Annotated in this window: 107 protein-coding genes, 1 tRNA gene and 4 pseudogenes (1 of these 112 running past the window's edge); 70 read left to right on the top strand and 42 right to left on the bottom strand. The window is 62.5% G+C overall.

Going from position 1 to position 112,089, the window contains the following annotated elements; all coding sequences use genetic code 11:
• The 4 genes from C7G61_RS21075 to C7G61_RS21060 form a co-directional block, all read left to right on the top strand.
• Window positions 1-591, top strand: the 3' portion of a protein-coding gene (locus C7G61_RS21075) for a helix-turn-helix transcriptional regulator (protein ID WP_108517894.1). 195 nt of this gene lie to the left of the window's left edge; the window shows 591 of its 786 coding nt (coding positions 196-786); its start codon lies off the left edge, out of view; it ends in the stop codon at window positions 589-591.
• A 317-nt stretch (window positions 592-908) separates the two neighbouring features.
• Window positions 909-1,808: an alpha/beta fold hydrolase gene (locus tag C7G61_RS21070; RefSeq protein WP_108517892.1), complete on the top strand. Its 900-nt coding sequence runs from the start codon at window positions 909-911 to the stop codon at window positions 1,806-1,808.
• 104 nt (window positions 1,809-1,912) lie between these two features.
• Window positions 1,913-2,677 (top strand): vWA domain-containing protein, encoded by a 765-nt coding sequence (locus C7G61_RS21065; protein ID WP_108517890.1) that lies wholly within the window; start codon window positions 1,913-1,915, stop codon window positions 2,675-2,677.
• 67 nt (window positions 2,678-2,744) lie between these two features.
• Entirely contained in the window at window positions 2,745-3,470 is a 726-nt protein-coding gene (locus tag C7G61_RS21060; protein WP_108517888.1) for a DnaJ domain-containing protein, read from the top strand.
• A gap of 253 nt (window positions 3,471-3,723) precedes the next feature.
• On the opposite strand, the gene C7G61_RS21055 is transcribed toward C7G61_RS21060, so the two are convergent.
• Window positions 3,724-5,568 (bottom strand): D-alanyl-D-alanine carboxypeptidase, encoded by a 1,845-nt coding sequence (locus C7G61_RS21055; protein ID WP_108517886.1) that lies wholly within the window; start codon window positions 5,566-5,568, stop codon window positions 3,724-3,726.
• A 400-nt stretch (window positions 5,569-5,968) separates the two neighbouring features.
• On the opposite strand from C7G61_RS21055, the gene C7G61_RS21050 reads away from it, so the two are divergent.
• Complete coding sequence (locus tag C7G61_RS21050) at window positions 5,969-6,307, top strand: phasin family protein (protein ID WP_108517955.1); 339 nt, start codon at window positions 5,969-5,971, stop codon at window positions 6,305-6,307.
• Window positions 6,308-6,936: 629 nt separating this feature from the next.
• Here C7G61_RS21050 and C7G61_RS21045 read toward each other — a convergent pair.
• Window positions 6,937-7,996 (bottom strand): annotated as a pseudogene (locus C7G61_RS21045) (ABC transporter permease subunit); the annotation flags it as partial.
• Between the two features lie 15 nt (window positions 7,997-8,011).
• Window positions 8,012-8,194 (bottom strand): annotated as a pseudogene (locus C7G61_RS21040) (carbohydrate porin); the annotation flags it as partial.
• On the opposite strand from C7G61_RS21040, the pseudogene C7G61_RS21035 reads away from it, so the two are divergent.
• The 4 genes and pseudogenes from C7G61_RS21035 to C7G61_RS21020 all read left to right on the top strand — a co-directional run.
• Window positions 8,190-8,531: pseudogene (locus tag C7G61_RS21035) on the top strand (DUF1194 domain-containing protein); the annotation flags it as partial. The pseudogenes C7G61_RS21040 and C7G61_RS21035 sit on opposite strands and share 5 nt — an antisense overlap.
• Before the next feature lie 607 nt (window positions 8,532-9,138).
• Window positions 9,139-9,471 (top strand): ATP-dependent Clp protease adapter ClpS, encoded by a 333-nt coding sequence (gene clpS, locus C7G61_RS21030; RefSeq protein ID WP_108517882.1) that lies wholly within the window; start codon window positions 9,139-9,141, stop codon window positions 9,469-9,471.
• Window positions 9,472-9,735: 264 nt separating this feature from the next.
• Window positions 9,736-12,147: an ATP-dependent Clp protease ATP-binding subunit ClpA gene (clpA, locus tag C7G61_RS21025; RefSeq protein ID WP_108517880.1), complete on the top strand. Its 2,412-nt coding sequence runs from the start codon at window positions 9,736-9,738 to the stop codon at window positions 12,145-12,147.
• A 222-nt stretch (window positions 12,148-12,369) separates the two neighbouring features.
• A complete protein-coding gene (locus C7G61_RS21020) occupies window positions 12,370-13,977 on the top strand; it encodes a sensor domain-containing diguanylate cyclase (RefSeq protein ID WP_244608391.1) in 1,608 nt (535 codons plus the stop codon).
• Between the two features lie 15 nt (window positions 13,978-13,992).
• Here the strand turns inward: C7G61_RS21020 and C7G61_RS21015 are convergent, their stop codons facing one another.
• Window positions 13,993-14,349 carry a PilZ domain-containing protein gene (locus C7G61_RS21015; RefSeq protein WP_108517878.1) on the bottom strand — a complete coding sequence of 119 codons (357 nt, stop codon included), beginning with the start codon at window positions 14,347-14,349 and terminating at the stop codon, window positions 13,993-13,995.
• Between the two features lie 238 nt (window positions 14,350-14,587).
• Between C7G61_RS21015 and C7G61_RS21010 the strand changes: the two genes are divergently transcribed.
• The 6 genes from C7G61_RS21010 to C7G61_RS20985 all read left to right on the top strand — a co-directional run bounded on the left by C7G61_RS21010 (window position 14,588) and on the right by C7G61_RS20985 (window position 18,772).
• Window positions 14,588-15,553 (top strand): lytic transglycosylase domain-containing protein, encoded by a 966-nt coding sequence (locus C7G61_RS21010; RefSeq protein ID WP_108517951.1) that lies wholly within the window; start codon window positions 14,588-14,590, stop codon window positions 15,551-15,553.
• A gap of 193 nt (window positions 15,554-15,746) precedes the next feature.
• Window positions 15,747-16,490, top strand: coding sequence for an AzlC family ABC transporter permease (locus C7G61_RS21005; protein ID WP_190241908.1), 744 nt, complete (start codon window positions 15,747-15,749; stop codon window positions 16,488-16,490).
• Complete coding sequence (locus C7G61_RS21000; protein WP_108517874.1) at window positions 16,487-16,831, top strand: AzlD domain-containing protein; 345 nt, start codon at window positions 16,487-16,489, stop codon at window positions 16,829-16,831. Before C7G61_RS21005 ends, C7G61_RS21000 begins: the two co-directional genes overlap by 4 nt.
• A 59-nt stretch (window positions 16,832-16,890) precedes the next feature.
• Complete coding sequence (locus tag C7G61_RS20995; RefSeq protein WP_108517872.1) at window positions 16,891-17,862, top strand: Bug family tripartite tricarboxylate transporter substrate binding protein; 972 nt, start codon at window positions 16,891-16,893, stop codon at window positions 17,860-17,862.
• Between the two features lie 17 nt (window positions 17,863-17,879).
• Window positions 17,880-18,371: a tRNA (N6-threonylcarbamoyladenosine(37)-N6)-methyltransferase TrmO gene (gene tsaA / locus C7G61_RS20990; protein ID WP_108517870.1), complete on the top strand. Its 492-nt coding sequence runs from the start codon at window positions 17,880-17,882 to the stop codon at window positions 18,369-18,371.
• Window positions 18,371-18,772 carry a hypothetical protein gene (locus tag C7G61_RS20985; RefSeq protein WP_108517868.1) on the top strand — a complete coding sequence of 134 codons (402 nt, stop codon included), beginning with the start codon at window positions 18,371-18,373 and terminating at the stop codon, window positions 18,770-18,772. The genes tsaA and C7G61_RS20985 overlap by 1 nt, the downstream gene beginning before the upstream one ends.
• 21 nt (window positions 18,773-18,793) lie before the next feature.
• On the opposite strand, the gene C7G61_RS20980 is transcribed toward C7G61_RS20985, so the two are convergent.
• The 4 genes from C7G61_RS20980 to C7G61_RS20965 form a co-directional block, all read right to left on the bottom strand.
• Window positions 18,794-19,222, bottom strand: coding sequence for an HIT family protein (locus C7G61_RS20980; protein WP_108517866.1), 429 nt, complete (start codon window positions 19,220-19,222; stop codon window positions 18,794-18,796).
• Window positions 19,223-19,271: 49 nt separating this feature from the next.
• On the bottom strand, window positions 19,272-20,510 hold the full coding sequence (locus C7G61_RS20975) for a GNAT family N-acetyltransferase (RefSeq protein ID WP_108517864.1): 1,239 nt from the start codon (window positions 20,508-20,510) through the stop codon (window positions 19,272-19,274).
• Window positions 20,511-20,616: 106 nt separating this feature from the next.
• The gene (locus tag C7G61_RS20970; protein ID WP_108517862.1) at window positions 20,617-21,369 is read right to left on the bottom strand and encodes a glycerophosphodiester phosphodiesterase family protein; all 753 of its coding nucleotides are present in this window, start codon (window positions 21,367-21,369) and stop codon (window positions 20,617-20,619) included.
• A gap of 14 nt (window positions 21,370-21,383) precedes the next feature.
• Window positions 21,384-21,851, bottom strand: a complete 468-nt coding sequence (locus tag C7G61_RS20965; RefSeq protein WP_108517860.1) for a RidA family protein — start codon at window positions 21,849-21,851, stop codon at window positions 21,384-21,386.
• 250 nt (window positions 21,852-22,101) lie between these two features.
• Between C7G61_RS20965 and C7G61_RS20960 the strand changes: the two genes are divergently transcribed.
• Entirely contained in the window at window positions 22,102-22,968 is an 867-nt protein-coding gene (locus C7G61_RS20960) for a cell envelope integrity EipB family protein (protein WP_108517857.1), read from the top strand.
• Window positions 22,969-22,998: 30 nt separating this feature from the next.
• On the opposite strand, the gene C7G61_RS20955 is transcribed toward C7G61_RS20960, so the two are convergent.
• The gene (locus tag C7G61_RS20955) at window positions 22,999-23,217 is read right to left on the bottom strand and encodes a hypothetical protein (RefSeq protein ID WP_108517855.1); all 219 of its coding nucleotides are present in this window, start codon (window positions 23,215-23,217) and stop codon (window positions 22,999-23,001) included.
• Between the two features lie 183 nt (window positions 23,218-23,400).
• On the opposite strand from C7G61_RS20955, the gene pdhA reads away from it, so the two are divergent.
• The 8 genes from pdhA (at window position 23,401) to C7G61_RS20915 (ending at window position 31,263) form a co-directional block, all read left to right on the top strand.
• Window positions 23,401-24,486, top strand: coding sequence for a pyruvate dehydrogenase (acetyl-transferring) E1 component subunit alpha (gene pdhA, locus C7G61_RS20950; protein ID WP_108517853.1), 1,086 nt, complete (start codon window positions 23,401-23,403; stop codon window positions 24,484-24,486).
• Window positions 24,479-25,459, top strand: coding sequence for an alpha-ketoacid dehydrogenase subunit beta (locus C7G61_RS20945; RefSeq protein WP_108517851.1), 981 nt, complete (start codon window positions 24,479-24,481; stop codon window positions 25,457-25,459). Before pdhA ends, C7G61_RS20945 begins: the two co-directional genes overlap by 8 nt.
• Window positions 25,460-25,478: 19 nt before the next feature.
• Window positions 25,479-26,579 (top strand): dihydrolipoamide acetyltransferase family protein, encoded by a 1,101-nt coding sequence (locus tag C7G61_RS20940; protein WP_108517849.1) that lies wholly within the window; start codon window positions 25,479-25,481, stop codon window positions 26,577-26,579.
• A 24-nt stretch (window positions 26,580-26,603) separates the two neighbouring features.
• Window positions 26,604-28,121: an L-piperidine-6-carboxylate dehydrogenase gene (amaB, locus tag C7G61_RS20935; RefSeq protein ID WP_108517847.1), complete on the top strand. Its 1,518-nt coding sequence runs from the start codon at window positions 26,604-26,606 to the stop codon at window positions 28,119-28,121.
• 113 nt (window positions 28,122-28,234) lie between these two features.
• Window positions 28,235-29,644 carry an NfeD family protein gene (locus C7G61_RS20930; RefSeq protein ID WP_108517845.1) on the top strand — a complete coding sequence of 470 codons (1,410 nt, stop codon included), beginning with the start codon at window positions 28,235-28,237 and terminating at the stop codon, window positions 29,642-29,644.
• Window positions 29,634-30,398: a slipin family protein gene (locus C7G61_RS20925; RefSeq protein WP_108517842.1), complete on the top strand. Its 765-nt coding sequence runs from the start codon at window positions 29,634-29,636 to the stop codon at window positions 30,396-30,398. The genes C7G61_RS20930 and C7G61_RS20925 overlap by 11 nt, the downstream gene beginning before the upstream one ends.
• Before the next feature lie 25 nt (window positions 30,399-30,423).
• Window positions 30,424-30,717 carry a GYD domain-containing protein gene (locus C7G61_RS20920; RefSeq protein WP_108517840.1) on the top strand — a complete coding sequence of 98 codons (294 nt, stop codon included), beginning with the start codon at window positions 30,424-30,426 and terminating at the stop codon, window positions 30,715-30,717.
• Between the two features lie 144 nt (window positions 30,718-30,861).
• On the top strand, window positions 30,862-31,263 hold the full coding sequence (locus C7G61_RS20915; RefSeq protein WP_108517838.1) for a RidA family protein: 402 nt from the start codon (window positions 30,862-30,864) through the stop codon (window positions 31,261-31,263).
• Between the two features lie 30 nt (window positions 31,264-31,293).
• Here C7G61_RS20915 and C7G61_RS20910 read toward each other — a convergent pair whose 3' ends face one another.
• Window positions 31,294-32,601: a DNA polymerase IV gene (locus tag C7G61_RS20910; RefSeq protein WP_108517836.1), complete on the bottom strand. Its 1,308-nt coding sequence runs from the start codon at window positions 32,599-32,601 to the stop codon at window positions 31,294-31,296.
• The gene (locus tag C7G61_RS20905) at window positions 32,598-32,897 is read right to left on the bottom strand and encodes a DUF3572 domain-containing protein (protein WP_108517834.1); all 300 of its coding nucleotides are present in this window, start codon (window positions 32,895-32,897) and stop codon (window positions 32,598-32,600) included. The genes C7G61_RS20910 and C7G61_RS20905 overlap by 4 nt, the downstream gene beginning before the upstream one ends.
• A gap of 229 nt (window positions 32,898-33,126) precedes the next feature.
• Here C7G61_RS20905 and C7G61_RS20900 point away from each other — a divergent pair, with 229 nt between their 5' ends.
• From C7G61_RS20900 to C7G61_RS20890, 3 genes are read left to right on the top strand one after another with little or no spacing between them, the layout of a single operon-like run.
• On the top strand, window positions 33,127-33,492 hold the full coding sequence (locus C7G61_RS20900; protein ID WP_027538546.1) for a response regulator: 366 nt from the start codon (window positions 33,127-33,129) through the stop codon (window positions 33,490-33,492).
• Between the two features lie 18 nt (window positions 33,493-33,510).
• Entirely contained in the window at window positions 33,511-34,884 is a 1,374-nt protein-coding gene (locus C7G61_RS20895) for a PleD family two-component system response regulator (RefSeq protein WP_108517832.1), read from the top strand.
• Between the two features lie 31 nt (window positions 34,885-34,915).
• Window positions 34,916-35,377 carry a DUF6790 family protein gene (locus tag C7G61_RS20890; RefSeq protein WP_108517830.1) on the top strand — a complete coding sequence of 154 codons (462 nt, stop codon included), beginning with the start codon at window positions 34,916-34,918 and terminating at the stop codon, window positions 35,375-35,377.
• A gap of 21 nt (window positions 35,378-35,398) precedes the next feature.
• Here the strand turns inward: C7G61_RS20890 and C7G61_RS20885 are convergent.
• The 3 genes and pseudogenes from C7G61_RS20885 to C7G61_RS20875 form a co-directional block, all read right to left on the bottom strand.
• A pseudogene (locus tag C7G61_RS20885) lies at window positions 35,399-35,569 on the bottom strand (amidohydrolase); the annotation flags it as partial.
• 253 nt (window positions 35,570-35,822) lie between these two features.
• The gene (locus tag C7G61_RS20880) at window positions 35,823-37,040 is read right to left on the bottom strand and encodes a serine hydrolase domain-containing protein (RefSeq protein WP_108517827.1); all 1,218 of its coding nucleotides are present in this window, start codon (window positions 37,038-37,040) and stop codon (window positions 35,823-35,825) included.
• Between the two features lie 182 nt (window positions 37,041-37,222).
• Window positions 37,223-37,840, bottom strand: a complete 618-nt coding sequence (locus tag C7G61_RS20875; protein ID WP_420836774.1) for a TetR/AcrR family transcriptional regulator — start codon at window positions 37,838-37,840, stop codon at window positions 37,223-37,225.
• A 133-nt stretch (window positions 37,841-37,973) separates the two neighbouring features.
• On the opposite strand from C7G61_RS20875, the gene C7G61_RS20870 reads away from it, so the two are divergent.
• Window positions 37,974-39,206, top strand: coding sequence for an MFS transporter (locus C7G61_RS20870; RefSeq protein ID WP_108517825.1), 1,233 nt, complete (start codon window positions 37,974-37,976; stop codon window positions 39,204-39,206).
• Window positions 39,207-39,264: 58 nt separating this feature from the next.
• Here C7G61_RS20870 and rpmG read toward each other — a convergent pair whose 3' ends face one another.
• From rpmG to topA, 6 genes are all read right to left on the bottom strand, one after another.
• The gene (rpmG, locus tag C7G61_RS20865) at window positions 39,265-39,432 is read right to left on the bottom strand and encodes a 50S ribosomal protein L33 (protein WP_027537094.1); all 168 of its coding nucleotides are present in this window, start codon (window positions 39,430-39,432) and stop codon (window positions 39,265-39,267) included.
• A gap of 123 nt (window positions 39,433-39,555) precedes the next feature.
• Window positions 39,556-40,881: an LLM class flavin-dependent oxidoreductase gene (locus tag C7G61_RS20860; RefSeq protein WP_108517823.1), complete on the bottom strand. Its 1,326-nt coding sequence runs from the start codon at window positions 40,879-40,881 to the stop codon at window positions 39,556-39,558.
• A 224-nt stretch (window positions 40,882-41,105) separates the two neighbouring features.
• A complete protein-coding gene (locus tag C7G61_RS20855; RefSeq protein WP_108517821.1) occupies window positions 41,106-41,843 on the bottom strand; it encodes an NUDIX hydrolase in 738 nt (245 codons plus the stop codon).
• 140 nt (window positions 41,844-41,983) lie between these two features.
• Window positions 41,984-42,424 (bottom strand): DUF983 domain-containing protein, encoded by a 441-nt coding sequence (locus tag C7G61_RS20850; protein WP_108517819.1) that lies wholly within the window; start codon window positions 42,422-42,424, stop codon window positions 41,984-41,986.
• On the bottom strand, window positions 42,412-44,754 hold the full coding sequence (gene rnr / locus C7G61_RS20845) for a ribonuclease R (RefSeq protein ID WP_108517817.1): 2,343 nt from the start codon (window positions 44,752-44,754) through the stop codon (window positions 42,412-42,414). The genes C7G61_RS20850 and rnr overlap by 13 nt, the downstream gene beginning before the upstream one ends.
• On the bottom strand, window positions 44,755-47,508 hold the full coding sequence (gene topA, locus C7G61_RS20840) for a type I DNA topoisomerase (RefSeq protein ID WP_108517815.1): 2,754 nt from the start codon (window positions 47,506-47,508) through the stop codon (window positions 44,755-44,757).
• Window positions 47,509-47,740: 232 nt separating this feature from the next.
• Here topA and C7G61_RS20835 point away from each other — a divergent pair, with 232 nt between their 5' ends.
• Window positions 47,741-47,995, top strand: coding sequence for a hypothetical protein (locus tag C7G61_RS20835; protein ID WP_108517813.1), 255 nt, complete (start codon window positions 47,741-47,743; stop codon window positions 47,993-47,995).
• Window positions 47,996-48,118: 123 nt separating this feature from the next.
• Here C7G61_RS20835 and C7G61_RS20830 read toward each other — a convergent pair whose 3' ends face one another.
• On the bottom strand, window positions 48,119-48,595 hold the full coding sequence (locus C7G61_RS20830) for a winged helix-turn-helix transcriptional regulator (protein ID WP_108517811.1): 477 nt from the start codon (window positions 48,593-48,595) through the stop codon (window positions 48,119-48,121).
• A 116-nt stretch (window positions 48,596-48,711) separates the two neighbouring features.
• On the opposite strand from C7G61_RS20830, the gene C7G61_RS20825 reads away from it, so the two are divergent.
• Entirely contained in the window at window positions 48,712-49,485 is a 774-nt protein-coding gene (locus C7G61_RS20825) for a glucose 1-dehydrogenase (RefSeq protein WP_108517809.1), read from the top strand.
• Window positions 49,486-49,658: 173 nt separating this feature from the next.
• The gene (locus C7G61_RS44755) at window positions 49,659-49,799 is read left to right on the top strand and encodes a hypothetical protein (protein ID WP_190241909.1); all 141 of its coding nucleotides are present in this window, start codon (window positions 49,659-49,661) and stop codon (window positions 49,797-49,799) included.
• Window positions 49,800-49,851: 52 nt separating this feature from the next.
• Here the strand turns inward: C7G61_RS44755 and C7G61_RS20820 are convergent, their stop codons facing one another.
• Window positions 49,852-50,460: an FMN-dependent NADH-azoreductase gene (locus C7G61_RS20820; protein WP_108517807.1), complete on the bottom strand. Its 609-nt coding sequence runs from the start codon at window positions 50,458-50,460 to the stop codon at window positions 49,852-49,854.
• Window positions 50,461-50,560: 100 nt separating this feature from the next.
• Here C7G61_RS20820 and C7G61_RS20815 point away from each other — a divergent pair, with 100 nt between their 5' ends.
• Entirely contained in the window at window positions 50,561-50,962 is a 402-nt protein-coding gene (locus tag C7G61_RS20815; RefSeq protein ID WP_108517804.1) for a winged helix-turn-helix transcriptional regulator, read from the top strand.
• On the opposite strand, the gene dprA is transcribed toward C7G61_RS20815, so the two are convergent.
• Entirely contained in the window at window positions 50,959-52,083 is a 1,125-nt protein-coding gene (gene dprA / locus C7G61_RS20810; RefSeq protein WP_108517802.1) for a DNA-processing protein DprA, read from the bottom strand. The two genes, C7G61_RS20815 and dprA, sit on opposite strands and share 4 nt — an antisense overlap.
• A 119-nt stretch (window positions 52,084-52,202) precedes the next feature.
• On the opposite strand from dprA, the gene C7G61_RS20805 reads away from it, so the two are divergent.
• The 3 genes from C7G61_RS20805 (at window position 52,203) to C7G61_RS20795 (ending at window position 55,072) form a co-directional block, all read left to right on the top strand.
• Complete coding sequence (locus C7G61_RS20805; RefSeq protein WP_108517800.1) at window positions 52,203-53,444, top strand: amidase; 1,242 nt, start codon at window positions 52,203-52,205, stop codon at window positions 53,442-53,444.
• Window positions 53,445-53,578: 134 nt separating this feature from the next.
• Window positions 53,579-54,415, top strand: coding sequence for a helix-turn-helix domain-containing protein (locus C7G61_RS20800; protein ID WP_108517798.1), 837 nt, complete (start codon window positions 53,579-53,581; stop codon window positions 54,413-54,415).
• A 57-nt stretch (window positions 54,416-54,472) separates the two neighbouring features.
• Window positions 54,473-55,072 (top strand): cupin domain-containing protein, encoded by a 600-nt coding sequence (locus C7G61_RS20795; protein ID WP_190241900.1) that lies wholly within the window; start codon window positions 54,473-54,475, stop codon window positions 55,070-55,072.
• A 15-nt stretch (window positions 55,073-55,087) separates the two neighbouring features.
• On the opposite strand, the gene plsY is transcribed toward C7G61_RS20795, so the two are convergent.
• The 3 genes from plsY to C7G61_RS20780 are packed head-to-tail and all read right to left on the bottom strand — an operon-like array spanning window position 55,088 to window position 57,973.
• Window positions 55,088-55,678 (bottom strand): glycerol-3-phosphate 1-O-acyltransferase PlsY, encoded by a 591-nt coding sequence (gene plsY, locus C7G61_RS20790; RefSeq protein WP_108517793.1) that lies wholly within the window; start codon window positions 55,676-55,678, stop codon window positions 55,088-55,090.
• Window positions 55,679-55,713: 35 nt separating this feature from the next.
• The gene (locus tag C7G61_RS20785; RefSeq protein ID WP_108517791.1) at window positions 55,714-57,015 is read right to left on the bottom strand and encodes a dihydroorotase; all 1,302 of its coding nucleotides are present in this window, start codon (window positions 57,013-57,015) and stop codon (window positions 55,714-55,716) included.
• A 4-nt stretch (window positions 57,016-57,019) separates the two neighbouring features.
• Window positions 57,020-57,973 carry an aspartate carbamoyltransferase catalytic subunit gene (locus C7G61_RS20780; RefSeq protein WP_028345624.1) on the bottom strand — a complete coding sequence of 318 codons (954 nt, stop codon included), beginning with the start codon at window positions 57,971-57,973 and terminating at the stop codon, window positions 57,020-57,022.
• Window positions 57,974-58,307: 334 nt separating this feature from the next.
• Between C7G61_RS20780 and C7G61_RS20775 the strand changes: the two genes are divergently transcribed.
• From C7G61_RS20775 to C7G61_RS20760, 4 genes are all read left to right on the top strand, one after another.
• Window positions 58,308-59,084, top strand: a complete 777-nt coding sequence (locus tag C7G61_RS20775) for a M15 family metallopeptidase (protein WP_420836777.1) — start codon at window positions 58,308-58,310, stop codon at window positions 59,082-59,084.
• Window positions 59,085-59,105: 21 nt separating this feature from the next.
• Window positions 59,106-60,749, top strand: a complete 1,644-nt coding sequence (locus tag C7G61_RS20770) for an acyl-CoA dehydrogenase family protein (protein ID WP_108517789.1) — start codon at window positions 59,106-59,108, stop codon at window positions 60,747-60,749.
• A gap of 260 nt (window positions 60,750-61,009) precedes the next feature.
• On the top strand, window positions 61,010-61,792 hold the full coding sequence (locus C7G61_RS20765; protein ID WP_108517787.1) for a CPBP family intramembrane glutamic endopeptidase: 783 nt from the start codon (window positions 61,010-61,012) through the stop codon (window positions 61,790-61,792).
• 279 nt (window positions 61,793-62,071) lie between these two features.
• Window positions 62,072-63,409, top strand: coding sequence for a toll/interleukin-1 receptor domain-containing protein (locus tag C7G61_RS20760; RefSeq protein WP_108517784.1), 1,338 nt, complete (start codon window positions 62,072-62,074; stop codon window positions 63,407-63,409).
• Window positions 63,410-63,442: 33 nt separating this feature from the next.
• On the opposite strand, the gene C7G61_RS20755 is transcribed toward C7G61_RS20760, so the two are convergent.
• The 3 genes from C7G61_RS20755 to C7G61_RS20745 form a co-directional block, all read right to left on the bottom strand.
• Complete coding sequence (locus C7G61_RS20755) at window positions 63,443-64,366, bottom strand: AEC family transporter (RefSeq protein ID WP_108517782.1); 924 nt, start codon at window positions 64,364-64,366, stop codon at window positions 63,443-63,445.
• A 2-nt stretch (window positions 64,367-64,368) separates the two neighbouring features.
• The gene (gene ruvX, locus C7G61_RS20750) at window positions 64,369-64,851 is read right to left on the bottom strand and encodes a Holliday junction resolvase RuvX (protein WP_190241899.1); all 483 of its coding nucleotides are present in this window, start codon (window positions 64,849-64,851) and stop codon (window positions 64,369-64,371) included.
• A 90-nt stretch (window positions 64,852-64,941) separates the two neighbouring features.
• Complete coding sequence (locus C7G61_RS20745; protein WP_108517776.1) at window positions 64,942-65,877, bottom strand: cyclase family protein; 936 nt, start codon at window positions 65,875-65,877, stop codon at window positions 64,942-64,944.
• A 192-nt stretch (window positions 65,878-66,069) separates the two neighbouring features.
• On the opposite strand from C7G61_RS20745, the gene C7G61_RS20740 reads away from it, so the two are divergent.
• A complete protein-coding gene (locus C7G61_RS20740) occupies window positions 66,070-66,285 on the top strand; it encodes a hypothetical protein (RefSeq protein WP_108517773.1) in 216 nt (71 codons plus the stop codon).
• Here the strand turns inward: C7G61_RS20740 and C7G61_RS20735 are convergent.
• Window positions 66,272-67,153 carry a LysR family transcriptional regulator gene (locus tag C7G61_RS20735; protein WP_108517770.1) on the bottom strand — a complete coding sequence of 294 codons (882 nt, stop codon included), beginning with the start codon at window positions 67,151-67,153 and terminating at the stop codon, window positions 66,272-66,274. The two genes, C7G61_RS20740 and C7G61_RS20735, sit on opposite strands and share 14 nt — an antisense overlap.
• A gap of 79 nt (window positions 67,154-67,232) precedes the next feature.
• Here C7G61_RS20735 and C7G61_RS20730 point away from each other — a divergent pair, with 79 nt between their 5' ends.
• Complete coding sequence (locus C7G61_RS20730) at window positions 67,233-68,231, top strand: NAD(P)H-dependent flavin oxidoreductase (protein WP_274542282.1); 999 nt, start codon at window positions 67,233-67,235, stop codon at window positions 68,229-68,231.
• Window positions 68,232-68,269: 38 nt separating this feature from the next.
• The gene (locus C7G61_RS20725) at window positions 68,270-69,346 is read left to right on the top strand and encodes an NAD(P)H-dependent flavin oxidoreductase (protein WP_108517765.1); all 1,077 of its coding nucleotides are present in this window, start codon (window positions 68,270-68,272) and stop codon (window positions 69,344-69,346) included.
• 25 nt (window positions 69,347-69,371) lie between these two features.
• On the opposite strand, the gene C7G61_RS20720 is transcribed toward C7G61_RS20725, so the two are convergent.
• The 3 genes from C7G61_RS20720 to C7G61_RS44750 all read right to left on the bottom strand — a co-directional run bounded on the left by C7G61_RS20720 (window position 69,372) and on the right by C7G61_RS44750 (window position 71,434).
• A complete protein-coding gene (locus C7G61_RS20720) occupies window positions 69,372-70,250 on the bottom strand; it encodes an MBL fold metallo-hydrolase (RefSeq protein WP_108517762.1) in 879 nt (292 codons plus the stop codon).
• A gap of 43 nt (window positions 70,251-70,293) precedes the next feature.
• The gene (locus tag C7G61_RS20715) at window positions 70,294-71,085 is read right to left on the bottom strand and encodes an alpha/beta fold hydrolase (RefSeq protein WP_108517760.1); all 792 of its coding nucleotides are present in this window, start codon (window positions 71,083-71,085) and stop codon (window positions 70,294-70,296) included.
• 184 nt (window positions 71,086-71,269) lie between these two features.
• On the bottom strand, window positions 71,270-71,434 hold the full coding sequence (locus tag C7G61_RS44750; protein WP_190241898.1) for a hypothetical protein: 165 nt from the start codon (window positions 71,432-71,434) through the stop codon (window positions 71,270-71,272).
• 401 nt (window positions 71,435-71,835) lie between these two features.
• Between C7G61_RS44750 and gatC the strand changes: the two genes are divergently transcribed.
• The 6 genes from gatC to C7G61_RS20685 all read left to right on the top strand — a co-directional run bounded on the left by gatC (window position 71,836) and on the right by C7G61_RS20685 (window position 77,401).
• Window positions 71,836-72,123 (top strand): Asp-tRNA(Asn)/Glu-tRNA(Gln) amidotransferase subunit GatC, encoded by a 288-nt coding sequence (gene gatC / locus C7G61_RS20710; protein ID WP_108517757.1) that lies wholly within the window; start codon window positions 71,836-71,838, stop codon window positions 72,121-72,123.
• 23 nt (window positions 72,124-72,146) lie between these two features.
• On the top strand, window positions 72,147-72,359 hold the full coding sequence (locus C7G61_RS20705) for a hypothetical protein (protein ID WP_108517755.1): 213 nt from the start codon (window positions 72,147-72,149) through the stop codon (window positions 72,357-72,359).
• Window positions 72,356-73,831, top strand: coding sequence for an Asp-tRNA(Asn)/Glu-tRNA(Gln) amidotransferase subunit GatA (gene gatA, locus C7G61_RS20700; protein ID WP_108517753.1), 1,476 nt, complete (start codon window positions 72,356-72,358; stop codon window positions 73,829-73,831). Before C7G61_RS20705 ends, gatA begins: the two co-directional genes overlap by 4 nt.
• A gap of 1 nt (window position 73,832) precedes the next feature.
• Window positions 73,833-74,126 (top strand): hypothetical protein, encoded by a 294-nt coding sequence (locus C7G61_RS20695; RefSeq protein WP_108517751.1) that lies wholly within the window; start codon window positions 73,833-73,835, stop codon window positions 74,124-74,126.
• Window positions 74,123-75,607 (top strand): Asp-tRNA(Asn)/Glu-tRNA(Gln) amidotransferase subunit GatB, encoded by a 1,485-nt coding sequence (gene gatB, locus C7G61_RS20690; protein ID WP_108517749.1) that lies wholly within the window; start codon window positions 74,123-74,125, stop codon window positions 75,605-75,607. The genes C7G61_RS20695 and gatB overlap by 4 nt, the downstream gene beginning before the upstream one ends.
• 1,527 nt (window positions 75,608-77,134) lie before the next feature.
• Complete coding sequence (locus tag C7G61_RS20685) at window positions 77,135-77,401, top strand: hypothetical protein (protein ID WP_108517746.1); 267 nt, start codon at window positions 77,135-77,137, stop codon at window positions 77,399-77,401.
• Between the two features lie 18 nt (window positions 77,402-77,419).
• Here C7G61_RS20685 and C7G61_RS20680 read toward each other — a convergent pair whose 3' ends face one another.
• The 3 genes from C7G61_RS20680 to C7G61_RS20670 all read right to left on the bottom strand — a co-directional run bounded on the left by C7G61_RS20680 (window position 77,420) and on the right by C7G61_RS20670 (window position 80,685).
• Window positions 77,420-78,511: a DUF1186 domain-containing protein gene (locus C7G61_RS20680; RefSeq protein WP_145963660.1), complete on the bottom strand. Its 1,092-nt coding sequence runs from the start codon at window positions 78,509-78,511 to the stop codon at window positions 77,420-77,422.
• 73 nt (window positions 78,512-78,584) lie between these two features.
• The gene (locus tag C7G61_RS20675; protein WP_108517742.1) at window positions 78,585-79,520 is read right to left on the bottom strand and encodes a pirin family protein; all 936 of its coding nucleotides are present in this window, start codon (window positions 79,518-79,520) and stop codon (window positions 78,585-78,587) included.
• 271 nt (window positions 79,521-79,791) lie between these two features.
• A complete protein-coding gene (locus C7G61_RS20670; protein ID WP_108517739.1) occupies window positions 79,792-80,685 on the bottom strand; it encodes a LysR family transcriptional regulator in 894 nt (297 codons plus the stop codon).
• A 152-nt stretch (window positions 80,686-80,837) separates the two neighbouring features.
• On the opposite strand from C7G61_RS20670, the gene C7G61_RS20665 reads away from it, so the two are divergent.
• Both C7G61_RS20665 and C7G61_RS47825 read left to right on the top strand, forming a co-directional pair.
• The gene (locus C7G61_RS20665; RefSeq protein ID WP_108517737.1) at window positions 80,838-81,491 is read left to right on the top strand and encodes an isochorismatase family protein; all 654 of its coding nucleotides are present in this window, start codon (window positions 80,838-80,840) and stop codon (window positions 81,489-81,491) included.
• Between the two features lie 179 nt (window positions 81,492-81,670).
• Complete coding sequence (locus tag C7G61_RS47825) at window positions 81,671-81,961, top strand: MoaF-related domain-containing protein (protein WP_108517735.1); 291 nt, start codon at window positions 81,671-81,673, stop codon at window positions 81,959-81,961.
• A gap of 194 nt (window positions 81,962-82,155) precedes the next feature.
• On the opposite strand, the gene C7G61_RS20655 is transcribed toward C7G61_RS47825, so the two are convergent.
• Window positions 82,156-82,249 (bottom strand) — tRNA-Ser (locus tag C7G61_RS20655).
• A gap of 976 nt (window positions 82,250-83,225) precedes the next feature.
• Here C7G61_RS20655 and C7G61_RS20650 point away from each other — a divergent pair.
• The 10 genes from C7G61_RS20650 (at window position 83,226) to C7G61_RS20605 (ending at window position 97,614) form a co-directional block, all read left to right on the top strand.
• Window positions 83,226-84,767 carry a porin gene (locus C7G61_RS20650; protein ID WP_108517733.1) on the top strand — a complete coding sequence of 514 codons (1,542 nt, stop codon included), beginning with the start codon at window positions 83,226-83,228 and terminating at the stop codon, window positions 84,765-84,767.
• A gap of 323 nt (window positions 84,768-85,090) precedes the next feature.
• The gene (locus tag C7G61_RS20645; RefSeq protein WP_338026099.1) at window positions 85,091-86,779 is read left to right on the top strand and encodes a porin; all 1,689 of its coding nucleotides are present in this window, start codon (window positions 85,091-85,093) and stop codon (window positions 86,777-86,779) included.
• A gap of 572 nt (window positions 86,780-87,351) precedes the next feature.
• The gene (locus C7G61_RS20640) at window positions 87,352-88,353 is read left to right on the top strand and encodes a formylglycine-generating enzyme family protein (RefSeq protein ID WP_108517728.1); all 1,002 of its coding nucleotides are present in this window, start codon (window positions 87,352-87,354) and stop codon (window positions 88,351-88,353) included.
• Window positions 88,354-88,481: 128 nt separating this feature from the next.
• Window positions 88,482-90,158 carry an arylsulfatase gene (locus C7G61_RS20635; protein ID WP_108517945.1) on the top strand — a complete coding sequence of 559 codons (1,677 nt, stop codon included), beginning with the start codon at window positions 88,482-88,484 and terminating at the stop codon, window positions 90,156-90,158.
• Between the two features lie 132 nt (window positions 90,159-90,290).
• Window positions 90,291-91,889, top strand: a complete 1,599-nt coding sequence (locus C7G61_RS20630; protein ID WP_108517726.1) for an arylsulfatase — start codon at window positions 90,291-90,293, stop codon at window positions 91,887-91,889.
• A 51-nt stretch (window positions 91,890-91,940) separates the two neighbouring features.
• Window positions 91,941-92,720 (top strand): hypothetical protein, encoded by a 780-nt coding sequence (locus tag C7G61_RS20625; RefSeq protein WP_108517724.1) that lies wholly within the window; start codon window positions 91,941-91,943, stop codon window positions 92,718-92,720.
• Between the two features lie 146 nt (window positions 92,721-92,866).
• Entirely contained in the window at window positions 92,867-93,841 is a 975-nt protein-coding gene (locus tag C7G61_RS20620; RefSeq protein WP_244608395.1) for an HAD family hydrolase, read from the top strand.
• Window positions 93,842-93,892: 51 nt separating this feature from the next.
• Complete coding sequence (locus C7G61_RS20615; RefSeq protein ID WP_108517720.1) at window positions 93,893-95,002, top strand: HlyD family secretion protein; 1,110 nt, start codon at window positions 93,893-93,895, stop codon at window positions 95,000-95,002.
• A gap of 26 nt (window positions 95,003-95,028) precedes the next feature.
• A complete protein-coding gene (locus C7G61_RS20610; RefSeq protein WP_108517717.1) occupies window positions 95,029-96,288 on the top strand; it encodes a cation:proton antiporter in 1,260 nt (419 codons plus the stop codon).
• Window positions 96,289-96,561: 273 nt separating this feature from the next.
• Entirely contained in the window at window positions 96,562-97,614 is a 1,053-nt protein-coding gene (locus tag C7G61_RS20605) for a SphA family protein (RefSeq protein ID WP_108517715.1), read from the top strand.
• A gap of 104 nt (window positions 97,615-97,718) precedes the next feature.
• Here the strand turns inward: C7G61_RS20605 and C7G61_RS20600 are convergent, their stop codons facing one another.
• Window positions 97,719-99,971 (bottom strand): lytic transglycosylase domain-containing protein, encoded by a 2,253-nt coding sequence (locus C7G61_RS20600; protein WP_108517943.1) that lies wholly within the window; start codon window positions 99,969-99,971, stop codon window positions 97,719-97,721.
• A 294-nt stretch (window positions 99,972-100,265) separates the two neighbouring features.
• Here C7G61_RS20600 and dapA point away from each other — a divergent pair, with 294 nt between their 5' ends.
• From dapA to C7G61_RS20580, 4 genes are all read left to right on the top strand, one after another.
• Complete coding sequence (gene dapA, locus C7G61_RS20595) at window positions 100,266-101,156, top strand: 4-hydroxy-tetrahydrodipicolinate synthase (protein WP_108517713.1); 891 nt, start codon at window positions 100,266-100,268, stop codon at window positions 101,154-101,156.
• A 44-nt stretch (window positions 101,157-101,200) separates the two neighbouring features.
• Window positions 101,201-101,611 carry a large conductance mechanosensitive channel protein MscL gene (mscL, locus tag C7G61_RS20590; RefSeq protein WP_108517710.1) on the top strand — a complete coding sequence of 137 codons (411 nt, stop codon included), beginning with the start codon at window positions 101,201-101,203 and terminating at the stop codon, window positions 101,609-101,611.
• 1 nt (window position 101,612) lies between these two features.
• A complete protein-coding gene (gene smpB, locus C7G61_RS20585) occupies window positions 101,613-102,086 on the top strand; it encodes an SsrA-binding protein SmpB (protein WP_108517708.1) in 474 nt (157 codons plus the stop codon).
• Window positions 102,087-102,228: 142 nt separating this feature from the next.
• Complete coding sequence (locus tag C7G61_RS20580; RefSeq protein WP_108517706.1) at window positions 102,229-102,804, top strand: peroxiredoxin; 576 nt, start codon at window positions 102,229-102,231, stop codon at window positions 102,802-102,804.
• 66 nt (window positions 102,805-102,870) lie between these two features.
• Here the strand turns inward: C7G61_RS20580 and C7G61_RS20575 are convergent, their stop codons facing one another.
• Window positions 102,871-103,956, bottom strand: a complete 1,086-nt coding sequence (locus tag C7G61_RS20575) for an ABC transporter substrate-binding protein (protein ID WP_244608394.1) — start codon at window positions 103,954-103,956, stop codon at window positions 102,871-102,873.
• Between C7G61_RS20575 and C7G61_RS46120 the strand changes: the two genes are divergently transcribed.
• Window positions 103,858-104,205 carry a hypothetical protein gene (locus C7G61_RS46120; protein ID WP_244608398.1) on the top strand — a complete coding sequence of 116 codons (348 nt, stop codon included), beginning with the start codon at window positions 103,858-103,860 and terminating at the stop codon, window positions 104,203-104,205. The genes C7G61_RS20575 and C7G61_RS46120 overlap by 99 nt on opposite strands.
• On the opposite strand, the gene C7G61_RS20570 is transcribed toward C7G61_RS46120, so the two are convergent.
• Window positions 104,177-104,884 carry a DJ-1/PfpI family protein gene (locus C7G61_RS20570; protein WP_108517702.1) on the bottom strand — a complete coding sequence of 236 codons (708 nt, stop codon included), beginning with the start codon at window positions 104,882-104,884 and terminating at the stop codon, window positions 104,177-104,179. The genes C7G61_RS46120 and C7G61_RS20570 overlap by 29 nt on opposite strands.
• A 105-nt stretch (window positions 104,885-104,989) precedes the next feature.
• Between C7G61_RS20570 and C7G61_RS20565 the strand changes: the two genes are divergently transcribed.
• Entirely contained in the window at window positions 104,990-105,976 is a 987-nt protein-coding gene (locus C7G61_RS20565; protein WP_108517700.1) for a GlxA family transcriptional regulator, read from the top strand.
• 89 nt (window positions 105,977-106,065) lie between these two features.
• Here C7G61_RS20565 and C7G61_RS20560 read toward each other — a convergent pair whose 3' ends face one another.
• Window positions 106,066-106,719 (bottom strand): uracil-DNA glycosylase, encoded by a 654-nt coding sequence (locus C7G61_RS20560; RefSeq protein ID WP_108517698.1) that lies wholly within the window; start codon window positions 106,717-106,719, stop codon window positions 106,066-106,068.
• 131 nt (window positions 106,720-106,850) lie between these two features.
• Window positions 106,851-107,480 carry a LabA-like NYN domain-containing protein gene (locus C7G61_RS20555; RefSeq protein WP_108517696.1) on the bottom strand — a complete coding sequence of 210 codons (630 nt, stop codon included), beginning with the start codon at window positions 107,478-107,480 and terminating at the stop codon, window positions 106,851-106,853.
• A gap of 354 nt (window positions 107,481-107,834) precedes the next feature.
• Between C7G61_RS20555 and rpoZ the strand changes: the two genes are divergently transcribed.
• The 4 genes from rpoZ to acpS all read left to right on the top strand — a co-directional run bounded on the left by rpoZ (window position 107,835) and on the right by acpS (window position 112,079).
• Complete coding sequence (rpoZ, locus tag C7G61_RS20550) at window positions 107,835-108,227, top strand: DNA-directed RNA polymerase subunit omega (RefSeq protein WP_024512695.1); 393 nt, start codon at window positions 107,835-107,837, stop codon at window positions 108,225-108,227.
• 294 nt (window positions 108,228-108,521) lie between these two features.
• On the top strand, window positions 108,522-110,810 hold the full coding sequence (locus tag C7G61_RS20545) for a RelA/SpoT family protein (RefSeq protein ID WP_108517693.1): 2,289 nt from the start codon (window positions 108,522-108,524) through the stop codon (window positions 110,808-110,810).
• An 88-nt stretch (window positions 110,811-110,898) separates the two neighbouring features.
• Complete coding sequence (locus C7G61_RS20540) at window positions 110,899-111,663, top strand: pyridoxine 5'-phosphate synthase (protein ID WP_108517690.1); 765 nt, start codon at window positions 110,899-110,901, stop codon at window positions 111,661-111,663.
• Window positions 111,660-112,079, top strand: a complete 420-nt coding sequence (acpS, locus tag C7G61_RS20535; RefSeq protein ID WP_108517688.1) for a holo-ACP synthase — start codon at window positions 111,660-111,662, stop codon at window positions 112,077-112,079. The genes C7G61_RS20540 and acpS overlap by 4 nt, the downstream gene beginning before the upstream one ends.
• Window positions 112,080-112,089: the final 10 nt, after the last annotated feature.

Genomic DNA, 112,089 nt, shown 5'->3' with positions numbered 1-112,089 from the left:
TCCGTCAGCCCTTCGTCCGCGACGATCGACGCATTGGCGCGCGCGTTGCGATTGACCAAGGCCGAACACCGGCATCTGACGGAGCTGACGCAAAATGCCGACCGGCGCCCCTTCGTCCGCGAGACTGTTCCGCCGGCGATCCGGCGCACGGTCGAACAGCTCAATTTGCCGGCCTATGTCACCGGACGGCGCTGGGACATTCTCGCCTGGAATGCGGCTGCGGAGGAAATCTTTGCGTTCAGCCGGCTGGCGGAAGCCGATCGCAACAGCCTGCTGTCGGTGCTGACAAACCCCGCGACGCGGCGGTTGTTCGGCGCGTCATGGACGGATGAGGCCCGACGCATCGTCGCCCAGTTTCGCGCGACGCATGACCTGTGGGCCGGCGATCCCGCCTTCCGCGACCTGTTGGCGCGCCTGCGCGAAGGCTGTCCCGAATTCGCAGGCTGGTGGGAGGCCCACGACGTCAGCGGCGTCGCGGCAGGACGGAAATCCTTGACCCATCCCAAGAAGGGCCGGCTCAAACTGGAGTATGCGAGCTTCCAGGCCAATGACGACCCGGCCTTGAAGCTCGTTATCTACACCACGGTCTAAATCTTTGAGACGCTGCCGGTATTGTCGCACCTGCGGGCGATTGTTCCCGGGAACCAGTTCTCCATTAGCTCGTTTTCACTAGACTTTTATCTAGCCCTCGAACCAAAGCTTGATGGGAGACGTCGTAAGGAAGAACGGGTCAAATTTGTCGGGATTGGGCCGCTGCACAATGGATAGGTGCATCGCACAATGATCAGGCGGTCAATACACAACATTTGGCCTTTATGTCACGCCATCGTGACGTATATCATCAACAAGGGACCGAAAGAGTCTCAAACAGGGTTGGCCCTTAGCGGGGCGCGAGGACGAAGACGAATATGAAACGTGGAATTCTCGTTCTGCTTTCACTCTCCGTGCTGGTCGCTGTCGCGTATTTTACCGCGAGCAAGTGGGCGATCCGGCATGAGACCATCGCATTCCACGATCCCGATCGCGACAATCGTCTTGTCGCCGTCAATGTCGCCGTCCGCCGCGACAAGGAAATGCAGGCCAACGCCGGCTTGATCAAGCTGCCGGTTGCGATCCTCAACCACGGCAATACCGTCAAGCACACCGAATATTCGTTCCTTGCAAACGTCTTCGCCTGGCGCGGCTACCTTGCGATCAGCCCGCAGCACGATCTGCCGACCGACCCGCCGATGGTGACCAAGGTCGGCGAGCTCTATGTCGGCCGTCTGCCGCAGATTCAGCGCGGCGTCGCCAACATCCATTTCGCCATCCACGAAATGAAGAAGGCTCAGCCCAACGCCGACTATGAGAAGGTGACGATGGTCGGCCATTCGATGGGCGGCGACATCACGATGTATTTCGCCAAGCAGTATCCCGACGAGATCAAGAAGGTCGTGACGCTGGATAATCTGCGCGTGCCGTTCCTGACCGAAGGCAAGTTCAAGATCCTCTCGTTCCGTTCCCAGGACACGCATTTCAAGCCGGACCCCGGCGTGGTGCCTGGCGACGAGGAATGCGAACAGGCCGGGATCACGGTCGTGAACACCGGCTTCCAGCATAACGACATGCGGGACACCGGACCTGACGCCGCCAAATCCTCGATCGAGTCGATGCTCGACAAGTTCCTCGAAGAGTCTGACAAGAGCGGCGCGTTGAAGCCCGTGCCGACCAAGGTGCCCGACATCCTGACCAGCAGCCCCGGACCGGTGCCGTTGTCCGTCCCGCTGGCCAGCAATCCGGCGCCAAAGAACAAGTCGGTCACGAACTAGGCGGCCTCCGGTAGCCGTGCGTTTGCGGCTGGGTCAGCCCCCGGCGCATTGACCGGGGCGAGGCGCCGTCCCACATAGAGCTTGCTGCTTACAAGCGAGCACTCATGGCCGGCGAACCCATCAAGCCGAAATCGGCAGGCGACGTTGCTTCGGCAAAGGCCGAGGCGCGTAAAGGCGGCCGGTTGCCGGAGGCCAAGCCATCGGCTGCGGAAGACATCGCAGCCTTCGTGGCGAAAGCGCGCGCGATGTCGCCGCACCGGCCGGGCGCCAGGGGCAGGCTGGTGTTCGCGCTCGACGCCACCATGAGCCGCCAGCCGACCTGGGACATGGCCTGCGCGCTGCAGGCCGACATGTTCCGCGAGGCGGCCTCGCTCGGCAGCCTCGATATCAGGCTGGTCTATTACCGCGGCTTCAACGAATGCCGCGCCACCGGCTGGATCTCCGATTCCGCGCAACTGGCAAGGTTGATGGGCAAGATCGATTGCCAGGGCGGCAGCACCCAGATCGGCAAGGTGCTGTCGGAGGCGCGCCGCGAGGCGGTGGCGTCCGGCGTGCGCGCCGTGGTGTTCGTCGGCGACGCCATGGAGGAAGAGGTCGACGATCTCTGTGCCAAGGCCGGCGAGCTCGGCCTGCTCAAGGTCCCCGTTTTCATGTTTCAGGAAGGTCACGACGCCACAGCCGAGCAGGCGTTCCGCGAGATTGCGCGGCTCACCGGCGGCGCATGGTGCAGGTTCGATCCCGGCGCCGCGGCGCAGTTGCGCGAGCTCCTGCGCGCCGCCGCAGCCTATGCCGCCGGCGGGCGCGAAGCGCTGCTGGCGCTGTCGAGAACCGCAAGTGGGGCGGCCGCGCTGATCGGCCAGATCAAGTGATTACGACTTTGGTTGCCGCCGGGCCGAACGCCATGCTTTTCGGCGCCGATGCCGCTATATTAGAGCCATGCCAACCCTGATTGCCGGCGTCGTCGCCGTTGTCCTTCTATACCTGCTGCTGCAGATGTTTCGTGCAGCCAATCCGGTCGTGCTCGCGCGCGGGATCAAGATCGCGGGCGGCGTGGTGGCGCTGGCTGTCGCGGCCTTCACCGGTCTGCGCGGCGAACTCGCGGTTGCCATCCCGCTCGGCATCTTCGGCGCGGGCCTGCTCGGCTGGTCGCCATTCGGGCCGGGCAGTTTCAGCAATATCGGCGGGATCTTCGGCGGCGGCGCGCAACGCTCTTCGGGGCAGGCCTCGCGCGTCCGCTCGCAGTTTCTCGATATGAGCCTCGATCACGACAGCGGCGAATTGTCGGGCCGGATCGTGGACGGACCGAATGCCGGGCGCTCGCTCGGCGAATTCGACTTGCCGCAGTTGATTGCGATGATCCCGGCCTTCGACGCCGAGAGCGTCGCCTTACTTGAAAGCTATCTTGACCGCCGGTTTCCCGCCTGGCGTCAGAACGCGCAAGGCGACACGGCAGGGGGGCAGCGCCGCGCGGCGGCGACTGGAAAAATGACGGAGGAGGAGGCCTATCAAATCCTTGGCCTGCAGCCGGGGGCGGGGCGTGACGACATCAGCCGGGCGCACCGCGCCCTGATGAAGAAACTGCATCCCGACCAGGGGGGCTCGACGTACCTCGCTGCCCGGGTAAACGAAGCCAAGGATATTCTTCTTCGCACGCATCTCTAGCTAACTCCGGCTCACGCCACCGACGCTACAAACCGAGAATTGCTTCCGTGTCTCTGACTGACGCCCCATATCGCCCGCCGTTGTCCGGCGTGGTCGATCGTCCCTTGCAGGGAAACCTAACCGCAAATTCTTGACGAGAAGTTTTCGTCGGCCCGCATCAGGCGTAATCGCGTGAGGGCCGCAGCGATTGTGTTTGGAAAACAACAAAGCCGGCGCTTGCGGCGCCGGCTTTGCTTCAACGGGAAGTTCCGGATCAGTTGCGAACGGTCATGCAGGAAATGTCGGCGCGCTTGAGCGTGCGGCATACCGCTTCGGCAGAATCGCGATCGAGACCGGCGAAGCGGGCGCGGAACAGCGTGCGGTCCTTGGAAACGACCGGCTCGGTGAAGGGATCGGCCTTGCTGAGCAGGGCGCTGGCCTTGGTGCGGGCAAGATCGATCCGCTGCTTGGCTTCGCTTTCGCTTTCGAGTGCGCCGACCTGGACGATCCAGCCGGTGCGAACCACCGCCGGCGCGGCCGGCTTGACGGCGTCGTTCTGTTGCGCGGCCTGCGGCTGGGCGCGGGGCGCCGGATCGGCGTAGGCGAGCGTCTGCGCGTGTGAAGCCTGCGAGGGCGTATGCGCCAAGGCGGAAGCGGGCAGCACTCCGAGCACGCCGTTTCCGGTGCCGTGGTTGGCCGGCTGCGGCGGCATGGCAGCCCTGAGGGCTTCCCTGGCGGCTTCGGCCCTGGCCTCGGCAGCGTTTGCTACGACGGCGCTGGAGGTCTCGGCGACTTCGGGGCGGGCAAGGATAGCGCTGGTGATCGGCGGGGCTGCCGGCTGCGAGGGGCCGGCGGCTGCCAGTTTCATCGGCCCGGCCTTGACCTGAACCGTCTTGACCTTGACCGGCTTCATCGGCTCAGCCGAGCCCGGGATCGCCGATATCGACTGGGACTGAATGACGCCGCTGGTCAATGGTGCGGGTTCGGGCTTGGCTTGCGGCTCGAATTTGTTCTGCTCGACCTTGGCGGGCAGTGCAGCGGCGGCCGCCGCCATCAGCGACGGCTTCGCCGGCGCGATCGAGCGGGTCAGGGGCATGGCGGCGAGCCCCGGTTCGGCGGCGAGGGCACTGCCGGACTGAGCCGTTTCGGCTGGACGCGAAGCAGTCTCGGCTTCAGCCACATCGACGGTGCCGTCGGCGGGATTGCGCTCGGTGATGGCGGCAACAGTACGCTTGGTCGCGCCTTTCTCCAGGTTCTCGGCCAGCAGGTTGCGCATGGTGGCGTCACGCGAACCGCCGCTGCGGCCGCCCAGCACCACGCCGATGAGGTGGCGGTTGCCACGGCGCATCGAGCTGACGAGGTTGAAGCCGGAAGCGCGGGTGTAGCCGGTCTTGATGCCATCGACGCCTTCGACATTGCCGAGCAGGCGATTGTGGTTGCGGATCGACTGGCCGCGATAGGCAAACACGGTGGTCGCGAAATAACGGTAGTAGCGCGGGAAGCGGTCCTGGATCGCGCGGCCGAGCGTGGCCTGATCGCGCGCCGTGGTCAGCTGTTCGTCGTTGGGCAGGCCGGAAGCGTTGCGATAGGTGGTCTTGCTCATGCCGAGCGCCCGCGCCTTGCGCGTCATCAGCCTGGCGAATTCGGCTTCATCGCCGGCAATGGCTTCCGCGATCACGACGGCAGCGTCGTTGGCGGAACGCGTCACCAGGCCCTTGATGGCATCCTCGACCTTGAGTGTCTGGCCGGGCTTTAGACCGAGCTTGGTCGGCGCCTGTTCGGAGGCGTGCTCGGAGACTTCCATCTCGGTGTCCAGCTTCATCTTGCCGGCGTCGAGGCGCTCGAACAGCAGATAAAGCGTCATGATCTTGGTCAGCGACGCCGGGCGCCGGATACCATCGGGATTGTTGGAACTGAGCACCGCGCCGGAATTGCCGTCGACGATGATGGAGGAGAACTGCGGGCTGTAGCTTTCGCGCACGACGTGGTGGTGTCGGCGGTGCTTGTAGCGGCGGGCCTCGGCGCTCTCGCTCGAGATCAGGATCACGGTCGTGAAGGTAATGAGCCCGAGGGCGCACACGCGCAAAGCGCGCGAGGAAGCCAAGGTTGTACGAAGCATTTACTTCCCCGTCCCAATTTCTGTCTTGATCACCGGCGCGTGAGGCAAAATTGTGCCCAACAGCCACTGATATTCCCCCGTTCGAAGTACCGATCCGGCCATCAAGCGCGGTCGGCTTGGCCGATCAGGTCGCTGTTCTAGCTAAGATGCTGTTCACAAACAGCTTTCATGCGGCCTGTCGGAAGACGAACAAGTCCAGGAATCAGGTTAGGCGGAGCGGGTTTCCAAAAGATTAATTAACCGTTGCGTAAGACCCCGGGTTTTTGCGCTAATTCGCCGCAATTGTGCGTCGCACAATATTTCTTGACTTTATTGTGCGGTGCACATACAGGGATGACGTCAGGGGGCCGGGACCTCCCGGCAACCGGTTTACACCTGCAGTCTGGGAAAGGACTCCATGATGGTCAAGGTTGAAGACATTCAGAACTACGGCAAAGAGCATCTTGAATCGGTTGCCGCTTCCGCGAGCAATCTGCAGAGCGGCGTTCAGGCGATCGCGACTGCCTATGGCGACTACGCCAAGAAGTCGTTCGAAGACACCAAGTCGTACGTTGAAAAGCTCTCCGGCGTGAAGTCGCTGGACAAGGCGCTCGAAGCGCAGACCGAATTCGCGCGCTCTTCCTACGAGACCTTCGTTGCGGAGTCGCAGAAGATCGCGGGGCTCTATACCGATCTCGCCAAGCAGACCTTCAAGCCCTACGAAGGCCTGGTCGCGAAGTTCACCCCGGCCGCGCACTAGAGCATTATCGGTTCTGATTGCATCAGAACCGAAGCTCTAGATTCTTGAGTTGACGCGTTTTCTTCACGCGAACCGGCATCCACTTCGCTCGAAAACGCTACAATTCGTTCGCGATCTGATACTTCGACAATGAATGAGCCCGGCCGCGACGGCCGGGTTTTTTCGTGCGGCATTGCATCGCGATCCTTGGAAGAGCAGGGCACATGAATCCTCGATCTCGCGGCGCGAAGCGCCCGAGCTGAGGGTGATTTCTTACCCTCTTCATCGTGAGAGGGCGCAGGGAAGACCGGGTGCGCGCTGCACCCGCGGTCTCGTGTGCACAAAATGCACACGGGTGACTGCAAGGTGCGCCGGAACACCCGGCCTTCCCTGCGCAATGGTTTTACGGCTTATAGCGTACTCTCCCCGGAGACGAATTCCTTTTGCCTCCGTCGCTGCCGGATTGACGACCCAACGAACCCGGTTGGATTCGATCAGCCTCCGCCAGCTTGACACCAGCCACGGGTGCCAGAACCACACGCTTTTGCCGTACGCAACAACGCTGCTCGTCCTGCGCGGATCGATCGCTCACAGCCCCAAAACCAAGCTTGAGGCCGCCCTGCAACGCCTCGCGCGCGCAACGCCATCGCGTAGACCCGCCAGGCGGCGTAACCGGTGCAGGCGATGACCATGGCGAGCCAGACCGCATCGATCAGGCGCGACGGCGGGCCGCTTCTTGTCCGCTCGATCAGTCTGCCCGGCACCGGGATACGTAAATTCGAGAAGACCCTGTTGAGTGCCGCGAACGGATACGTCAGTGCGCGCAACGCACGCGTGCGGCGGAACAGGTCCAGCATCCACGATGTCGGCGCCGTCGCCGAGGCGGTCTGCTCGAAGCGGAACTTTGTCGGCCCAGGCCACCACGGGGCGAAACAGCAACTGGTCGTAGACGATGATCACCAGAAGCATCGTCAGGATGGCGTAACCGATGGCGGATAGATTCTGCTCCTTGATCGCCAGCGCCACATAGGAGCCAACGCCGGGCAGGGTGACCGTGGTATCCCCGACCGTGATCGCCTCCGACGCCACCACGAAGAACCAGCCGCCGGACATCGACATCATCGCATTCCAGATCAGGCCCGGCATCGCGAACGGCACGTCGAGCCGCCAGAAGCGTTGCCAGCCGCTGAGGTGAAAGCTCTGGGAGGCCTCGTCCAGATCCTTCGGGACGTTGCGCATCGACTGGTACATGCTGAACGTCATGTTCCAGGCCTGGCTGGTGAAGATCGCGAATACGCAGGCGAGTTCGGCGCCGAAGACGTTGCCCGGAAACAGGTTCAGAAAGAACACGACGGTGAAAGTGAGAAAGCCGAGGATCGGTACCGACTGCAGGATATCGAGCAGTGGGATCAGCACCATTTCAGCGCGCCGGCTCTTGGCGGCCAGCGCGGCATAGATGAAGGTGAAGATGGTCGAGCAGATGATCGCCAGCAGCATCCGCATCGTGGTGCGCAATGCGTAGAGCGGCAGGTTGGCCGGATCGAGAGATACCGGCGTGGCGTCAAGCGTCGACAAGGGAAGGGTGGTCTGCTCGCCGCCATAGACGATCAGCAGCATGGCGCCGGTCACGAGAACCAGCGCCACCACGTCCCAAACGTTGGGCCGCAGTGTCTGCCCCAGTCTCGGCGACAGCATATCCTGAAGGGTCATGACGGCGGGCCTCGTCTAGAACACGCCTTGCAGGCGGCCTGAGAAGATGCGTACCGGGCCGCGATCAGCGTTATAGGCCGGGTTCGTGATCAACTGATAATCGGCGGTGAGGGTGAAACTCTTATCGATCGCGTAGGCGTAGTAGGTCTCGAAAATCCGTTCGTGGCCGTAGTTGAGGCGGCCATCGCCGATCAACAACAGTGGCGCGCCTGTGACTGGCGCTCGCGGGGAGGCGTTGGCAAAGGGTATAATCATCAACGGTCTGCCGATCATGGCAAAGGAGCAGTCCTATTCGCCGTCGACCGACATCGACAACCTTGACCTCTACTACGAAGATTACGTCATCGGAGGCCCGGGGGCCTTCGTGGTGACGATCAAAGATCGCGAAAAATTCAGGGAGGCGATCCGGACCAAGCTTGTTCTCGAAGTCGCCAACCAGACGCCGGAACGGCCGACTGTCCCGGTAGCCGAGAAAGAACCGCGGGTGAACTGCTTGATCGGCGAAAAAATCTGGCAGGACCGCTGGGGGCGGTGAGCGCGAGAGTCCTCCGCCGGTGCATTGAGCGGCACGGGCGCGGTAAGCGATTGCCATCCCCGGGCGATCCCGATCGACTGGTTGATGCCGCCGTTCGGAACAAGCGAGTCAGTGCCTTGGCCTTCAGAGCGCAAAATCGTAAGTGAGGGGGCATCAGACCGGTTCCGCCAAAGACGGGTCAAAGCCGGTGCATCGCCAAGCCGGCCGCCAAAAGCGCCTTCCATCCATCGTCAACGGCGGCTAAACGGGCCGCCGCCGTCCTTTGTCAAATCCGGCAGAAACGGTTAACCTTGGTCCGGATAGCCGAGCCGGGAATCGGGCCGGTCGCGGGTCGCGTCAGGGCAGCATAAATGCGCTTGCGGCGGTCCGGCGGCAGACCCATATTCTAGGTGCCGATCCGGCCAATGGGTCGGACCGGGAGCGGCGATCTGGAAAAAAATGCATTGCTGGGTGCTTTGCGATGGCTCACGCCGGAGCCGATCGCGGGGCAGGCCAGGATGCGCTCTCCGGTCACCTCTTTTTTATTTCGAACGCCTGGGCCATGTTGCAATCAACCTTCAAAGCTTGTCCGTCCGTGCCGGCAAAGTCAGCTGCTTCTGCTCCCCGAATGAGCAATGACGAGAACCGCAATCCCGGAACCAGTGGGCCGTCGACGTCGGTCATCACCAAGGTCAAGCCGAAGACCAAGCGTCCGAACCTGTATCGCGTCCTGATTCTGAACGACGACTACACGCCGATGGAGTTCGTCGTTCATGTGCTGGAGAAATTCTTCCAGAAGGACGCCGAAGCGGCCACCAAGATCATGCTCCATGTGCATCATCACGGGATCGGCGAGTGCGGCGTGTTCACCTACGAGATTGCCGAGACCAAGGTCACGCAGGTGATGGATTTTGCGCGCAAGCACCAGCATCCCCTGCAATGCGTGATGGAAAAGAAATAACCGCGCACGGCTCTCGATCCGGCCGGAGAGAAGGAACGGGTCTTGCATCATCGGCGTTGACGAATGCCGATCGTATTCCCGGTAGATTTCGGGGGAGGGTTGCTCGCCGTGAGGCGTGGTGCCGCGAATTTAGAGGAAAACCACGTTTGCGGAACCGGTCTTTCGCCACGATCGCAGGTAACTATATGACAGGGGAAGACGAAGGTTGTTGTTGCCTGACCGGGTAATGGCGATCATGATGACCTGGGGCCACAGAGGACGAGAATGCCAACTTTTTCCCAAAGCCTTGAACAATCCCTGCATCGTGCGCTGGCGATTGCAAACGAGCGGCATCATCAATACGCGACGCTCGAACACCTTCTGCTGTCGCTGATCGATGACTCGGATGCGGCGGCGGTGATGCGTGCCTGCAGCGTCGATCTCGACAAGCTGCGCACGAGTCTCGTCAATTATCTCGAGACCGAATTCGAAAATCTGGTGACCGACGGCGCCGACGACGCCAAGCCGACCGCGGGCTTCCAGCGCGTGATCCAGCGCGCGGTGATTCACGTCCAGTCCTCAGGGCGCGAAGAGGTGACAGGCGCCAACGTGCTGATCGCGATTTTCGCGGAGCGCGAAAGTCACGCCGCCTATTTCCTGCAGGAGCAGGACATGACGCGGTACGACGCGGTCAACTATATCAGCCACGGCATCGCCAAGCGGCCGGGCGTCTCCGAAGCGCGCCCCGTGCGCGGCGTCGACGAGGAAACCGAGACCAAGGGCACCGAGGACGCCAAGAAGAAGGGCGAGGCGCTCGAGACCTATTGCGTCAACCTCAACAAGAAGGCGCGTGACGGCAAGATCGATCCGGTGATCGGGCGCAATTCCGAGATCAACCGCGCGATCCAGGTGCTGTGCCGCCGGCAGAAGAACAACCCGCTGTTCGTGGGCGAGGCCGGCGTCGGCAAGACCGCGATCGCGGAAGGGCTCGCCAAGCGCATTGTCGATTCCGAAGTGCCGGAAGTGCTGGCGGCCGCCACCGTGTTCTCGCTCGACATGGGCACGCTGCTCGCCGGTACGCGCTACCGCGGCGATTTCGAGGAGCGGCTGAAGCAGGTCTTGAAGGAATTGGAGGCGCATCCGAACGCCATCCTGTTCATCGATGAAATCCACACGGTGATCGGCGCCGGCGCTACCTCCGGCGGCGCGATGGACGCGTCCAACCTGCTCAAGCCGGCGCTCGCCGCGGGCAACATCCGCTGCATGGGCTCGACCACCTACAAGGAATATCGCCAGCATTTCGAGAAGGACCGCGCATTAGTGCGCCGGTTCCAGAAGATCGACATCAATGAGCCGACGGTCGAGGATGCGATCGCGATCTTGAAGGGCCTGAAGCCCTATTTCGAGGATTACCACCGGCTGAGATACACCAACGAGGCGATCGAGGCGGCGGTGCAATTGTCGTCGCGTTACATCCACGACCGCAAGCTTCCGGACAAGGCGATCGACGTGATCGACGAGTCGGGAGCGGCGCAGATGCTGGTCGCCGAGAACCGGCGCAAGAAGACCATCGGCATCAAGGAGATCGAGACCACGATCGCGACCATGGCGCGGATTCCGCCCAAGAGCGTGTCAAAGAACGATGCCGAAGTGCTGAGGCATCTCGAGCAAACGCTGAAGCGCGTGGTGTTCGGCCAGGACAAGGCGATCGAGTCGCTGTCGGCATCGATCAAGCTGGCGCGCGCCGGCCTGCGCGAGCCGGAGAAGCCGATCGGTTCCTACCTGTTCTCGGGTCCGACCGGCGTCGGCAAGACCGAAGTCGCAAAACAGCTTGCGGCCTCGCTCGGCGTCGAGCTGCTTCGCTTCGACATGTCCGAATACATGGAGCGGCACACGGTGTCGCGCCTGATCGGCGCGCCTCCCGGCTACGTCGGCTTCGACCAGGGCGGCCTGCTGACCGACGGCGTGGACCAGCATCCGCACTGTGTGGTGCTGCTCGACGAAATCGAGAAGGCGCATCCGGATCTCTATAACGTGCTGCTGCAGATCATGGATCATGGCCGGCTGACCGACCACAACGGCAAGCAGATCAATTTCCGCAACGTGATCCTGATCATGACCACGAACGCGGGCGCCGCCGACCTCGCGCGCCAGGCCTTCGGCTTCACGCGCAACAGGCGGGAAGGCGATGACCACGAAGCGATCAACCGCCAGTTCGCACCGGAATTCCGCAACCGGCTGGATGCGATCGTCTCGTTCGCCCATCTCAATGCCGATGTCATCGGCATGGTGGTGGAGAAGTTCGTGCTGCAACTCGAGGCGCAGCTTGCCGACCGCGACGTCACCATCGAGCTGTCGGAGACCGCCAAAGCCTGGCTGATCGAGCACGGTTACGACGAGCAGATGGGCGCGCGTCCGATGGCGCGCGTGATCCAGGAGCACATCAAGAAGCCCTTGGCCGACGAGGTGCTGTTCGGTCACCTCAAGGGCGGCGGCCATGTCCGCGTCGTGCTGGTCAAGGATGAGGCGAGCGCGGAAGCCAAGGACAAGATCGGCTTCGAGTTCGTCGAGGGACCGGTCACGCCGAAGCCGGAAAAATTGCCTGGCGCCCGCAGGCGCAAGCCGAAACCGGGCGGCCCCAACGGCGGCGGCGGGTCCAAGGGACCGGCCTCAAAGGGCCCGCTGGTCAAGGTCTGACCGGCGGATAATGCGAGTTCGACTTACAAAGCCGGCGCGTCGCGAGACCGCCGGCTTTTTGCCGGACGGCGGAAGGCGCGCTGCAACGCGGCGGCGCGTTAACGTGCTGTTAGCAACGTGCACAAAAGCGTGGCCGTAGGAGCCCGGTTGGATCATCCCGGTTAAAACAGTTTAGATCACCCGGTTGGATATTTCGGGCGGAATCCAACTGGAATCGTCGCCATGCGCGAACCAAAATCCATGCCCCGCGGCCGCACGTTCCTGGCCGGCAAGATCATCTCGAATTACGGCCAGTCATCGATCGATTGCATCGTCCGTCAGATATCCGATGTCGGCGCCGTCATCGAAGTCGAAAGCGCGCTCGGTATTCCCGAGCATTTCCATTTGCTGATCCCGGGCGAAGGCTCGCCGCAGCCGTGCAAACGGGCCTGGCAATCCGATAAGCAGGTCGGCCTGGTGCTCGAGGCGGCGGAGGCGGCCAGGGAGGAAGCTGCGGGGAACAGCGCCGGGGAGCCGAAGGGCGGCGAACAGATCGTACGGGGTCAGCTGCTGGCGCTGCGCGCGGCACTCGATGTCGTCGATGTCGGCGTGCTGCTACTCGATGCCGACATGAAATCGCAATTCATCAACCGCGCGTTCCGTCGCATGTGGGCCTTGCCGGACGCTGTCGCCGATCGAAACCCGGCCTTCGTCGCGTTGATGTATCATGGCCGTGACACCAACGCCTACGAGATCGAGGCCAAAAGTATCGACGCCTATGTCGCCGAGCGCGTCCGTCTGGTGAGGGCAGGCGACACTAGGCCGTTCGATCTGCGCCGCACCAATGGCGAGGTGATCCGGATGCAGTGCGTGAACCTGCCCAATGGCGGCAGGATGATCAGCTATACCTACGTGACCGACATCGTCCGCCACGCCGATGAACTGGAGGTGCTGCGCAGTGCGCTCGACAACGTCTCCGAGGGCGTCGTCATGCTGGACGGCAATCTCAACGCCCAGTTCCTGAACAGGAAGATGCGAACCCTCTGGGGCGTTACCGAGGAGCAGGCCGCAAGGCGTCCGCCCTATGAGTCGCTGATCAGGAATTCGCCGCATGCAAACGATCGCGGGATGACTCCGGACCAACTGGACGCGTTCTACGCCAGCCGGGTTGCCGCCGTGCGGGACGGCAGCGAGCCGTTGCGGGACCTGCGAACCACCGACGGCCGCAATATCCGGGCGCATTGTGCGCCGCTCAAGAACGGCGGCCGGATGCTGACCTATTGCGACGTCACCGACCTCGTTCGCAATGCGCAGCAGATGGAAGAACTCGCCACCATCGATTCGATGACGGGTCTGTACAACAGGCGGCATTTCTGGACACTGGCCGCGGCGGAATGGAGCCGGTTTCAGCGCTACTACCGGCCGCTATCGGTGCTGATGATCGACGTCGATCATTTCAAGGCGGTCAACGACCGTTACGGACATGCGGTCGGCGACGAAGCGCTGGTCGCCGTTGCCGATGCCTGCCGGGAAGGCAAGCGCAGTTCCGACATCGTCGGCCGGCTCGGGGGCGAGGAATTCGCGATGCTGCTGCCGGAAACCGATCTCGATCAAGCGAAAATCGTGGCGGAGCGAATTCGCCAGAGGGTTGTCGCCGGCGCGTTGCAGGCGCACGGGGGTCACTTCAAGGTAACGGCCAGTGTCGGTTTTGCGGCCGCGGCCGTGAGCATGCCGGGATTTGAAGCCTTGCTGCATGCCGCCGATCAGGCCTTGCATCAGGCCAAGGCCGAAGGCCGTAATCGCACCGTCGCATGGTCGCCGCCACCGGCGGCGAAGCTCGCGGCGGAGTAGGGCGCCGACGAACCTCTAGCGTTGGTCGAGCAGTTCATTGATGCGGCGCTGCAGCTGCAGCTTCTTGATCTCGCTTCTGCGCAGCCGCTCCCCGAGATCGGAGACCGGCTCGGCCGGACTTTCCGCCCTGAAGGCGACGCCGACGAAATTGTCGCGCCACCAGACCACCTTGGCAAGGAAGGAGCGGCCTTTGCGTGCGATGCGCAGCGAGAGCTGCTCTTTCGGCAATTGGAGGTCATTGCTGAATTCGATGGTCGCGCCGTTGTCGGAGATGTTGCGGACGATGCATTCGCGCGTCGCGCCGTGTTCACCGATCTCGGCGACGCCGCCATACATCACTTTGTCGCGCACGCTCTCGCGCCGGTCCCGCATTGAATGTCTCCCAACAAAGAGGGAGACTTTTACCCGGCTTTGTGCCGCGTAAAAGACCGGCTGACGCAAAATGCGGCATTAACGTAAATTAACGGCGGTTCCGATGGCGCCGATTTCGGGACAATTGCAGCGCAAAAAAAGGCCGCGTGCCGCGCTGGAACCGAGGATCCACCTGCCAGCCGTGATCGTTTTGATTAACGTTTTTCACCGCCCTGCGCGCTCTCGGATTGCAACTGCCATGCAAAGAGCTCGATTTCTTCGCGCCCTGTGCTGCACGGTGTCGCTTTTGTCCTCGGTTGCGCCTGCGTGCGCCGAGGACGCGGATGAAGCTAACCAGTTAAGCGTCGAGCCACGCGCGATACCGGCCCCGAAGCCGGCTGACGGAACGCGGGAGAGCGACACGCGCGAGGCGATGTGCCTGATGATCGAGTCGGCCGCGAAAGCCTCGAACCTGCCGCTGGAGTTTTTCGCCCGCGTGATCTGGCAGGAGAGCCGCTTCCGCTCCGACGCGATCGGGCCGGTGACGCGCAGCGGCCAGCGCGCGCAGGGGATTGCGCAGTTCATGCCCGGCACCGCGAACGAACGCGGCCTGCTCGATCCGTTCAATCCCGTGCAGGCGCTGCCGAAATCGGCGGAGTTCCTGGCCGAGCTGCGCGACCAGTTCGGCAATCTCGGATTGGCGGCCGCGGCCTATAACGCCGGCCCGCGCCGGGTTCAGGAATGGCTCGCCGGTACCGGCGGGATGCCGCAGGAGACGCGCAGCTACGTTATCGCCATCACGGGCTCCACCGTCGAGGATTGGGCAAGTGCGCAGAAGGGCGGCAGGACGCCGGAGCGGATACCGACGTCGAGCTGTCGCGACTTGATGGCGCTGTTGAAGCAGGCGCCCAGTCCCTTCATCACCGAACTCGAGAACCGCATCACGCTCGGTGCCGCCAAAGTGTGGGGCGTGCAGCTAGCCGCCGGCTTCAGCCGCGACAAGGCGCTCGCGATGTACGCCCGCGCCATCAAGCGGCTCAGCGCCGTGATCGGCGACCAGGATCCGAGCCTGCTCTCTTCGGTGATGCGCAGCCGCGGCACGCGTGCCTTCTACCAGGTCCGGATCGGCGCCGACACACGCCCGGCCGCGGATGACCTCTGCAACCGCATCCGCAAGGCGGGCGGGGCATGCTTCGTGTTACGCAACAGGGGCGTGCCGGGTTGAGGAGTTATCGTAGCCCGGATGGAGCGCAGCGCAATCCGGGACCGGCTTGTCCACGTGTGAGATTCCCGGATTACGCTGTGCTCCATCCGGGCTACGGGACTACTGCATGGCCGCTCTGAGCGGCCGCTCGCTTGACGCAGGCAGCTTTGGCCAGCCCTATGCCCGCAGCGATTCAAACCCCCACCGGTCTCAATTGGCGCTACCTCCGCTCTCTTCTCCCCAATGGAAAAGCCCCATGCGCGCGTTCGCATGGGGCATCAGTTCGGTCGCGTCCACGGTGCTCACGCTGGTGCTGTTTGCGACCTATCTCGGCATCGGCGCGCTGGCCCATGACAGCCATTTCAGCCTGGGCTGGGTGCTCGGCAGCACGTTGCTGGTCTGGGCGGGCCCGGCGCAGATCATCCTGATTTCGACGCTCGGCTCCGGCGCGACCGCGATGCAGGCGGCGATTGCGGTGACGGTGAGTGCGATCCGGCTGTTTCCGATGGTGGTGTCGGTGTTGCCGCTGATGAAGACGCCGCAGACAAAACGCCGTCATCTGGTGCTGGCGACGCATTTCATCGCCGTCACCCTGTGGGTCGAATGCTACCGGCTGCTGCCAAAAGTGCCGCGCGAGCGGCGGATTGCGTTTACGCATGGGCTTGGCTGCGGTCTCGTCACGGTCTGCATGGTCGCCACCACGCTCGGCTATGGCCTTGCCGCCAACCTGCCGCCGCTGTTTGCAGCCGCGATCCTGTTGCTGACGCCGCTGGCGTTCCTGCTGTCGACCGCGCGCAACTGCAGGCAGATATCGGACATATTGGCGCTGGTGCTCGGGATCGCGCTGTTTCCGCTGGTGTCGATGCTGCATACCGGCGTCGATATCCTGATCAGCGGCGTCACCGCCGGCACCATCGCCTACGGCGTGCACTGGTGGCGGAAGAGGGTGCGCGCATGAGCGAGTTTTTCGGCAGCCCGCAGGCGCTGTTGGTCCTGGTGCTCGCCGGCTTCCTGCCCAACGAGGTCTGGCGCATGGCCGGGCTGTGGTTCGGCGCCGGCGTCGACGAGGGCTCGGAAGTTCTGGTGTGGGTGAGGGCGGTGGCGACCGCGATCCTCGCCGGCGTCATCGCCCAGATCCTGGTGCAGCCGCCGGGCGCGCTGGCCGGCGTGCCGGACTGGCTGCGCTACGGCGCTGTTGCCGCCGGGTTTGCGGTGTTCATGTTGACGCGACGCTCGATCTTTGCCGGCGTGGTCTGCGGCGAGATCGTGCTGCTGGCCGGCAAATGGTGGCTCGGTTGATTGCAGGCGGCAGATAATCCGCTACTGTCCGGCACATAAGAAACGTCGAGGAAACAAAGATGAACTGGCTGAAATTATCGGCGCTGGTGGGCGCTCTCGTCTGGGCGGCGCCGCTGGCTCATGCGGCGGAATATCCGGTACGTCCGATCAAGCTGATCGTACCCTATGCCGCGGGCGGCCCGACCGACGTGCTCGGCCGCATGGTCGGCGAATATCTGAGCCGCGACCTGAAACAGGCTGTGGTGGTCGAGAACAAGGCCGGTGCGCAGGGCGCGATCGGCGCCGAAGCCGCGGCGCGTTCCGAGCCTGACGGCTACACGCTGTTCTTCACGGCGGCGTCGATCTTCGTGCTCAACCCGCTGCTCTACAAGAAGCTGCCCTACGATCCCACGCGGGATTTTCGCCTGCTGGCGCTGGTCACCGATCTGCCTGTGGTGATGGAGATTCATCCGTCCGTGCCGGCCAAGACGGTCGCGGAGTTCGTGGCCTATGCCAGGCAGAACCCGGGAAAACTCAATTTCGGATCGGCCGGCACCGGCGGCACCATTCATCTCGCCGGCGAGATGTTCAAGCAGATGGCCGGCGTCGACATGGTCCACGTCGCCTACAAGGGCGCGGGACCTGCGCTGACCGATCTGATATCGGGCAATATCCAGTTGATGTTCGATACGCTCGGCACCGCGCTGCCGCCGGTGAAGGGCGGATTGCTGCGGCCGCTGGCGGTCAGCTCAGTGAAACGCATCCCCGATCTGCCTGATGTGCCGACCATGGCCGAGAGCGGCTATCCAGACTACGGCGTCAGCGTCTGGTATGGCGTCTCCGCGCCGGCCAAACTGCCTGACGATATCGCGCAGAAACTTACCGCCAGTCTGAACAAGGCGTTGAGTGATGACACGTTCCGCGCTTCGCTCGACAAGGTCGGCTTCCCGCCGCTGCGGCCGCAGAGCCAGGTCGAGATCGACAAATTCGTCGCGGCCGATCGCGCACGGTGGGCGGGCGTGATAAAGGCTCTCAACATCTCACTGGATTAGAACATCTGGATTAGGAAATGGTTCGAGAAAGCGAAATCCGCGAGGGTGAACTCACTGTCGACATGCCGCCGGCCCGCGACGCCGGGCTGGTGTTCATCGGGCGCATCCGCACGCCCTGGAAATCGCGGCTGGATACGCCGCGGCAGGGCCGACATGACGGCCCGGTCTGCCGTCTCGAAATTTTCGAGCCATGGGTGCCCGCGATCAAGGGCGTCGACTTCTATGAAAATCTCGAAGTGATCTACTGGCTGCACCAGTCGCGCCGCGACCTGGTGCTGCAGAGCCCGAAGAATAACCAGAAAACCCGCGGCACCTTCTCGCTGCGCTCGCCGGTGCGGCCCAATCCGATCGGCACCTCGATCGTGAAGTTCGTCAAGATCGAGGGCAACGTCATTTTGGTACGTGGCCTCGACTGCCTCGATGAAACACCGCTGCTCGACGTCAAGCCCGACCGCTGCGAGTTCACGCCACTGGCGCCGCCACAGCCCGGGGATTTCGAGACGGAGTGATGTCCAGTTTCCGCATCATGTCGACAATGGCTACGGTGATCGCCATCGCGTTTGCCTGTGGAACGTCGGTGTTCAGCTATTTGGCGTGGACCAGCGCAACCCTTCCGGCGTGCGCAGAGCTGAATCCCATCGGGGGTTATCGGAGCGCGGCTTCCGATTTTTGGGCGTTGCCTCTGTTCAGTGCATTGGTGGCTATCGTCGTGGAGAAGTCACGGAAAGACCGAAGAACTTTCCAACAGGTCAAAGACCTTGATGTGACCATCTTCGAGCTTTCAGGCTTTCGTGTCACATTCGGAATGTTTCTCGTTTACTCGGTACTCTTCGGCACAATTGCAATCAGCGCAATCATGACGTCGTATTCTGCAATGCGATATGCCGCGATTTCCACTCAATGCGGCTGAGGCATTGAGCAATCCGACCGCCTAACCTCCCTGCAGCGCAGCCATCAGCTTCGTCGCATTGTCCTCCAGCACTTTCACATCTTCCTTGCGGCTCGCGGGCGGCAATAGCGCTACGCCGTCGTGGCGTGGCATGACGTGCATGTGCAGGTGAAACACGACCTGGCCGCCGGCGGGCTCGTTGAATTGCTGCACGGTGATGCCGTCGGCCTTGAAGGCCTTCATGGCGGCGGCGGCGATCTTGTGGACGGCGCGCGCGACATGAGCGTAATCGTCGGGGTTGATATCGAGGATGTTGCGGGCAGGGGCTTTTGGAATCACCAGCGTATGGCCCGGCGAACGCGGCATGATGTCGAGGAACGCCAGCACGTGGTCGTCCTCATAGACCTTGTGGCAGGGAAACTCGCCGCGCAGGATTTTTGCGAAGGGGTTGTTGGCGTCATAGGCGGGCATGGCTTCTTCCCTCAGGTTTGGTTCAATTTCGTGTCGGTCGCCGAACAGGTCAAGCCTCGTCGGCCGCCTTGCGGAACGGACCGGCCTCGGTCAGTTCGCGTCCGGCCGCCGCCACGTAGGCGCGCTCGCGCTTCAGATAGTCGGCAATCGCCCGGCGCAAATCGGGGTCGGCGATGAAGTGCGCGGAGTAGGTGGTTTGCGGCAGGTAGCCGCGCGCCAGCTTGTGCTCGCCCTGCGCGCCGGCCTCCACGATCCTGAGGCCGCGCTGGATCGCAAAATCGATCGCCTGATAGTAGCAGACCTCGAAATGCAGGAACGGGTGATGCTCGACGGCGCCCCAGTTGCGGCCGAACAGCGTGTCGGAGCCGATGAAGTTGATCGCGCCGGCGATCCAGCGGCCGTTGCGTTTGGCCATCACCAGCAGCACGTCGCGGCTCATGCTCTCGCCGATCAGCGAGAAGAATTTGCGGGTCAGATACGGCCGGCCCCATTTGCGTGAGCCGGTCTCCATGTAGAACGCGAAGAACGCGTCCCAGGCGTCCTCGGTGATGTCGCTGCCGGTCAGATGGTGGATCGTGATCCCGGCGGCGGTGGCCTCGCGCCGTTCGCGCTTGATCGCCTTGCGGTGACGCGAGTTCAGCGAGGTCAGGAAATCTTCGAAAGTCCCGTAGCCCTCATTGTGCCAGTGAAACTGCTGGTCGTTGCGCAGCAGGAAGCCGTGTGTCCCCAAAAACTTTGCTTCCGTCTCCGGGGCGAAGGTTACATGCACGGAGGAAGCGTTGGTCGCGTTGCACAGCGCCATCAGCCCGCTCGCCAGCGCGGTTCCGATCCGCTCGCGATCGACGCCGTCGCGGATCAGCAGCCGCGGGCCGGTCGCGGGGGTAAAGGGCACCGAGGCCTGCAGCTTTGGATAATAGCGTCCGCCGGCACGCTCATAGGCATCCGCCCAGCCGCGATCGAAGACGTATTCGCCTTGCGAATGCGATTTCAGATAGCAGGGCACGATGCCGGCGATTTCGCCGTCGAGCCGTGCCAGAAGATGCCGCGGACCCCAGCCGGTGCGGGCGCAGGCCGAGCCGGAGGCTTCGACGGCTGCAAAAAATGCGTGCGAAACGAAGGGGTTATAGGCGCCCTTGCACAAATCACTTTGAGACCCGCTTGCAGCCAGCGTGTCGAGGTTTTCGAGACTGTCCGGACCCGGCATCGGATTGGCGCATGCGTCCCAATCCGCAGCCTTGATGTCGCTGACGGAGGGAACGGCTTCGAGGGTGATTTCGGATGACGCCATCTAGAAATTCGGACCGGTCCCATCGTGCGATCAGCCATCGCGCATGGTGGCCAACGATGCAAAGATCGTGCATCGGGCGGACGAGTTCAAGGTGGGACGGCGCGCATCAGGTTCCCGGCAGGAACCCCTCGAAGATCATCTGGTCGGCGTTGCGCGCGGCGCGAGCGCGTTGCTCGGGCGTGCGCACGGTCCAGGCAAGCAGCGGCAGCGCAAAAATGTTGCGGGCGATCCAGGGGCCGGCTGCCGGCAGTTCATCCACCCAATAGGCGACGAAATGCGGCCGGCTCCGGAAGGCGTGGCGCAGATGCGTCATGCCGTGGCGCTGTTCGGCTGACGCTTCCGGCCACTCGTCGGCGGTATATTCGCGCTCGGCCACGATGCCGCGCGCGCGGCCGGGGATCAGTTCGCGCAGCGCCACCACCTGGTCCGGATCGAAGGACATGCCGACGGCAGGGCCGTCATACGAGGCGAGCACCTCCGCCATCCGTTTCACCAGCCGGCGGTCGCCATCGAAATGGCTCTTGACCTCGATCACCAGCGGCACGCGGCCGGCGACGAGCGCGCAGAGATCGCCGAGCGTCATCATCCGCTCCGGGGTATTCTTGAACGCAACCGCCTTCAGTTCGGCCGCGGTCTTGCCGAGCAGCGCGCCGGAACCCTCGGTGAGGCGGCCGAGCACGTTGTCATGATGCACCATCGCCTCGCCATCCGACGAAAGCTGGATGTCGCATTCGATGGCGAAGTTGCCATCGACGGCGGCCTGCGCCGCCGCCGGCATGTTCTCGACGATGCCGCGCGCAATATCATGCAGGCCGCGATGGGCGACCGGCCGTGCCGTCAGCCAGTCCGGGGCACGCACGGGCGTTACTCGGCTCAGGAAACCTCGAAGATGGCGTCGACCTCGACGGCGGCATCCGAGGGCAGCGAGGCGACGCCGACGGTGGTGCGGGCATGCCGGCCCTTGTCGCCGAACGCCGTGACCATCAGGTCGGAGGTGCCGTTGAGCACCTTGGGTCCGTCGAGGAAATCAGGCGCGGAATTGATGAAACCGCCGAGCCTGACCACGCGGACCACCTTGTCGAGATCGCCCAGCGCTGCCTTGACCTGGGCCAGCAGGTTGACGCCGCAGCCCTGTGCCGCGGCGTAGCCCTGTTCGATGGTGACGCCGGCGCCCAATTTGCCCTTGGCGATCAGCGTGCCTTCCGCATTGGCGCAGACCTGACCGGAAACGAACAGCAAATTGCCGGTACGCACGAAGCCGACATAGTTCGCCATCGGCGTGCGCGGCTCGTTCAGCACGATGCCTTGCGCCGCCAGCTTCTGTTCGACCGTACCCGCCATGTCTTTTGTCCCCGATTGATGTGACTTTCCTGATCCGGGATCAGGCCGCACTGTTTCGCGCATCGCGCCGCCGGTTGCAAGCGAGGGGCGATTGGTGGCGCATGGCCACGGCTGGCGTAAATCGTCCCGTAAAATGCCGAAAAGCAAGGCTCCCCGGCGTCAAATTCCTGCGTTCAGGGGCACCGCCCTAGTTGCGACGCAATAGGGCCATCACTAATGTAGCGAATCTTCATCGAGGAAAAGGCAAGACATGGCTCGCTCGTTTCCGGTTCCGGTTCGTGCTTTGGCGTTCTCGGCTGTGGCCGCTTTGCTCTTAAGCTTCGCAAACGGACCGGCGCCTGCAGGCGCCGGCGGGCCGTTTCTCGCCCATCAGGCGCTGTATGAATTGAAGCTGGTAAAGTCGCGCGGAACCAATGCGATATCAGGGGCGCGCGGGCGCATCCTCTACAATTTCTCGGGTAGCGCCTGCGAGGGCTACACGTCCGAATTTCGCCAGGTGTCCGAACTCGACAGTGGCGAGGGCAAGCTGACGCTGAGCGATCTGCGCTCGCATTCCTGGGAAGACGCCGCTGGCAAGAGCTACCGTTTCAAGATCGACACGCGGATGAACGATGCCGATTCCGCTCCGATCGACGGCGTGGCGGAGCGGGTCGGTGACCGCATCACGGTGAAGCTGAAGCAGCCGGTTGCGAAGACGTTCGAACTCGACGGCAAGGTCGTGTTCCCGACCGAGCAGATCCAGCACATCATCGCCGCCGCGCGCGAGGGCAAATCGGTGCTGGAACTGATGGTCTATGATGGCTCCGACAATGGCGAGAAGGTCTACAACACGCTGTCGGTGATCGGGCAGCCGATTCCGGGCACCCGCAGCATCGCTTCACCCGATCCCTCGACCGCCAACGACCAGATGAAGACGCTGACCCGTTGGCCCGTCACCGTGAGCTATTACGACCGCGACGCCAAGACCAAGGAAGGCGAGCAGACGCCGGTTTACGCGATGTCGTTCGAACTGTTCGAGAACGGCGTCTCCCGTGCGCTGGTGCTCGATTACAACGACTTCGTGATCGCGGGCGCGATGGGCCGGTTCGACGTCAGGGATTCCAAGCCGTGCAAGTGAAGGTGCAGTCGAGCTGGAGCTTCTCAAACGTCATCCGCGCGTGAAGTCACCGGGCTTCAATCCGAGCGCTTTGACGGCTGGCTCCGGAAGCACCCCAAAGGCCTCGACCCTTTCGTTCGGGGCCATCATTGCGGCGATAATTGCCTCGGCTTTTGCCGGATCCTGTTCAGCCACATAGTAGACCGAGCGAACAGGCAAACCGCCTCCCAACGGTTCAGTTGTGATGAGGACAACCTGACCATTTGCCATGGCTTGATATACCACTGACGCGGCGCCGTTTCCACGATGGCGAAGGCTGATCCCCGCGAGCCCGCGGTGCAGCAAATGGCGATGCGATTGGACGCGCCCATCTTGCATTGTTCCGGCCCAACACCAATTACAAGCTGTGGGACGCACGATCGCTCAGGGAGCGATGACGTGGCCAGTAAGAAAATGGCAGACGGTGGGCTCCCGGTGATCGCGCGCTTTGAGGTGCGCCACCGCAATTACCTCGCGCCAGACGGCTCGATAAACAGGCCGCTCCCCGCGTTTGCCTCCGATGCAAGCCTGCTCGCCTCGCTCTATCGGGCGATGGTGCTGCTGCGCAACTTTGACCGAAAGGCTGTTGCATTGCAGCGCACCGGCCGGCTGGGGACCTATGCCGTTTCGCTCGGCCAGGAAGCGGTGTCCGTCGGCATAGCCAGTGCGATGCGGGAGGAAGACGTCCTGTTGCCCTCCTATCGGGATAATGGCGCGCTGATCTGGCGTGGCGTCAAGCTGGAGGAAATTCTGCTGTTCTGGGGAGGGGACGAGCGGGGCAATCACTTCTCCGGGCCGGTCCAGGATTTCCCGTTCTGCGTACCCGTGGGATCGCAGGCGCCGCATGCCGCCGGCGTTGCCTATGCCTTCAAGCTGCGCAAGCAGCCGCGTGTCGCCGTATGCATGTTCGGCGACGGCGCCACGTCGAAGGGTGACGTCTACGAAGCGATGAATTTCGCCGGTGTACACAAATTGCCGGTCGTGTTCGTCGCCACCAACAATCAATGGGCCATATCCGTACCGTTACGGCTGCAGACCGCCTCCGAAACCCTGGCGCAGAAGGCCATCGCCGCCGGGTTCATCGGCGAGCAGGTGGACGGCAGCGACGTCGTGGCGGTGCGTGCCGCGGCCGAAGACGCCATTGCCGCAGCCCGCGACGGCCAGGGGCCGCGCTTCATCGAGGCGCTCACCTACCGGCTCGGCGATCACACCACCTCTGACGACGCATCACGCTATCGTCCGGAAGAAGAAGTCCAGGCTCGCTGGAAGGAAGAGCCGATCGCGCGTTTGAGAGCCTTTCTTGCCAGCCAGAAGATCTGGAGCAAAGCAGACGAGGAACAGCTCGCTGCGGAGTGCCATGAGCGCGTCGAGGCGGCGGTCGAGCGCTATTTGGCAGCCGAGCCGCGCGAGGCCGAAACCATGTTCGATCATCTCTATGCCGATCTGCCCGACGTTTATGTCGCGCAGCGCCGCCAACTCGCGGGAGAGGGCGATGGCTGAGGTAACGTTGGTCGAAGCCGTCAATCTGGCGCTCGCCCGCGCGATGGTGGATGATCCCGATGTCGTCGTGCTTGGCGAAGATGTCGGCATCAATGGCGGCGTTTTCCGCGCGACCGTCGGGCTGCAAACACGTTTCGGTCCGGAGCGCGTCCTTGATACGCCGCTTGCCGAACTCCTGATCAGCGGGCTCTGCGTCGGGATGGCGGCGCAGGGGCTGAAGCCCGTCGGCGAGATCCAGTTCATGGGATTTCTGTATCCCTGCATCGATCAACTGGTGAACCACGCCTCCCGAATCCGCAACCGCACCCAGGGACGGCTCACCTGTCCAATGGTTCTGCGCACGCCGCATGGCGCCGGCATTCGCGCGCCCGAGCACCATTCCGAAAGCACCGAGGCGATGCTCGCCCACATCCCCGGCTTGCGCGTTGTCATCCCGTCGTCGCCGGAACGCGCCTACGGACTGCTTCTCGCCGCGATCCGCGATCCTGATCCGGTGGTGTTTCTGGAGCCGACACGCATCTACCGCGCGGCGAAAGGCGAGGTGGAAGACAACGGTGAGGCTTTGCCGCTGGATGTCGCGTTTATCCTGCGGGAAGGCCGCGACGTCACCCTGATCAGCTGGGGCGCGATGCTGAAGGAAACCATGGCGGCCGCCGAGGCGCTGGCTGCCGAGGGCATCGCCGCCGAGGTCATCGATCTCGCCACGCTCAAACCCTACGATGAAGTCACGGTGCTCGGTTCGATCGCAAAAACCGGACGTTGCGTTATCGTGCACGAGGCGACACGGACCGGCGGATTCGGAGCCGAGATCGCCGCGCTGATCGCCGAGCGCGGCCTGACCTCTCTGCTTGCACCCGTGGCCCGCGTCACCGGCTACGATACGGTCATTCCGATGGCGCGTCTTGAGCAGAAGTTCATGCCGTCGGTTGACCGCATCGTGGCGGCCGCGCGCAAAGCGTGCCAGTTCAGTTGACTTCCAGCGGACTTGTCTCATGCGCCAGTTCGTATTGCCGGATCTGGGAGAGGGCCTCGAAGAGGCGGAGATCGTGAACTGGCACGTCAATGAAGGCGATCACGTCGTCACCGATCAGCCGCTGGTTTCCGTCGAGACTGACAAGGCCGTCGTCGAGGTGCCGTCACCGTCAAGCGGACGCATCCTGCACCTGTTTGGTGCCAAGGGCGATGTGGTGAAAGTAGGCGTGCCGCTGGTCGAGTTTGCCGAAGGCCCCGAGCAAGACACCGGTACAATTGTCGGCGAACTCGGTACCAGCGAGCAGCCGCCGGTGGCAGCAACACTTCCCGGGCCCGCAGCCGGACAGAAAGCCCAGGTGTTTCCGGCGGTGCGCGCGCTCGCACGCAAGCTCGACGTCGATCTCGAGCTTGTCGAAGCCACGGGACCTGGCGGCTTCATCACGCGTGCGGATGTGGAACGAGCTGCCAAGACCTTGTCGCATACCGGACCCGCCGAGCCGCTGCGCGGTTTGCGGCGCGCGATGGCTCAACGTATGACGGCGTCTCATGCCGAGATCGTCCCCGCCAGCGTCACCGATGACGCCGATATCGACGACTGGCGAAAGGGCGAGGACGCGACCATCCGCCTGGTGCGCGCGATCGCCGCCGCCTGCAAGGCGGAGCCCGCGCTCAATGCCTGGTACAATGCCGGTGCGGGAGAACGGCGTCTGATCGGACGCGTCGACCTCGGCATCGCCGTTGATACCGGGGGCGGCCTGATCGTTCCGGTCTTGCGCAATGTCGCAGAGCGCGACGCATCGGATTTGCGAACCGGGCTCGACCGAATGCGGGCGGACGCGCTCGCGCGCTCGATACCTCCGGGCGAACTGCGCGGCGCAACCATTACGCTGTCGAACTTCGGCATGATCGGAGGCCGGTTCGCCAACCTGATCGTCGTGCCGCCGCAAGTGGCGATCATAGGCGCCGGCCGGATTGCCCAAAGGGTGGTTGCACATTTGGGCCAGCCAGCCGTGAGGCGCGTGCTGCCGTTGTCGCTCACCTTCGACCATCGCGTCGTGACGGGCGGCGAAGCCGCGCGCTTCCTGGTAGCGCTCAAATCGGATCTTGAGCAGGTTTCGTAAGATAGCCGTGCGGAGGGCATCCATATGAAACTCTTGGCCGACGTTGATTCAATTCTCCAGGGCGTCGGCGCTTACCGCGACCGGTATCGGGGCGGTGAACGCCTGGTGCGATCGCCGTTGACCGGCGAGACCATTGCCCAGGTCGAGGACGCGAACCCGGATAGCGTCACCGAAGCAATCGGGCAGTCGGAAAAAGCGTTCCTCGCGTGGCGGTCGCTTCCGGCGCCCCGACGTGGCGAGTTCGTCCGGGTTCTCGGCGAGGAGTTGCGCGCGGCCAAGACCGAGCTCGGCCGCCTCGTCACCATCGAAACCGGGAAAATCCTGTCCGAAGGGCACGGCGAGGTCCAGGAGATGATCGACATCTGCGACTTTGCGGTCGGTCTCTCTCGTCAGCTCTATGGCCTCACCATCGCCAGCGAACGTCCTCACCATCGGATGATGGAGCAATGGCATCCGCTCGGGCCGGTGGGAATCATCACCGCATTCAATTTTCCCGTTGCGGTTTGGTCGTGGAACGCCGCCCTTGCGCTGGTGTGTGGCGACCCGGTGATCTGGAAGCCGTCGGAGAAGACTCCGCTGACGGCACTCGCGGTGGAGGCGCTGGTCCGGCGTGCTGTGGAGAGGTTCGGCGGCGCACCGGCGGGCCTGTCGACGGTGCTGATCGGGGGACGGGAGATCGGAGAGATGCTGGTCGATGATCCGAGAGTGCCGCTGGTCTCGGCGACCGGCTCCACCGCCATGGGCCAGATCGTGGGTCGGCGGCTGGCGCGGCGCTTTGCGCGAGCCATCCTGGAGTTGGGCGGCAACAACGCTTCGATCGTGTGTCCCTCGGCTGATCTAGACCTTGCGCTTCGGGCGATTGCCTTCGCTGCGGTTGGTACGGCAGGCCAGCGCTGCACGTCGTTGCGCCGGCTGTTCGTGCATCGTGATACTTATGATGCTCTCGTCGACAGATTGAAACAGGTCTATGCCACGGTGCAGATCGGAAACCCGCTCACGAGTAGCGCTGTTCTCGTTGGCCCGCTGATCGACGGAGTAGCCTTTCATCGAATGCAGGAAGTCCTGGCGGAGGCTCGAAAGCTTGGCGGACAGGTTGTTGGCGGCGACCGTTTCGAGACGGCGCCATATCCCGCCGCCCATTATGTCAGGCCCGCGCTGGTTGAGATGCCGGGACAGATCGGTCCGGTACTGCAGGAAACCTTCGCGCCGATCCTCTACGTCATGAAGTATTCCGACTTTGACGAAGCCCTGGCGCTGCATAATGCAGTGCGGCAAGGCCTTTCCTCGTCAATTTTTTCGACCGACGTGCATGAGATCGAGAAATTCCTCTCCGTGGCAGGCTCGGATTGCGGCATCGCAAACGTCAATATTGGACCGTCGGGCGCGGAGATAGGGGGCGCATTTGGCGGCGAGAAGGAAACCGGCGGCGGGCGCGAAGCCGGCTCCGACGCGTGGAAGGCGTACATGCGCCGGGTCACCAGCACCATCAATTTCGGCAAAGATCTTCCGCTCGCCCAAGGCGTCAAGTTTGAAGTTGGCTGAGATCCAGCCAGGCATGGTTGCGGGCTTGAGCGGGGATGCTGCGGCCGCCAATCCCGGGCATATTGAGGTTCGATGAGGATACCCCATATCATTTTGATAACGGAGTCCTTGCTGTGCAGACCGTACGGGCGACTCTTGTTGCTGCCGCTGCAGCGGCAGCTCTGGTTATTTCTCCTCTTGCCGCTTCAGCAGAGGAGAACAAGAGCAGGCTTGCGCTGACCATCTCGGTCGACGGAGCGATCGGGCCGGCAACGGCCCGTTATGTGAAGGAGGCCCTGACCAAGGCAAAAGAACGACACGCCGAGGTCGTCGTTCTGCGCATGAATACGCCGGGCGGTCTCGCGACCAGCATGCGCGAGATTATCGCAGACGTGCTGGCGTCGCGCGTTCCCGTCGTCGGTTACGTCGCGCCCTCCGGAGCCCATGCGGCCAGCGCCGGAACCTATATCCTCTACGCCACGCATATCGCGGCAATGGCGCCGGGCACCAATATCGGAGCGGCGACGCCGGTGGAGATTGGCGGCCCGCTGCCGGGTCTGCCGGACGCCACGCCTGACAAGGGCGACAAGGACAAGAAGGACGGCAGCGACCAGCAGCCGAAGACGAAGGGTGCCATGATGGCGAAGGCGACAAACGATGCCGTTGCCTTGATCCGCAGTCTTGCCGAGTTGCGCGGCCGCAATGCCGATTGGGCAGAGAAGGCGGTGCGGGAGGCCGCCAGCCTGTCCACCAATGCCGCATTGCAGGCGAATGTCATCGACCTCATCGCACGCGACCAGGCCGAACTGCTCAGGCAAATCGATGGTCGCGCGGTGGAGGTTGCGGGTGGCGATACCCGACATTTGGCGACGAAAGATGCTGTCCTCGAAGCGATCGATCCAGGATGGATCTCACGATTCCTGGCGGTCATCACCAATCCCAACGTTGCGCTGATTTTGCTCCTCGTCGGCGTCTACGGCCTGATTTTCGAATTCACTTCACCCGGCGCGGTCGCCCCCGGGGTTGTAGGCACGATCTGCCTGCTGCTTGGCCTCTATGCCCTCAACCTGCTCCCGGTAAACTACGCCGGCCTCGCCTTGATGGTGGTCGGGATCGTGCTTCTGACCATCGAAGTCTTCAATCCGACCGTGGTCATCGGCCTCGGCGGCATCATCGCCTTTGTGATCGGAGCGATTATGCTCTTCGACGTCGAAGCGCCGGGCTACCGGCTGTCATGGCCGGTCGTCGGCATCACGGCGGCGATGTTTATTGGTCTCGTTCTGGTCGTACTGAGATCGCTTCGGCGCGCCGGCAAGGGTCCGGTACTGGTCGGTGCTCAAGCCATGCGTGGCGTATCTGCCCAGGTCATCGACTGGTCCGAGAACGAGGGTCACGTCTTCGCGCAAGGTGAACGCTGGCAAGCGCGCGGCGCTGAAACGTTCAAGCCAGGAGAGGTGGTCGAGGTGGCCAACATCATAGATTTGACGCTGGTGGTGCGGCGCCGGCCGACGCTGATCGGCAAGGAGGTACGTCATGATGCTTGAATATCTGACCTATGCATCGCTTGCGGTGATCGTAATCCTATTTCTAGCCTCCGCCATTCGTATCCTGCGGGAATACGAGCGCGGCGTCATCTTCACGCTCGGCCGCTTCACCGGGGTGAAGGGTCCGGGACTCATCATCCTGATTCCGGTCGTGCAGCAGATGGTGAAGGCCGATCTCAGGGTGATGGTGCAGGTCGTGCCGCCGCAGGACGTGATTTCGCGCGACAACGTCCCGGTCAAGGTCAACGCCGTTCTCTACTTCCGTATCGTCGATCCCGAGCGCGCCATCATCAAGGTCGGCGATTTCATGGCCGCTACCAGCCAACTGGCCCAGACTACGCTGCGCTCGGTGCTCGGCAAGCACGAGCTGGACGAGATGCTCGCCGAGCGGGACAGGCTTAATTCCGACATTCAGGAAATTCTCGATCAGCAGACCGACGTCTGGGGTATCAAGGTTACCACCATCGAGATCAAGGATATCGATCTCAATGAAACCATGGTGCGCGCGATTGCCAAGCAGGCCGAGGCGGAGCGGTTGCGACGCGCCAAAGTGATCAATGCGATGGGCGAGCAGCAGGCCGCCGAGAAGCTCGTCGAGGCCGGCCGAACGCTTGCGCGGGAGCCGCAGGCGATGCAGTTGCGCTACTTCGCGGCGCTGCACGACATTGCCGGCGAGCGATCATCGACCGTGGTCTTTCCGCTGCCGATGGATTTGCTCGGCCATCTGACCGGACGCCGGAACGAAGCAACGTAAATTTCGACAACCAGGGAGAGCCACGATGGCAACTTATGTCGTGCTTGGCAACTTCACCGACCAGGGAATCCGCGCCGCCAAGGAGTCACCGAAGCGGGCCGAGGCTTTCAAAAAAATGGCCGAGACCTTCGGGATCACCGTAAAGGAGTTGTTCTGGACGCAGGGACGATATGATGTTGTGACAGTCCTCGAAGCGCCGGATGAATTTTCCGCCATGACGCTTAGCTTGAGTCTTGGCGCCCTGGGCAATGTTCGCACCGAGTCGCTGCGTGCCTTCTCGGCGGCGGACATGACCAAGGTTGTCGACAAGATGCTCTGACGGCGGCTCCGCAGTTCATCCCTTCAAGCCGCCGCCTGGCCGTCCGGCACTGCGTGCTGAGCACCCTTGCGCGGATCAGTCTGGTCGAGCGCGCCGGACCCGGATAGGCTTCGGCCCAACCATGCACGTCGGGGAGGTACAAACATGAGCAAGCTCGAACATCTTCGGCCAAGCGGCCTTCACCACAATCCGGCTTACTCCCACGTCGTCGTGGCGTCAGGGGCGCGCACGATCTATATCGCGGGACAGGTGGCCACCGACGACGAGGGACGAGTCGTCGGCGAGGGTGATCTGGCCGCACAGACGACGCAAGTGATGCACAATATTGGCCTGGCGCTGAAAGCCGCCGGTGCGGGTTATGCCGATATCGTGAAGATCACTACCTTCGTCGTCGGTTACAAGCCGGAACTCCGTCCCATCATCGGCAAGGCGCGCTCAGCGTTCTTTGAAGGCATGGAGCCGCCGGCGAGCACGCTCGTCGGTGTAACGGCGCTTGCGGCCCCTGAATGGCTGATCGAGATTGAGGCCGTGGCCGTCGTCGGTTGACCACTCCGTCATGACGGGGAGAGGTCGGTGCTACTCTTCCTCCTCGTCGTCCTCCTTCGCCGGCCCTTTATACGCAATGCCCCTGATGACAGCGGCATTGCCGAACTTCTTGCGCAAATCATCCATCGCGCGCTCGGCATGGGCCGAGCGGCGGTCGAGCATGTCGGTGTCGTCGGCCTGCGATCCGTCGCGCAGCGCGCTGACGCCGGTGCCGATCAGGCGAAAAGCCGTGCCGTCGATCTCCTTCGCCAGCATTTCGCGCGACACCGCAAAAATCTTCGCGGCGAGCTGCGTCGGTGCGTGAATCGATTGCGAGCGGGTGCGCTGCCTGAAATCCGCGGTCTTTAGTTTCAAGGTAATGGTGAGGCCTGACAGATCGCTGCTCTTCAGCCGCGACGACACTTTTTCGGACAGCCGCCACAGTACTTTTTCCAGCGTTGCAAAATCCTTGATGTCGCTCTCGAACGTGGTCTCGTTGGAAATCGTCTTGGCGCCGCGGTCCGCCACCACGCTGCGGTCGTCGATGCCGCGCGCCAGCCGCCACAGCCTGCGGCCTTCGCCGCCGAACTGCTTCATCAGCTCGACCTCGTCGGCGCGCTGCAGGTCCGCAATGGTGCGAAAGCCTCGCTGCACCAGCTTCTCCTGGGTCGCGGGGCCGACGCCATAGATGAAGCCGACCGGCTTGTCCGCCAGCATTTCGCGGGCCTCGATCTGGTCGAGGGCGGCAAAGCCGCGCGGCTTGTCGAGATCGGAGGCGATCTTGGCCAAAAACTTGTTGCAAGACAGGCCGACGGACACCGTGATCCCGATGTCGCGCTCGACGTCGCGGGCAAAGCGCGCGAGCACTTTTGCCGGAATCATGCCGTGAACGCGCTGCGTGCCGGAAAGATCGAGAAACGCCTCGTCGATCGACAGCGGTTCCACCAGCGGCGTCAGCGTCTGCATGGCGTGGCGCACCTCGCGGCCGACGCGGACGTATTTGGCCATGTCGGGCGGGATTACGGCAGCCTGGGGGCACAGCGCCAGGGCCTTGAACATCGGCATCGCCGAGCGCACGCCATAGGTTCGCGAGACGTAGCAGGCGGCCGACACCACGCCGCGCTTGCCGCCGCCGATGATCACGGGCTTGTCGGCAAGCTCCGGATTGTCGCGCTTCTCGACGGTAGCGTAGAACGCGTCGCAATCGACATGCGCCAGCGTCAGCGAGGGCAGGGCATGGTGGCGGACCAGACGGGGGGAACCGCATTCGCCACACCGTCTGGCCTTGATATCGAGGTCGCCGAGGCAATCCCGGCAGAACGCGCGCGGACCATCCAAGGCTGGCGCGGGCGCGGTCACGGCACGTCGCGCTCCCAATGCGGGTCGCCGAGCACTTGGCGGGCGGCGGCGATATTGGTCGGGTGCAGTTGCGAGGCGCTCGCAAACGCTTTCACGGTTGCATCATCCCGCATCACAAAATCCAGCACCGAGGCCAGAAATTGCGGGTCGGCAGCAGCCGTGCGCAGCGTCTCCGGACCGATGCCGCTTTCGGCCAGGAAAAGGCCTAGCCTTTCAGGATCGCCAGCAATAAAACTCAGCGCCTGAACTGCAACGATTTCAGCCACTTCGCGAGGGTTGTGAACAGGCTTTTTCAACAGATGGGTTTGCCTTTCCGTTAACTTATGGTGTCTAGTTTGGAACCATCATGCCCGAGTCTGCGCAGTGTGTTCAAGCAAGTGGAAACCACACCGCAAAAGTAGGGCATCGATTTAACGGCTTAGAGCGAAATCTGACGCTAGTTGAATTCACTTTTCGACAGCCCGGCGGCAGTACAGGATCGTACTGAAAGGCCGGATCTGTTTCCTGGGACGAGGGGAGGACGGGATGGCAAAAACCGTCCTGATCGTGGAGGATAACGAGCTCAACATGAAGCTCTTTCGCGACCTGTTGGAAGCGCACGGCTATCAGACTTCGGGCACCAGCAACGGTTTCGAGGCGCTCGATCTCGTCCGCAAGCTGCGCCCCGACCTGATCCTGATGGATATCCAGCTCCCCCAAGTGTCCGGCCTCGAAGTGACGCGCTGGATCAAGGACGATCCGGAGTTGCGCGCCATTCCGGTGGTCGCCGTCACGGCATTCGCGATGAAGGGCGACGAAGAGCGCATCCGCGAGGGCGGCTGCGAGGCGTATTTGTCCAAGCCAATTTCCGTCGGCAAGTTTATCGAAACCGTGCGGCGTTTTATCGGGTAGGGGTAGGAGTGAGTTTCGATGTCTGCGCGTATCCTCGTCGTCGATGACGTCCCAGCGAACGTCAAGTTGCTGGAAGCCCGTCTGTCGGCCGAATATTTCGACGTGTTGACGGCATCCAATGGTGCCGAGGCGCTCGATCTCTGTTCGCGTTCCGAATGCGACATCATCCTGCTCGACGTCATGATGCCCGACATGGACGGTTTTGAGGTCTGCCGCCGGCTGAAGTCGAACCCGGCCACCCATTACATTCCCGTCGTGATCGTCACCGCGCTGGACAGTCCGTCCGATCGCGTCCGCGGGCTGGAAGCCGGCGCCGACGATTTTCTCACCAAGCCGGTGTCCGACATCGTCCTGATCGCGCGCGTCCGGTCGCTGACGCGGCTGAAGATGATGACCGATGAGCTGCGGATGCGCGCCATCACCTCGCTCGAGATCGGCATGGAGGCGCCCGAGCGTAGCGCGATCGCCGACAAGGGCGTCGGCGGGCGGATCCTGCTTGTCGACGACCGGCCATCGTCCTACGAGCGGCTGGCGCCGATCCTTTCTGCCGAGCACACCGTCGACGTCGAAATCAATCCGGCGGAAGCGCTGTTTCACGCCGCCGAGGGTAATTACGATTTGCTGATCGTTTCGCTCGGCCTTGAAAATTACGATGGCCTGCGGCTGTGCAGCCAGGCGCGCTCGCTGGAGCGCACCCGCCAGTTGCCGATCCTCGCCATCTCCGATGCCGACAACAATGCGCGGCTGCTGCGCGGGCTCGAAATCGGCGTCAACGATTATCTCCTGCGTCCCGTCGACAAGAACGAATTGCTGGCGCGGGCGCGCACCCAGATCCGCAAGCGGCGCTATACCGACCATCTGCGCGACAACGTGCAGAACTCGATCGAAATGGCGATCACCGACGCGCTGACCGGCCTGCATAACCGCCGCTATATGGAAACTCATCTGGCGACGCTGGCCGAGCAGGCCTCGAGCCGCGGCAAGCCGCTCGCGCTGATGATCCTCGACATCGACTTCTTCAAATCCATCAACGACACTTATGGCCACGACGCCGGCGACGACGTGCTGCGCGAATTCGCGGTGCGCATCCGAAAATCGATCCGCGGCATCGATCTCGCCTGCCGCTATGGCGGCGAGGAGTTCGTGATCGTGATGCCGGAAACCGACTTGACCGTCGCCGGCATGGTCGCCGAGCGCCTGCGCCGCTCGATCGCCGGCGAAACCTTTGCGGTCAACAAGGGCACCAAGCGCATCGACGTCACGATTTCAATCGGACTGGCGACGCTGGACCACAAGGGCGAGCCGGTCGCCGACGTGCTCAAGCGCGCCGACATGGCGCTGTATCAGGCGAAGCACGACGGGCGGAACAGGGTGGTTTCGACGGCGGCTTAGCCGTCGTCCCTGCATAGGCCGGGACCAATCCATGTACTTGATCGTGATCGTTGCCTTCATGCTGGTCCTGCCGATCGGCTCGATCCTGATCGAGTTCGCCGCCGGCGCCACCGATCTCGTCCATATCATCGGCAAGTGGTTCGTGTTCTGGACGGGCGGACTGCGGCTGCTTACCGCCGGCCTTTCGCAGATCGTACGGCCGGCCTTCACCGCGCAGACAATCTTCAAGATCCAGGACGAGGAAGCGTTCAAGATCGTGTCCGAACTCGGCTTCGCCAACGTCTCGATGGGCGCGATGTCGGTGCTCTCGATCTTCTTCCCGGCCTGGATCGTGCCGGCTGCGCTCTGCACCGGCCTGTTCTACGGACTGGCCGGCGTCGGGCACGCGCTCAACACGACCCGCACGAACAAGGAAAACATGGCGATGCTCTCCGACCTGTTCGTGTTCCTGGTGCTGGGCTTTGTCGTCGTCGCCGGTTTCGCAACGGCATAGAGCTCCGCACCGGCGGGCACCCTAGCCCAGCAGGTCCCGCGCCGTGCGCATGAACACTCTCGCCCCGACCGCGATCAGGTCGTCGGGAAAATCGTAGTCGGGATTGTGCAGGCTCGGATGGCTCTCGCCGGCGCCAAGGAAAAACATCGCCGACTTGCCGACGCTGCCGAAGCACCCGAAATCCTCCGGCGCCAGCCGACCAGATCGACGATGTCCTGGTTGCTGAGAAACATGAGAAGATTGCCGGCGCTAGGGTCTGTTGATATTCAGGTCAGGGCGAGCCGAAAATGGTGGCTTTCGAGAACCGGAGCGGAGCGTACCTTTTGGTACGGGAGCACTGGAAGCGCAGAAAGCCGCCATTTGCAGGCCGACCTCACCTGAATATCAACAGACCCTAGTGCGCAATTGCGCACCAGGCAGGGACGACGAGGCATAGGTGATCGCCTCAGGCAACAACCTCGGCGCCTTGCTTCACCGCCTCATACGCCAGCCGCTTGAACTCGAACGAGAACGGATGGACGAACGCCATCTGGCGCTGCGCCATCATCACGCCGGCCATGTTGCGCTTCGGCGAAATCCACCATTGGGTGCCGGCCACGCCGCCCCAATAGAATTCGCCTGACGCGTCGGGATGATCGAACGCCGAGGGCTTCAGGATCAACCCGCCGGCGAGGCCGTGTGCCTTGCCGGGCTGTTCGCCCATCATGGCAAAGCGGATCCACTGGCCGTCCGGCAGTTGGTTGGTCATCATCTGCGCAATCGTCTCCGGCTTGAGCAGGGTTTTGCCGCCGGGCAGCAGGCTTCGGATCAGCGCGACCATATCAGGCATCGTTGAGACCAGGCCGCCGCCGCCGTTGAGCCTTGCAATGGGACGCAGATAGGCGCCGGGGAACGGCGCGTTGTCGGTCCGGGTAAGCCCCGGCTTCATCGGCTCCATCAGGTCGGCGCCGGCGTAATAGGCGACCAGCCGTCCCTGATCCTTTTCCGGCACGGCGAAACCGGTGTCGACCATGCCGAGCGGATCGAGAATCCGCGCCTTGATGAATTCGTCGAAGCGTTGACCGCTGATGACTTCGATCAGCCGCGCCACGACGTCGATGGCGAGCGAGTATTCCCAGGACGTCCCCGGTTGATAGATCAGCGGCAGGCCGGCCAGCACGTCCACCATTTGTGCCAGAGTCGTTCTCGGGTCGTGGACGCCGCGCTCATTGAGGGCCTTGAAGATGGTCGTGCCCGGATCGAAAAAGCCGTAGCTCAGTCCCGAACTATGGCTCAGGAGCTGTCTGATGGTGATCGAGCTCTTCGCCGGCTCCGCGTCATCAAGTGACGTTGCGCCCGGCCGCAGCACCTTTCGATTTCCGAGCTGCGGAATAAATTTTTCGATGGGGTCATCGAGCTTCAACTTGCCTTCCTCGAACAGCAGCAACGCCGCGCAGGAAGTGACCAGCTTGGTATTGGAAAAGACGCGGAAGATGTGGTCGGTGCGGAGCGGCGTCTGCGCTTCCTTGTCGGCCCATCCGACGCAATTCACGTCGACGAGGTCGCGCCCGACCATGACCGCCCAGGAAATGCCTGACAGCAGGTTGTTGTCGACATAGCGCTGCATCGCCGCCTGCGCCGGTTTGAAGTCGTAACCGTTGGCGGTCACTTTCAGGTCTTCCATGGTCGCTCCCCTTTGCCGTCTTGTTCTTGCGCAAGCGTGGCTCTCTCGCCGTCGTCCCTGCGAACGCAGGGACCCATAGCCACCGGCGCTTGTTATCTTAGGAAGGTACCTACCACATCGCCTCACTGAAAGGCCACGGCGTATGGGTCCCTGCGTTCGCAGGGACGACGGCGAAGCGGGCCTCAAGAAGCCGATCTTGCCTGCTGCTTCTTTGCCGCGCGTTTGTTCGTGGAGCCACTCCCACCCACCTTCACCCCCGCATTCCTCAGCAGCACCGTCGCCGCTTCCTTTGCCGCCCGCGCCATCGCCGGATCGTTGCGGACGAGGTCCTGCGCGATCGAACCGTCGACCAGCAAGGCGAGCTGCGTCGCCAGTGCGTCTGGATCGGCGACGCCGAGCTGCACCAGCAGGTCGCGAAACCAGAGGCGGCGGCTTTCCTTGAAGGCAACAGCAACCTTGCGGACCGACCGGTCTTCGCCGAGTTCGGCAACCGCATTGACAAAGGGGCAGCCGCGAAAATCCTTCGCAGAAAAACGTCGCTCCAGCGAATCGAAAGTGCCGAGAATCTGCTCGACCGGCGACTTGTCGGAAGGCCGCGGAGCCACGAAGCGCCGCGCCAGATAGGCCGCGATCAACGCGTCCTTGGACGGAAAATGATTGTAGAGCGTGCGCTTGCTGATGCCGATTTCGGCGGCGATGGTGTCGACGCCGACCGCGCGAATTCCCTGCAGATAGAACAGCCTATCCGCGGTTTCCAGAATCCGGTCCTTCATGTCGGGTTTGGCGGGCAGGGTAGCCATGCGAATGCGCGGGTCACCTTAGCTTGACAGCGGAGCCTCCTTATAGCCTAGGTACACAGGTCTGTGTACCTATTTCAGATATCAATTGCGGGACGCGGCATTCGAATCGCGGCCGATCGGGAGAATAAAAACAATGGCCCTGCTGCAAATCCTGCGGCCCACGCTTCCCATCCTTATCGGCGCCTCCGTCATGCTCACGCTCAGCATGGGCCTGCGCCAGTCGCTCGGCCTTTTCATGCAGCCGCTGACGCAGGACATCCGGATTTCAGTGTCCGATTTCACGCTGGCGCTCGCGGTGCAAAATCTCGCCTGGGGATTTTTGCAGCCGTTCGCCGGCGCGCTGACAGTGCGCTACGGTTTTCGGGCCATCATGGTGGCAGGCGCGCTGCTTTATGTCGCCGGCCTTGCGTTGATGGCGGCCGCGAACGGTTTTCTCAGCGTCATGATCGGCGGCGGCATTTTGATCGGCACCTCGCTCGCCTGTACCGCGGCGGCCATTGCGATGTCGGTAGCCGCCCGCGCCGTGCCGGCGACGGTGCGCTCGACGGTGCTCGGCCTGGTGTCGGGCGCGGGATCGCTCGGCGCGCTGCTGTCGGCGCCGATCGGGCAGATGCTCAATGAAGGCTACGGCTGGCGAATGGGGCTCGCAGGCTTTGTGGTGCTCTCGCTCCTGATGATTCCGGCCGCCTGGTACGCGGGCAGGGTGGACAAGATTCCGCTGCCCAAGCCTGCGGACGACGAAATCGGCAACTCTTCGGCCAGCGTCGCCACCAGGATCGCGTTCTCCAACGCCTCCTTCGTGGTGATGACCGGCGCCTATTTCGTCTGCGGCATGCAGCTCGTGTTTCTCACCACGCATCTGCCGTCGTATCTGGCGATCTGCGGCATGGATCCGATGTTGAGCGCGCAGACGCTCGGCATGATCGGCGGCTTCAACGTGCTCGGCAGCATCTTCTTCGGCTGGGCCGGCGAGCGCTGGAACAAGCTGGCGCTGCTCGGCGGCATCTACATCTTCCGCTCGATCGCGCTCGCCTGGTATTTCACGCTGCCGCCGACGCCGGCGACGACGCTCTTGTTCGGCGCCATCATGGGCTTTCTGTGGATGGGCGTCGGCCCGCTGGTCGCGGGCGCGGTCGCCGAGATGTTCGGCCTGAAATGGCAGGCGATGATCCAGGGGCTCGCCTTCATGAGCCATCAGGTCGGCAGCTTCCTCGGCGCCTTCGGAGGCGGAGTGCTGTACGACGCGCTCGGCTCCTACACCATGGCGTGGCGGATCGGCGTAGCTCTCGGGCTGGCCGGCGGCATCATCCAGGTCGCGTTCGCGCTGATCCGGCCGAGCGGGCCGCCGCAGATGCAGACGGCGTAAGAATCAAAACGGGGCCCGAAAGGGCCCCGTCAAAATCCGTCGGCGATGAGCCTACGAATTACTTGATCTTCGATTCCTTGAACTCGACGTGCTTGCGCGCGACCGGGTCGTACTTCTTCTTGACCAGCTTGTCGGTCATGGTGCGCGAGTTCTTCTTGGCGACGTAATAGAAGCCGGTATCCGCCGTGGAAACGAGCTTGACCTTGATGGTGACCGCTTTGGCCATGTTCAGAACCTCAAATAGGGGATATCGGGCGCTGGCCAAATCGGCCTGCATTTGCGCGCAACCTAGCTTCTGATCGCCCAAAGTCAAGGTTTTCGGGGCAAAAACCGGCCGGATTCAGCGGGATTAACCCTCAAAGAAGCGGTTTTTCGGCCTCGGCAGCCCCAAATTCTCCCGCAGCGTCCGGCCTTCATACTCGGTGCGGAAAATCCCGCGCCTTTGCAGTTCCGGAACCACCTTGTCGACGAAATCGTCGAGCCCGGCGGGAAGGAACGGGAACATGATGTTGAAGCCGTCGCTGCCGCGGCTCATCAGCCATTCCTCCATCTGGTCGGCGATGGTTTGCGGCGTGCCGACGAACGATAGCCCGCCATAGCCGCCGACGCGCTGGGCAAGCTGGCGCACCGTGAGCTTGTCGCGCGCAGCGACGTCGACCAGGCGCTGGCGGCCGCTCTTGCTCGCATTGGTTTCGGGGATCGGCGGCAACTGGCCGTCGGGATCGAAGCCGGAAGCATCGGTGCCGAGCTGCACCGAGAGCGAGGCGATGGCGCTGTCGTAATGCACCATGCTGTCGAGTTTTGCCCTTTTCTCTTTGGCTTCCTCGACGCTGTCGCCGACCACCACGAAGGCGCCGGGCAGGATCTTCAGGTGTTCGGGGTTGCGGCCGATCTTCTCCATGCGGCCCTTGATATCGGCATAAAGTTTTTGGCCGTCGGCGAGGGGGCCGCCGCCGGTGAAGACGGCTTCCGCCGTCTCCGCCGCGAGTTGCCTGCCGTCTTCGGACGCGCCGGCCTGCACGATCAGCGGCCAGCCCTGGACGGGGCGGGCGATGTTGAGCGGCCCGCGCACCGAGAGATATTTTCCCTTGTGATTGAGCACGTGCATTTTCGCCGGGTCGAAATAAAGCCCCGCCTCGACGTCGCGCACGAAGGCGTCATCGGCAAAGGAGTCCCAGAGACCGGTGACCACGTCGTAGAACTCGCGCGCCCGCTTGTAGCGCTCGGCGTGCTCCATATGGTCGTCGAGCCCGAAATTGAGCGCGGCATCCGGATTGGAGGTGGTGACGATATTCCAACCCGCACGCCCACCGCTGATGTGATCGAGCGAAGCAAAACGCCGGGCGACATGATAGGGCTCGTCGAACGTCGTCGATCCCGTCGCGATCAGGCCGATATGTTCGGTGGCGCCGGCCAGCGCCGACAGCAGCGTGAACGGCTCGAACGAGGTCACGGTGTGGCTGCGCTTGAGCGCATTGACCGGCATGTTCAGCACCGCGAGATGGTCCGCCATGAAGAAGGCGTCGAACTTGCCGGCCTCCAGCTTCTGGATCAGTTGCTTGATGCGCGCGAAATTGAAATTGGCATCGGGCCAGGCGCCGGGATAGCGCCACGCGCCGGTGTGGATGGAGACCGGACGCATAAACGCGCCGAGCTTGAGTTGCCGCTGTGCCATTGCCCGATCCGTAGCTGTTATTGTTGGGGAAGAGATAGGGAGGCGATCAGGGCAGCGCCATCAGGCGGCATCGAGAAGAATTTTGCAAATTAGGGGACTGGGGGAGAACAATTCGACGGCGCCAATACCGTCATTGCGAGCGACAGCGAAGCAATCCATTTCTCCGCGGAAAGAAAGAATGGATTGCTTCGCTGCGCTCGCAATGACGTGGAGAGGGCGGGATCCTACGCCCCCAGCACGTCCTTCTGCATCTTGCCGCCGTAGAAATGAAAGAACGGCACCGGTGCATCGTGGCGCAGCGGCCCCGCGGCGAGGCGGCGGTCGAGTTCGGCGAGCACGTTCTTGGTCATGGCATGCGCATCGGCGAGCGGCTGGGAGCCGATCTCGACCCACACCAGTTCGACCAGTTCGGCATCGGCATGGATCACGCCTTCGACGCGATGGGCGATGCTGGAAGCATCTGCGGTGAAGAAGCGCGTGTCGAAGCGGCGGACGCGGCCGGGCGGGGTGATCGCGCGCGCGATCAGGAACAGGTTGGACGGATCGGGCAGCAGGCCCGCTTCCGTGAACGGTTGCCAGGCGCCGTCGAGTTTTACGGGTTTTTCAACCTTGCGGCCGAGGCAGAGACCGGTTTCCTCGCAGGCTTCGCGGATCGCGGCGACCGCGAGCGCCCGCGCGCGGGAAGGTGCGATCTTCGGGCTACCCTTGAGCAGGTTGGTTTCGAGCTCTCCGGAAATCGGCGCGGCAACAGGAATGCGGTTGTCCGACTTGTCGACGCGGCCGCCGGGAAAAACATATTTGCCCGGCATGAACACCACTTTGTCGTGGCGCTTGCCGACCAGAACCTTCGGCTTGTCGCCGGAGCGGTCGATCAGGATCAGCGTGGCTGCATCCTTGGGCCGGAAATAGGGATGGTGATCGGCTTCTTTTCCTTCTTGTACGGCAGTCGCGACGTCGTTCATCCCATCCCCATTTTTGGTGCTCTTGTTGTGCCCGCTTTAGCTATTGCGTTTTCGAGCGAAGTGGATACCGGTTCGCGTGAAGGAAACGCGTCAAAACAAGAATCTAGAGCTTCGGTTCTGATTCAATCAGAACCGAAGCTCTAGACCGGCGGAATGTCGCCAGGGGCATTCTCGTCAAAGCCGTGCATGCGCAAGGCCCATTGGAAGCCGACCACGGCGCCCTTGATCGGCTGCAACAGTAGCAGCGATAAAATGAAAGTCAGCGGCAGGTAGATCGCCAGTTGCAGCCACACGGCCGGCGCGTAATTGGTTTCGATCCACAGTGCCGCCGGTACCACGATGTGGCCGACGACGACGATCACGAGATAGGCCGGCAAATCGTCGGCGCGATGCGGCGTGAAATCGAGGCCGCAGGCCGAGCAATTATTGGCGGTCTTCAGGAAGGCGCGAAACAGCTTGCCTTCGCCGCAGCGCGGGCAGCGGCAGCGAAAGCCGCGCTTCATCGCGGTCCAGAGGTCGCGCTTCTCGGCTTGCACGGTATTCCGGGTCCAGACTGGCGTCGCACTGCTCACCGTTTCCATGACTTGCCTTTCTTCGATTTGCCCGGCTTGGCTTTGCCGGACTTGCCCTTGTGGGGCTTGCGAACCTTGTCGCGCGGGCTGCGGCCCGGATGCGATTTCGACGGCGTTGCCTGTGCTTTCGATCCGTCGCGTTTTCTGCCGCGCGGAATGACCTGGCCTTCCGACAACAGCTCGAAACGTAACGCGCCGGCCACTGGCGCTGCTTCTACCAGACGCACGTCGACAACGTCACCCAATCGGTGCATGGCACCGCTGCGTGAGCCGACGAGCGCGTGACGCGTCTCGTCGTAATTGTAGTACTCGGTGCCGAGCGTGCGGATCGGGATCAACCCGTCGGCGCCGGTATCCGAAAGCTTCACAAACAGCCCGGCGCGGGTCACGCCGGAAATACGGCCCTGAAACGTCGCGCCGATGCGGTCAGCGAGGAAATGCGCGATCAAGCGATCGGCCGTCTCGCGTTCCGCTTTCATCGCACGGCGCTCGGTCACGGAAATCTGCGCCGCGACCTCGCTGAGCGTCTCCAGCGTCTCGGTTTCCGGCAACGCGCCTTCGCCGAGGCCGAGCGCGCGGATCAGCGCGCGATGCACGATCAGGTCAGCGTATCGCCTGATCGGTGAGGTGAAATGCGCGTAGCGGCGCAGGTTGAGGCCGAAATGGCCGTAATTCTCCGCCGAATATTCCGCTTGCGCCTGCGAGCGCAGCACCACCTCGTTGACCAGCGGTTCGTAGTCCTCGCCGCGAACCTGAACGAGCACGCGATTGAACAAGGAGGGGCGCAACGCACCCGTCTTCGCGAACGGCAGGTCGAGCGTCTTCAGGAATTCCTGGAGGTTATGAACCTTCTCCAGGGTCGGCTCGTCGTGCACCCGATAGATAAGCGGCAACGCCTTCTTTTCAAGCATTTCGGCGGCTGCGACGTTGGCGAGGATCATGAATTCCTCAATCAAGCGGTGCGCGTCGAGCCGCTCCGGTACGATGACGCGGTCAACTGACCCGTCAGCCTTGAGCAGGATTTTTCGCTCGGGCAGATCGAGGTCGAGCGGATCGCGCTCGTCGCGCGCGAGTTTTACGAGTGCATAGGCTGTGTAGAGGGGCTTCAGGATTGGTTCCAGCAGCGGGCCGGTGGTGTCGTCGGGGCGGCCATCGATGGCGGCTTGCGCCTGCGCATAGTGCAGCTTGGCGGCTGAGCGCATCAGCACCCGATGAAAGCTGTGCGAACGCTTGCGGCCATCGGGGCCGATCACCATCCGCACCGCGAGCGCGCCGCGTGGCTGGCCCGGCACCAGCGAGCAGAGATCGTTGGAGATGCGCTCAGGCAGCATCGGCACCACGCGATCGGGGAAGTACACCGAGTTGCCGCGCGTCAGCGCGTCACGATCGAGCGCCAAACCGGGCCGCACATAGAAGGCGACGTCGGCAATCGCGACATGGACGATGTAGCCGCCCCTGTTGTTTGGATCTGGATCGGGCGCGGCGTGCACCGCGTCGTCATGATCTTTCGCGTCGGGCGGATCGATGGTGACGAGCGGCAGCTCGCGCCAGTCCTCGCGGCCTTTCAGTGCCGCAGGCTCGGCGGCCTCGGCCTCGCGCAACGCGGACGGCGAGAACGCTTGCGGGATTTCGTGGGCGTGGATCGCGATCAGGCTGATCGCTTTTTCGCTCGACAGCGAGCCCAGCCGCTCCTTCACCTTGCCGGAAGCGAGGCCATAGCCGCGCCCGCGAACGAGATCGACGCTGACGAGATCGCCATCCTCGGCGCCGCCGGTATCCGACGGCGCGATGTTCAATTCGCGCCCGGCCTGCTTCTTGTCGACAGGTACGAGCCGGCCGCCGCCGCCAGGCAGGTCGCGGAAGATGCCGAGCAGGCGCGTGCGGGCCTGATCGATGATCTTGATGATCCGACCGCGATAGGGGGCGACTTCCCCGTCATCAGCCTTTTCGATCCGCAACAGGGCCCGGTCGCCGACACCCGCAGCGGTGCCCGGTTGCAAACGGCGCGGGACATGGATGCGGATCTTCGGCGCGGGACCGTTTTCCTCGGTGTCCCATTCGGTGGGAGTGGCGAGCAATTCGCCATCGGTGTCGCGGCCGGTGATGTCGGCGATCACCGTCGGGGGCAGGAGAGCCGTCTCGTGGATTTTCCGGCCGCGCTTGGCGATGGCGCCTTCGTCGGCGAGTTCGCGCAGGATGCGCTTTAGCTCAGCACGGTCGGCATTCTTCAGGCCGAACTCGCGGGCGATTTCCCGCGTGCCGATCTTGCCTGGATTCGCACGGATAAAGGCGACGATGGCGTCCCGGCCTGGAAAACCATTGTCGTGTTTTCTCTTCACTTATCCCCGGGCCTTGCCCGCGCTCTTTTTCGCAGGCGTCTTGGGTGCGGGCTTTGCCGCCGATGTCTTGGCGGCGGATGCGACCGGGGCGCGCGCCTTGCTGACGGCTTCCGATTTCGGCTTCGCCGCGGCTTTCTTCACTGCCGCCTTCTTGGCCGGCTTTGGCGCGCCGGGATCGGCAGCTTTGGCTGCTGCCTTCTTTGGCGCGGCCTTCTTCTTGGCGCCGCGCTTCGGCTTGCCGCCGCCCTTGGCGGCGCGCTCATCGATCAGCGCGACGGCTTCGGCGAGCGTGATCGTGTCGGGCGTCTTGTCGCTCGGGATCGTGGCGTTGACCCCGCCGGCCGTGACGTAGGCGCCGTAGCGGCCATTCTTCACCGCGACACCGCCAAGGCTCGGATGCTCGCCGAGCGGCTTGCCGGGATCAGCACCGAAGCGGCGGCCGCTCGGGCCCTTTGCGATCTTTTCCGCAATCAGCGTCACCGCGCGATTGAGGCCGACGTCGAACACTTCGTCGCCGGCTTCCAGGCTCGCATAGGTCTTTTCATGACGCACGAACGGGCCGAAGCGGCCGATGCCGGCGGTGATCGGCTCGCCGGTCTCCGGATGCTTTCCGATTTCGCGCGGCAACGACAATAGCTTCAACGCCAGTTCCAATTCCATGTCGCCGGGCGACATGTTCTTCGGGATGCCGGCGCGCCGGGGCTTTTCGCCCTCGGCATAATCCTTCTGCTCGCCGAGCTGGATGTAGGGGCCGAAGCGTCCGGCCTTCACCGTCACGTCGAGATCGGTTTCCGGGTCCTTGCCGAGGACGCGATCGGCGCTGGCTTCGCCGTCGGCGGCCAGCGGCCGGGTGTAGCGGCATTCCGGATAGTTCGAGCAGCCGACAAAGGCGCCGAACTTTCCGGCCTTCAGATTGAGCTTGCCGGTGCCGCAGGTCGGGCACTGCCTGACGTCGCCGCCGTCGGCGCGGGCGGGGTAGATGTGCGGCCCCAGCATGTCGTCCAGCGCATCCAGCACTTCGGAGACCCGGAGGTCCTTGATGTCGTTGACCGCGCCGATGAAGCCAATCCAGAAATCCTGCAGCACCTGCTGCCAGGAAATCTCGTTGTTAGAGATGCGGTCGAGCTGTTCTTCCAGCGCCGCCGTGAAGTCGTACTCGACATAGCGCGCAAAGAAATTCTCGAGGAACGCGACCACGACGCGGCCCTTGTCCTCGCCATGCAACCGCTTCTTTTCCAGCTTGACGTAGCCGCGGTCCTTCAACACCTGCAGGATCGAGGCGTAGGTCGAGGGACGGCCGATGCCGAGCTCTTCCATCCGCTTGACCAGCGAGGCTTCAGAGAAGCGCGGCGGCGGTTCGGTGAAATGCTGGGTGACGGCGAGCGCCTGGCGCTTTAGCGCTTCGCCCGCGCTCATGGCGGGCAAGCGGCGCGAATCCTCGTCCTCGCCGTCGTCGTCCTTGCCTTCCTGATAGAGCGCGAGGAAGCCGTCGAACTTGATGACCTGGCCCGAGGCGCGCAGATCCAGCACGCGTGAGCCGGCCTTCGCGGCGATGTCCACGGTGGTGCGTTCGAGTTCGGCCGATTCCATCTGGCTCGCAATGGTGCGGATCCAGATCAACTCGTAAAGCTTGGCCTGATCGGTATCGAGGCGGCGGCGCATCTCGGCAGGCCGTCGCGACAGATCGGTCGGGCGGATCGCTTCATGCGCTTCCTGCGCGTTCTTGGCCTTGGTCTGGTACTGGCGCGGCGCATCCGGCACGTAGGCGTTGCCGTAATCCTCGCCGATCACCTTGCGGGCCTGCGTGATCGCGGAGCCGTCGATCTGCACGCCGTCGGTTCGCATATAGGTGATGAGGCCGGTGGTCTCGCCGCCGATATCGATACCTTCATAAAGCCGCTGCGCGATCCGCATGGTGTGCGCGGGCGCGAAGCCGAGTTTGCGGCTGGCTTCCTGCTGCAGCGTCGAGGTGGTGAACGGCGCCTGCGGATTGCGGCGCGCGGGCTTTGCTTCCACGGTCGAAACCGTGAAATTCGCCGCCTCGATCGCTTTCTTGAGGTCTTCGGCCTCCGCGCCGGAGCCGATGTCGAGACGCTGGATCTTCTTGCCGTCGGCGCCGACCAGGCGCGCCTCAAAACTGTCGCCGCGCGGCGTGGTCAGGGTCGCGACCAGCGACCAGTATTCGCGGGGAACGAATTTTTCGATCTCGAGTTCGCGGTCGCAGACCAGCCGCAGCGCCACCGACTGCACGCGTCCCGCCGAGCGCGCGCCCGGCAGTTTGCGCCACAGCACCGGCGAGAGCGTGAAGCCGACCAGATAATCCAGCGCACGGCGAGCCATGTAAGCGTCGACCAGCGCGCCGTCGATCTGGCGCGGCGCCTTCATCGCATCGGTCACGGCCTGCTTGGTGATGGCGTTGAACACCACGCGCTCGATCTTCTGATCTTTCAGCGCGCGCTTCTCTTTCATCACCTCCAGCACGTGCCAGGAGATCGCTTCGCCCTCACGATCAGGGTCGGTTGCGAGAATCAGCCGGTCGGCGCCCTTCAGCGCCTTGGCGATGTCGTTGAGTCGGCCAGCCGCCTTGGGATCCACCTCCCAGATCATCTGAAAATTCGCGTCCGGATCGACGGAACCATTTTTAGCGGGGAGGTCGCGGACATGGCCGAACGAGGCCAGAACCTCGTAGGAGGCGCCCAAATACTTGTTGATAGTCTTGGCTTTCGCCGGCGACTCCACGATGACGATATTCATGTCATTCCAATGGCTTACGGGAAAAGATAAAGGCGGGTTCCGCGAGACTCGCGGCCTACCGATTGGACCCGAACATGGGTGGTGAGGCGGCCCCTGTCAAATCTACAAATGCCGTCAGGGAACCTTTTGGGGTCGACTTATATCTGTCGAGTTGCGAAATACGCCCTAGAGTTGCGCCATCAAAGGGGTTATTTCTGGGCAATACTTTGTGTCGCGTTAGGATGCAAATTTTTTGAGCAAGGCTGCAGGCGGCCGAAAGCGAAAAGCTTCAGGCAAGCGTCGGAAATCGCCAACCGATGAACGAAGCGATGAACGAGGCGAGGAGGGCGGCCCCGACGAGGCCGTTGCCTTTATAGCGGAGACCGTTGCCGAACTGGTCAAGCTGGCGGAGCGCCATCGGCTGGAGGTGCTCAGCCATCTGCTCGGCATGGCGCAACTCGAGGCGGAAGAGCGCCTGCGCACAAGGAGCAAACACAAGCTATCGTGAGCGCTCCCTCAAAGTCGTCATGCCCGGCCTTGTGCCGGGCATCCACGTCTTTCCCCAATCCAGCAAGAAAGACGTGGCTGGCCGGGACAAGCCCGGCCATGACGAACGTGGAACACCAATCCTCTACGCCGTAACGCGCTTACTCTGCTTGCCCGCCGGCCGCGGCTTCAGCGCGGTATCGTCCATACCCAATAGCCGCCCGTCCTGCGAATGGAGTTCGAGCTTGCGAACCAGCCGGCCCTTCTCCTTGTCGACCAGAATGGTGGCGATCTCTTCCGGGCGCTCGTCGAACTCCTCGCTCCATTGCCGCAAGGCGACCAGGATCGGGAAGACGCCGCGCCCCTTCGGCGTCAGCAGATATTCCTGATACGCGCTGCCGTCGGCGGCGGGCGCGGTCTTCAGGATGCCCTGGTCGACCAGCGCGCGCAGCCGCACCGTGAGGATGTTCTTGGCGAGGCCCAGCTTCTTCTGGAATTCGCTGAAGCGGCTGACCCCGAACAGCGCTTCGCGAATGATCAGAATCGACCACCAATCTCCGATCGCATCCAGCGCGCGTGCGACTGGGCAGTCATCGTGTTCAAAGCTGGTCCGTTTCACCATGGCGGGCTCCGTCGAAAACGCGCTGTGGGTAGATCACAGTCTTGTGTAGTTGCAATATTAAACCAGATGCCCTAGGTAGGCAATCTAGTTTAATAATGCAACCATTGGAGGCGGCCATGAGGCTCGCGAACAAGACGGCGTTGATCACAGGGGGCAACAGCGGCATCGGGCTCGCCACCGCAAGACTGTTCGTGGCGGAGGGGGCGCGGGTCGCCATAACAGGGCGCAACAAGGAGACGCTGGAAGCGGCTGCGAAAGAACTTGGGCCGAATGCGCTCGCCATCGTCGCCGATGCCACCGACATCGCGGCGACGGAAGCTGCAATCAAGCAGGCGGTCGCGAAATTCGGCAAGCTCGACGTCATTTTTGCCAATGCCGGCATCGCGGGCGGTACGCCGCTTGGTGCCGCTACGCTCGAAACCTTTGAGAAGGTGATCCGGACCAACGTCACTGCCGTGTTCTTCACCGTGCAGGCCGCAGTCCCGCATCTCAACGACGGCGCCTCCATCATCCTGAACGGTTCAGTGATCTCGGTGCTCGGGAATCCCGGCTATTCAGCCTATGCGGCGAGCAAGGCCGGTGTGCGCGCAATGGCGCGGGTGATGGCGTCCGAACTCTCGCCACGCAATATCCGCGTCAACGTGGTCTCGCCGGGGGCAATCCGTACTCCGATCTGGGGCGCTGCGCTGGCGACGCCCGAAGCCGAGAAGGCATTCGAGAAGCGCATCGGCGCAACCACGCCGCTCGGCCGCATCGGGGAACCCGATCATATCTCGAAGACGGTGCTGTTCCTCGCTTCGGACGATTCTGCGCATGTGCAGGGGCAGGAACTGTTCGTCGACGGCGGGGCCACGGCCTCGCCGAGCGGCGCGCCGATCTATCGGGGGTAGGGCATATCCCGGCAATATCGAAGCCGGCCGGCGGTCTGATGATCTCGGTCGCTGGCCGGCTTCGATGCCCTGCGGCGGATTGGCGCTGAGCCAGAACGCGCATTGAACCATGGGTTTGGCTGTTGGAGATTTCGAGGCAGGAGTCTCGCAACCAAAAACGGGTGGGTGCAACCGTGCCGAAGACCACTGGCATCTCCTCGACCCCGGCGGAAAATTCGGACACCGCGCAATTTGTTTCGATCGCGCTGTTTTCCGGTGTCGGTCTCCTGGTCTCCTTGATTATCGTGCTGCTGCGCATGAACGGCGTCTTCTGATTTGAGCGGCTGCCTGCCGTCGGGCGGCGACGGCAGCCGCCATTGCCTCAACTCAGGCGGCGTTCAGATCGCCTGCGGCCTTTAGCGCGCCGGCCACCGCCTTTTCGCGATGTTCGGGGCCGACCTGGATGCCGTCGGCGGAAATGAATTCTGGATTCTTGATGCCGATGAAGCCAAACACCCAGCGCAAATAGGTTTCCAGGTGCTCGCCGACTGCGGCCGGCGTGCCCGGGCCATAGAAGCCGCCGCGCGAGATCGCGACGATGACACGCTTGTTGCCGGCCAGACCTTCGGCGCCTTGCGCTGAGTATTTGAACGTCTTGCCGACGACCAGGATGCGGTCGATCCAGGCCTTGAGCTGGCTCGGAATCGTGAAGTTGTACATGGGGGCGCCGAGCACGATGACGTCGGCGGCCAGAAACTCTTCCAGCACAGCCTGACCGGCGGCGATATCTTCGCGCAGCGACGCGTCCGGGGCAGCCCCCTGGCCAGCGGCGAGGTGTGAACCGGTGAGATGCGCCAGTGGCGTGAGCGTGAGATCGCGATAACTGACCTCGAGGCCGGGGGTGGATCGGCGCAGCCGATCGACAATGGCGGCGGAAACCTGGCGGCTGACGGAGTGGGGGCCGAGCACGCTGGAGTCGATGTGCAGAAGTTTCATGGTTGGTGTCACCCTTTGGTATAGATTTGTAACTGGCGCTATATGAGTGACCGTGGCAGAACCCCGCAAGAACGCACATTTTTTACACCCGAGCACAGCCATGAGACCCGAGCACAAGATTGTGCCTGCCCTGCCGCCGGGCCCGCATGCCGGCGATAGTTGCCGCGCCGTGGCTTCCGTGCTGGCGCGGGTCGGCGACAAATGGAGCGTGTTTGTGATCATGACGCTGATCGGTGGACCGCAGCGCTTCAACGAGCTCAAGCGCACGATCGGCGGCATCTCGCAGCGGATGCTGACCTTGACGCTGCGCGGGCTGGAGCGCGACGGGCTGGTCACACGCACCGTGTTTCCGACCATCCCGCCGCGGGTCGATTACGAACTCACCGATCTCGGCCGCGGGCTGGCGAGCCCGGTACAGGCGCTCGGCCAATGGGCGTTCGCGCATCTGCCGGAGATCGAGGGCGCGCGGACGAGTTTCGACGCGCGCAATGAGAAGAGCTAGATCAGCGATACCAGCCCGCCGCCATGGCGCTCCAGCCGGCCGGCCAGTTCGAGCTCCAGCAGCACCGTGCGCACGATGGTGGGCGAGAGGCCCGACATCCGGATCAGATCGTCGAGGCTGACCGGGCTCGGCCCGAGCAGCGTCACGATGCGTGCGCGCACGCCCGGATCGATGTCGAAATCGAGCGGCTCGTCATCGCCCTCGCGCGCCTCGAGCACGACCGGCCGCTCCATGATCGGCCCCACCGCGTTGATGACGTCACTGGCTTCCGTAACCAGGGTTGCACCCTGCTTGATCAAATCATTGGTGCCGGCGGCGCGCGGGTCGAGCGGTGAGCCGGGCACCGCGAATACTTCGCGGCCCTGTTCGGCGGCCATCCGCGCCGTGATCAGCGATCCCGAGCGATGCGCTGCCTCGATCACGACGACGCCGAGCGACGCGCCGGAGATCAGGCGATTGCGCCGGGGAAAATCGTGGCCGCGCGGCACATGGCCGAGCGGCATTTCGGAAATAGCGCCGCCTTGATCGAGCAGGGCGGCGAGCAAGTCACCGTGCTCCGGCGGATAGATCCGGTCGTGACCGCCGGCCAACACCGCGACTGTGCCGCTTTCGACCGTCGCGCGATGCGCGGCCTGATCGATGCCGCGCGCCAGGCCTGAGATGACGACGAAGCCGGCCTCGCCAAGCTCGCGCGCCAACTGGCCGGCGAATTTCAGCCCGGCCCCGGAAGCGTTGCGCGAGCCGACGATCGCGATTATCGGCCGGATCAGGACGTCGGGCGCAGCGCGCACACGCACGCCGAGCAAGGGAGGCGCATCCTCAAGCGTCGCCAGCCGCGGGGGATAGGCGGCTTCGTCGGGCGCGACCAGCGTGACGCCGATCCTTTTCGCCGCGGCGATCTCGGCCCGCGCTTCCTCCTCGCTGCAGATGCGCCCTGAACGCGCGGCACCGCCACGGCGCGCCAGATCGGGCAACCGCTCCAGGGCCGCGCGCGCGTTACCGAAATGATTGAGGAGCGAATAGAAGGTTCGCGGCCCGACATTGTCGCTGCGGATCAGCCGCAGCCGGTCGATCCGGTCGGTCTCGGTGAGGTGGGGCGTGAGTTGTGTCCGGTCATGCATGCGGGTAGCAGCATTGCCCAACCTGAGATTGTGATCAACCTGTTTGATTGTGATGGGTGTTAAGCTTGCTCCATGCCAAGGCCCTCCGTAACCTGTATCCTCATCACAGGAATGCCTTCATGATCTCACTCGCCGAACTTCAGCGCCGCATCGATGCCGGCGAACTTTCACCCGACGACGCCATCGCGCAGTCGCTTGCAGCAACCAATGCGCATGAAAAGTCCATCGGCGCCTTCGTTTGTCGGAATGAAAGTCCTCGCGCGCAAAGCGCCGGGCCGCTGCGCGGCATTGCGGTCGGCATCAAGGACATCATGGATACGGCGGATTTCCCGACCGAGATGGGCTCGCCGATCTACCGGGGATATCGGTCGCGCGGCGATGCGGCTGTGGTGATGATGCTGAAGCAGGCGGGCGCAACCATCGTGGGCAAGACCACGACCACCGCATTCGCCTCCGTGGATCCGACACCGACGCTCAACCCGCACAACCACGGCCACACGCCCGGCGGATCGTCATCGGGCTCGGCGGCGGCGGTGGCGGCCGGCATGATCCCGCTCGCATTGGGAACGCAGACCGGCGGTTCGGTGATCCGCCCCGCATCGTTCTGTGGCGTCGCCGCGATCAAGCCGTCGTACCGCTTGCTGCCGACGGTCGGCGTGAAGTGCTATTCGTGGACGCTCGATACGGTCGGCCTGTTCGCGGCCGGCGTGGACGACGTGGCGCGTGGCCTTTCCGCGATGACGGGCCGGCCCGAATTGCGGCTGCCGCCCAGCATTCCGACCCCGCGCATCGGCGTCGTGACGCAGGATTTCGCCGGTGCGCCGGAGGCGTCAGGCGGGGAGGCGCTGCGAATCGCGACTAAAGCTGCCGAACGCGCCGGAGCCTCGGTGCGGGTGCTTGATTTGCCTGAGATCATTGCGGAGGCGTGGCACGCCCATTCGGTGATCCAGGAATTCGAGGCGCATCAGGCGCTCGCCTGGGAATACCGCGAAAATTACGACGCGATGGCGCCGCTGTTGCGCGCACGGCTCGACGAAAGCAAGGGGACGGCACCGGCCGCCTATGACGAGGCCATGGGCGTTGCGGGCCGCGCCAGACATGCACTGGCAAAAGTGTTCGAAGAGGTCGATGTGCTGCTGACCTTGTCGGCGCCCGGCGCTGCGCCACAGGGTTTGGCCTCGACCGGCGACGCCCGATACAACCGATTATGGACACTGATGGGCGTGCCCTGCGTCAATGTTCCCACGCTCATCGCGGACGGCGGATTGCCGGTCGGCGTGCAGGTCATTGCGCGATATGGCGCCGATGCCGCGGCGCTGACGGCAGCGCGCTTCGTCGAGGGCGCGCTAAAGCGGCAATGAGACCACCGGGCGCGGTCCGTCGATTTCGGGAAGTCAATCAAAATCTATTTGAGCGGAACGATGCAACCTGACCGGGCGAACGCCGACAAACAGAGGTGACAAGGACGGTCTTTCGGCAGGAACGACAATCAAGCATGCCCAAATCTCACTTCTTTCCGGCAGGCGAGGCGCTCAGCGACTTCGCCGAAGCGATCTGGGATGCCGATTTCGATGATGCGCGCTCGGCACGCGCCCTCACGATAAAGGTCTTGCCGACGACGTCGCCCGTCCTGATCGTGCACTATCGTGCGGCGATGACGGCGGCGCACCGGCCCCGTTACAAGCGCACCGCCAATGGGATGCAAACCAAAGCGATGACCCTGCGTCCCAGTGGTCCGCTTGGTGTCGTGCTGGTCCGGCTGAAGGCCGAAGAGGCTTGCCGCGTGCTCGGCTGCGATCTGGCCGATATGACCGATGCCAGCGTGGAACTGTCTGACATTTTTGGAGACCGCGAGGCATCGTTGCTGGAAGAAATGCTTGCGGAAGCGGAGAATGCGGAAGCGCGCGTTGCGCGAATGCGGCAGTTTCTGCGCGAGCGTGCCGCCACCAACCGGTTCGATCCTGTCGTCCACCGCGCGATCTGCGCGCTCAAGCAGGATCCAGCGGTCTCGATGAAAGACCTTGCCTCGTGTCTCGACGTCGGCGAACGCAGCCTGCAGCGCCGCTTCAAGACGCTGACCGGCGTCAGCCCGAAGCAGTTCGCCCGTGTCGCGCGGATGGAAAAGGTCGTCGCTGCGCGGCTCAGGGGCAGCGATTGGGCCGACGTCGCCTATGCGACCGGCTACAACGACCAGGCGCATCTGATCAACGATTTCAGGTCGTTGGCTGGCGCGCCGCCTGACACGTTCTTTCGCGGCACGACGGCCGCGGAATATCGCGGCTGGAACGCCGAACTCGCAGCGTCGGATTTTTACAATACATTCATGACCTAGCTCATTAGGCAGCGCATCTCCGACGCCGGTGGACGGCACGAGATGAGGAGATGGATGATGCTGACCGAACTCGAGCGCGGAACGAAGCTGCGCAATGCCTTCAACAAAGAGACCTTCGTCTTTTCAGGACCGGTCGACGATCCCTCGGTCGCCCGGTTCGAAGTCATCCTGGAGCGGGGCGGTTCGGGCGGCGGCAACGCGCTGCTTCATGTCCATCCCGGGGCGGACGAGCATTTTGCGGTGAAATCGGGCCGCATCAAAATTGTTGTCGAGGGCAGGGAACAGATTGTCGAAGCTGGCGGAAGTGCGGTCGTGCCGCGTGGTAAGCCGCATTTCTTTGCCAATGCAGGCGATGGCGCGGCTGAACTGGAGATCGAGTTCAGGCCGGCGCAGCAGCAGCTTCGCTTCTTCGCGAATTTCGCAACCCTTGCCGTGCATCGGCCCGAGTGGTTTTCCAGCAAGGGTGATCCGAATTTCCTCGCCATCGCGCTGGTGCTTCACACCTATCGCGACCACCTTTATCTCGCGGGGCCGCCAATCTTCTTGCAGAAATTCATCTTCGCCATGCTGACGCCGCTGGCAAGGCTTCGCGGATACCGGATGGCGATCGAGCCGCTTCGCGAGGAGCGGCAATTGGCGCCAAGCCCGGCCGAGTAGGGCCGGCTGGTCGGGTTAGTTCGCCCCGATCTTGCCTTCGTTGCCCGCCTGCAGCCGCTTGATGTTTTCGCCGTGCTTCCAGAACAGCAGCAATGTCAGCACGACGAACAGCGACGCCAGCGCCGGGTGGCCGAACCACCACAGGAACAGCGGCGTGACGAAGGCTGCGACCAGCGCCGAGAGCGAGGAGTACCGCGTGGTGACGGCGGTGGCGAGCCAGATCAGGCAGAACATCAGGGCTGCCGGCCAGAACAGGCCGATCAGCACGCCGATATAGGTGGCGACGCCCTTGCCGCCGTTGAATTTGAGCCAGACCGGGAAGAGGTGGCCGAGGAAGGCGCCGAGCGCGGCCAGCATCGCCGCATTGGCGCCGCCGTAATAGCCGGCGATGATGACCGCGATCGTGCCCTTGAGCATGTCGCCGATCAGGGTTGCCGCGGCGAGGCCCTTGCGGCCGGTGCGCAGCACGTTGGTGGCGCCGATATTGCCGCTTCCAATCGAGCGCAGATCCTGCGTACCGGCAAGCCTGGTCAGCACCATGCCGAACGGGATTGAGCCGAAGAGATAGCCGAGCAGGAAGGCGACGATGAGGAATGCGTCAGACATGGCGGTAGCTCCCACCGCGGCCCGTTTCGCACGAATCAGACATGTTCATAGACCGTCCGCCCGCCCACGATAGTACGCACGACGCGCCCCGAGAAGCGGGCTTCATCGAACGGCGTGTTCTTGCACTGCGATTTGAGGTCGGCGGGATCGAGCACCCAGGGCGTATCGGGGTCGATCACGACGACGTCGGCGGGGGAACCGGCGCGGAGCGAGCCACCGGGAAGGCCGAGCAGTTCCGCAGGCCGCGTCGACATCGCCCGGATCAGCGTCTTGAAGTCCATCTCGCCATTGTGGATCAGCCGCAGCGCCGCCGGCAGCATGGTCTGCAGCCCGACCGCGCCGGCAGCGGCCTCGGCAAACGGCAGCCGCTTGACCTCGACGTCTTGCGGGTTGTGGTCGGACATCACGACGTCGACCAGGCCGGAGGCGAGGGCGGCGACAAGCGCGAGGCGGTCCTCCTCGGTGCGCAGCGGCGGCGACAGCTTCAGGAAGGTCCGGTAGGGGCCGATATCGTTTTCGTTCAGCGTGACATGGTTGATCGACACGGAGGCGCTGACGTAGAGGCCGGCGTCGCGCGCGCGCTTGAGGATTTCCAGCGACTCGATCGAGGACAGCGAGGCCGCGTGGTAGCGCCCGCCGGTCAGCGCCACCAGGCGTATGTCGCGCTCGAGCATCACGGCTTCGGCGGCATTGGGAATGCCGACGAGCCCAAGTCGCGCGGCGAATTCGCCCTCGTTCATCACGCCTTCGCCGACCAGATCGGGGTCTTCGGTGTGATGGACGATCAGTGCGTCGAAATCGCGGGCATAGGTGAGCGCCCGGCGCATCACCTGGGCGTTGGTGACGCTCCGGTCGCCGTCGGTGAAGGCGACGGCGCCGGCGGCCTTCAACAGGCCGATCTCGGTCATCTCCTGGCCGCCCATGCCTTTGGTCAGTGCGGCCATCGGGTGGATGTTGACGATCGCGGTGTCGCGCGCACGGCGCAGCACGAAGTCCACCGTCGCCGAATTGTCGATCACCGGCGAGGTATCCGGCTGGCAGATGATGGTAGTGATGCCGCCGGCTGCAGCCGCCTGGCTGGCAGAGGCAAACGTCTCGCGGTGGCTGGCGCCGGGCTCGCCGACAAAGGCGCGCATGTCAATCAGCCCGGGGGCGACGATCTTGCCGGCGCAATTGATGATGTCGGTGCCTTCGGGCACGCCGGCCGCGCCGATGCCGCGCTTGGAGTCGCGGATCGTGCCATCGGCAATCAGGACGTCGCCGGGCCCGTCGAAATCCCGGGAGGGATCGACGACGCGGGCATTGGCGAGCAGGATCGGGCGTCTATCAGTCAGCATGGTTTCACGCGTTCGGCAGGTTGCGGGCGAGTGCTTCGAGCACCGCCATCCGCACCGCCACTCCCATTTCCACCTGTTCACGGATCAGCGATTGCGCGCCGTCGGCCACGATCGAGTCGATCTCGACGCCGCGGTTCATCGGCCCCGGATGCATCACCAGCGCGTCCGGCTTGGCATAGGCGAGCTTCTTCTGGTCAAGACCGAAATAGTGGAAGTATTCGCCCGACGACGGCACGAACGAGCCGTTCATGCGCTCGCGCTGCAGCCGCAGCATCATCACGATATCGGCACCATTGAGGCCCTCGCGCATGTCGCGCGCGACCTCGACGCCCATCCGCTCGATGCCGCGCGGCAACAGCGTGGAGGGGGCGACGACGCGGACGCGGGCGCCCATGGTGTTGAGCAAGAGGATATTGGAGCGCGCCACGCGGGAATGCATCACGTCGCCGCAGATCGCGATCACGAGCCCTTCCAGCCGGCCTTTATTCCGGCGGATGGTCAGCGCGTCCAGCAGCGCCTGGGTCGGATGCTCGTGGGCGCCGTCGCCGGCATTGATCACGGAACCGTCAACCTTGCGCGCCAGAAGTTCCACCGCGCCGGAGGCGTGGTGCCGCACCACCAGGATATCCGGGTGCATGGCGTTGAGCGTCACCGCCGTGTCCATCAGCGTCTCGCCCTTGCGGATCGAGGATGAGGACACCGACATGTTCATGACGTCGGCGCCGAGCCGTTTCCCTGCCAGTTCGAACGAGGATTGGGTGCGGGTCGAGGCCTCGAAAAACAGGTTCACCTGGGTGCGACCGCGCAAGGAAGTGCGCTTTTTGTCCACCTGGCGGTTGAGCTCGACATATTCCTCGGAAAGGTCGAGCAGGCCGGTAATATCGGCAGCGGAAAGTCCCTCGATTCCCAGCAGATGCCGGTGACCGAGGACGAAGGTCGATTTCGATGCAGGGGTCATTAAAGCCTTGCTATAGGCAGAGATGCCATGCAGGGCAAGCGTCAAATCCGGCGTCCGGACTTATCCACTAGCGCTTCGGCGGCAGGGTAAACGGCCGGACGGTGGGCCCTGAGGAGCGATTCAGCTAGGATGGCGCACGGTGCATCAGGCTGGGCAAAACGTGCGGCATTTCATTCAATGCGTCCGGATCGCTTCGCGGATGCTGGCGGGTACCATCGCCTGCCTCGCAGGGATAGCAGCCACGCCGGCCATGGCCGAGAAGCGCGTTGGCCGGCAACAGATACATGGATACCGCGATCACGAAGCCGGTGGTCAGTTCGGAGCGGGTGCAGTGATCCGCACGAATAAGGAAGTGAGAGCGCGCATAGTGCTCACGGCCATATTGGCGGCAAGCTGTCTCACGGGCACCGCCGCGCAGGCGCAGAAGTTGCCGGCCGGTTTCGTCTATCTGCGCGATATCGATCCGACCATCATCCAGGATATGCGCTACGCCGGTTCGAACAACTTCGTCGGCCGCCCGCTCAGGGGCTATGAGGCGGCCGAATGCGTGGTGAAGCGCGAGGTCGGCGCGCTGCTGAAGAGCGTTCAGGACGATCTCGCGCTGCAGAACCTGTCGCTGAAGATGTTCGACTGCTACCGGCCGACGCGCGCGGTTGCCGACATGGTGGCCTGGTCGCGCGACGGCAAGGAGACGGTGGCGGGAAAACGGTACAACCCGGCGTTCAGCAAGGCCGATCTGTTTCGGCTCGGCTACATCGCCGAACGCTCCGGCCATTCCACCGGCGCCGCGCTCGATCTCACGCTGGTCGATTTGAAAGCCGACAATTCGGCCACCTTCGATCCCACCAAGGACTATGGCGACTGCTCCGCCAACGTGAACCTTCGCGCGCCGGACGGCAGCGTCGACATGGGCACCGGCTACGACTGTTCCGACGTCAAGTCGCACACGGCGGCGAAATCCGTCACCGCAGCCCAGCGCCGCTGGCGGGAGGAGCTGGTTCAGGTGATGGCGCGGCGAGGATTTGTAAACTATTCGAAGGAGTGGTGGCACTTTTCGCTGCCCGGGGCGGGCAGGCAGGCCTATGATTTCCCGATCACCCAGCGGAAGTAATTCACGGTTCCAGGACCAGCCATGAGCCAGGCAGCATTCGCGACCCACGAGGTCTTCAACCAGTCGCCGCCGTTCGAAGATATCGATCTCTATGCGGTCGACCGGCCGCTGGTCGAGGCGGTCGCCGCCAATGGCGGGGCTTCGGCCGAGGGCGAACTGTCGGAGTTCGGCAAGCATTGGGGCTCGGCGGCGATGGCGGAACGCGGCCGCGTCGCCAACGAGAACACGCCGAAACTGCGGACGTTCGATGCGCGCGGCAACCGGCGCGACGAGGTCGAGTTTCACCCGGCCTATCACCAGCTGATGGCGCACAGTGCACATGCCGGCGTGCACAATTCGACGTGGACCGCCGACGGCAAGCCCGCCGGCGGGGCGTCGGAGGTGATACGCGCGGCGAAATTTTATATCGCCTCGCAGGTCGAGACCGGGCATCTCTGCCCGATCACCATGACGCGGGCCTCCGTCGCCGCGCTGGCGGAACAGCCCGATCTGCTGGCCAAGGTGATGCCGGTGCTGGGCACGCGATCCTACGATCCGGCGTTTGCGCCGTGGTGGACCAAGCGCGGCATGACGCTTGGCATGGGCATGACCGAGAAACAGGGCGGCACCGACGTCCGCTCCAATATGACGCGCGCGGAGCGCGATGGCGGCGCCTACCGCATCACTGGGCATAAATGGTTCATGTCGGCGCCGATGTGCGACGCCTTTCTGGTGCTGGCGCAGGCCGAGGAAGGACTGAGCTGCTTCCTGATGCCGCGCTTTGCGCCGGATGGGTCGATCAACGCGATCCGGTTCCAGCGGCTCAAGGACAAGCTCGGCAACCGCTCCAACGCGTCGTCCGAAGTGGAGTTTCACGGCGCCTATGCCGAGCGCATCGGCGCCGAGGGCAAGGGTATCCGCACCATCATCCAGATGGTGCAGTTGACGCGGCAGGATTGCGCGATTGCGTCCGCCGGCCTGATGCGATCGGGCCTCGCGCATGCGCTGCATCACGCGCGGCATCGCAGCGTGTTCCAAAAGCATCTCGCCGATCAGCCGCTGATGCAGGCGGTGCTGTCGGACATGGCGCTGCATGTCGAGGCCACGGTCGCGCTGGTGATGCGGCTGTGCCGGTCGTTCGACCGCGCGCCCGTTGACGCCAAGGAAGCCGCCTATATGCGGCTGCTGACGCCCGCCATCAAATACTGGGTTTGCAAGAGCGCGCCGGGCTTTCTCTATGAGGCGATGGAGTGCCTCGGCGGCAATGGTTACGTCGAGGAGGGCATTCTGGCGCGGCATTACCGGGAGGCGCCGGTCAATGCGATCTGGGAAGGCTCCGGCAATGTGATGTGCCTCGACGTCCTCCGTGCGCTGTCGCGCGAGCCGGACGTGGCGTCCAGCATCGTGCATGAACTGACCGGCGAGACGCTCGGATTGCCGGGCGCGGGCGAGGTGGTCACCTTCATCGGCAAGGCGTTCCGGCGGCCGGACAGCGAGCGTGTGGCGCGGCTGGCGGTCGAAAGGCTGGCGCTGCTGGCGGCTTCTGCCGCGCTCAATGCCGTGTCGTCGCGGCATGCACAGTTATTCGCGGCCACGCGCCTTGCCGGGAATCACGCCGGCATGTACGGCGCGGTCGATCTGGCCAATAACGACATAAGCGGCCTGCTGGAACGCGCGCTGCCGTGAATACGATCTCGCTAGAGCGGGATGGGTTCGAGTCGAATCGATTCGCCATTAGCGCGAAGTTAACGATCTCGTTTCCCGGACGCAGTGCAGATACTCTTCCGTGGTACACCGCAGGGCCTAGACACAAAATCGCGAAAACAACCCCATGCAAAGTAGAATGGCCCGGCTCGCAGCACTCACGCCGCTTGCGTCCGGGGGCACGAGATGGCCCGTCGTCACGGCCCAACCTAATCTCATCCCGCTCTAATGAAAGCCGTCTGATGGATTCCCTTACTCCCGCAGTTCCCGTGGCAGTTCCGCCAGTGATCCCCGATCAGCGACCGCCACACGTCTGGAAATTCTGGGGCACGACGCTGTGGGGCCTGTTCATCTTCGCGGCGATGTTCCTCGGCCAGGTAGCGGTCATCGTCTACTTCGTGCTGCGGCAGGGCGGATCGTTCGATGTCGCCGAAGCGATCCGTGTCGTCGGCAGCGGCCTGACCATCTCGCTCTCGGTCATCCTGGGATTGCCCGCCGTGCTGTTGGCGACGTGGATCGCGATCCGTCCGACGCGCATATCCTTTACCGATTATCTGGCGCTGCGCTGGACTTCATGGCGCAATTTCTTCATCGGCGTCGCGGCCCTGGCCATCCTTGTCGGCGTCTGGGACCTGCTGTCGCGGGCGCTCGGACGCGAGGTGACGCCGGGCTTCATGGGCGAGGTGCTGAAATCCGCGCAGGCCGACGGCGCGCTGTGGCTTCTGGTGATCGCGTTCTGCGTCGCCGCGCCGATGTGGGAAGAGATATTCTCGCGCGGGTTTCTCTACCGCGGCTGGTCGGAATCAAAGCTCGGCGTCGCCGGCGCCATCTTCCTGTCGTCGCTGGCCTGGACCTCGCTGCATCTGCAGTACGACTGGTTCTTCTTCGGCGAGGTGTTTTCGATCGGCGTGCTGCTGGGCTATCTCCGCTACCGCATGAACTCCATCTGGCTGACGATCGTCCTGCACGGCATCAATAATCTGGCTGCGACGATACAGACGTTCTGGCTGGCGGGGAACGCGTAAAGGGTCGGCCGGTCGAGCGCCAAGCGCGATCTCTGAAATTAGCTGCCCAGCCCGGTAGTCAAGGAGATTTATCACACCCCAAAGTCGATCTCCCTTGTACTGCAACCAAGGATGGGGTTGAATGCAGAGCCGCTCGTCACGGGAGAAGCGACACGAAGGGAAGCGACGAGTAGCGGACTGCTGGGACGCTCGTCACGTTGGTGCGGTTGATTTAGCAGATCGATTCTTTTGTATTTTCTAAGTTCCTAATTTGCCACCGAGAATTGATTGGAGAGGGCGATGGCCGATCTAACGATTTTCATCAGCCACAAGATGCCGAAAGATAGTGAGGCGGCGCGCAAGATCGGGAATTTGATCGCGTCGTATTCAGGCAACAAGATAAAAGTAGTTCTCGCAGAAGATTTTCAGAAGGGCAGAGAGTTAACTCCAGAGATAACCGCAGGGATTCAGAGCGCGGATATCTTTGTCCTGCTTTACACGGGAGAGGATCAGGATTGGGGGTACTGCCTGCTTGAGGCCGGTCAGTTTCAAACGGCCCTTAGCAAAGACGAAACAAGATCAATTGTTATTCTCCACGATCCAGGTGTCAGCAAACCGCGAGCGCTGAACCAGTACATATCAGTACCCATATCTCAAGAGCACGTTTTCGAATTTCTCAAGCAGCTGTACGTTGATCGAGGAATATTTCCGAGCATAGATCCATCCTTTCTGCACAAGACCGCCGCCGACATTTGCAGGGCGTTCGATTACACGCATGTCATCGCGATAAACTTCGATCTTGTTCCAAATTTCTCCATTGAGTTGGAAAATTCTGAAAGCAATAAAGTGCAGCTCGAAAATGAAGCGCTTCCTGACGAGGCGTTGTTCATGGGCACGCAGGACTGGCAATCGCTGTTCGGAAAGAACGTCTCGACCGGCGCTTGGAACTGGAAGGAATTGTCCGGGCATTGGGCAGATAGCGACATTTACGAACCCGAACTGGCGCGCATGCTGAGAACCGCCACCAAGAAGAGTGCACCGCTCGGCTGCTTTATGCGTCCGATCGGGTCCGATAATCTTTATCGTCTGACGCTTCGACGCTACGAAGAGATCGATGGTGCCACTCGGATGAAGTTCTATTTCACTGCGGCGCCGATCGATGTTCCCATTTTTGGAATTCACGACACAACGAACAAGGAGGAATTGACGGTCTACAATATGATAAATCTCACGTGGTACGCGCGGAGAAAATTGATCGATCAACTTTACCTGGAACTGTTATCGTACGTTAATTCGACGCAGGATGAAGTCCTGAAGATCTCCGATGTGATATCAAGGATAAAAGACGAGTTACGAAGTCTGGAGATACAGAGCAACATACGGCGAATCTCGAGGCCGATGGACGTGGTCAGCATCGTTGATTTGAGCACGACTATGAAAGATGAGCGAAGCTGGAATAAACTTATCAAGGAGATATTTGAGTGTGCAAAAAGGGAGCCGGTCGACATCAGCAAAATCGCCGCGTCCCTGTACGATATCGCAAAAATGAACTACACCTACTATCAGGTAAGTGCGGAAAAATATGCGGAAATCGCGCGGAAATTGCAGTTGCCGCCTCCGCCGCCACCACCTCCGTGATTCAAGCATTGGTCCGCATTTCGAAAATGCGCCCTAATTCACCAGCGCAATCGCGATCGGCATCGTCACCGCCGCCAAAATGGTCTGCAGCGTGATGATCTGCGCCAATAGCGGTGCGTCGCCGCCCATTTGCCGGGCCAGCACGTAGGCGCTTGACGCCGTGGGCACCGCCGAACAGACCGTCACGACGGCGAGGTTGGAATCGGCAAGTCCGAATTGTAACGCCAACGCGACCGTGATCGCCGGCATCAGCACCAGCTTGAGGAACACCGCGACGGCGGCGGCAAGGCTCGGCCGGAACAGGCCTTCGAGATGCAGGCCGGCGCCGGTCACCAGCAGCCCGATGGCGAGCGAGGAGCGGCCGAGCGCGTCCGCCACCTCATGCCAGAGTTTGGGCAGCGGAATGTGCGTGACGTTGAGCGCCAGCCCGATCGCGCAGGCCCAGATCAGTGGATTGCTCAATACCGTCACGACGATCGAACCGGCCGAGCGCTTTTCCGGCGAGGCGTAATGGGCAAGCACCGCGACACTGAGTACGTTGACCAGCGGGATGATGGCGACCATCGCGACGGACGCCAGCGCCAGCCCGAGGTCGCCGAACAGACTGCCGGAGACGGCGAGCGCCACATAGGTCTGCCAGCGCGTCGCGCCCTGGAAGATCGAGGTAAAGGCGGGACCATCGACCGCGGCGCGGGCGAGCAGGGGACGCAGCGCAAGACACAGCAGTGACATCGCGAGCGCCGACAGCAGCAGCGCGCCTCCGACGCCGGCCAGCGGCACCCTGGTAAGGTCGGCCTTCACCAGCGTCTGGATCAGCAGGACCGGAAGCAGCACGTAGTAAGTCAGCCGTTCCAGCCCATGCCACTGCGCCTCAGGCCGTATCAAGGTCCGCTTCAGGAAGAAGCCGAGCACGATCAGAAAAAACACCGGCAGCAGCGCCGCGCTGACGACCGCCATGCTTAAGCGTCCCTGCGCAGCTTCGTCAGCCGGTCCAGCGCGCCCTGCAGGATGAAGATGGCGGCATGCTCGTCGATCACCTCGGCGCGGCGGGCGCGGGAAACGTCCATGCCGATCAATTCACGCTCGACGGCAGCCGTCGAGAGCCGCTCGTCCCACAGCGCGATGGCGAGTCCTGTGAGGTTGGAGAAATTGCGGGCAAAGGCCCGGGTCGATTGCGCGCGCGGCCCCTCGCTGCCGTCCATGTTGATCGGCAGGCCGAGCACGAAGCCGACCGCGTTGCGTTCGCCCGATATCGCCAGGAGCCGCGCCGCATCGGCCTTGAAGGCCTTGCGCTTGATGGTCTCGACGCCGGTAGCCAGCCGCCGGTCGGGGTCGGACACGGCGACACCAATGGTCTTGGTGCCGAGATCGAGGCCGATCAGGGCACCACGCTCAGGCCAGTGGGTAACAGCTTCGATCAGGGGAAGGATAGGGGCGGACATGACCCCGCATAACACCGGCCCGTCATGCGCGCAAAGCCGATCACGGCGTGGCGTCCATGCGAGAACGCCACGCCGCCTGTAGATGTGGCGTTACCGGATCGCGACCGGGTTGATCATGCTCTGCACGCCGCCTTTGAACCGCGGCTGGCCGAGCACGAACAGGAACTCATAGGCCTTGTCCTTGGCCAGTTCGGCCGTGTCCATGTTTTCGAGGATGTAGGTCCCGTTCATCGGCAACAGGATCTGGTGCACCTCGAAGATGTTCTTGGTCTCGAACGGGACCGCTTCGAGACCCCACGTATCTGCGCCGATGGCAACCACGCCCTTGCCGGTGAGGTACTTGGCCCCTTCGACGCCGAGACCGGGTTCGCCGGCGCCAAAGCGCTTGTCGTCCTTGCCGATCAGGCTCAGCCAGCCGGTGTGGAAGATCACGACGTCGCCCTGGCGGATTTCGACGCCCTGCTTCTTCGCAACTTCCTCGATCTCCTTGGTGTTAAAGGCGGTGCCTTCCTTGATCACGTCGGTACCGTAATGAGCCGCCATGTCGAGCAGCACGCCGCGCGTCACCATCGGCGGGATCTTTTCGACACCGAGCTTTTTCAATCCGGTGGGATCGGCGAAATCGAGCAGCTTGTTACCGTTGTAATAGACGTGCTCGACGCCGATATGGCCGAGGCCGTCGAGCTGGCTGCCGACGCCGACCCAGCCCTCGATGATGTCGTCATTATAGGTGGTCTTACTCGGTCCCAAGCCGGGAATGCCGGCCTGACCGGGCTGCACCACCGTAATCTTGAAGGCTCGCGGAGGGTAGGCCGGGGTCTTGGTGTCGACGGGAATGCCGAGCGCGTAGGTCTTGCCGGTCTTGACCAAACCCGCCGCCTTCACGACGAGTTCGGGCTTCATGTAATTGGCGGCGCCGATCTCGTCGTTCGGTCCCCATTTCGATTTGGTCCAATCCTGAGCGCTTGCCGTTCCGACCGTACCTAACAAGGCAACAGAACAGCTCAATACGAATGCAAGGCGCATCGCAGTCCCTCCCAGATGTTGACGTTATGGTTTTTGGCAACTAGCGCCTCATACTAACGTCGCAGCGCGCAGCGCTTCAATTGGTTTGAAAACAATCGCTGTGGCGCGGAAGCGTGCAGCGCAAAGCGGCTTGTTGCGAAAATATGGCAGGGTCGTTTCGCAGGGCGGAACGAAAAGTGGAGTGAGAAGACGATGGATGCGCTTAGCCTGTTCGGCCTGTTCGCAGTGACCGCGATGCTGGTGGCTTACGCGCTGGAAGATCGCAGCCACTGGTGCATCCTCGCCTTCGCCGGAGCTTGCGGGCTCGGCTCAGTTTACGGATTTCTGCAGGGCGCCTGGCCGTTCGGGCTGGTCGAGGCGATCTGGGCCGGCGTCGCGGCGCGGCGCTGGAGTATCAGGCGGCAATAACCTCGCCATTGCCGCTCAGGCAGGAAGCAAAGCCCTGCAGGGCGCTGTATTGATGGACAGCGCGGCGGGTGATGAAGAGCGTCTCGACCTTGGACTGCGCAGGATTCAGCGTGTGGATGCTGACGGTGTCGTTCCGTCCGACCACGGCGCGCGGCAGCATCGTCACGCCCATGTCGGCGGCGACGCAACCGATCATGCCGTCGAGCGTACCGAGTTCGAACCGCGCGGAAGACGGCCAGCCGAATTCCGAAAAAATCTGCTCGAGCCGCTGGCGGTACGTGCAGCCGGTGCGGAACACCAGCGCGGTTGGCCCCGATTCCGGCGTGCCCGCGCGCAGGGCGGCGAGGGTCTGCCAGCGCCGCGCGGTCACCAGCACCAGTTCTTCGCGGAAGGCGACCGTCGCATCGAGTTCGGCATGATCGATCGGGCCCGCGACGAACGCACCGTCGAATGTACCATTGAGCACACCGGCCACGAGCTCGGCCGTCGTCGAGGTCCGCAGGCTCAGCCGCACCGCCGGGAAACGGCGATGGAATTCGGCGAGCAGGGAGGGCAGGCGCACCGCCGCCGTCGTTTCCATTGAGCCGATCGCGAGGGGTCCCTTCGGTTCGCCATCGTCGCGCGCGGCGAGCAGCGCCTCGCGAGACAGCGCGGCCATCCGCTGCGCGTAGGGCAGCAGGCGCCGGCCGGCGCCGGTCAACGTCATGCCGCGGCTGTGCCGCTCGAACAGCGCGGTACCGATCTCGGCTTCGAGCGCCTTCACGCGTTGGGTGACGTTGGACTGCACGGTGTTGAGTTCTTCGGCGGCGCGGGTGATGCCGCCCAGGCGTGCGACGGTCGCAAAGGTCAGGAGATCGCTCAGCTCCATGGGGCGTTCCGTTTCATTTTAGAGATGTCTGAATTCTCTAGTATTCATTTTTAGAGAATGATAGTTCGGTCTAATCTGGCTGTCCAGACTTCGGGGAAGGGACATGCCGATATCGACACCGTTGACCGCTCGTTTGGGCATCCAGCATCCGATCCTGTCGGCGCCGATGGACGTCATCGCGGGCGCGCGTCTCACCAAGGCGGTCAGCACCGCAGGGGGGTTTGGTATTCTCGGTGGCGGCTATGGTGACCGGGCATGGCTCGAGCAGGAGACGGCCAAGCTTGCCGATGTCTCTGATCCCTTCGGCATCGGCTTCATTACCTGGAGTCTTGCGAAACAGCCGGCGCTGCTCGAGATCGCGCTTGAAGTGGGTCCGCGCGCGATCATGCTTTCGTTCGGCGATCCAAAGCCCTTCGCACCGCGCATTAAGTCGTCGGGCGCACTGCTGATCTGTCAGGTGCAGGACGAGACGATGGCGCGGCAGGCCCTCGATGCAGGCGCCGACATTCTGATCGCGCAGGGAACGGAGGCTGGCGGCCATGGCGCGTCGCGGACGACGATCGACATTGTGCCGGCGATCGTCGATCTTGCAGCCGGCCGGGTACCGGTCGCGGCGGCCGGCGGCATCGGCGATGGTCGCGGGCTCGCGGCGATGATGATGCTGGGTGCTTCCGGTGTGCTGCTGGGCACGCGCTTTTATGCCAGCCAGGAATGCGACGGTGCCGAGGAAGCGAAACGGCGCATCTGCGCGGCGTCGAGCGGCAACAGCGTCCGCGGAATCATCTTCGATCTCTCGCGCAACAATGTCTGGCCGGCGCCGTTCACCGGCCGTTGCCTGATCAACGATCATGCGCGGCGCTGGATCGGACGCGAGGTCGAACTCATGCAAAATGTCAAAGCGGTCGCCGCCGAATATGCGGCTGCGAGGGCCGCGGGTAATTTCGATATTGCCGCCGTCATCGCGGGCGAAGCGGTCGGGCTGATCCATGATATCCCGCCGGCCGCCGAGATCGTTGACAGGATCGTCACCGAGGCCGACCAGATATTGAACGGACGACGCAACTCCTTCGCCGCCTGACCGTTCACACCTTCAATTCACCCAAGCGAGTAGAAACCATGTGGCCAGACCGCCGGATCATCGACCTCTTCAAGACCGAATTTCCGATCGTGCTGGCGCCGATGGCCGGCATCATGGACGCCGAGCTGGTGATCGCGGCGGCGCAGGGCGGGGCGCTCGGCTCGCTGCCGTGCGGGATGATCTCGGCCGAGAAGGCGCGCGAGCAGGTCAACATCATCCGCCAGCGCGTCTCGGCGCCGGTCAACATGAACTTCATGTGTCACACGCCGGTCGATGCCGATCCCGCGCGTGAGGCCGGATGGAAGTCGCGGCTTGGGGCATATTACAAGGAGCTGGGCCTCGATCCCGCCGCGCCTGTCACTGCCGCCAACCGCGCGCCGTTCGATGAGGCGATGTGCGCCGTGGTGGAAGAGCTGAAGCCGGAAGTGGTCAGCTTCCACTTTGGCCTGCCGGATCCGGCGCTGGTCAAGCGCGTCAAGGCGGCCGGCTGCATCGTGATGTCGTCGGCAACCATCGTGAAGGAAGCGATCTGGCTGGAGGAGAACGGCGCCGACGTCATCATCGCGCAAGGCGCCGAAGCCGGTGGCCATCGCGGCATGTTCCTGACCGACAATATCGCCCAGCAACCCGGCACGTTTGCGTTGGTGCCGCAGGTGGTCGATGCGGTGAGGGTGCCGGTGATCGCAGCCGGCGGCATCGCCGACGGGCGCGGCATCGCGGCGGCGTTTGCGCTGGGCGCATCCGGCGTGCAGATCGGCAGCGCCTATCTGCGCTGCCCGGAATCCAAGGTGATCGCGCCGGCCCGCGTCGCACTGGCCCAGGCGCATGATGATTCCACCGTCATCACCAATGTCATGACAGGACGCCCCGCACGCGGTGTTGCCAACCGCGTCATGCGCGAGGTCGGCCCGATCTCGCCGGATGCACCGGCGTTCCCGCACGCCGCGACGGCGCTCGGGCCGCTCAAGGCGGCGGCCGAAAAGGTGGGCAAGGTCGACTTCACCAATCTCTGGGCCGGGCAGGCTGTACGGATGGGCCGCGAGATGCCGGCGGCGGAACTGACGCGTGCGCTTGCGGGTGCCGCGCTGGCGCGGCTGGGTGCACTGGGCGGATAGTGCGGCGTTCGCCGTCCGCGCGCTGCTATAGTGCGTGGACCCAGGCTTCGGGATAGAGCGCGTAGGCGTCCCCCCGCCGTGCCAGCCGCGAGAACGCCGGGAAATGCAGGTGCATTCCGGCGATCAAGACGCTGTCGGCGGAGACGCGGTCGAACATGCGTTTTCGCGCGGCTGCGGCTGCGGCGAGATCGGTGTCGAAGGCCATGCCGGCTTCGGGAAACGCGGTCTGCACCTCCGGCACGTGCACGGTGTCGCCCCAGATCATCAACTGATCGTTGCCCGATGCGACGAGATACGCGGTGTGGCCCGGCGTATGCCCAAGGCTGGGCACGGCGGTCACGCCGGGAAACACCTCACCCTCCCGGAACAATCGCGTCCTGTTCCTGTAGGGCGCGACCTGTTCGCGGCCGGATAGAAAATAGAGTTTTGCCGATCGCTCGTCGGCTTTTGCCATCGCGCCGTCGTCGAACCAGTGCGCCAGTTCGTTCTCGTGCATCACAAGTTCCGCGTTCGGAAACAGCAGCTGGCCGTTCGACATGTCGGTCAGGCCGGCGGAATGATCCGGATGCATGTGGGTCAGCAACACGGTATCGATCGATTTTGGATCGATACCGGCCAATGCGAGGTTGCGCTGAACGAAGCCGGCTGTGGGCTGCAAATAGTTGCCCGATCCGGTGTCGATGATCGCGATGCGTCCCTTCGAATGGATCAGGAAGGTGTTGACGCTGGTTCGCCGTGCCGGCCGGAACGAATCCGTCAGTATCTGACGCGCCTTCTCGACATCGACATTGCGCATCACCTCGAGAGTGCCATCGAGATAACCGTCGCTGATGGTAGTGACGACGATATCGCCGATCCTGCGATGGTAGACGCCCGGAATCTGGTGTTGAGGTTGCGGATTCATGTGGGGAGGCCTTGGGGCTGTTGGAGGAGTATTCAGGTTTCTGTCAGGCGCCGACCGATCGCAGGAACTCGTCGATGCAATCGGAGAGCAGATCGGGCGTCTGCACCGCCATGTAGTGCCCGGTGCGGATTTCGACGTAGCGGGCACCGGGAATGGCTTTGGCCACGCTTTCCGCCAACGGCGGCGGGCGCACGCGATCGAGGCTGCCGCCGATCACGAGGACCGGACACGTAAGCCTGGCGAGTTCGTTCTGCATGTCGGCCGCCGCCAGCATTCGCCAGATCGTGGCATAGCTCGAGGGATCGTTGCCGAGCCATCGTGTCCGAAAACGCTCGAACCGGGCGATGCCGCCGCGAAGCTCCGGGGCATAGCCGTTCAACATGGAATCCTCGACCGCCAACGCCATGCCGGCGGCTTCGATCCGTGCGAGGCGCTCCAGTGCTGCCGCGCGGCGCTCCGCTGCTATGCCGGTGGCCGGGCTGCCGACCGCAACGGCGCTGGTGCGCTCCTTGTATCGTGCCGCGAAGTGCAATGCGATCGCACCCCCGACGGCCACCCCCGCCAGCGCAACCTTGCCGGCGATCCCAAAATGATCGAGCAGGGCTGCGATGTCGTCGGCCATCGTATCGAGGGTAAGTTCACCGCGCACCTTCTGCGACAATCCGGCGCCGCGTGTGTCATAGCGCAGCACGCGGCGCGATTTCGCGAACCTTGGCGCAACGTCGTCCCAGCTTTCGAGCGAGCCGCCCATTTCGTGAACCAGCACCAGCGTGTGGTCGCCGCTGCCACTCAGCTCGCAGCGTAGCCCGACGCCATTGGCTTCAATGAAATCCATCCTGCGCCCCCCGCGTTCTCTGATCTTCTTGTTTGTCACGGAGAGCGAGTAGCCGGTCAGCCTCGAAATCCGAGGTCCACGATACCGGAGACAATAGGAATTTCCAATTTGTTGAGGTCCGCGAGCTGAGGCTTGTTGGTTTATTGGCGCCTGTGGGCGACGCGAGGCCTTGGCTTGCGGCTTCCTAGTGTGCCGGTTCGTCGCGGTGGACCTCAAGATGCTCAACCGCCAGCGACCGGTAATGCGCCGCCATCTCCTTGTAGTGCTGCTTTGAGATCGGATCGGTCGCGCTTTCCGCGCGGCGCTCGAACATTTCCGCCTTCTCCTGCAGGATTTTAGCCTGGGACATAGCTCTCCCTCCTATTGGTCAGGTTAAGCAGGCGAGGTAGATGATCGCGACGCCGAGCACGGTCCCGATGGACCAGAGGGCAGGATCCCAGCTTTCCGATCCGGCGCTGTCATTTTCGATGGTGGACATGACACGACCTCCGATGTCTGGCCGCGACTACATCCCCCGACTGTTTCAGGACGACTACGTAAGGCGGCAAAATGGTTTCGTCAGGGTGCTTTTGCAAGGGAAATGGGCGCTTGGCGCTCAAAATCCCGTGCGTCGGGGCGGGGTCGACTTCTGACCTCCAAAGGCGGGTATTCGGCGTCCGAAGTCCCCGCTCCGCCTGTTCCCGTGGTTGCGGCGCAAAAGCGGCCTCTGCTATACGGCGGGTGCGAATTCTCCATTCGAGGCCTATATTTATGTCCGTTGATGCCGCCACCGTCCGCCGCATCGCGCAGCTCGCGCGAATTGCGGTCACCGAGGCCGAGGTTCCCCATCTGCAGGGCGAGCTGAACGCCATGCTGGCTTTCGTGGAGCAGCTTTCGGAGGTGAACGTCGACGGCGTCGAACCGATGACCTCGGTGACCCCGATGGAAATGAAGAAGCGTGCCGACGTGATCAATGACGGCGAGATCCCCGACGACATCGTTGGGAATGCACCGGAGACGCAAAACCATTTCTTTCTGGTGCCGAAGGTCATCGAATAACTTACCTAAAGATCGGAAGTCCGATGTGTCTGCTCTGCGACGATGAAAAGGCCTATCAGGCCTATATGAACTACCTCGACGCGATGGAGCGGCAGGGCAAGGCCGCCGATCCCGACAAGGCGATGGACGCCGTGCTCGATCAGCTCGAGGCCAATGAAAGGACTCGGCCCAAACCGACCGATCCCGCCAACGACAAGACGCTTTCTCCATTCTTCTGCAGCCCGATCAATAAATGACCGACCTGATATCGATGACGATCGCGGAGGCCAAGGCCGGCCTCGCGAACAAGTCTTTCACCTCGCTCGAACTGACGGATGCGCATCTCGCCGCAATCGAAGCCGCGCGTTCACTCAACGCCTTCATCCTGGAGACGCCGGATCAGGCCCGCGCCATGGCGCGCGCGATCGACGCGAAGATCGCCAAAGGCGAGGGCGGTCCGCTGGCCGGCATTCCGCTCGGGATCAAGGATCTGTTCGCAACCAAAGACGTGCGCACCACCGCGTGCTCGAAGATTCTCGGCAATTTCGTGCCGCCTTACGAATCCACCGTGACCTCGCAGCTCTGGCGCGATGGCGCCGTGATGCTCGGCAAGCTCAACAACGACGAATTCGCGATGGGCTCGTCGAACGAGACCTCATGCTTCGGCCCGGTGGTCAATCCGTGGCGGCGCGAAGGTTCCAACACCACGCTGGTGCCGGGCGGCTCATCCGGCGGATCGGCGTCCGCCGTGGCGGCGCTGCTCTGCATGGGCGCGACCGCGACCGACACCGGCGGTTCGATCCGTCAGCCCGCCGCGTTCACCGCGACGGTGGGCGTCAAGCCGACCTATGGCCGCTGTTCGCGCTGGGGCATCGTGGCGTTCGCGTCTTCGCTCGACCAGGCAGGTCCGATCGCGCGTACCACGCGTGATGCGGCGATCCTGATGCGCTCGATGGCCGGGCACGATCCCAAGGACACCACCTCGGTCGATCGCGCGGTGCCGGACTACGAGGCCGCGATCGGAAAATCCGTCAAGGGCATGAGGATTGGCATTCCCAAGGAGTACCGCCTCGACGGCATGCCGGCGGAAATCGAAAAGCTCTGGAGCGAAGGCGCGGCGTGGCTGAAGGCAGCCGGCGCCGAACTGATCGATGTGTCCCTGCCGCACACCAAATACGCGCTGCCGGCCTATTACATCGTGGCGCCTGCGGAAGCCTCGTCCAATCTCGCACGCTACGATGGCGTGCGCTACGGCCTGCGCGTGCCCGGCCGCTCGATCGGCGAACTCTATGAGAACACCCGCGCCGAGGGTTTTGGCGACGAAGTCCGCCGCCGCGTCATGATCGGCACCTATGTGCTCTCCGCCGGCTATTACGATGCCTATTATCTGCGCGCACAAAAAGTCCGCACGCTGATCAAGAAGGATTTTGAGGACTGTTTTGCAAAAGGCGTCAGCGCGATCCTGACCCCGGCGACGCCGTCGGCGGCCTTCGGCGTCGGCGAGAAGGGCGGCGCCGATCCGGTCGAGATGTATCTCAACGACATCTTTACAGTGACGGTGAACATGGCCGGACTGCCCGGCATCGCCGTGCCGGCCGGCAAGGATGCGCAAGGTCTGCCGCTCGGGCTGCAACTGATCGGTCGTCCGTTCGACGAAGAGACGCTGTTCTCGCTCGGCGAAGTCGTGGAGCAGGCGGCCGGCCGCTTCACGCCGCCGCGCTGGTGGTGACATGGCAGATTTCCGCGCCAGCCTGACGGACGCTGGGCCTGCGCCGGGCCTGGAACCACCGCTGGCTGCACTATGGTGGGCCGCCAAGGGCGACTGGGATCGTGCGCACAAGATCGTGCAGGACGAGAGTGATGCGAATTCCGCCTGGGTGCACGCCTATCTGCACCGGGTGGAAGGTGATCTCGGCAATGCCGGCTACTGGTACCGCCAGGCCGGCCAGCCGGCGGCGAAGGATTCTCTGGAAGCCGAATGGGAGCGGATCGTGTCCGCGCTGCTCGGGAGTGGAAAAGCATGAACGTGTCAGTCAAACCGGGAAAACTGATCAAGGGCCAGACCGGCGACTGGGAAGTCGTGATCGGGATGGAAATACACGCCCAGGTCACCTCGAAGTCAAAGCTGTTCTCGGGCGCCTCGACCGAATTCGGCGGCGAGCCGAACAGCCATGTCTCGCTGGTCGATGCGGCGATGCCGGGCATGCTGCCTGTCATCAACGAGGAATGCGTCAGGCAGGCTGTCAGGACGGGCCTCGGATTGAATGCGCAGATCAACCTGCGCTCGGTGTTCGACCGCAAGAACTATTTTTATCCGGATTCGCCGCAGGGCTACCAGATCAGCCAGTACAAATCGCCTGTCGTCGGCGAGGGCGAGATCGTGGTCGAGCTCGACGGCGGCAAGACCGCCACCATCGGCATCGAGCGGCTGCATCTGGAACAGGACGCCGGCAAATTGCTGCACGACCAGAGCCCGACCATGTCCTATGTCGACCTCAACCGCTGCGGCGTGGCGCTGATGGAGATTGTGTCAAAACCTGACATCCGCGATGCCGAGCAGGCAAAAGCCTATGTGACCAAGATGCGCTCGATTCTGCGCTATCTCGGCACCTGCGATGGCGACATGGAGAAGGGGTCCTTGCGTGCCGACGTCAACGTGTCCGTACGCAAGCCCGGCGGGCCGCTCGGCACCCGCTGCGAAATCAAGAACATGAACTCGATCAACTTTATCGGCCAGGCGATCGAGTACGAGGCGCGCCGCCAGATCGAGATCATCGAGGACGGCGGGGCGATCGACCAGGAGACGCGGCTGTTCGACCCGAACAAGGGCGAGACGCGCTCGATGCGCTCCAAGGAAGAAGCCCATGATTATCGCTATTTCCCGGATCCCGACCTGCTGCCGCTCGAGTTCACGCAGAGCTATGTCGACGCGCTGAAAGCGGAGCTGCCGGAACTGCCGGATCAGAAGAAGGCGCGCTTCATCGAGAGCCTCGGTCTGTCGCCCTACGATGCCGGCGTTCTGGTGGCCGAGCGCGAGAGCGCGGTGTTCTATGAGACGGTGCTGGATGGTCTCGCCGACAAAACGCGCGACGGCAAACTCGCGGCCAACTGGGTGATCAACGAGCTGTTCGGGCGCCTCAACAAGGAAGGCCATGGAATCACGGACTCGCCGGTGTCGGCGGCGCAGCTGGCGGCGATCGTCGACCTGATCGGCGAGGGCACCATCTCCGGCAAGATCGCCAAAGACCTGTTCGAGATCGTCTGGACGGAAGGCGGCGACCCGCGCGAGCTGGTCGAAGCGCGCGGCATGAAGCAGGTCACTGACCTCAGCGCGATCGAAAAGGTCGTCGACGACATCATCGCCGGCAATCCGGATAAGGTCGCGCAGGCGAAAGCCAAGCCGCAACTCGCCGGCTGGTTCGTCGGCCAGGTGATGAAGCAGTCCGGCGGCAAGGCCAATCCGCAGGCGGTGAATGATCTGCTGAAGGCGAAGCTCGGCATCTGAAGCGTCCCGTAACGGGACGACTCTTGTCGTCGATGACGCCACGAGAGATGCGCGCGAGCGCGCTTCGATCGTTCATCGCGATCCGAAAATTTACCATGACGCACGGAAACGCGGACGCGAATCGGTCGCAGCGATTCGTCCGGAGAACCGGTTTTGGCGAGCGCCGACGAGGCGCCAACGCTGTGACCATGAAAATTTTTTTATTGCCAAAATTCGCGACTCAGAGTCCGTGCACGCGGCTTTTTGACGGCAGTAATGAGTCGCGCCTGCATTGAGCGCACGTTGATCGTCGTTTGCGCGAATTCAAGAAATGCCTGCGGCACAGGCATTTCCTTCACTATTGACAAGCGTCGATGTCGGTCGTTGCGGCACTTTTTGCATCGACATGCGCGCTTGTCGTTGTGCCGTCGAATGAAGTGCTTCGCGCGCTCTCACATTGCTGCGTCAACACTTCCTTAAGCGGGACGCTGTTTTTTTGAATGTGTTGGTGTATTCGGGATGTAGTGCATCTCGATTCCCGAGTGCACGCAGCGATTAAGCCATCTCACTTACATTAGGAGGGCAACATGGCCAAGAAAGCTAAGAAGGCAAAGAAGGCGAAGAGCGCAGTGAAGAAGACTGCGAAGAAGACCCGCAAGGTCGCCAAGAAGAAGAAGTAACTTCGCTTCTCCAAGATTGCCGGCGACTTGATGCCGGCACGTCATTAGAGCCCCGGATAAAAGTCTGAAGGCTCTGGTCGACGAAAAGAGGGTGTCGGCGAGACATCAGGTCAAACGGCTGGATCGTATTTCGGAAGAGCGTTCTTTCAAAAGAGGCTCGCTCTTTCAAAACCGGTCCGGCAGAAGAAATAAGTTTTTCTTCGTTCGGTGCGGGTATCCTTACGACCCGCAATTTCAGTGGGGCCAAAAGCCCCGGCATGAAATCTGGTCCTGACGTGTTCGCCGACGCCCTCGTTCCCGGAACGCCCTCGTTCCCTGGAACGTCCTCGTTCTCCCGGAACGCCCGCTCCCGCCGGAGCGTTCCGATAGCCGACGCATCGGGCGTCCGGCGCCAAGGTCTTCCCTGATTCATCATCGATCGTTCGCAGGCGTCGGTTGCTTCGCTTCCGCCTGTTGTTCCAGGCGCGTCGTCGCTCGCGAATTCGGTATCCGCCGCGCCGTGGACCCCGAATGGTCGCAGCAACTGCGCGACGGCCGTTGCGGCCGGCCCGGTGACGAATGATGATGATGATGATGATGATGATGCCGACCTTGCAGCAATGGTTATCGTTCTACGAAACCGCAGGGTAAACCGAACTTCACGATTGGTAACTTCTCCCTGTGCCGCAGGCATTTCTGCGATTTCGCGTTCGACGGCACAAGGCGCGCGTTTACATCCCGTTCATCGCGAACCTTAAACTGCCCTTCAAATTTGATCGGTCATGATCATCCCAACAACAGACCGGAAAACGGCGTTGGGGATGTGCTTTGACAGTGGACAGGGGCCGCGCTCGGGGGAGGGCGGCAACGATAAAAAGGGGAGCTACGGATGTTTCAGGGGCACTTTGATCTGGACGCGGCCATTCCGGTGGAGGCCACCGCGATCCCGGACGTGCTGTTCGAGCGCGGCCTGTACTGGGCGAGCGGTCGTTCCGGCGTGGTCAATCTCGTCGCGGCCCACAAATGGTTCAATCTTGCAGCCCTGAAGGGACGCGCGGATGCGATCTCGATGCGCCGCGAGGTCGCCGAGATGATGTCGGATGCCGAAATCGCCACCGCACAGCGCGAAGCCCGCGCCTGGATGACGGCGCATTGAGATTCCGGGCGGCCGGCCTCACGCCGGCGGCTCGCCATTGGCAAGGCAGCATTTCTTGGCCTTCCTGCCGCTCCCGCAGGGGCATGGATCGTTACGGCCGACGTGACGCCAGGGATTCCTGACCGGCTCGCTCGGGTACGCGAAATCGGTCCACGGGGCTTCCTCGCCGTCCTCGTCGAAGATGTCTTCGCTGTCCCGCACCCAATCCAGCGACACCAGCACGTCCTCGATGTAACCGAGGTTGATTTGCGTGAACCGATCGATGTCGTCGGGCGCGTGTTCGGCTGCGACAAGGTCCTCATCGAACTGAGGACGACCAATCCATTCTTCGGGTATGCGGTCTTCACGAAAGGCACCGTCGACGAGCGGCACCAGGTCGCGCAGACCGAGCAAGGCGATTGCCTGCAGCCAGCCCGCCCAGGCCTGATCGCCGTCTTCGGCCGGCCGCTCTTCATGGAACCGGACCAGAAATTCCCGAAACCGATCGCGCTGGATGCGCCGCTCCCATGCCAGGAAAGTCGCCGCGGCGAACAACGCTTCACGAATGAATCCATCAATCGAGCGATCGGTGATCAAGGCGAACAGGGCGTCGGCATCATCATCGAACACGCCAGTGACGATTTTGGCCAGGCTTTCAGTGACGGCATCGCCGAGCAGGTCGTCGAGTTCTTCTTGGGGCCGGCGCAGCAGGCGCAGGAGCGGTTGGCAGGCTTCCTGGTCACGCGCACCGCCCAGGATATGAAGCCCGCGGAACAGCAGCAGGCTTTCGTCGTCCGACAATACCTCGCCATCCGCAGCCCGCAGCAGAACGGCGCGCAATTTCGGCGCGGCCTCCTCGATTCTCGCCGTGCACATTCCGACGGCTAAATCCGGCAGCTTCGGCTCGGTCGCGATGGCATGAAGGTAGTCTTCGATCGGGCCGAGATCAGGCGTGTTCTCGCCACTGCCAAGGATCGCTTCGAGTTCTTCCTTTTTCATGTTGTGCTCCGCTGCGTGTTGCAAAGCTGATCGGAACTCCCCCAACCGGGGCGGAACAGGTCTCACGCCAGCCGAGGTAGTCGAGCTTTGGCCAATAGTTTGCCATTTCTGCGCCTTCCCTTCAGCTATCACGCGGAACGCGAAGTCGTTCGTGTCTTCTGCGATCGCCCCGGTAGCATATGGGCGATCGACTTGTCAGCACCGGTCAGTCCGGAAGTGGAATGTGCTCATCCCGGTCATTGACGGGAAGATCGAAACGTCCCTTGCCCCAGTTTTCAGCGCGCCATTCGGCCTTGGCCTCTTCGATGCGCTCCCTGGATGAGGCGACGAAATTCCACCAGATGTAGCGGGGACCCGAAAGGGTCGCGCCGCCGAGGATCATCAGCCGCGCGCCTCTGTCGCCGGCCGCGACCGTGATCCTGTCGCCTGGGCGGAAGACCATCATCTGAGATGCCTCGTATTCCTGGCCGGCGATGGAGATCGAACCTTCGACGATGTAGATGCCTCGGTCTTCGTGATCATCCGGCATCGGCAGTCGGCTTCCTGCTTCGAGCGCCACATCGGCGTAGAATGTTTCCGAGAACATCGTCGCAGGGGCCTTTTCGCCGTAGGCGTCCCCGAGGATGAGCCGGACCGAGACGCCGCTATCCTCGATAACCGGCAGCGCCTCCTTGCCATGATGCTCGAACATCGGTGCCATATCCTCGTGACGCCCGGGCAGCGCAAGCCAGGTCTGAATTCCGAACAGGCTGTTCGGACCGCTTCGGGCAGCCGCTGATGTGCGCTCGGAATGGGAGACACCGCGCCCGGCGACCATCCAGTTCAGCTCGCCCGGACGGATCGTCTGATCGGCTCCGGTGCTGTCCCGGTGATGGAAGTCGCCGCGATATAGATAGGTGACGGTGCCGAGACCGATATGCGGATGCGGCCGAACGTCAACGCCCTGTCCGATCAGGAGTTCGGCCGGCCCAACCTGATCGAAGAAGATGAACGGTCCGACCATCTGCCGCTTCGGCGCCGGCAGGGCGCGCCGAACCTCAAAGCCGCCGAGATCGCGAGCGCGTGGAACAATGAGAGTTTCGATCGCGTCGATGCCCACCTCATCGGGGCAGCCGGGGTCGATTGCCGGGTTCCAACTCATGAGCGTCATCCTCTCTTGGGCTTCCGGGAGGCCTCGCCCTTGCCGATGCGAATGCCTGATTTCGATTAATCCGGACCGCGCGAGCGGGAAGAGCGCTTTCGGCCCGACGAATGCCTAAACTGGCGAGCGACCGTCTGCCCAACTAGCCCTGTGATACGTCAAGCTGTGTCGCAGTAAGTGGAACGTGCGGGCAATGTCGTCGAACTCAGCGGCCCGCAGTAGAGCGACGGTCGAACGCAATTCTTTGATAAGGCTTCGCCCCGTTCCTGTTTTAACGGTCGAGACCCCAAACGTCCGGATTTCGTACGAAGTACTCGATCAGCATTTCGATGAGGACCCGGACTTTCCGTGGGGGGTGCTGACCCGGCGGTCGGACGACATACGCGCCTGCCGAAGGTGGGGGATAGCGCGTCATCACCGGAACGAGCGCGCCGGAGGCCACATATTCGTGTGTGATGCAATCGGGGAGCCAGGCGATGCCGAGTCCTGCCGCCGCGGCAGCGGCAAGTGCCGTAGCGTTGTCGGCCTTGAACCTGCCCTGCGGCTGAACCGTGACGATCTTGTCGCCATCCATGAACTGCCAGGCTTCCGTTCCTTGCATGAGCGCCTGATGGTTGACGAGTTGCTCTACCGTCTCAGGTGAACCGTGCGCTTTGATGTAATCCGGGCTTGCGACAAGCTTTCCATAGATCGGCCCGACGCGCTTCGCGATCAGGTTGGAGTCCTGAAGATAACCAACCCGGATCGCGCAATCGAAACCTTCGGCGATCAGATCGACGAAGCGATCGCTGTAGGAGGTATGGATGTGGAGCTGCGGGTGGTGTTGCGCCATTTCCGCAAGCACGGGGGCGAAGTGGGTCGGTCCGAAAGAAAGCGGCATGGCGACCCTCAGGCGGCCGCGCAACTCACCGCTGGGCAGGATCGTTTCCCTGGCCGTATCGATCTCGGCGCTGGCTCGGGCCGCATGGTCTCTGAACGTGATTCCCGCTTCCGTGAGCGCGGCGCCTCGGGTCGTTCGTGCAAGAAGCTGGACGCCAAGCTCCGCTTCAACCCGAAAGAGCCGTCGACTGACAATTGACTTGGAGACGCCGAGCCGGCGCGCGGCGGCCGATACGCCCCCTGCATCGGCCACTGCGACGAATGTCTGTAGATCTTCGATGTCCAACTCGGTGTTCCTCGTTTCGCGACACAGCTTGCCTGATTATGGCACTACCGTATCACCAAAAGGAACGGCAAATTGCGACCAGGCAACGTCGCCCTGGCGCACGTCTCCCGCAAAACCAATGCCGCTCATGGGCGGCAGCAAAGGATGTCATAATGACCTTTCGTAACGGCCTTGCTTCGCTTCTTCGTCCCGAAGATTCGGTACTCGTTCTGATTGACCACCAGCCTTTCCAGCTTACGAACGTGAACAGCCATGACCCTCAGGCGGTGGTCAACAATGTGGCCGCTCTGGCGAAGCTTGCAAAAGCCTTCAATGTTCCGACGATCCTCACCAGTGTGCTGGCGGCTCGTGGCGGCGTTCTCTTCAAGCAAATCACTGACGTGTTCCCGGATCAGGAAGTGATCGACCGCACCTGGGTGAACACTTGGGAGGACAAGAGGGTGGTCGATCTGGTCAAGGCGACCGGCCGCAAACAACTGGTCATCGCAGGCCTGTGGACCGAAGTCTGCGTCGCGATGCCTGTCATCCAAGCTGCCGGCGAAGGCTGGGACGTAACCGTGATCACCGACGCGTCGGGCGGGGTTTCGACCGAGTCTCACGAGGTTGCCATCCAGCGGATGATCGCCGCTGGCGCAAACCCGATGACTTGGATGGCTCTGGCTGGTGATTGGCAGCGCGACTGGGCGCGCACCGAGCACGTCGAAGCGCTGACCGAGATATTGATCTCGCACCTCGGCGGCACCGGCATTGCGTTTCAGTGGGAGCAGCAGCTTCTGAATACGCCTGTGCCGAAAGCCGCTGGCTGATCTCTGCCGGGGATGACCGGGATCTCGAGCGACTGACCGCTCGTCGACCGGCGTCATCCCTTTCCAGCAAGGCCGCCGTCCATGTCGGACGGCGGGCATGCCTAAGAACCGCTCCCACCGACTGCCCCTGCGACCACAGCCGGCTTAGCCCGGCCATTCACCGCCTCGGGGAAAGGACTATGAAGATGTCGATGGAGAGTTTCCCTATTGGACAGGAGATGGACGTCACCTATCCGAACTTCAAAGTGAGCCTGACGCTTCTCTCAGGCACGCAACTGACGTTCGAGATCACGGAAGGACCGTTCGCCCGGACCGAGACGGTCGATATTCAGGTCGTGCCGCTCCCGGCCCCCCGCAGTTCGAGTCGACGCTTGAGAGGGTGTGCGTGCGTCGGTGGAGCACAAGAACTCCATCTCGCACTACAGAAGCAGCCGCGCTCATCGCGGTCTCACTGCGCGCTTGTCAGCTAATCCTATTGCTGGGGCCGAAACCAACGGTCAGCAGACGGCCCCAACTCGGTCATGCTCAAGCCTATTCGCTTAACAGAAGCGAAGGGGAGGCTGTAGCGTAGAAACGGCGGGGATCGACGGTGTGTATGCTGCTTGGTGATGATGCGGCCATCGGCGGCCATATCGCACTATGGAGGGCTGGACACGCTGAAGGGTGGCGGAGCCGGAGGGATTCGAACCCTCGATAGGGCTTTACAACCCTATAACGGTTTAGCAAACCGCCGCCTTCAGCCACTCGGCCACAGCTCCATCAGCGCGGATATGCCTGAGGCGAGGGCCAGCCGCAAGCGGCAGATTCAGATTACGCCGAGGCCATTTAGAGGCGCCGGCGCTTCGCGCCCATTCCTCACGAACGGCCGATATCCCGTATCGCGCGTTTAGGCGCATGTTTCCGGGCTCTGTGGGTCTCGGGGACACGCAGATGGCTCAGCTATCGGTACGGCGTGCGCGACGCGGGATCTGGCCCTTGCAGGGAGTTTTCGCAGTCTGTTTGCCTCACGCGCCGCGTCGAAATCGCGTGAAATTGATTCGATATCGCCGGCGGACCGATTCGATTCCACGCAAATCCCGGTTCCAGATCGCCGCGCGCAAGCGCCGGGTTTTGCCGCACTCTATAAATGCCTTCCGATCCCGAGAAATATCGAGGCTTCCATCGCCTTCCGCCGCTTTTTGCCCCAGTTGAGGGCCCGTCGACCGTGAGACGCGCGTGGCGGCCTGGGCCCGCATGCGATGAGCCTCGTCCGTTGTCTCTATATTGGGTGCGAAATCGCCCGCTGCGGATTCGGCAGCCTCGTCTTCGATTCGATGCGAGAGAGGCACGCTGGCGGGCACGAGCCGCCTGTTGCAGTGCCCACACCGACAGTCGTGGCGTCAATTGGAACTATTCGAAAACACCGAATAGAAACAGCATCTTGCAAGAGAAACCTCGATCACGAACGCGTGTTATTTGAGCAACACCCTTTGGAAAAGGGGCGGGGCCGGGCCGTTCGAAGCGGTTCCTTTGTTGCGTGTGCAGAAGTCCTCGGTAATTGTGATCGAGCGACGGAGGGGGGCATCCCGAGGTCGTCCCGTTTTAGGTGGTTCGCTTAAGTCCCTCGCGTTCATGCGGGAGTGTCCGAAGGCGCGAAGCGACTAAGCGGGTTTCAGGGGACAAGGGAACCAACCTTAGGGTGTTTACACCCAGCGGATCCGGAACCTTCCCTACAGAGCAACTTGGAGGTTTAACATGAAGATGGTTAAGGGCTTTATGCTCTGCTCAGCGGCGGGTCTTCTCGCTATGAGTGGAGCGCAGGCGGCTGACCTTCCCGTAAAGGCCAAAGCGGTCGAGTACGTGAGGATCTGCTCCCTGTATGGTGCCGGTTTCTTCTATATCCCGGGCACCGACACCTGCATCAAGCTGGGTGGTTACCTGCGCGTTGACACCACGTTCAACGGTTCGCCGTACGATGAGCCGGCTTGGGCTGGCGATCAGGGTCAAGGCAATCGCTATCGCGATTACTTCGCTTCCCGTTCCCGTATGGCGCTGACGGTCGATACCCGCACCGCCACTGAATACGGCGTGGTTCGCACCTTCGGTCAGCTCGACTGGTCGTTCGCCTCGCCGAGCGGCAGCGTCAGAGAAGTTGGATTTGCAGGCCAGGCCGGCGGCCTGAACAACGGCCAGCAGATCGCGACGGAAATGCTGTTCATCCAGTTCGCTGGATTCACCTTCGGTCGTTCGGCTTCGGCCTATGCGACGCCCTGGCATGGTTATCCAGGCAACAACACCTCGTTCCTGGTTGGCGGTCATGACACCGTTACCGGCACGAACAACATCCAGTACACCGCGCAATTCGGCAACGGCGTGTCGGGCACCATCGGTCTGGATGACCCGCTCGCGTTCAACCGCACCAGCGTCTACAACTTGGCTACGGGCGGGGCTTCGCTCGCATCCCTTAACGCCAACGGAGCCGGCGTTAACGCTTATGCCGGCGTGCATACTCCCGACATCGTCGGTAACATTCGTGTCGACCAGGCTTGGGGTCTGTTCCAGATTTCAGGCGCACTGCATGAGGTTAACGGTTCGTACAACAACCTGACGTTGGGCGCAGCGAACAACCTGTCGGAAATCTCTGGCCACCCCGAGAGCAAGTGGGGCGGTTCGGTGATGGCTGCGTTGCAGATCAAGAACATCCCGACTGGTGCCGGCGACGACATCAAGATGGATGTGAGCTGGGGCAAGGGCGACATCAAGAACGTCATTGGTACCAGCGCAGGCGTACGGCCTTTCCAGAAGTACAGCAGCGGCGCCGCTGGCACTTACCAGAGCATCGGCTTCGCTAACGCAACCGATGGCGTCTATCTTCCGGTATCTGCCGGCGGTGACGGGTCGATCCATCTGACCGAAGGTTTTGGTTTCCGTGGTGCGTTCAACCACAACTGGGATCCATACTGGTCGACCAGCCTGTTCGGCGGCTACGCTGCTGTTCGTTATGATGGCACGGCGAAGGCCAGCTATTGTGCGGCCTACGCTGCGAGCAACACTGGCGCCCAGTCAGTGGATTTCAGCTGCAACCCCGACTTCAATCTCTCGCAGATTGGTCTGGTCACCCGCTGGACTCCCGTCAAGAACCTGACGTTCTCGGCCGAAGTGCTCTATTTCCACCTCGACCAGAAGTTCTCCGGTTCCAAGATCCTGACGCCGGCGAATCCGAAGCCGACCGCCATCTACCAGTACAAGGATCAGGATACGGTCAGCTTGAACATTCGCGCTCAGCGTAACTTCTGATCTCGAACGTCTGACAACTCTCTAGGAGAATCCCCGGCAGGAAACTGCCGGGGATTTTTCGTTGTGCGACCGCGTCCAGGACACCGGGGCCCTGAATTCGTGCGCTCCGGTTGCGGCGCTCCGATCGCCGGGCGGAATACGAGGCTTTGCCAGCGAAGAGCGATGGCCACGGCACCGGAGGGCCCCGGCGCTTGACGTTGCGCAGCGTGATCCGCGTCATCAGCATTGGATTCTCACGCCGAACGCCCTGATGTGTTGCACAAGACCCACAGCCACGGGAAAACCAGAGCTGTTCACGTTCATGTCACGCTCCGACTCAGATTTTGGCGGTATTCCTTCCGCCATATGAACATGCTGCTGCATCCAAAAGCCTGCAGACGCAAAAGGAGAACAACAAAGTGACAACGTTCAAAAAACTTATCCTTGGCTCGGTCGCTGGTATTTTCGCCGTCGGCACGGCACAGGCGGCCGATCTTCCGGTCAAGGCAAAGGCGGTCGAGTACGTGAGGGTCTGCTCGCTGTACGGTGCTGGTTTCTTCTACATCCCCGGCACGGATACCTGCATCAAGCTGGGCGGCTATCTGCGCGTCGACACAACATTCAACGGCGGACCGCACGGTACACCGGCCTGGAACGGCGATCTGGGTCAGGGAAATCGCTATCGCGATTCTTTCGCTTCCCGTTCACGTATGGCGTTCACCGTTGATACCCGCACCGCCACCGAATATGGCGTGGTCCGTACCTTCGGTCAGCTGGATTGGTCGTTCACCTCGCCGAGCGGCAGCGTCAGGGACGTGGGACCTACCGGCCAAAACGGAGGCCTGAGCCAAGGGCAGCAGATCAACACCGAATATCTCTTCATCCAGTTCGCCGGCTTCACCTTCGGTAAGTCTTCTTCGGCCTACTCGACCCCCTGGAACGGTTACCCGGGCAACCTCACTGCGAGCCTGCTCGGCGGCAACAACACCGACACCGGCCTGAACAACATTCAGTACACCGCTGAGTTCGGCAATGGCGTGTCGGCCAGCATCGGCCTGGACGATCCGTCTACCTTCAACCGCACCAATGTGTTCAACCTGGCCTCGACCTCGGCTGCCGGCGTTGTTTCACTCGCGAGTCTTAACGCGAACGGAGTCGGCAGCACCAACGCCTATGCCGGCGTGCACGCTCCCGATGTTGTCGGCAGAATCCGCGTCGATCAGGCCTGGGGTCTGTTCCAGATTTCAGGCGCGCTGCATGAAGTTAACGCTTCGTACAACGCTCTGACCGCTGGTGGAGCGCTTAACGGAGCGAACAACTTTTCGGAAATCTCCGGCCACCCCGAATCAAAGTGGGGCGGTTCGGTGATGGCCGCGCTGCAGATCAAGAACCTCCCGACCGGTGCTGGCGACGACATCAAGTTCGATGTGTCCTATGCAAAGGGCGACACCAAGAATGTGCTCGGTAACAGCGGATCCTCGCCCAGCTTTGCGATGTTCGGCAGCAGCGGGACCGCCTATCAGAGCGTTGGACTCGGTGCGACCTCTGACGGCGTCTATCTTCCTGGCGCTGGCGGCACGGACGGCATCAAGCTCACGACGGCTTGGGGCTTCCGTGGTGCGTTCAATCACAACTGGAACCCATACTGGTCAACCAGCCTGTTTGGAGCCTACTCCAGCGTACGATATGACGGTGGAGCGAACGACAACCTGGGGGGTGCGGGAACAACCTCGGCCAAGGGCGCCTATTGTGCGGCATTCGCGGCCAACCACCCAGGCCAGGCGTTGGTTGGCAATGCCGCCGGCGCATATTCCTGTAATCCCGACTTCAACGTCTCGCAGCTTGGCCTTCTTACGCGCTGGACTCCGGTCAAGAACCTGACGTTCTCGGGCGAAGTGCAGTGGTTGCATCTGGACCAGAAGATGTCGGGCAGTTCCGTGTTCGCCGCGACTGCGCCAAAGCCGACGGCTCTCTACGAGTTCAAGGATCAGAACACGTATCTGCTACAGCTTCGTGCTCAGCGTAACTTCTGATCCCGAAAGACTTGAAGCACTCGGAGAACCCCCCGGCAGGCAACTGCCCGGGGTTTTTCTTTGGTGCGGGCTGGATCTGCTACCGGCCGGATGATCGTGCATGCGCGCCGCGCGGTGCGACCGACGCAAGCTCGATGGATAGGAGCGCTGGCGAGGCGTATCGCCGCGCGGCGCGAAGAGGCCGCAGGCTGCGTAGCAGATGCGTCGTCCGCTAAAAGCGCGCGAGCACCAAGCCAAGCAAAATCAATATCGAGGTCTAAAGCCTGTGGTTGTTCGGCCAGAGGTCGCTACAAAACTGGAATGACGCCCCGGTACAGAGGCTACGCAACGCTTCACGCGTTGAGGGTCATCGCATGCATCGCGTTCATAACGAGATTGAGCAGGACCTGGTGCAATTGTACGGAAGATCGGATGCCAGATCTCCACCGTTATACGGCTGCGCATTGAAAGAATGGTCGCAATTAGACGCATTGATTTAGATCAAGATCGCCGGTTTCCCCGCGGGTGAAATGGCGCCCATGCTCGCGGGAGTAGCCCTTGGCCGGTATCCCGCGATAATCACCGGGGGTGACATGACGGCGCTCTTCTCTGCCTCCACGGCTAAGGCTGATGTCACGGTTGATGACTTCTCCTCGCAGCCTGATGGGATGATCTGGATACCCGGTGGCACTTTCCGCATGGGATCGGACAAGCATTATCCCGAAGAAGCGCCGGCGCACCGCGTCACCGTGGGCGGATTCTGGCTGGACCGCCATCCCGTGACGAACCGGCAGTTCAGGGAATTCGTAAGGGCCACCAAGCACATCACCGTCGCCGAAATCACACCTGACCCCAAGGATTATCCGGGAATGCTCCCGCATATGATCTACGCGGGCTCGCTGATGTTCTTGCCGCCCAACCATCCGGTCAACCTCCGCGACTTCAGCCAGTGGTGGACCTTCGCCAAGGGTGCGCAATGGCGGCATCCCTACGGACCCGGAAGCAACATCCGTGGGCTGGACGATCATCCGGTCGTGCACGTGGCCTTCAGCGATGCGCTCGCCTACGCCAAATGGGCTGGCAAGGATCTGCCAACCGAAGCGGAATGGGAATTCGCAGCGCGCGGCGGGCTCGACGACGCCGAATTCGCGTGGGGCGACGAATTCACGCCGGCCGGCCGTCACATGGCCAATACCTGGCAGGGTGAGTTTCCGCGGGAGAATGTCAATGCCGATGGATTCGAACGCACTTCACCGGTCACCGCATTCCCGCCGAACGGGTATGGCCTGCACGACATGATCGGCAACGTCTGGGAATGGACGGCCGACTGGTATTCGCCAAAGCATCAGGCAGATGCTCCGAAGGCTTGCTGCATTCCGGAGAACCCGCGCGGCGGCCGCGAGGCCGACAGTTACGACCCCAGAACGACCAATGTGAAAATTCCAAGAAAGGTCATCAAAGGCGGCTCGCATTTGTGCGCGCCGAACTACTGCCGACGCTACCGGCCGGCAGCGCGCCATGCGGAGCCGGTCGATACTTCCACCAGTCACCTTGGCTTTCGATGCATCAGGCGACGAGCCACTGACGCATCATAAAAAGGGAGAGCGAAACTATGTTGAGTACCGTATTCGCTGCCAAGCCGCCATTTATTGCAACGCCGCCACGCAAGACACGGGGTGGGCTCAAGCAGTCCTGCGCCTCGCTGCTTGGCGCGTCGATGCTGATGTCGCTGTGCGGGCCGGCCAGCACACCGGCAACCGCGCAGCAGCCGCCGCAGAAACCCAATATCCTCTTCATCATGGGCGACGACATCGGCCTCTACCAGCCGAGCATTTACCATCGCGGCCTGATGGTCGGCGAGACGCCCAACATCGATCGCATCGGAAATGAAGGCGCGATGTTCACGCACTATTACTCCGAGCAGAGCTGCACGGCTGGGCGTACGGCCTTCTTCACCGGCATGCAGCCGGTTCGCGTCGGCATGACGTTGCCGGAAATTCCCGGCAGCCCGTCCTATCTGCGGACCGGCACGCCGACGATTGCCAGGTTCCTGCTCGATCTCGGCTACAACACCGGGGAGTTCGGCAAGAACCACCTCGGCGACCACACCGAATCGCTGCCGACCGCGCATGGTTTCCAGGAATACTGGGGCTACCTCTATCACCTCGATGCGATGCAAGGGGTGAGCTTCCCCGACATCAACAAGACCCCGACCCAGCAGACCGTCGCGCCGCCATGCAAGAACACTCCGATTCCCGGCGTGCCCGAGCTTCCCGGCGCGGTGGATCCCAAGACCACGGTCTGCCTGACGCCACCGCGTCCGATCCTCGCGTGCACGTCATCCGACGGCACTGGCGCTAGACAAATGTGCAGGAGCGAGGGACCGCTGACCCTCGAGCGATCGAAGACCGTGGACGAGGAAATCTCGGCAAAGGTCGTCGACTACCTCGATCGTAACGACCCGAAGAAGACCAACAAGCCGTTCTTCGTCTGGTACAATCCGGCGCGCATGCACATCACGACCGTGCTGTCGGACAAGTACCTGGCCATGGTGGGCGAGCCCGGCGGAAAGGACTGGGGCGTCAACGAAGCCGGCATGAAGCAGATGGATGACAACATCGGTGTGGTGCTGAAGAAGCTCGAAGACATGGGCCAACTCAACAACACGATCGTCGTGTTCACCACCGACAACGGCGCCGAGACCATCACCTTCCCGGACGGCGGCGTCACGCCGTTCAAGGGTGGCAAGCTGAGCACCTGGGAGGGCGGTTTGCGCGCTCCTGCAGTCATCCGCTGGCCCGGCGTCATCAAGCCTGGCACGGTCAAGAACGAAATGTTTGCCGCCCTCGACTGGGTCCCGACTCTCGTCGAGATCGCCGGCGGACCCAAAGGCAACGAACTGAAGCAACGGATCGAGGCCGGGCAGTATCCCGGCATCGTCAAGACCACGCTCGACGGCGTCAACCAGGTGGAATACCTGAGCGGCAGGTCAGAGAAGTCGGCACGCGACCATTTCCTGTATTGGTCCAGCACAACGCCGTCGGCCGTCCGCTACAAGAACTGGAAGATGTACTTCGCGATGGTGTCCGACAACCCAGCGGGCTTCGTTTCCGGAGTGCAGCCCTACTCCTGGACCCAGGTCGTCAACATCAAGCGCGATCCCTTCGAGACCTCCGTTGGCTCGCAGCAGAAGACGCTGTTCGGTATGGGCGGGGCGATTGCTTCTCCGTCCACCGCCTATGTCTATGACTGGAACTTGCTGCCTATCGGGCAACAGCTGTGGCTGATGCACCTCGAGACTTACATCAAATTCCCGGCGCTGCAGGACCCGGCCAGCTACAACCTGGAACAGGTCATGCAGCAAGTTAAGAATATGAAGACGGCCGGCCGCAGCGATTAACAATACGACGCTAACTCGGCGGGCGTCCCTCAGTGACGCCCGCCGATCACTCCCTCGCTCAGCGAGCAACCACCAACGAAGCGGCGCGCCGGATCCGGTGCAACCAGCAGAAATAGAACGAGGAACTTAATCATGAGCATCTTCAAACGCGCATGCCTGGGTCTCGTTACCTCAGTTGCAACGGTGGCAGCATTGGTCACGCCGCTTTCTGCCCAGCAACAACAGAAGCCCAACATCCTTGTCATCATGGGCGATGACATCGGCTACTGGAACATCAGCGGCTACAATCGCGGCATGATGGGCTACCGCACCCCCAACATCGACCGCATTGCGAACGAAGGCGCGATCTTCACCGACTATTACGGACAGCAATCCTGCACCGCAGGCCGCGCGGCGTTCATCACTGGCCAGAGTCCGTTGCGCACTGGATTGCTGAAAGTAGGCCTTCCCGGGGCGAAGGAAGGCCTGTCGGGAAAGGATCCGACCATTGCTGATCTGCTCAAGCCGCAGGGCTATGCGACCGGGCAGTTCGGCAAGAACCATCTCGGCGACCGCAACGAATTCCTGCCCACGGTGCACGGTTTCGACGAGTTCTTCGGCAACCTCTATCACTTGAATGCCGAGGACGAGCCGGAACATCCGGACTATCCGAAAAATCCAGCGTTCAGGGCGCAGTTTGGTCCGCGTGGCGTTATGAAATGCGTCGCGACCACCGTCGACACACCGGGCGACGATCCGCGCTTCGGCCCATGGGGCAAACAAAAGTGCGAGGATACCGGACCGCTCACCAAGAAGCGCATGGAGACAGTCGACGAGGAATTCCTCAACGCCTCCGTGGACTTCATCGACCGCGCCAATCGCGACAAGAAGCCTTTCTTTGTGTGGTTCAATTCGAGCCGCATGCACATCTGGACTCGTCTCAAGCCTGAGTCCCAGGGCAAAACCGGCCTTGGTATCTATCCGGACGGCATGGTGGAGCATGACGGGCAAGTCGGGCAATTACTGAAAAAACTCGACGATCTCGGCATCGCCAACAACACGATCGTTATCTACACAACCGATAACGGCGCCGAGACATTCTCATGGCCCGACGGCGGAACCACGCCATTCAAGGGCGAGAAGAACACCAACTGGGAGGGCGGCTATCGCGTCCCGGCGATGGTGCGCTGGCCCGGGCTGGTGCCTGCGCGAACCGACATCAACGACGTGTTTTCGGCGGAGGATTGGGCGACGACGCTGGTCGCGGCGGCGGGCGAGCCCGACGTCAAGACAAAGCTGCTGGTGGGTTACGATGCCGCCGGCAAGAACTTCAAGGTCCACCTCGACGGGTACGACCAGCGCGACCTCCTCGCCCGCAAGGGCGCCAACAAGCGCCGCGAATTCTTCTACTGGACTGACGACGGCAACCTTGCCGGTCTTCGTTACGACCAATGGAAGGCGGTATTCATGGAACAGAAGGCCCATGGGTTTGACGTGTGGGCGCAGCCGATGATTCAACTTCGTTTGCCGTCGTTGTTTAACCTCCGATCCGACCCGTTCGAGCGAGCCCAGCATGAAGCCGGCGATTACGTCCGGTGGTTCGTGGAGCATGCCTTTGTGCTCGTCCCCGCTCAGGCGATCGTGGGGCAGCATCTCATGAGCTTCCAGCAGTTTCCGCCAAGGCAAAGACCGGGCTCTTTCTCCGTCGAACAGGCGATGGAAAAACTAAGGAATCCGCCGTCCAGCAATTGAATTCGGCACGACTCCGATTGAACGCAAGTAGCGAAATGCAAGGAGTGTATCATGACCATCAAGAGTCGAACTGGCTGCATGATTATCGCCTTCCTGCTCTGCGGGGCAGCACCGGCGCTGGCCCAGACCGCGCCTTCTACGCCCCAGCACGAGCCCCTGCAGAAGACGATCGGCCAGGCCAAGCCGGAGATTGTGCCGTCGTTGATCGTCATGAACGCCCGCGGCGCCAGCCTGCAGGGCGGGAAACTGACACTCACCGGAGTGGCGCCCAACTCGATCGTTTTTGCGGACCGCCCGGTGCGGGCGGCAGGGCATTCGCTCACGACCAGCCTGCTGGAGGAATGGTCGCCAAACAATTCCAGCGACGAGAGCTTTACCAAGGATCCGCCGAACGCCACCGTCTCGGTGTTCAGCACGGACGGGTCGAAAATCCGCGATGCCGTCGTGGTGCTGAAGACGGCGAAGCTCGAGGGCGACCGGCTGACTTTTGATGTCGATGTGCTCGAAGGCGATCTGGCCGGCGGCGACGGGCCGGCGGCGCTCTTCATCGATCGCTTCGGTTTCGGCGGCTTCCACGGTGGCGGCTTCCACGCGGGCGGCATGGGCGGCTTCCACGCTGCGGGCTTCCACGGCGGCTACGCGCGGGTAGGGGGTGTCGGCGCAGCCGGCGCCTGGCGTCGTCCCTACGTCGCTCGCGGTGCCTGGTATCGCGGCGGCTACGGTGCTGCAGCGGTCGGTGCCGCCGCGGTGGGCGGGGCTGCGCTGGGTGCAGCGGCAGCAAATGCCGCCTATCCCTACTGCGGCTATTATCCCTATCCGCCCTGCTACTGAGGGACCGCACGAGCCATGCATGCGCCTTTGCGCGGAGCATTGATGATCGAAAACTGGCTGGTGTACGAACCTGAAAGGGATCAACCATGAAACCGATCGTGCGATTTCCGCTCGTGGACCGCCGCATCCTCCTCTCGTCGCTGGCGATGCTCCCCTTGCTCTCTGCCGCGTTCCGCTCCACCTCCGCGCTGGCACAGGCACGCGATCCACTTCCGTCCTGGAACGAAGGGGCGACCAAGGCCTCGATCCTCGACTTTGTCGCCCGCGTCACGACGCAAGGCGGGCCCTTCTTCGTCCCGGTCGACCAGCGCATCGCGACCTTCGACAATGACGGTACGCTCTGGATCGAGCAGCCGATGTATATCCAATTGGCCTTTGCGCTTGACCGGGTGAAGGCGCTTGCGCCCATGCATCCGGACTGGAAGACCAAGCAGCCTTTCGCGGGGGTACTGGACGGCGATCTCAAGGCGCTTGCGGCGTCAGGCGAAAAAGGATTGGTCGAAATCATCGCTGTGACACATGCCGGCATGACCACGGCAGAGTTTGAGAAGATCGTCACGGACTGGCTGGCGACCGCGCGTGATCACCGCTTCAAGCGTCCCTATACTGAACTGGTCTACCAGCCGATGCTGGAATTGCTCGCCTATCTCCGGGCCAATGGCTTCAAGACCTTCATCGCGTCAGGCGGCGGCATCGAATTCATGCGGCCGTGGACCGAACGGATCTACGGAATACCGCCGGAGCAGGTGATCGGCTCATCGATCAAGACCCGATTTGAGATGAAGGACGGCGCGCCAACGCTCTTCCGGCTGCCCGAAATCAATTTTATCGACGACAAGACGGGCAAGCCGATCGGCATCAACGAGCACATCGGCCGCCGCCCGATTGCGGCCTTCGGCAACTCCGACGGCGATCTCGAAATGCTGCAATGGGCGACACTCGGCGCCAGTGGCGCGCGGTTCGGCTTGATCGTGCACCACACCGACGCGGAACGCGAATACGCCTACGACCGCCATTCGCATTTCGGCAAGCTCGACGTAGCGCTGGACGCGGCGGCGGTGAACAAGTGGACCGTGGTCAACATGAAGAACGACTGGAAACGAATCTTTGCGTTCGACTAGGCAGGGGCGTCTCGCCAGCCTGTTTCGCATCAAGAAAGCCGAGTTCGGCCGATGCTCATTATTCTTTGCCTCTACTTTGTAGCGCTTTGGCTCCTGTTCTCGAAATTCAGGATCGTGCGCTGGAGTTGGGTGTCCGGAACAATCTCAATTGTGATCGGTGCTTTTATCCTGGCGACGTTCCTTGCCCTGTTCAATTATCTGACACCATCCGGCAAGGTCACTGTAACCGGGCGGGTCGTCGAGGTGACGCCGAACGTCAGCGGTCAGATCGTTGCGATTCCAGTCAAGCCAAACGTGCCTGTAAAGATGGCTGACGTCCTGTTCCAGATAGACCCGGCGCCGTTCCAGTATAAGGTGAATCACTTGCGGGCTGCACTGGCCGGAGCACAACAGCAAGCCCAGATACTGAAGTCGAGCTACGAACAGGCAACCGCCAATGTTGCTGGACTGGAGGCGCAGGTCAAATTCAATGCAAAGCGCCTGAAGGACATTCAGACGCTTTACGAGAGCGGGGCCAACACCGAATTCAGGGAGCAGGATACCCAGGTTCAGTTTGAGACCATATCAGCACAGCTCGGTGCGGCCAGGGCAGCACAACAGAGCGCCAAACTGGCGCTGGACTCCGAGATTGGCGGCGTCAACACCACCGTCGCGCAAGTTCAGGCGCAGTTGGAAAATGCCGAGTGGGAACTGTCGCAGACTACGGTTCGAGCGCCAGCCGACGGTTACGTGACCCTCGTAACGCTGACGGTTGGCGACCGTGCGCTGCAGGCACGCTCGGTAATGTCGTTCGTGGTCGAAAACGAGATCACAATCATCGGGATGTTTTCACAAAATGGCTTCCAGACGATCAGGGTCGGCGCGCCGGTCGATATCGTCTTCGACAACGTTCCCGGCCGCATCTATCACGCAAAGATCACCGCTATCCCGAAGGGTATCGGTCAGGGCCAGGTCGCCGTATCGGGGACCCTTGCCCGAACGTCGTCACTCGGCGGCGCAACTGCTTTTCCCGCGGAAATTTCCGTTCCCGACGAAATGGGCCGGGATTCGCTACGGCTCGGGATGTCCGGGAACGCCACAGCCTTTGCCGAAAAGGCAGGTGTAATCGGTCTTCTTGCCTCCATTCTCGTCTGGGTCAGCTCCTATACCGCTTACCTCTAGGCAAGTGTTGGAGGCGCCGTCGAGATATGCTGTCCAACGCGATCAGTTTCCTCCGGGATTACCTCTTCACCATGCCGGTGCTCGCGAGGTTTGCGGTGTTGATGGTGCTGCTTGTCACCATCCCCCGGCTTTCCCGCCGAGTGAATGTTCCTGTACCGGTAGGTTTGCTGCTCAGCGGCGTTATCGTTGGGCCGTATGTTCTGGACATCTTTGGCACGGTCCGACCGGTCGCAGATTTCCTGGCGGAATTGGGCAAACTGCTGTTGATGTTTTTTGCGGGCTTGGAGATCGATCTCGCGTTGTTCCGGCGCGCCCGTCACCGCTCGATTGCCCTCGGCATCGCCACGACCGCAATTCCTCTGGTGCTCGGCACCATCGTTGGGCTTGCATTCGGCTACGCCGCGATTCCGGCGATCGTGATCGGATCGCTGCTGGCCTCGCATACATTGCTGGGGCTGAGCATAGTGAGCAGGCTCGGCCTGGGCAGCCTGGAGCCGGTGACGGTAGCGGTTGGTGCCACGGTCATGTCAGACACACTGTCGCTCGTGGTGTTCGCTATTTGCGTCTCGATTTATACGACGGGTTTTTCTCCGTCGGGTCTGGCGCTCCTGCTGGCCGAGATCGCAGGCTACATCGCGCTGGTCCTGTTCGGCCTGAGCTGGCTCGGCGCCTATGTACTCAAGCGGGTCGAGGATGAGGAGGACGCTTACTTTGTGTTGATGCTAAGCATCATGGCCATCGCGGGCGTGCTTGCGGATGCGATCCAACTGCCGGGCATCGTGGGTGCGTTCCTTGCGGGCCTGGCCATCAACGCCTCGGCACAACACGCGCCAGCTAGTGTCAAGCTTCAGTTTATGGGTAAATCGCTGTTCATTCCGATCTTCTTTGTCGTTACCGGATTCATGATCAACCCGATCACCTTTGTTTACGGGATTTTCGACAACTTCTTGCTCGTTGCCAGCATCATCGGTGCCCTGCTCGTCGGCAAGTGGATAGCCGCCTGGGGCGTGGGTCGCGCGTTTGGCTACAGCCGGAATGAACAGCTCACGGTCTGGTCGCTCACGCTGCCACAAGTTGCCGCGACGCTTGCCGCGACACTGGTCGCGCATGAAACGCTCGGTGCGGCGGGTCAACGGCTGCTCGACGATCGAATGCTCAATGTCGTGCTTGTGCTCGTGTTCGCAACATCCGTCCTTGGTCCGGTGTTGACTGAGCGGTTTGCGTCTCGTCTGAAGACCGGCCCCCGAACTGAACTCGATCGTCGATCGGGTCCGCACCAAATGTAACGCTGGTCGGGAAAAGTGCCGGCCGGCCAAGTCAACAACGAAATGGTCCACATCATTGACCCATCCTTGCCGACGCCGTTACCCGCATCAACGCTTCGGCAAGCGAGCCTCAGAGAGGGACGCCATCGAGTGGATGACTAAAGCGTGGCCGGCTTGCGATAAATTTTTTGGAGAGGCTTCTTTTTAGAGCGGCCTGTGGCCAAACAACCACAGGCTTTAAACCTCGACTCTGATCTACTTGGCTGGGTGTTCGTGCGTTTTTGGGAGGTTAAGATGAAAATCGCTTCCTCGAATATTTGCCGAATGACACTTACTGCCGCAGCTGTGTTGGCGCTTCATTCTCAGGCAGCCCGGGCGGACGAGAACGGCGTGTCCCTTTGGCTTCCCGGGTTTTTCGGTAGCCTGGCTGCCGCCCCGGCGGTTCCGGGATGGTCGCTCGGCACAGTGGCCTATCACACCAGCGTCTCAGCTTCCGGCAACGTTGCGGCAGCACGCCAAATCTCGATAGGCCAAGTCCCGGCGACGGCAAACGTCAATCTCAACGCCAATCTGAAGGCCAGTGGCGATCTGTTGTTCATTGCGCCGACCTATACCTTCGCGACGCCCGTGCTCGGCGGCCAACTTGCCGTCGGCGTAATTGGCGCTGTCGGCCACCTTGACACCAGCATCTCCGGTACGCTGACCGCACAGGTCGGTCCCATTGTCGCGACACGCAGTGGGCTTCTGTCGGATTCGCTGACCGGCGTCGGTGATCTCTATCCGTTGGTGACGCTGAAATGGAATCAGGGCGTCCACAACTACATGGTGTACGGGTTCGGCGACATTCCGGTCGGAGCCTACGACTCCCGACGCCTCTCCAACATAGGCATCGGGCATGGCGGCATCGACTTCGGCGCCGGCTATACCTACCTCAACCCGGCGACAGGAATCGAATTTTCCGGCGTCGGCGGCTTCACCTACAATTTCAAGAATACCGCCACGCAATATCAAAATGGCATCGACTTCCATTTTGACTGGGGTGCATCGCACTTTCTGTCCAAACAACTCTTCGTCGGCATGGTCGGATATGCCTACCAGCAGGTCACTGACGATATTGGCGCAGCTCCATTCCTCAACGGATTCAAATCGCGCGTTTTCGGCTTTGGCCCCCAACTCGGCTATCTGTTCCCGATTGGAGACAAGCAGGGATATCTGAACTTCAAGGGCTACAGGGAATTCGCCTCAGAAAACCGACCGGAAGGCTGGAACGTCTGGTTGACCTTCGCCATCTCGAATGCCGCGCCGACATCAACAGTTACGCCAACGAGGCATTCGATTACGAAGTAGAGCCTCGAAACCGGTCGATGTCCGCTAATGCGGGTATCTGCGGTCAATCAACGCAGGCGGTCGGCGTCTGCGGCGACGGCCGGAGGCGTAACCTTGAGATCCCGCTATTCGACGCTGGCGCCGCGATGCAGGTCGGCTTCGATCTGGAGCCTGGTCCCGCCGCCGAACCGCGCGCGATAGACCTGCAGGTTCTCCATGATCCGCTGCACGTAATTCCGCGTCTCGGAGAACGGAATCTGTTCGACCCAATCGACCGCGTCGACCTTGGGATCGCGCGGATCGCCGTAGCGCTCGATCCATTTTTTGACGCTGCCGCGGCCGGCATTGTAGCCGGCGAAGGTCAGGATGTAGGAGCCGCGGTAGTCCTCGAGCAACCCGCCGAGCTCGGCGGCGCCAAGCGTGGCGTTGTAGACCGAGTCGGTCTTCATCCGGTTGAGGTCGAAGCTGATGCCGGCCCGCTTGCAGACATAACGCCCGGCGTCCGGCGTCACCTGCATCAGCCCGTAGGCCTGGGCCGGCGAGACCACGGACGGATTGAAGGCGCTTTCCTGCCGCGCGATCGAATAGACGACGCTGGGCTCCACCTCGGGGCCGATCTGCTTGAACGACGGAATGCCGTTGACGGGGTAAGCATAGTGATCGAACGGCAGGCCGCGGTTGAGCGCAGCCTTGCCGAGCAGCAGCATGCCGCGGGCGTCGCTGTAGCGCGAGGTGAGCTCGCCGAGGCCGACCAGGGCATCGGGATCGGCATTCTCGCCCGCGTCGGCGAAAATCGGGATCGCAAGCTCGCGCTCGTCGAGCTCATAGAGCAATTGCACGGCGCGGACGATCTCCAGCCGCTCGACCCCGCGGCCGCGACCGGACGGGACGCCGTTCAACTGGAGCTGCGGCAGGCCGAGCTTGGCGCGCGCCAGTTGGCCGTAATAGCTGGTCGATTGCTCGGCGGCGCGGCCATAGGCGGCGCGGGCTTCCTGTGCGCGGCCCGCCGCTTCCGCCGCGCGGCCCTGCCAGTAGCCGGCGCGCGCCAGTGCGGTCGGGTTCGCGCTGCCGACACCGATGCGCGCAAAATGCTGGGCGGCGACTGCCGGATCTTTCAGGAACCGCAGCGCAATCCAGCCGGCGGTGAATTCCTGCTCGGTCTTGTAGATGTCGCGGGAGGGAAGTGCGGCGTCCCGCGCAATCAGATAGGCGGTGCGATGTTCGCCGACGTCCAGCATCTTGCGCGCCAGGAGGCGCCGCTCGATCCACCATTCGTTGAGATTGTGCAGGCGGTTCGGATCTTTCGGCACCGCCAGCATGAGCCGTGCGGCCTCGTGGAATTTCTCTTCGCGGCGAAGCCACTGGATCCTGGCGAACATATAGCCGGGATCGCTGTGCAGCTCCTGTGGCACCGCATCGAGCAGCGACTTGAGGTTGGAGGATTTCTTGTTGGACGCGATGCGCGCCTTGGCCAGCGCGACATGGCCTGAACCGAGCCGCTTGGCGGCGCGCATGCCGCCGGCTTCCTGCTCGGTGCCGTAAAGCAGCGTGTCCATCCGCGTCTTGTGGTCGCCCGCCGTCAGGAATGCGCCGAACATATCGAGCGCCGCGCTCTCGGTGTCTTCCGACATGCCATCATGGCGCCAGGCCTCGCGGACCAGCCGTTCGGCATTGGTGCGATCGCCGCGCGCGAGCATGGCCTTCGCCAGCGCGAACTTGCCTTTGGCCGAGATCGGCGATTCGTTTCCGAACCAGGACGAGACCGCGGCGTCGTCGCGGCGGTCGTCCCACAGGGCTGCCTCGATGCGCCGGCGCAGGAAGGTCTGCGACGGCCAGCTCGGATTGGCCGAGACAAAGGCGCGATAGCGCTCCACGGAGGCGCCATTGTTGTCGCTGCGCAGGATCAACCATTCCGCGAGCTTGCGGGCGACCGGATCCGATATCGCGGCCTGGGCCTGGGTGGCGTCCCCAGGCTTCTGCTTGCGCACCAGTTCGATGACGCTTTCCAGAGCGTCCTTGTCGGCCTGCGACGTCGAGGACGTCGCAGCTACCGCTGCCGGCGCCACGTGCTTGCGCGGGGGCGGCAAGGCGGCATGCTGGCGGGTCGCAGGCGCGAGAAGTGGCGGCGCAGGAGCGGGCGCAGCCGGTGCCGCCGCCACAGGGGCCGCCGCTGCCGGGGCGTGGGCGGCGGTCGTGCTGGTCTGTGCCGCGGACTGTGCAGTGGATTTGGGAACAACGTTGCGGGCGATCGGCCGCGGCTTCGGCAGGGGAACTTTTGGTTTGGCCCAGGCATCCAGCGGGAATGCAGCCAGTCCGAAGGCCAGCGCCAGACTCGTGGCCAGTGCGGTCGATCGCAAGGCGGCGCGGGCGGAAGGGATCACGGCGTTCCTTTGCGGCGGCGAATCATTCAATCGCTCCAGCCTTAGGTCTATTTGATTGAATATGTGGACAAAATGCTAAAACGTCGCGACCGGTCCTGTTTGCGCCATCACCGCGGCAAAATCGCGGCTATAGGCCTTCCGAGCTAGTCAGGCACCGGTCCGCGTCGAGAAACAGCGTCAAAACAAAGCGCTAGGGCAGCACGGCACAGCCCTTTCGCCTGATCGCCAGACCCGATATGAATTGAAATCCAGTTTCGGTCGTGCCGTTTCTTAAGCGTTTGGAGGAAGCCCATGGCAGCCAAGACAAAATTCCGGGGTTCGTTCACCGCCTTGGTCACGCCATTCAAGAACGGCTCGCTCGACGAGGCAGCCTTCCGTGGCCTAGTGAGCTGGCAGATCGCTGAGGGCACCCACGGCCTGGTGCCCGTCGGCACGACCGGCGAAAGCCCCACCTTGAGCCATGACGAGCACAAGCGCGTCGTCGAATGGTGCATCGACGAGGCCAAGGGGCGGGCGCCCGTCATCGCGGGTGCGGGCTCCAATTCGACCAAGGAGGCCGTCGAGCTCGCCGAGCACGCGGAGAAGGCAGGCGCGAATGCCGTGCTGGTGGTGACGCCCTATTACAACAAGCCGACCCAGGAAGGCATGTACCAGCACTTCAAGGCGATCAACGATGCGATCGGGATTCCGATCATCATCTACAACATCCCCGGCCGTTCGGTGATCGACATGTCGGTCGAGACCATGACGCGGCTGTTCGAGCTGAAGAATATCGCCGGCGTGAAGGATGCGACCGCCAGCATGGTGCGGGTGTCGCAGCAGCGCGCGGCGATGGGCGAGGACTTCAACCAATTGTCGGGCGAGGACGCCACCATCCTCGGCTACATGGCGCATGGCGGCCATGGCTGCATCTCGGTCACGTCAAACGTCGCGCCGCGGCTGTGCTCGGAATTCCACACGGCATGGCAGAAGGGCGATCACGCCACCGCGCTCAAACTGCATGACAAGCTGATGCCGCTGCACAACAACCTCTTCATCGAAAGCAATCCGGCGCCGGTGAAATACGCGCTCTCGCTGCTCGGCAAGATCGACGAGAAGCTGCGGCTGCCAATGGTGCCGGTGTCCGAGCCGACGCGGGTCGCCGTGCGCAGCGCCATGGTGCATGCCGGCCTGATCAACTAGGCCAACGGCTGACCTCGCGCGGAGAACGAAGAGGGGAAGCCAAGATGCTGAAGGAATTCCGCGAATTCGCGATGAAGGGTAACGTCGTCGACCTCGCGGTCGGCGTCATCATCGGCGCGGCCTTCGGCGCGATCGTGACCTCCTTGGTCGGCGATGTGATCATGCCGATCATCGGCGCGATCACCGGTGGTCTCGATTTCTCGAACTATTTCACGCCGCTGTCGAAGGCGGTGACTGCCAACAATCTTGCCGATGCCAAGAAGCAGGGCGCGGTATTGGCTTGGGGCAGTTTCCTCACGCTGACGCTGAACTTCCTCATCATCGCGTTCGTGCTGTTCGTGGTCATTCGCGCCATGAACAAGCTCAAGCGCAAGGATGAAGCTGGGCCCGCGCCGAAGCTGACCAGGCAGGAAGAATTGCTGACCGAGATCCGCGATCTCCTCAAGAAGGGCTAACGTGGCTGAGAAGAACGAGCGCCCGATCAAGGTTGTCGCCGAAAACCGCAAGGCCCGGTTCAACTACGCGATCGAGGACACCATCGAAGCCGGCATCGCGCTGACCGGCACCGAAGTGAAGTCGATCCGTAACGGCAAGACCACGATTGCCGAATCCTATGCGGATTCCAAGGGCGGCGAAATCTGGCTGATCAACGCCAATATTCCGGAATATTTGCAGGCCAACCGCTTCAACCATGAGCCGAAACGGCCGCGCAAGCTGCTGCTGCACCGAAAGCAGATCAACAAGCTGATGGGCGCGGTCGATCGCGAAGGCATGACGCTAATTCCGCTAAAACTCTATTTCAACGAGCGCGGCCGCGCCAAGCTGCTGCTGGCGATCGCCAAGGGCAAGAAGCTGCACGACAAGCGCGAGACCGAAAAGAAACGCGATTGGGGCCGGGAAAAAGGCCGCCTGATGCGGGCGCGGGGATAGAAAGGTCTATCCGTTATTGCGAGGTATCGTAGGATGGGTAGAGCGCAGCGAAACCCATCATGGCAATCGTGGATCAGTGCTTGTGGTTGATGGGTATCGCTTCGCTCCACCCATCCTACGGCACTGATGGAGAATGGTGTCCATGAACCAGAAGAACCTGCTTGAAGTCGACTGGAGCAAGATCCCGGCGCCGGAGGACGACGGCGCGGCGGCGCATCTGGCGGGCACGATGATTCCGCCGGTCACGTTGCTCGCCACCGACGACCGTTCGGTGACGCTGTCCGCGCTTGCCGGCCGCACCGTCGTATTCGCCTATCCTCGCACCGGCGAGCCCGGCAAGATCAGCCTCGTCGACGACTGGGATATGATTCCCGGCGCACGCGGTTGCACGCCGCAAACCTGCTCGTTCCGTGACCTGTTTGCGGAGCTGAAGGCCGCCGGCGCGAACCACGTGTTCGGCCTCTCGACGCAGGACAACGTCTACCAGACCGAGATGGCGTCACGGCTGCATCTGCCGTTCCCGGTGTTGTCGGATGAAAAGCTGGCGCTGAGCCGCGCCCTGAAGCTGCCGACCATGCAGGTGGCCGGACTGACGCTGATCAAGCGGCTCGCGTTGATCGTCGATGGCGGCCGCATCACTCGGGTCTTCTATCCGGTGTTTCCGCCGGACCGAAATGCCGCCGACGTGCTGGCGTGGCTGAGGGAAAATCCGGCGTAAGCGTGTCTTAGTCTTGTCGGGTGGGCAAACTAACTAATCTAACTAATCTGCTCTACGCCAAGCCTGTCAACGGGCCCGTTTGATCAATGGGCATTCACTATCAGCCAACGCGGAGTAAATGTCGCCGCTCGGAACTCTTTCGAGGACGTTATAGTATTCCCAGGGGGCCTTGACGTCGGATGGATCCTTCACCTGGACAAGGTAGAAGTCGTGCACCAGCTTTCCGTCCTCGCGGACCTTCGCGCCCCTTGCGTAGAAGTCGTCAACGGGCATCGAACGCATTTTTTCCAGCACCGGATCCGTTGCATCCGTACCAACCTCTGCAACGGCTTTGAGATAGTGACCGACACCCGAATAAACCGCCGCTTGCGGTGCCGTGGGCATTGCGCCCCGAAGCTTGTAGAAGCGCTGCGCGAAGGCCCTGGTCTCGTCGTTCAACGCCCAATACCACGCCGTGAGGGTCGTCAGGCCCTTGGCAATTTTGGGGCCCATGGCATGAACATCGGTGATGAACATCAGCTCGGCGACAGGCTTTTGACTGCCCGTATTCATGCCGAACTCGTTCCATTGTTTCATCAAGGTCACCAGCTGCTCGCCAGCATTGGCAAAGGCGATGGCCTTGGCGCCGGACGCCTGGGCCTGCAGAATGAACGAACTATAATCCGCAGTGCCGATCGGGTGATACACGGCGCCGAGCGACTTGCCTGCTGTTGCCGCGAGCACGCGCTGCGACTCCAGCACCATGTTCTTCCCGAACGCGTAATCGGCCGCAATGAAGAACCACGTATCGTAGCCTTGCGAGACCAGCGTACGGATCGGTCCCGACACCAGATTGTAGGAATCGTGGAGCCAGGCCAGGCCGTTTCGGGAACATTGCTTGCCGTTAAGTTCGGTGGTCGCGACGGCCGAATAGACGGCAATCTTGTTCTTGTCGCGCGCCAGTGACTGGATGGCGAGGCCAACGGCCGAGTTGGACACGTCGGCGACCATGTCGACGCCATCGACGTCGAACCATTTCCGGACAATTCCTACGCCGATATCCGGTTTGTTCTGATGGTCCGCGACGACGATCTCGACCTTGATCGATGGCACCGATTTCTGAAAATCCTCGGCCGCCATCCTGGCGGCAGCGATCGACCCTGGTCCGCTCAAATCGGACAATGGGCCGGTCTGGTCATTGATGATGCCGATCCGGACGACGCCACCGGAGAGTTCGGCAGCGCGGGCGGCCGCGAAGGATCCGATTGGTGCCCCAAAGATCAAAAGAGCAGCAACCCGGAGTATCGCTCTTCTCGGGTTCGCGCGGCCGTTCCAAATCATGCGGGTATCTTTCCAGGTGTGGCGCCACGTTTCCGGCCCTCTAACCAACGGGTCAAGCAACCGTCATCGCATGTGATTTGAGCTTTAGAGCAGCCTTCTGTACCGCCGCGGCGCGCTTGCGAAGCCAGGGTTCGGCCTCAAGGCGCATTTGGGAAAGCAGTTCGGGCGGCGCATTCTGCACCGTGATATCGAACGGCGGCTGCGGTTGGTATTCCAGCATAAGCTGGAGTTTCTTCGCGACGTCTTCGCCGCACAGCTTGGATGCGAGCTGAAAGCCAAAATCAATTCCGGCGGTAACACCACCCCCGGAAATGCGGTTACGGTCGATCACGACGCGCTCGTTGACCGCGATGGCGCCAAAGGCGGCAAGCTGCTCACTCATCAGCCAATGGCAGGCCGACTTGTATCCGTCGAGCAGGCCGGCGGCGCCGAGGATCAGGCAGCCCGCACAAACCGAGGTGACGTAGCGAGCCGATCCGCCCTTGTCGCGAACGAACGCAATCACCTCGTCATCACCCAGGAAGTCGACCAGCCCCGGGCCGCCGCCGATGCAGAACACGTCCAGATCCGGGCAGTCGGCGAAAATGGTGGTCGGCAGCAGCGGCAGGCCCACGTCGCTGATGACAGGTTCGATGCGTTTCCAAAGCAAATGCACGCGAACGTTCGGAAGGCGGGCAAAGACTTCGAAAGGTCCGGTAACATCCAGTTGGGTCATCCCCGGAAAGAACAGAATTCCGATGTCGATCGGCTTGCCGGACATGGTGCACCTCCGTTTTGAACGAAGGCAGGTTGACAGGCCCGCGGGTTTGCCGAAATGTCATAATACACGCATTTCCTGCCAAGATTGCTCTGACAAGGCCCGCTCATGGCTCGTTCCCAAGCCCGCCGTCTGGTCTTCGTTCTGTTTGAGGATTGCCTGCTGCTCGACTTCGCCGGGCCGCTGCAGGCATTTGAGCTTGCCTGCGAAAACGCCGAGGCCGGCCGTGCGCCCTATGTCTGGCAGATCTGCTCGTTGAAGGGCGGGCCGGTTCGAACCTCGTCCGGCCTGGAGGTGATGACAACCTCCCTCTCCGACTGCGACCGCATCAATATCGACACGCTCGTCGTCGGTGGCGGGCCCGGCGTTCATCGTGCTTCTGCGGAGGCCGCGCTTGTCGAATGGTTTCGCTTGGCTGCGCCGAACGCAAGACGTGTTTGCTCCGTCTGTACCGGTACGTTTGTTTTGGCTGCAGCCGGCCTGCTGCATGGGCGACGCGCTGTCACCCATTGGGGCTCCTGCGATCTGCTCAGCGCCCAATACCCCGACGTTTCGGTGTTGGTCGATCCGGTCTTCGTTCACGACCGCGGAATTTGGACGTCTGCGGGGGTGACGGCAGGCATCGATCTTGCGCTCACCTTGCTGGAAGATGATCTCGGACACCGCGAAGCCATGCGTATCGCACGCCGTTTGGTGGTGTTTTTGAAGCGGCCCGGGGGGCAGGCCCAATTCAGCGTGCCGCTGTCACTGCAGTCGTCCGAAGACAGGGCGTTCGAAAATATCTCGAACTGGATGCAGGATAATCTCGGCCGTGATTTGCGTGTGGAGAGTCTGGCCGAAAGGGCAGGAATGAGCCCCCGCACATTCGCGCGCGTATTTCGGCAAAAGACCGGCCGGACGCCCGGCAAAGCGGTGGAAGAGCTTCGCGTCGAGGCCGCCCGCAGGGCGCTGGAAGAATCCGTCGCCAGCATCAAGGAAATCGCGGCACGCGCGGGATTTCAAAGTGAAGAGCACTTGCGGCGCGCCTTCCGCCGCCGTCTACACGTGTTGCCGCAGGATTATCGGGCTCGATTTTATCAGGGGCAACGGCAATAGCCGGCAGGGCGGATTAGCAAAGCGAAGCGTGCCTACCACCTCTCCGAAATCGTTGGCGTCAATGGTGGGCACGCTGCGCTTTGTCCACCCTACGAATCCAGATCCTTCCGCACTTTCGCAAACACGTTGCGAAACATCTCCGGCGTCAGCACCCGCGTGTTGGTGTTGTAGCGCGAGCAGTGATAGCTGTCGTAGAGCCTGACGGCGCCCACGCCATGCACGGCACCGTGCGCAAAGGGGGCGGCGCCATTGCGCAGGCCGAGTGCCTTCAATGTCGATTCATGGGCGATCCGCCCGAGCGCCACGATCGCGCGAAGCTTCGGCATCGTCGCGATGGTCGCGACCAGGAATTGCCGGCAGGTGTTGATCTCGATGGGCAACGGCTTGTTCTGCGGCGGTACGCAGCGCACCGCGTTGCTGATCCGGCAACCGACCAGCTTCAGTCCGTCATCCGGACGTGCCTGATAGACGCCTTTGGCAAAGCCGTATTCGAGCAAGGTCGCGTACAGCAAGTCGCCGGCGTAGTCGCCGGTGAACGGGCGTCCGGTGCGGTTGGCGCCCTGCAGGCCCGGCGCCAGTCCGACAATCAACAGTTGCGCATTGGCATCGCCGAATGAAGCAACCGGCGAGTTGTGCCAATCCGGCTGCTTCGCGCGGGCCTCTGCGCGAAATTCGGCGAGCCGCGGGCAGAGCGGGCAGTTGCGGTCAGGTTCGGCAGAAGTTGGGGCAGGTAGGCCGGTCATGTTTCAAAGCGCTTCGAGCGAAAACCAGGCCCCGGAGCTGATCCGGTTCGCGTCAAGAACGCGCATCAAAACAAAAAGCCCCGGTTCTGTTTCAATCAGAACCGAGGCTCTAGCAGTGTACTGGCTCATTCTCAATCGTCGAATTCGTCCTCGCCGCCCCGCGGCGCCACCGTGGTCGCGCGCTGCAGGAATTGCGGGGAGTGATGACGCGGTTCGCGCGGGGCAGGGCGCTCGGACGGATCGCGGCCCAGTTTTGATTGCAGCTCGACGAGGTCGGTGAAGACGTCGGCCTGGCGGCGCAGTTCGTCGGCGATCATCGGCGGCTGGCTCGAAATGGTCGAAACGACCGTGACGCGAACACCGCGACGCTGCACCGCTTCGACCAGCGAACGGAAATCACCGTCGCCCGAGAACAGCACGATCTGGTCGACATGCTCAGCGAGTTCCATGGCATCGACGGCGAGTTCGATGTCCATGTTGCCCTTCACCTTGCGCCGGCCGGAAGCGTCGATGAATTCCTTGGTCGCCTTGGTGACGACGGTGTAGCCGTTGTAGTCGAGCCAATCGATCAGCGGACGGATCGAGGAGTATTCCTGATCCTCGATGATCGCCGTGTAGTAGAACGCACGCAACAGCGTCCCTCGGCTCTGAAATTCCTTGAGTAGGCGCTTGTAATCGATGTCGAAGCCGAGCGTCTTGGCGGTTGCATAAAGGTTGGCGCCATCAATGAAGAGCGCAATCTTGTTGGAAGCGGGTGACATCAAATGGTTCTCACGTTGTTGTTAGCTTTTCTAGCGCAGCGGCTATCGACCGCGCGCACTTTCTAGGTCTGTTGCCTAAAGTTCGGTGAATCGTGCCCCACGACAGTCACCACTGCAATTATGGTGAGGCGAGGGCGAAAAACCTAGACTTTTGACAGTGCAATGAAGAGATTTACTTGTCCTGTACGGCAACCTCGCCGCGTCTGGACGCTCCGGCCATTCTGGCCCCGAAGCTGGGGTATCAGAGCCCATTAGGAAGGCAAATCACAAATTTAGTCTTGCGAAACGGCCTCCGCCGCTATAACTAGCCCCCAATACCGACATATTTGGCCCCAAATAACGGAGCGACAGTCTATGGCGCGCGTCACCGTGGAAGATTGCATTGATAAGGTCGACAACCGGTTCGACCTGGTGTTGCTGGCTGCACATCGCGCCCGTATGATCTCGTCCGGGTCACAACTAACGGTTGATCGGGATAACGACAAGAACCCGGTCGTTTCGCTGCGGGAAATCGCCGATTCCACTATTTCCCCGGAAGACCTGCGCGAGGAACTGGTTCATTCCCTGCAGAAATTCGTCGAAGTCGACGAGCCTGAGCCCGATACCGTGCCTTTGATCGGCTCGGCCGGCGCCAGCGTCGATGCCGACGACACCGAGGTCGCGGTCGAGCGCATGACTGAGGAAGAGCTCCTCAAGGGCCTGGAAGGCCTGGCGCCGCCGGAAGAGCAGCCCGAAGAGGACGAGTGATCCGGAACATCCCGGACCGTCCCAAACTCCCCGATCTGTCAAAGGCCCGGACATCCGTCCGGGCCTTTGCTTTTGTTGACAATTTTGCGGTTACAATGCGTTCTTGGCCGGCGCGGCAGAAATCGGCTGACTTAGCCTGTCCGGCGGGTCACCGGGTTGGGCGTTCGATAGCCGCTGGCCCAAGCGAAATTGAACCGTTTCGCGGCCCGAGCGGCGTGCATCGCCGTTCGAAAACGCATTAGATACGTAACCAGTGGGACCCCTCCGGGTCTGGTGGAAGAGGGCAGTAATTGGATGGCGTATTGGCGCCGCAGTTCCCGGCAAATGCAGGCCGCAACCGGCCAGGTCGCGGTCGCGCCGACCTCGCCTGTGACGGAGAAGCCGAAATCGCGCTCGCGCATGATGCGGCAATACGATCTGGTCGAGCGCGTCCGCTCGTACAATCCGGACACCAACGAAGACCTGCTCAATCGGGCCTATGTCTACGCGATGAAGGCGCACGGCACGCAGACCCGCGCTTCCGGCGATCCCTATTTCTCGCATCCGCTCGAGGTCGCGGCGATCCTGACCAACCTCAAGCTCGATGACGCCACCATCGTAGCGGCCCTGCTGCACGACACCATCGAGGATACTGAGGCGACGCGCGCCGAGATCGACAACATCTTCGGCCACGAGATCGGCGCGCTGGTCGAAGGACTCACCAAGCTGAAACGGCTGGAGCTGGTCTCGCGCGAAGCCAAGCAGGCCGAGAACCTGCGCAAGCTTTTGCTGGCGATCGCCGACGACGTTCGCGTGCTGCTGATCAAGCTCGCCGATCGCCTGCACAACATGCGCACGCTGGAATTCGTGCCGCACGCCTCGCGCCGCCGCATCGCCGAGGAGACGCTGGACATCTATGCGCCGCTCGCCGGCCGCATGGGCATGCAGGAGATGCGCGAGGAGCTAGAGGACCTCTCGTTCCATACGCTCGATCCGGAAGCCTATGCCGTGGTGATGCAGCGGCTGGACGCACTGGCCGAGCGTAACCGCAATTTGATCGGCGAGATCGAAAGCCAGCTTTCCAAGAACCTGCAGAAGAACGGCATCACCGCGCGCGTCTATGGCCGCCGCAAGCAGCCGTTTTCGATCTGGACCAAGATGGAGCGCAAATCGGTCGGCTTCGAGCAATTGTCCGACATCTTCGGTTTCCGCGTCGTGATGCAGGATGTCGAAGACTGCTACGCCGCGCTCGGCGTCGTGCATACCACCTGGCCGGTAGTTCCCGGCCGGTTCAAGGACTACATCTCGACGCCGAAGCAGAACGACTACCGTTCGCTCCACACCACCGTGATCGGCCCCGGCAACCAGCGCGTCGAACTGCAGATCCGCACTGAGGAAATGAACCAGATCGCGGAATTCGGCATCGCAGCGCATGCGTTCTACAAGGAAGGCATGGGATCGCCGACCGAGCGGCTCAAGCACGAATCCAACGCCTTTGCCTGGCTCCGCCACACCGTCGGAATCCTCTCGGAGAGCGCCAATCCGGAAGAGTTCCTGGAGCACACCAAGCTCGAGCTGTTCCATGACCAGGTGTTCTGTTTCACCCCGAAGGGCAAGCTGATCGCGCTGCCGCGTCAGGCCAATGTGATCGACTTCGCCTATGCCGTGCATACCGATGTCGGCAACTCGGCCGTCGGTTGCAAGATCAACGGCAAGTTCGCGCCTTTGTCGTCGGAACTGCAGAACGGCGACGAGGTCGAGGTCCTGACCTCGGTCGCCCAGTCAGCGCCGCCCTCGGCCTGGGAATCGCTGGCGGTCACCGGCAAGGCCCGCGCCGCGATCCGGCGCGCGACCCGCACCGCGGTACGTGATCAATATGCCGGCCTCGGCCGCCGCATCATCGATCGCCTGTTCGCCCGCGCCAAGATCGAATACGCCGACGACAAGCTGAAGGGCGCGCTTCCCCGGCTGGCGCGCGCCTCGATCGAGGACGTGATGGCTTCCGTCGGGCGCGGCGAACTCAAGGCCTCCGACGTCGCCCGCGCCATGTATCCGGACTACAAGGAAGAGCGGATGGTGCGCTACGGGGCCAAGAAGAGCCTCGCGGTTAAATTGAAGCTCAAATCGCCGCCGCATCCGGCGCGCAGCGCCTCAGTCATCCCGGTGCGCGGCATCAATTCCGATCTGCCGGTGAAGTTCGCGCCGAACGGCGGTGCGGTGCCGGGCGACCGCATCGTCGGCATCGTCACGCCGGGCGAGGGGATCACGATCTATCCGATCCAGTCGCCGGCGCTGAAGGATTTCGAGGAGGAGCCGGAGCGCTGGCTCGACGTGCGCTGGGATATCGATGAGACCATGCCGCAGCGTTTTCCGGCGCGGATCCTGGTCCACAACGTCAACGAGCCCGGCAGCCTCGCCCAGGTCGCCACTGTGATCGCCGAGCATGACGGCAATATCGACAATATCAGCATGTCGCGTCGCTCGCCCGACTTCACCGAGCTGACCATCGATCTCGAGGTCTATGACCTCAAGCATCTCAGTGCAATTATCGCTCAATTGCGCGCCAAAGCTGTCGTCGCCAAGGTTGAGCGCGTCAATGGATAGGCGGTATCGTCGTTGCGGCTGCGCGGGTCATGCCCGCGCATGACATCCGTGCTATCTCTGCTGCTGCAATTCAGTCTGTGAGACCGTCATGCCCGTTCCTCCGCTCCGCCTCGGCGTCAATGTCGACCACGTCGCCACCTTGCGTAATGCGCGGGGCGGCGCGCGGCCGGATCCGGTGCGCGCGGCGCTGGCTGCAATCGAGGCCGGCGCCGACGGCATCACCGCGCATCTGCGCGAGGACCGCCGCCACATCCGCGACAGCGACATGGCCCGGCTCAAGGCCGAGATATCGAAGCCGCTGAATTTCGAGATGGCGGCGACCGAAGACATGCTGCGGATATCGCTCGCCACAAAACCCCACGCCGTGTGCCTGGTGCCGGAGCGTCGCGAGGAACTCACCACCGAGGGTGGGCTCGACGTGGTCGGCCAGCACAATGCGCTGGCCCCCTTCATCGCGCGGCTCAACGATGCCGGCATCCGGGTGTCGCTGTTCATCTCAGCCGACCCGCAGCAGATCGAAATGGCGGCGAGATTGCGCGCGCCCGTGATCGAGATCCATACCGGCGGCTGGTGCGACGCCGTGGTCGACGGCCACACCGCAAAGGCCGAGGCGGAATGGCAGCGGATCGTGGCGGGCGCGGCTTTGGCGCGCGCCGCGGGGCTGGAGGTCCATGCCGGCCACGGCCTCGACTACCAGACGGCCGAGACGATTTCCGCGCTGCCCGAGATCGCCGAACTCAACATCGGCTATTTCATGATGGGGGAGGCGCTGTTTGTCGGCCTTGGCGAGACCGTGCGGCAGATGCGGGCCGCGATGGACCGCGGCCGCCAGAAAATCGCAGGCCGGCCATGATCATCGGCATCGGCTCCGACCTGATCGACATCACAAGGGTCGCCAAGGTGATCGAGCGCCATGGCGACCGCTTTCTCGACCGCATCTTCACCGACGCCGAGCGCGCCAGGGCGGCGCGGCGCGCCAATAGCGAAAAGATGGTGGTCGCGACCTACGCCAAGCGATTCGCTGCCAAGGAGGCCTGTTCCAAGGCGCTCGGCACCGGGATCCGGCGCGGCGTCTGGTGGCGGGACATGGGGGTGGTGAACCTGCCGGGCGGCCGTCCGACCATGAAACTGACCGGCGGCGCGCTGGCCCGGCTCGAGGCGCTGACGCCGGAGGGGTTCGAGGTGCGGATCGATCTGTCGATCACCGACGACTGGCCGCTGGCGCAGGCCTTCGTCATAATTTCGGCGGTCGTTCCCGGCAAATCTTGAACCGCGCAGG

The sequence above is a fragment of the Bradyrhizobium algeriense genome, from assembly GCF_003062295.1.
Lineage (GTDB): Bacteria > Pseudomonadota > Alphaproteobacteria > Rhizobiales > Xanthobacteraceae > Bradyrhizobium > Bradyrhizobium algeriense.
Note: the sequence above shows the minus strand (reverse complement) of the source record. Positions and strands in the feature narration are given on the sequence as shown.

Excerpts from the sequence above, each read along its gene's own strand:
- amaB (WP_108517847.1), top strand. The coding sequence starts at position 26,604 with ATGAAACTCTTGGCCGACGTTGATTCAATTCTCCAGGGCGTCGGCGCT.
- acpS (WP_108517688.1), top strand. The coding sequence starts at position 111,660 with ATGATCATCGGCATCGGCTCCGACCTGATCGACATCACAAGGGTCGCC.
- C7G61_RS20540 (WP_108517690.1), top strand. The coding sequence starts at position 110,899 with ATGCCCGTTCCTCCGCTCCGCCTCGGCGTCAATGTCGACCACGTCGCC.
- C7G61_RS20620 (WP_244608395.1), top strand. The coding sequence starts at position 92,867 with ATGCTCCCCTTGCTCTCTGCCGCGTTCCGCTCCACCTCCGCGCTGGCA.
- C7G61_RS20715 (WP_108517760.1), bottom strand. The coding sequence starts at position 71,085 with ATGGATTTCATTGAAGCCAATGGCGTCGGGCTACGCTGCGAGCTGAGT.
- C7G61_RS20895 (WP_108517832.1), top strand. The coding sequence starts at position 33,511 with ATGTCTGCGCGTATCCTCGTCGTCGATGACGTCCCAGCGAACGTCAAG.
- C7G61_RS20615 (WP_108517720.1), top strand. The coding sequence starts at position 93,893 with ATGCTCATTATTCTTTGCCTCTACTTTGTAGCGCTTTGGCTCCTGTTC.
- C7G61_RS21010 (WP_108517951.1), top strand. The coding sequence starts at position 14,588 with ATGCAAAGAGCTCGATTTCTTCGCGCCCTGTGCTGCACGGTGTCGCTT.
- C7G61_RS20665 (WP_108517737.1), top strand. The coding sequence starts at position 80,838 with ATGACCTTTCGTAACGGCCTTGCTTCGCTTCTTCGTCCCGAAGATTCG.
- C7G61_RS20795 (WP_190241900.1), top strand. The coding sequence starts at position 54,473 with ATGCTGACCGAACTCGAGCGCGGAACGAAGCTGCGCAATGCCTTCAAC.
- C7G61_RS20740 (WP_108517773.1), top strand. The coding sequence starts at position 66,070 with ATGGATGCGCTTAGCCTGTTCGGCCTGTTCGCAGTGACCGCGATGCTG.
- clpS (WP_108517882.1), top strand. The coding sequence starts at position 9,139 with ATGAGCAATGACGAGAACCGCAATCCCGGAACCAGTGGGCCGTCGACG.
- ruvX (WP_190241899.1), bottom strand. The coding sequence starts at position 64,851 with ATGTCCGCCCCTATCCTTCCCCTGATCGAAGCTGTTACCCACTGGCCT.
- C7G61_RS20870 (WP_108517825.1), top strand. The coding sequence starts at position 37,974 with ATGGCCCTGCTGCAAATCCTGCGGCCCACGCTTCCCATCCTTATCGGC.
- C7G61_RS20850 (WP_108517819.1), bottom strand. The coding sequence starts at position 42,424 with ATGGAAACGGTGAGCAGTGCGACGCCAGTCTGGACCCGGAATACCGTG.
- C7G61_RS20720 (WP_108517762.1), bottom strand. The coding sequence starts at position 70,250 with ATGAATCCGCAACCTCAACACCAGATTCCGGGCGTCTACCATCGCAGG.
- C7G61_RS20695 (WP_108517751.1), top strand. The coding sequence starts at position 73,833 with ATGGCAGATTTCCGCGCCAGCCTGACGGACGCTGGGCCTGCGCCGGGC.
- C7G61_RS20705 (WP_108517755.1), top strand. The coding sequence starts at position 72,147 with ATGTGTCTGCTCTGCGACGATGAAAAGGCCTATCAGGCCTATATGAAC.
- C7G61_RS21060 (WP_108517888.1), top strand. The coding sequence starts at position 2,745 with ATGCCAACCCTGATTGCCGGCGTCGTCGCCGTTGTCCTTCTATACCTG.
- C7G61_RS20570 (WP_108517702.1), bottom strand. The coding sequence starts at position 104,884 with ATGTCCGGCAAGCCGATCGACATCGGAATTCTGTTCTTTCCGGGGATG.
- C7G61_RS20925 (WP_108517842.1), top strand. The coding sequence starts at position 29,634 with ATGATGCTTGAATATCTGACCTATGCATCGCTTGCGGTGATCGTAATC.
- C7G61_RS20900 (WP_027538546.1), top strand. The coding sequence starts at position 33,127 with ATGGCAAAAACCGTCCTGATCGTGGAGGATAACGAGCTCAACATGAAG.
- dprA (WP_108517802.1), bottom strand. The coding sequence starts at position 52,083 with ATGCATGACCGGACACAACTCACGCCCCACCTCACCGAGACCGACCGG.
- C7G61_RS21000 (WP_108517874.1), top strand. The coding sequence starts at position 16,487 with ATGAGCGAGTTTTTCGGCAGCCCGCAGGCGCTGTTGGTCCTGGTGCTC.
- C7G61_RS20760 (WP_108517784.1), top strand. The coding sequence starts at position 62,072 with ATGGCCGATCTAACGATTTTCATCAGCCACAAGATGCCGAAAGATAGT.
- C7G61_RS20940 (WP_108517849.1), top strand. The coding sequence starts at position 25,479 with ATGCGCCAGTTCGTATTGCCGGATCTGGGAGAGGGCCTCGAAGAGGCG.
- gatB (WP_108517749.1), top strand. The coding sequence starts at position 74,123 with ATGAACGTGTCAGTCAAACCGGGAAAACTGATCAAGGGCCAGACCGGC.
- C7G61_RS20820 (WP_108517807.1), bottom strand. The coding sequence starts at position 50,460 with ATGAAACTTCTGCACATCGACTCCAGCGTGCTCGGCCCCCACTCCGTC.
- C7G61_RS20605 (WP_108517715.1), top strand. The coding sequence starts at position 96,562 with ATGAAAATCGCTTCCTCGAATATTTGCCGAATGACACTTACTGCCGCA.
- gatC (WP_108517757.1), top strand. The coding sequence starts at position 71,836 with ATGTCCGTTGATGCCGCCACCGTCCGCCGCATCGCGCAGCTCGCGCGA.
- clpA (WP_108517880.1), top strand. The coding sequence starts at position 9,736 with ATGCCAACTTTTTCCCAAAGCCTTGAACAATCCCTGCATCGTGCGCTG.
- C7G61_RS20800 (WP_108517798.1), top strand. The coding sequence starts at position 53,579 with ATGCCCAAATCTCACTTCTTTCCGGCAGGCGAGGCGCTCAGCGACTTC.
- C7G61_RS20815 (WP_108517804.1), top strand. The coding sequence starts at position 50,561 with ATGAGACCCGAGCACAAGATTGTGCCTGCCCTGCCGCCGGGCCCGCAT.
- C7G61_RS20830 (WP_108517811.1), bottom strand. The coding sequence starts at position 48,595 with ATGGTGAAACGGACCAGCTTTGAACACGATGACTGCCCAGTCGCACGC.
- C7G61_RS20580 (WP_108517706.1), top strand. The coding sequence starts at position 102,229 with ATGAACCAGAAGAACCTGCTTGAAGTCGACTGGAGCAAGATCCCGGCG.
- gatA (WP_108517753.1), top strand. The coding sequence starts at position 72,356 with ATGACCGACCTGATATCGATGACGATCGCGGAGGCCAAGGCCGGCCTC.
- C7G61_RS21015 (WP_108517878.1), bottom strand. The coding sequence starts at position 14,349 with ATGCGGGACCGGCGCGAGAGCGTGCGCGACAAAGTGATGTATGGCGGC.
- C7G61_RS20685 (WP_108517746.1), top strand. The coding sequence starts at position 77,135 with ATGTTTCAGGGGCACTTTGATCTGGACGCGGCCATTCCGGTGGAGGCC.
- C7G61_RS21065 (WP_108517890.1), top strand. The coding sequence starts at position 1,913 with ATGGCCGGCGAACCCATCAAGCCGAAATCGGCAGGCGACGTTGCTTCG.
- C7G61_RS20805 (WP_108517800.1), top strand. The coding sequence starts at position 52,203 with ATGATCTCACTCGCCGAACTTCAGCGCCGCATCGATGCCGGCGAACTT.
- C7G61_RS20985 (WP_108517868.1), top strand. The coding sequence starts at position 18,371 with ATGTCCAGTTTCCGCATCATGTCGACAATGGCTACGGTGATCGCCATC.
- C7G61_RS20755 (WP_108517782.1), bottom strand. The coding sequence starts at position 64,366 with ATGGCGGTCGTCAGCGCGGCGCTGCTGCCGGTGTTTTTTCTGATCGTG.
- C7G61_RS20860 (WP_108517823.1), bottom strand. The coding sequence starts at position 40,881 with ATGGCACAGCGGCAACTCAAGCTCGGCGCGTTTATGCGTCCGGTCTCC.
- C7G61_RS20875 (WP_420836774.1), bottom strand. The coding sequence starts at position 37,840 with ATGGCTACCCTGCCCGCCAAACCCGACATGAAGGACCGGATTCTGGAA.
- C7G61_RS20630 (WP_108517726.1), top strand. The coding sequence starts at position 90,291 with ATGAGCATCTTCAAACGCGCATGCCTGGGTCTCGTTACCTCAGTTGCA.
- C7G61_RS20770 (WP_108517789.1), top strand. The coding sequence starts at position 59,106 with ATGAGCCAGGCAGCATTCGCGACCCACGAGGTCTTCAACCAGTCGCCG.
- C7G61_RS20855 (WP_108517821.1), bottom strand. The coding sequence starts at position 41,843 with ATGAACGACGTCGCGACTGCCGTACAAGAAGGAAAAGAAGCCGATCAC.
- C7G61_RS20555 (WP_108517696.1), bottom strand. The coding sequence starts at position 107,480 with ATGTCACCCGCTTCCAACAAGATTGCGCTCTTCATTGATGGCGCCAAC.
- C7G61_RS21050 (WP_108517955.1), top strand. The coding sequence starts at position 5,969 with ATGGTCAAGGTTGAAGACATTCAGAACTACGGCAAAGAGCATCTTGAA.
- C7G61_RS20625 (WP_108517724.1), top strand. The coding sequence starts at position 91,941 with ATGACCATCAAGAGTCGAACTGGCTGCATGATTATCGCCTTCCTGCTC.
- pdhA (WP_108517853.1), top strand. The coding sequence starts at position 23,401 with ATGGCAGACGGTGGGCTCCCGGTGATCGCGCGCTTTGAGGTGCGCCAC.
- C7G61_RS20995 (WP_108517872.1), top strand. The coding sequence starts at position 16,891 with ATGAACTGGCTGAAATTATCGGCGCTGGTGGGCGCTCTCGTCTGGGCG.
- C7G61_RS20560 (WP_108517698.1), bottom strand. The coding sequence starts at position 106,719 with ATGACCGGCCTACCTGCCCCAACTTCTGCCGAACCTGACCGCAACTGC.
- C7G61_RS20945 (WP_108517851.1), top strand. The coding sequence starts at position 24,479 with ATGGCTGAGGTAACGTTGGTCGAAGCCGTCAATCTGGCGCTCGCCCGC.
- C7G61_RS20635 (WP_108517945.1), top strand. The coding sequence starts at position 88,482 with ATGTCGCTGTGCGGGCCGGCCAGCACACCGGCAACCGCGCAGCAGCCG.
- C7G61_RS20640 (WP_108517728.1), top strand. The coding sequence starts at position 87,352 with ATGACGGCGCTCTTCTCTGCCTCCACGGCTAAGGCTGATGTCACGGTT.
- C7G61_RS20610 (WP_108517717.1), top strand. The coding sequence starts at position 95,029 with ATGCTGTCCAACGCGATCAGTTTCCTCCGGGATTACCTCTTCACCATG.
- C7G61_RS20545 (WP_108517693.1), top strand. The coding sequence starts at position 108,522 with ATGGCGTATTGGCGCCGCAGTTCCCGGCAAATGCAGGCCGCAACCGGC.
- C7G61_RS20780 (WP_028345624.1), bottom strand. The coding sequence starts at position 57,973 with ATGACCCCTGCATCGAAATCGACCTTCGTCCTCGGTCACCGGCATCTG.
- dapA (WP_108517713.1), top strand. The coding sequence starts at position 100,266 with ATGGCAGCCAAGACAAAATTCCGGGGTTCGTTCACCGCCTTGGTCACG.
- C7G61_RS44750 (WP_190241898.1), bottom strand. The coding sequence starts at position 71,434 with ATGTCCCAGGCTAAAATCCTGCAGGAGAAGGCGGAAATGTTCGAGCGC.
- mscL (WP_108517710.1), top strand. The coding sequence starts at position 101,201 with ATGCTGAAGGAATTCCGCGAATTCGCGATGAAGGGTAACGTCGTCGAC.
- C7G61_RS20980 (WP_108517866.1), bottom strand. The coding sequence starts at position 19,222 with ATGCCCGCCTATGACGCCAACAACCCCTTCGCAAAAATCCTGCGCGGC.
- C7G61_RS20920 (WP_108517840.1), top strand. The coding sequence starts at position 30,424 with ATGGCAACTTATGTCGTGCTTGGCAACTTCACCGACCAGGGAATCCGC.
- C7G61_RS20675 (WP_108517742.1), bottom strand. The coding sequence starts at position 79,520 with ATGAGTTGGAACCCGGCAATCGACCCCGGCTGCCCCGATGAGGTGGGC.
- C7G61_RS21070 (WP_108517892.1), top strand. The coding sequence starts at position 909 with ATGAAACGTGGAATTCTCGTTCTGCTTTCACTCTCCGTGCTGGTCGCT.
- C7G61_RS20725 (WP_108517765.1), top strand. The coding sequence starts at position 68,270 with ATGTGGCCAGACCGCCGGATCATCGACCTCTTCAAGACCGAATTTCCG.
- C7G61_RS47825 (WP_108517735.1), top strand. The coding sequence starts at position 81,671 with ATGAAGATGTCGATGGAGAGTTTCCCTATTGGACAGGAGATGGACGTC.
- C7G61_RS20745 (WP_108517776.1), bottom strand. The coding sequence starts at position 65,877 with ATGCGCCTTGCATTCGTATTGAGCTGTTCTGTTGCCTTGTTAGGTACG.
- C7G61_RS20890 (WP_108517830.1), top strand. The coding sequence starts at position 34,916 with ATGTACTTGATCGTGATCGTTGCCTTCATGCTGGTCCTGCCGATCGGC.
- C7G61_RS20915 (WP_108517838.1), top strand. The coding sequence starts at position 30,862 with ATGAGCAAGCTCGAACATCTTCGGCCAAGCGGCCTTCACCACAATCCG.
- C7G61_RS20565 (WP_108517700.1), top strand. The coding sequence starts at position 104,990 with ATGGCTCGTTCCCAAGCCCGCCGTCTGGTCTTCGTTCTGTTTGAGGAT.
- C7G61_RS20765 (WP_108517787.1), top strand. The coding sequence starts at position 61,010 with ATGGATTCCCTTACTCCCGCAGTTCCCGTGGCAGTTCCGCCAGTGATC.
- C7G61_RS20785 (WP_108517791.1), bottom strand. The coding sequence starts at position 57,015 with ATGCTGACTGATAGACGCCCGATCCTGCTCGCCAATGCCCGCGTCGTC.
- tsaA (WP_108517870.1), top strand. The coding sequence starts at position 17,880 with ATGGTTCGAGAAAGCGAAATCCGCGAGGGTGAACTCACTGTCGACATG.
- C7G61_RS20965 (WP_108517860.1), bottom strand. The coding sequence starts at position 21,851 with ATGGCGGGTACGGTCGAACAGAAGCTGGCGGCGCAAGGCATCGTGCTG.
- plsY (WP_108517793.1), bottom strand. The coding sequence starts at position 55,678 with ATGTCTGACGCATTCCTCATCGTCGCCTTCCTGCTCGGCTATCTCTTC.
- C7G61_RS20955 (WP_108517855.1), bottom strand. The coding sequence starts at position 23,217 with ATGGCAAATGGTCAGGTTGTCCTCATCACAACTGAACCGTTGGGAGGC.
- C7G61_RS21020 (WP_244608391.1), top strand. The coding sequence starts at position 12,370 with ATGCGCGAACCAAAATCCATGCCCCGCGGCCGCACGTTCCTGGCCGGC.
- C7G61_RS46120 (WP_244608398.1), top strand. The coding sequence starts at position 103,858 with ATGGTCCGCGACGACGATCTCGACCTTGATCGATGGCACCGATTTCTG.
- C7G61_RS20735 (WP_108517770.1), bottom strand. The coding sequence starts at position 67,153 with ATGGAGCTGAGCGATCTCCTGACCTTTGCGACCGTCGCACGCCTGGGC.
- topA (WP_108517815.1), bottom strand. The coding sequence starts at position 47,508 with ATGAATATCGTCATCGTGGAGTCGCCGGCGAAAGCCAAGACTATCAAC.
- C7G61_RS20825 (WP_108517809.1), top strand. The coding sequence starts at position 48,712 with ATGAGGCTCGCGAACAAGACGGCGTTGATCACAGGGGGCAACAGCGGC.
- C7G61_RS20650 (WP_108517733.1), top strand. The coding sequence starts at position 83,226 with ATGAAGATGGTTAAGGGCTTTATGCTCTGCTCAGCGGCGGGTCTTCTC.
- rpoZ (WP_024512695.1), top strand. The coding sequence starts at position 107,835 with ATGGCGCGCGTCACCGTGGAAGATTGCATTGATAAGGTCGACAACCGG.
- C7G61_RS21055 (WP_108517886.1), bottom strand. The coding sequence starts at position 5,568 with ATGCTTCGTACAACCTTGGCTTCCTCGCGCGCTTTGCGCGTGTGCGCC.
- rpmG (WP_027537094.1), bottom strand. The coding sequence starts at position 39,432 with ATGGCCAAAGCGGTCACCATCAAGGTCAAGCTCGTTTCCACGGCGGAT.
- C7G61_RS20975 (WP_108517864.1), bottom strand. The coding sequence starts at position 20,510 with ATGGCGTCATCCGAAATCACCCTCGAAGCCGTTCCCTCCGTCAGCGAC.
- C7G61_RS20960 (WP_108517857.1), top strand. The coding sequence starts at position 22,102 with ATGGCTCGCTCGTTTCCGGTTCCGGTTCGTGCTTTGGCGTTCTCGGCT.
- C7G61_RS20880 (WP_108517827.1), bottom strand. The coding sequence starts at position 37,040 with ATGGAAGACCTGAAAGTGACCGCCAACGGTTACGACTTCAAACCGGCG.